Here is a 115,343-nt window from a genome sequence, read left to right as displayed (position 1 = left end):
CTGTGAAGTATTATGGGCGCTTACTGGAACCGCCAACAAACCAGCATTTTCGGCTTTGTTTGTCAGAATTGTCAGAAAGCTTGACCACCCAGCATCTAACACAGATTTAGCTAATCGGGATTTAGCCAGTCCCTTTACGTTCAGTTTTTCGTGAGCTATTATATCATATTTTGACAGCAAATAATTAGCGGTCTTAAAGTGGAAGTCTTTCCGTTTGTCTGCTACTTTTTTATGCTGCCTGCCAAGCTGTTTAATCGCTTTGAGTCTATTTTTGCTTCCTTTTTTCCTCCGAGATACCCTTTTCTGTATAACCCTCAGTCTTTTTTGAGACTTTCGGTAATATTGTGGAATCCCAATAGTTTCTCCTTCGGAAGTAGTCAAGAACTCCTTAAGACCAACATCGATACCGACTATTGAATCAGGATTAATGTTAGGTTTAACTTCGGTAACAGTTTTATCCTCTAGAGACAAAACCAGATAATACCCGTCACACTTTATGGTAATTGAAGCTGTTTTTAGTTTAAATCCATCAGGAACAGGACGATGTAAAACAATTCTGACTTTTCCTATCTTAGGTAAGTCGATTAGGTCGCCCTCTAAGCATCCCTCTTTGATCTGGGGATAAGTAAAGGTGCGGTAGCGGTGTTGTTTTTTGAATCTGGGTCTACCGCTCCTGTTCCCATTTTTATCTCCTTTGACAAATCGGTCGAAAGCTAGTTTTACCCGTTTAACGACATCCTGAAGCACCTGTGAATGTATATCCTTGTACCAAGGATGAGTTTTTTTGAGGTTGGGTAAAGTTTTCTTTTGGCTATAGTAGTTCGGGTTATCTCTTAATTCGGGAAGATGGCAAACAAGGGGGCAAGCGTTAATGGAACAGCGATTATGATCGTACCAGCGAAACCGATCAGCTAACAGATAGTTATATTGAGCGCACAACATTGAAAGCCAGTGATCTATCTTGGCCTTTTGCTGTTTTGTAGGTTTTAGTCGGTACTGATAAGCTATTCTCATTTGACTTGCTATTTAGCTTTATCGACCTATAATAATATTAACATAAGTACGGCCAAATGGCAAGTGAAAATAAAAAATAAAAAATTGACAATTAGAGTTACTGAGTTTGAAAGAAGGCAATTGGAACAAGAAGCGAATAGACGTGGAATGACCCAGTCCGAGCTGATCAGAAGTTTAATAGCTCGCTTCCCAGATCCAATAGATCCTGTCCGCGATTCATCCCACACTCATGCTGCGCATGTTCGTTGTGGGGCTTCTCGCGGAGGAAGCTAACCAATAGGTGGAGTCGTTTTTAACCCGTTGTGTTTCGTACTCCTGAACCTGTTGATAGATATAACGAGGCGATAGACAACCCAAAGCTAGCCAGGGGGAGAATTTGGAGGAGTAATCTGCTCCCAACATGCCATTTCGGGTTTGTTTGTAACGCTTAAGACAGTCTTTTTCCCAGAAATAGTCATCTACTCTGGCTAGTCCAGCTGCTTCCCCACCTTTGAACTTTAACACTGCCCGTTGATCAGGGACTGGTGGCTCAAGTCCCAAGTCAGCTAACTGAGGCAGTTCACCAACATCTACTTTAGGTAAGGGTGGTAGAGTTTTGGGAGTGGGGAAGGTGGGATAAACTGTGGAAGATTTCTCCACCTGCTTGCGAAATTGGGTAAATACTTCGGGAATGTGGGGAATACCAAAGGGCAATTCATCGATGTGGAATAGGGTAGTGCCCCAAAACGACTTGACTTTTACGCCAATTTGAGCAAGCGCCTTTTTGAGTGCGGATTCGACGGCTAACTCTTCTGAGGTGACTTCCCGGTGATAGTAAACTGCTGAGATTCCTAGTTCTTTTGCTAAAGATGGGATAATCTGTTCGGGTAAACCCCGGCGCACCACTAAATTACTAGGTTCTGTTGACATAGCTAACGTAACCAGATGAGAGCAGAGGCGAACTCTGCAAAACCCAGATAACATTCGTCAGTTTTATCAAAACGGCTAAAAACACGGCGATAGTATTTTAGCTTGTTAANAGTTTGGGAAATAATTGGGTCATAGGCTTTGACCTTGGCTCCGAGTCGGTTTAGTTCTTCCACCAGATTTAGAGCAGGAGCATCCCGCATATCATCAGTATTGGGCTTAAAGGTCAAACCCAACAGGCCCACTGTTTTACCTTTGAGGATTTTCAGCTCTTTCTGGAGTTTTTCAACCGCAAGTAGACGTTGGCGTTTGTTGACACTGACAGTGGCTTTAAGCAAATCTGCTTCATAACCGTAATCTTCAGCGGTATGGAGTAGTGCTAAGACATCTTTGGGGAAGCAAGAACCACCCCAGCCAATTCCTGCTTGTAAAAACTTGTTGCCAATGCGGGAATCTAAACCAATTCCTTGAGCAACTTGGGTAACATCAGCACCGACGCGATCGCAAATATTGGCAATTTCATTAATAAAGCTAATTTTAGTAGCCAAAAAGGCATTAGCCGCATATTTAATCATTTCAGCTGAGCTGAGGTCTGTAGCTAGTACAGAAACTGGGGGAAGGGATTTGTCTTCGGCAAACTGACGTTCGACAATTGGTTGATACAGTTCCTTCATCATTGCGATCGCTTGTTCGCTATTGCCTCCTAGGACAATACGGTCTGGATTAAAGGTATCGTAAACTGCTGACCCTTCTCGGAGAAACTCTGGATTACTGACCACATCAAAATCCGCTGTAATGTCTTCTGCTGCTTCAGTTTCAGCTTGCCCTCCTGCAGTTACCAAAGATTTCTGGCGTTCAGCTACCCCATCTAGGACAATCATGCGTACCCAATCTCCAGAACCAATGGGTACCGTTGATTTGTTAACAATTACTTTGTAACCATCCTTGAGATGGGAGCCAATCCCTCTGGCAACCGCTTCCACATAACGAGTGTCACTTTCTCCGGTAGGTAGGGGGGGAGTTCCCACTGCAATGAATAAAATTTCCCCATGCTCTACCCCAGCCGCCAAATCTGTGGTAAACTCAATTCTACCTGCATTAGCTGACTCTTGCATTATTTCCGACAGTCCCGGTTCATAGATGGGAGACTGTCCAGATTTCATCAGCTTAACTTTTTCTTCGTTGTTGTCTACACAGATTACATTATGACCGATATGGGCTAAGCAAGCGCCAGTTACTAAGCCCACATATCCTGTACCAATCACACAAACGCGCATGGACCTATGCCTCAATTAATATAAACTTCAATGGTTAGTAAAGGTTAGGGAAGTCTCACGGTTGGAGCCAAAGATAGTATTGGCCCCCTGACCCGAGGTTGATTGATTTAATTAAATCTGATTGTTTTACTCTTGAGCAGTTAAACGCTTACGGAAATCGGATACTGTCAAATCTAACCCTTCTGACAAAGGAATAGTAGGTTCCCAACCTAGTAAAGTTTTAGCTTTACTAATGTCTGGTTGACGACGTCGGGGGTCATCCTGAGGTAGAGGCTTAAAGATAATTTCTGTATCAGGATTCACCATTTTCTGAATTGCCTGAGCGAGTTCTAATATAGTGTATTCTCCAGGATTTCCGAGATTAATCGGTCCGGTATGGTCATTATTCATAAGTCGCATTAGTCCTTCTACTAAGTCGGAGACATAGCAGAAACTGCGGGTCTGTGAACCATCACCATAAACGGTTAAGGGTTCCCCCTTCAGAGTCGGTTTAAAACCAATCTTAAAAAAGGGATGGTCGAAAATAGGAGAAAGACCAATGGCGATTGTTCAACATCGTTATCAATGGTTGTATGTCTATGGATTTGTCCAACCTAAGACTGGAAAAACTTTATGGTATTTAATCCCCAGAGTCAATACAGAATGGTTAAACCTAGTCTCTAAAAAATTTGCTGAAGATGTGGGAGCATCCCATTTTGGAAAATACAAGAAGAGGGTGGGGTTTAATTTCGCGAGTATTGCTCGCGAAGTTAAACCCCATTGTAAGGCTCAACTACTTAGGCTGGTAGAATACAGAGGTAGATGTTCATACGCTTTGATTATGAAGAAAGCCGAACGGGAAGAACTAGAAGCTTGTTTAAAACGAGCCAGCGAGATCCTGTACAACAATACTGACACGGATAGCTTGGAAACCCTGGCAGATATTGAAATTGCAGTCAGGAAGCAAGTTTTAGAACACGTCAGTCCCAAAATTGCCTTTTTTTTATCACAAAAAAGACCAATACCCAACGAGGTAAAACCCGAACCATTAAAAGTTGTCTCGGAAAACTGAAGATTACGAAAAAACAAGCAGATGCTTTGGGAATATAACCATTAACGCGACATAGTCCTCTGTTGGAAAAATGCTGTCTTCTCTTGAGTGCCAATGAATCTTATCACAATGCAGAAACGGATTTATATCTCTTAACTGGACTCAAAGTTGGTCATTCCACTCAACATTGGCCTTTGGCCACGCTACGCGAACGAAAAGTTAACCAAATTGAGTTACCACCTCCTGATCTAAAACAAGGGTTATCCGAAGTAAGTGTTGATGGCGGAAAAATTCGCTTAAGGACGGAAGTTAAAGGAGAACCTAGTGTTTGGCAAGAATACAAAACAGCTCGCTTACAAGGGATTTATTACGGAGCCTTCTTTCAAGACAATCTATCTTTAACTGATTGGATAAACAGTCAAAACTTGACCGTACCCTTATACTGCTTGGGAGATGGACATGATGGCATCTGGAATATATTTGCTCTTATTGGTGAGCCTCAGCATCGAATTGAAATCCTGGACTGGTATCACTTAACCGAAAACATTCATAAAATAGAAACAAATAAATCAATCAAAGAACAGTTAGAGGCTTACCTGTGGAAAGGACAGGTGTCTGAGGCAATGAAGTTGCTTAAGTTGGCGAAGCCAGTGGGTGGAACTAACTTTATTGGCTATCTCAAAAAACACCGTAAAAGGTTAATCAATTATCACTCTTTCCAACGGGAGCAAATTTGTTCAATTGGAAGCGGAGCGGTGGAATCGGCTGTCAAACAAATCAGCCACCGAGTTAAATTAACCGGAGCCCAGTGGCGACCAGAGAATGTTGCTAATATCTTACAACTGCGTTGTGCCTATCTCAATGGTCAACTAGCTATTTAAGCCCTTAAAAATTCTCTCTTCCTTTGACTGTATTCGCGAGTTATAATCGCGAATAGATGTCCCATGGGGATTGAGAGTAATGGGTAGAAGAGTTTCAAGTCAGTCACAACAAGATAAACTACAGAGAATAACTCGTTTACAGACGGCGATTGCCAGCCTCGAAACCTACAAAAGTTTCTTCGAGGGTCAAGGGGAACTCGCTCCGGAAGATGCTTGGGTAGCACGTTATCAAGTCCGACAGCCCCAAAAAGCCTACTGGTACTATAAACTACAAGCTCCTTCACCCACTTTTCCCACCACAGGTGATACCCCCAAGCTAAGTAAATATAAGCATTTGGGGAAGGCTGGAAGTCAAGCCCATGTTGCTGGGGTGATGGCTGTAGCCAGAAGAACCATAGTTTCCGAATTACAAAAAAATATTGATTCTCTAAAAAATAGCTTACTAGATATTTCTTTCGACTCGGAGCAAGAAAATATCTAAGTTAGGTTATTATTCGCGAGCATAACTCGCGAATAAGTTTTTCCTTTTTTCCAAAATGGGATGCTCCCGAAGATGTGGGCATTTCTCCAAAAAAAAAGTGTTGTTAGTAGAAGATAATGCTGGATGGCATCGGAGTAAGAAGGTAAAAATTACTTCAGGAATTAAACTAGAGTTTTTGCCCCCATACTCTCCAGAATTACAACCAGCAGAAATACTGTGAAAATTAGGGGATGAACCTTTAGTAAATAATTGTTTTGAGACGATTGATGAAATCGAAGAATTGTTAGTAAAACGTTGTCAGGTTTTGAGTGAGATGAAAGAAGAAATTATAAATTTAACTTTCTATCATTGGCTAGCTTCTATTTAAGCATTTTTTTAATGGGGTATGACAACCGGATTTAGTATAATGCCTCTATCTCCAACCCAGATGATTCTGGAGAGTCCAAAGCGATGACGGACGGGAGCATGTCACTTATGCAGCAACATTAGTACTAAATCTAGGGAATGGGGAATGGGGAATGGGGAATGGGGAATGGGGAATGGGGAATGGGCATTGGTGACAAGTTAAGCAAAAGAGCAATTTGTCAAGTACTTTCCAGAAATTGCTGTATCCTGTACTAGGTAAACTATTCAGTGCGATCGCTAACCCCAAACTGTGCGATCGCTAACCCCAAACTGTGCGATCGCTAACCCCAAACTGTGCGATCGCTTCGAGCACCAGCATATGCGGCTCGCGAACCGTAGACTAACTGAAGTATCGGTGGTTACAAAGGTAAAAAGAGAATGGCTCCCCCGCCAAAAAAGTATTAGAGACCACACCAGACCGCGAAACCAGCCCAATATAGATGAACATTGTCATAGCTCAACAACTAGAAGATTTAGTCAAACCTTGCGTGTACAATCAACTAGCCTACTACCGCTCATTAGACATGATTTGCAGGATATTGAGTAACCCATAGATGCTGGCAGTGGTATTGAGTTTACTGGGTCGGCAAGTACCATCAGTAACAGAGCTCAATCGAATGCTAGCAAGGGAAAACTTGCTGTGGGCGAAGGCAGTGAAAGTGTCTCAACAAGCCCTATCTCAAAGATTCTTAACCTTTCCAGCATCATTGTTTCAAAGAGTACTAAAAGACTTACTAGTTTTGTTAAACCAACGTTGGCAGCAAAGAAACAGAGAAAGTCCGGTAAGCGTTAAAAGAGCGAGAAAGTATTTTGAACGTTTGTGGATAGTAGACATTTCCATAATATAATCAAATTCCAAAAAATAGACTATAATAAGTAAATATTGTTCGATCCAAAAAAATAAATGGAAAAATATACTTGGAACTATATCCAGAAAAACCCTAAACAAACCAAAAGACTATTAGGTATTGATTATCAACAATTATAGCAATTAATTGAACTAGGTAAGCTTCTCAATAAAAGAAAGCAAGAAGAAATTGAGAAAACTAAAATTAGAATCAATCAAGCAGGAGGAGGAAATCATCCTAAACTATTAGAGTCAGAGCAAATCGTTTTAATGTTAATTTATTTAAGGTATCATTTGAGCTTTCAACTTTTAGGACTTATTTTTAAAATCAGTGAATCAACGGCTCATAATATTTTTACTTATTGGCAAAAAAATTGTGAAAACGACTTACCTACCAGTTGATTATCACAAGTAAAAAAGTTTCAAAAAGAATAAAAAATTATTGAACAATTAGATAATGATGAATTGATTTTAGACAGTACTGAGCAGTCTATTGAAAGACATTATGATTATCAATAGCAAAAAAAATATTATTCATAAAAGCAAAAAATACATACTTTTAAAAATCAATTTATTGTTTTACCAAAAGCTGATCGCGCTGATTGACTGACAAAAGTTAGGTTGAAAATGGCTCAAATACTTACCAGACTTGTAAGAGCAAGACTTGACTAAAGGGAGTGTTTCCCCGCATCCTCAGGACAGATACCACTCAAATCCTAGGAATGCGATGAAAAAAAACTCCCGACTCTACAATGCCTTGAAGACATGGATAAGTCAACCCTGTGAGTGGGCACACCTGAGCCACCTAACCACCTGTTTATGGATGGTGGCAGCCCTGATTCAGACAGGGGAAGTGAATTTGCCCCGATGGATTCCCTACATCCCGTGTCGTGGCCAATATGCTCAAAGCAAACAACGCCGAATGCACCGTTGGCTGCATAATGCCCGAATCAATGTCCATCGATGGTACAAACCTTTGATTAAAGCAGCCTTGGCGGATTGGAAAGATGGGTGTATTTACTTGAGTTTAGACACCTCGATGTTTTGGGATGAGTACTGTCTGGTTAGATTGGTAGTGGTGCATCGAGGACGAGCCTTACCAGTGAGCTGGCGAGTGATGAAGCATCAGAGTGCAACGGTAGCATTCAAAGATTATCGGGAGATGCTCCAACAATCGATACACCTTTTACCCAAAGAGGTTAAGGTGATCCTACTGGCAGATCGAGGGTTTGTCCACACCGATTTAATGAAAGCTTTGACCAATAAATGGGGTTGGCATTACCGGATTCGTCTGAAAAAGGACACTTGGATTTGGCGAGCAGGTAAAAGTTGGCATCAGCTCAAAGATTTCCATTTTAATCGGGGTGAGGTCTTGTGCTTTCACAATGTCAGAGTGCACAAGGAATATTGGTATGGTCCAGTTGATCTGATTTTTGGTTGCAACAATGTAAATGGTGATAATGGGCCATTGTTAGTGATGAAAATACCACCCTTCAAACCTTTGCCGAATATGGGTTTCGCTTTGATATTGAGGAAAACTTTTTAGATGACCAGTCCAATGGATGGAATGTGCAGAAGTCTCAAATTCGCTCAGTTCCAGCCTTATCTCGGTTGTGGTTCATTCTAGCTGTGGCTACGTTGTACGTCACGGCTCAAGGGGTTGAGGTGGTAGAGTCTGGTAAACGTCGATGGGTTGACACTCACTGGTTTCGAGGAAACAGCTATTTTCGGATTGGTTGGGAGTGGGTCAAATCATCTTTAGAGAATGGCTGGAAATTAATTCATCGGGTTTGTTTTTCCAGCAATCATGACCCTTATCCTGCGATGGCTTCGCGCAAACAACATCAGCAACGGCACTATCAACTAGAGTTTAAGGTACAAACGTACCAATATGCTGTTGAATAGTTTTGTCAGTCAACCAGGCTGATCGCGTAGCGTGGCCTACGGCCTTAGATCTTGTCGATGTAGTAATCGGAAAACCTGGCCCTATGAGTGATATTAAAATCTGTCGAAAAACTTTGAGTAAATTTAATGATCAACAAACTTTTAGTGGGGATAAAGCTTACATTGGAGAAACTCAAATCACAACTCCCTATAAAAAACCGAATAATGGAGAATTAACAGAGACTCAAAAATCCGAAAATAAAGCTTTATCATCTAATCGAATTTTTATTGAACATTTAATTAGAGTTTTAAAATTTTTTAAAATATCTCAAGAAAGATTTAGTTTGCGTAAAACTCGATATAAATCAGTTTTTTTAACTGCGGATTAGTGCGATTAAGAATTGGGTCGCTAATTTTAGAAGTAATAAAATCGGATGTTTAAGAGCAATTGATTGACGTTATCATGAGCCATATTTTTCCTATAAAATTAGATTTTGTGTCTTCAAACCATTATTAATTCGTTCTTAAAGCTAAATTTTAAATTAGGTCTTGACAAACTTGTTTTCCTTGCTGTGACTGGGTTATGGTTTTTTGGAGATGTCTAGTGGATGCTTCGACATTAGAGGCATTGTTTCGTAAGCTAAAAAGTTTAGAAACAGTACCTCTGGGTCAATTAGGAGGTAGAATCTGTACGGTGGTAGAAGAAACAGGCTTTCCAGTCGAAACCTGGTTTAAATCTAATCCTTACACCCATGAGAGTAACTTTGTGCCCAACTTGTTAGAATTGATCCCAGCCAAAACGCTACTCATCTTAGATAGAGGGTTTTGGAACTTTCGCTTTTTTGAGGAGTTGAATCTTGGGTAAATCTGACTTCATTACCAGGCTCAAAGGGAAAGGAAAATATAAATCTGTACGCACTTTGAGTCACTCTGGACAACATCATGACCAACTAATTAGGTTGGGAACAGGTTATCAAGGTAATCCAATTCTCAACTTACGTAAGTCGTGGTAAAACATGGTTCAACATGGTATCGCTACCTAACTTCTGTGATAGAGCCTGAAGTTTTACCTCCCTACCTCGTAGCTGATTTGTACGCTCGTCGCTGGCGAATTGAGGAGACTTTTATCACTCGAATAACGCTTATTGGGTTTGAGTTACTTGTGGACTGGTTCTGTCAATGGTATTCAATTACAATTGTGGGCTACTTGGTTATTTTATGTGGTCTTAATCGACCTATCCGATGAGGTAGCTAAGGCCTTTGGCCACGCTACGCGAACAGAATTATCAATACCAATGGAGTGTATTTCTGTAGAAATGGTTTTTCGCGGACTGTATCATTTTGGAGTTGCCTATCATCAAGGGAAAGCCACTGACCCAGTGGCCTATTTAACGGCTCTCGAGAACCAAGAAAAGGGGGTTGTCAAAGCCCCTCGTACCAGGAGAAAAAAACCTCCCCTTGATTTGTCTCCTTTCCCACACTCAGAGGGCTTGACAAATTGCTATGCCTGCTTAACTGTCACCAATGCCCATTACCCATTACCCATTACCCATTACCCATTACCAGAGAAGGGATATGATAAATAGTCAAATTGTCTTTTTTATTGTCCCTTTGCCAGCACTATGGGTAAGTTTACCTTAAGACCAGCCACAGAAGCTGATGTAGCGATTCTGTTTAATTTGATTAAGGCACTAGCAGAGTATGAGAAACTCTCCGAAGCTGTCACTGGCAATGCTGATGACCTGAAAGAACACCTGTTCGGCGCTAAACCCTATGTAGAGGCGATTATCGTTGAACAGGGTGGTCAAGGGGTGGGATTTGCACTGTTTTTCCACAACTATTCCACATTTCTAACTAAGCCGGGAATTTATCTAGAAGATTTATTTGTATTACCGGAATTTCGCCGCCAAGGTATCGGTAAAGCCATACTCAGTTACCTGGCTCAGCTAGCAGTGGAGCGTGGCTATGGGCGTTTAGAATGGAGTGTACTGGATTGGAATGAACCTGCGATGGCATTTTATGAACATATGGGAGCAGCAGTATTGCCAGACTGGAGAATTTGTCGAGTGACTGGGACGGCTCTCAATCAGCTAGCTGAGTATACTGATCCGGCTTCGACTGACTAATGTTGCTCAAATGCTATACTACGAGGTATATACAGCTGCGACCCTAAACATCTAGTTGCAGGTCAACGGCAAAAATGACATAGGGTAATTTACATATCGGTTTATATTAATAAAATCACTAATGACTATTTGGGTAAACGAGCAGATTGATCCATCGGGTCTTCTATACTCTTGTATTGCCACTTGCAACGAAGAGCAGGCGAGGGATTGCCACGAGTCGTTTCAGAATAACTTGACTGATCAGCAAAAAGCAGCGGGTTGGGTTGCCCGATTACGCACAGTTAAGTCTTGGGATGAAGTGCCGGTGAATACCTTGAAACTGAATTAGATCAAAACTGATATCATCCCCGGCAGCATCAATACTGTAAAGGATAGGGTAATTGGGTAAAAGGTAATTGGGTAAAAGGTAATTGGGTAAAAGGTAATTGGTAATTGTAATTACTCCCTGACCATACAATTACCCAAAAAAAACCAACGACAAAGAACACTACCGGGCACCACTAGACATGACATGATGTCTTGACAGTTAACCGTCAACCTACCCTAAATCGGACGCCAAAGGCGAACAACCTTCAACCTTCAACCTCCAACATTCAACATTAAACCTTCAACATTCAACCTTCAACCTTCAACAAAAAATCAACTGACCTTCTAAGCCCAAGATCTATTTTGGCTTGGGCAGTCGTAGCAAATTGGAACGGATTGGACCGAGAATCTGGTTTAGCTCACGCAATTGATCAGCTGTCCCCATACAAATCAGTAGGTCTCCTGGTATGAGTTTAGTGTCACCGTCTGGTCCAGCAATCAGACGACCGGAATCCCGGCGAATTGCTAAGACCATAGCACCAGTTTGCGATCGCAGTCGGGCTTCCCTGAGGGTTTTGCCCACGCAAGGACAGGTTTCGGGGTCTAGCAGAAACTCTTCCATATAAAAAGAGCTATCAGTTCCGGTTAGAATCCCATCCACAAAATCCATGACTTGGGGTCTAAGGGCTGCAGCTGCCAAGCGTCTACCACCAGTGATGTAGGGAGAAACTACAGCATCTGCACCAGCTCGCTGCAATTTTTGAACAGCTTCTTCAGAGCTAGCACGAGCGATGGCTCGAATTCGGGGATTGAGGGTTTTGGCAGACAAGATAATATAGAGATTTTCGGCATCTGAGGGCAGGGCAGCCACCAGACAAATTGCCCGTTCAATCCCCACATTTAGCAGAGTTTCATCCAAGGTGGCATCTCCGTGTACAGAAATACAACCCATATCCTGGACAGCTTGAACCTGTTCCAATCGGGAGTCAATTGTCACAAATGGGATTCCCTCAGCCTTAAATTCTACAGCAATCTGACGCCCAGTCCGTCCAAACCCACACAAAATGTAGTGTTTCGTCAAACTATCTAGCAAGCGCTTCTGTTGCCTCATGCGAATTCCATCTTGAAAGTAGCCTTGAATTAGGGCTTCTGTAAACCGGTTAACAATGTAACCGATACTAATAATGCCCATAAAAATCAGAGAAATGCTGAATAGTCTTGCCCGATCTCCCATCGGCCGTACTTCTTGATAGCCCACTGTCGAAAGCGTGATTACCGTCATGTAGGCTGAATCCAACCAGCCCCAGCCTTCAACCACCCGATACCACAGAGTTCCAATCAGAAATACACCCCCGAGAGTGATCCCACCGGCAATCAGCTCTTGGCGAAGACGTCGATATTTTTGCTCAAGGGTTGAATACACCGTTGCTTGTCATGGGTTAACTTAACTTAATACCTAGAGAAAATTCAGGTCAAACTGGCAACACCGAAAGCTGACACTGGTTTTTAATATTACATATATAAATATGATTAAGTTTATTGCTTTGCTATCGGTATAGTTCACAAATATAGTTTACAGATATAGTTCACAGATATAGCAGTTCTAAATGATTTCAAAAATATAGTGCCCTTATCGAACGCGATCGTGTCGGCTGTGGCCGTAGGCCACGCTGCGCGATCGCTGAATCGCTATAACCCTTGCCCAGCAAGGATTGAATAGTTTGCCAATTTTAAAACTGATTTAGTATTGCTATATAATTTACAGATATAATTTACAGATAGAGTTCACAAATAGAGTTCACAAATAGAGTTCACAAATAGAGTTCACAAATAGAGTTCACAAATAAAGTTCACAAATAAAGTTCACAAATAAAGTTCACAGATCTAGTAAAGTGTTCAAGACATATGAAACCAGGCGGTCAATGCGACTGCCAAGGCATCTGCTAAATCATCTGGTTTGGGGATGGTGTCTAAGTTTAACTCCCGCATAACAGCCTGCTGAACCTCATATTTATCCGCATTACCATATCCTGTCAAAGCCTGTTTAATCTGACCCGGTGTAAACTCTACCATTGGAACTTCATGTTGTGCTGTTACTAACACCACAACACCCCGTGCCTGAGCTACGGAGATCGTAGTACTCATACGGTAGAAAAAAAGTTTTTCAATCGCCACCAGATCCGGTTGGCAGTGTTCCAGCAGGGTGTGTAAATCCTCGTAAATCGTACACAGTCGTGAGCCGTAATCAGTTTTGGCAGGGGTTTGGATGATGCCAAAATCTAGCAACTGCAATGGTTCAGGGGTTGCCTGTATTGGTGACTGGCTAGAACGCTTTGCCACTCCTAAGGAGCTTTTTGTGTTTCCTGACTTACTAATTTGGGTTGTTTGGCAACTAATTGCCCCAAAACCTAAAGTAGCTAGTCCTGGGTCAATTCCCAAAATTCGCTTTTCCATCTGCCTCACTGCAGTCAATCCCTGTCCAGTCTAATAACTAGATTAGGTTAATGGTGTTAGTGCTATCATCCCTAATCCCTAGTGCTATCATCCCTAATCCCTAGTGCTATCATCCCTATTACCTAGGCAAGCGTTCCCCATTAAGTCATGAGCTGTAAGCAGCTACACTTGTCACAGGAATCACAAAAGTCTGGTGTAGCTGACTAATTGGGATTATTCTCTTTCACCCCGTATTTTTTGGGGTTACACCACTACTCTCATACCCTAAATGGGAACTCAACCGACCTCACCACTTTCGGCATATCGACGGGTAAATTCTGATCATAACGTCTAGGTACCGGATATTGTATTAATCACACCTTAGCCTAATTATCTGAAACTGTGGTGATCAGTACCAGCTTCATGGTGAATTCACCATTGAGGTGCGACCCTAGGCCGCGAGCAATCCCTCGCGGCCTAGGAGGCGCGCACCTTGATCAGTAATATCAATGGAAACCGCTATACCTCAAGGGTGAGCGGCTATGTGAATCACGCGCTTTTCACACGAAGGTTTGATTAGGCAAAGAAAGTACCAATCTGACAGGCACTTCCGGAGCCTGAGCCGTTCCTCACTACATGCATCGCCTCCTTGTCAAGTGCTGGAGTTCGACCAGCAATGTCTATCCAGCTTTTGTACTTACCATACTCAGTGTAGTTATGTCCTCAATCAGTCTTTTCAAAAGAGCTCTACGTACCCTACAAAATGAATCGAGAGGTCGAATTCCTCAGCGGGTCAACCGTTGGTTTAAGTGGTTAGCCCCTGGATTACTAGTGAAGCGTTGGATACTTTTAAGTGCTGGTGGTGTAGTGCTAACAAGTTTGGGATTAGCGATTTGGGTAAAGCTAACTCCAGTTTTTTACATCATTAAATTCACAGCCCAAGTTTTAGAGAAAATTACCACCATTATTCCTAACCATGTGTCTGGTCCAATTGCGCTGATCTTGGGTCTACTTTTCATCTTCTGGGGGCAAACCCGGACGGTAGGATCAATTACGGAAGTTTTAAAACCCGACCACGATCGAAAACTGATTGATGTGCTGATGGATCATCGTCGGTTAAACCGGGGACCGAAAATGGTAGTCATTGGGGGTGGCACTGGTCTTTCTAGCTTACTTAGAGGACTAAAGGTTTATAGTGCTAATATCACTGCTATTGTTACGGTAGCTGATGATGGGGGTTCCAGTGGACGGCTGCGACGGGAAATTGGAGTGTTACCACCAGGGGATATTCGTCACTGTTTAACGGCACTGGCAGACCAAGAAAAGTTGTTAACCGAACTGTTTGAATACCGTTTTCGAGCTGGTAGTGGTTTAGTCGGTCACAGTTTTGGAAACCTTTTCCTGACCGCAATGAGTGATATTACTGGCGATCTAGAACAAGCTGTTGCTGCTAGTTCTCAGGTATTAGCAGTGAGAGGAAGAGTGTTGCCAGCTACCCTAACTGATGTCAGCCTTTGGGCTGAATTAGCTGATGGACGTCGCATCGAAGGAGAGTCTAATATTACTGATGCTCGGGGAGTGATCAAAAAAATTGGTTGTACTCCCGAAAATCCACCTGCTTTACCAGCAGCACTCAAGGCAATTGAGGAAGCTGATTATATTATAATAGGACCCGGTAGCCTCTATACCAGCATTATTCCCAATCTGTTGGTGCCAGAAATTACCGATGCGATCGCAGCTCGCTTGATACCCCGCATCTACGTTTGTAATATCATGACCCAGCCAGGGGAAACTGATGGATATAGTGTTTCTGACCATATTAAAACTATTGATGAAGCCTGTGGGAAAAGGCTATTTAACGCGGTACTGGTGAATCGAAAATACCCCTCAGCTGGGTCACTGATTAAGTATGCTCAAGTTAAGTCTCATCCAGTTTTTCTGGATCGAGAAGAAACTTCTAAATTAGGGCGTCGGATTGTGGCGACCAATGTCATGTATGAAGATGAGGAAACTCATTTAGTGCGGCACAATTCGGAAAGACTGGCACGGGTTTTATTACGATGGTATAGTCGAGCACATGCTTAGATAAGGTGAGTGTGAGGAAAATTTTTAAAGGAAAATAAAAGCTGAGATATTAACTCAGAATAACTATTATTCGAGGTACTCTATTGCTAAATAACTAATGACAAAAATTTTTCTAGCTGATGCTAAAGCAACCCGTACGCTAGGTGTGGAATTGGGGAAATCTCTGCCAGCTAGTAGCATCATTTTGCTGGAGGGAGACTTAGGGGCTGGCAAAACCACCCTAGTTCAGGGTATTGGTGAGGGACTAGGCATAACTGATGCCATTGTCAGTCCCACCTTTACTCTGATCAATGAGTATACAGAGGGACGTATCCCCCTGTATCACCTCGATTTGTACCGCTTATCCACCTCAGAAGTAGAGTCATTAAACCCAGAACACTACTGGGAGGGAATTGAGGTTGCTCCGGGAATTGTGGCCATCGAGTGGGCTGAGCGCCTACACTATTTGCCATCCAGTTATCTACATCTAAGACTAACCTATTCCCAGGAAGGTGGACGTCAGGCTCAATTCACTTGTAACGGTAAGTTTGATTTAACTTGGCTGTTGGATAGGTTATCTGGTTGTTCGCCCTTGGCGTCTAGTGTAGAGTAGGGTGAAGGTTAGTGGGATTGAGGTTGACCAAAAATTTGGGTCAACTTTAATTTTTTCCCACTACCTATTAAATCCTATTATTAAGTCCTATAGTTAAATCCTATACTGTTTAACTGGTAAAAGTTAAAGCTTCACCTCGCACTTCTGTGTTCAATTTTCCTCTGTCGTAGACTACTTGACCACCAACAATGGTCATCACTGGCCATCCGGTTAAGTTCCAAGCTTCAAAAGGACTCCATCCGCATTTTGTTAAAAGTTCTTCCCGTAACACTGGGTGGTAATTTTCTAAATCTACCAGTACCAAATCCGCATCATAGCCAGGAGCGATCGCACCTTTGTTGGGAATTCCATAAGCCTTAGCAACTGCTGTAGACATCCAGTCAGATACTTGAGCCACACTACACCGTCCCTCTATGGCTTGAGTCAGCATCAGTGGCAGAGATGTTTCTACTCCAGGCATTCCCGAAGGAGTGTGGGGGTACCCTTTGGCTTTTTCCTCCAAGGTGTGAGGAGCATGGTCTGTAGCGATAAAATCAATGACCCCATCGAGTAGAGCTTGCCAAAGAACTTCATTGTCGTGGCAGGAGCGCAAAGGCGGATTCATCTGTGCCAGGGTACCAATCTCTGCATAAGCATCGGTATTTAGTAAGAGGTGCTGGGGAGTCACTTCCGCCGTCACCCAGCTAGGTTTGTCTTCCCTAAGCAATTCAGCTTCTTCTGCCGTGGATAGGTGCAAGATATGCAAGCGCCGCTGATATTTTTTAGACAACTTCAGAGCTAACTTGGTGGCATTAAGGGCAGCTTGATTGTCCTGAATCTGAGAGTGAACAGCAGGGTCAGTAATTCCAGCAAATTCCTTACGCCGCTGATTAATTCTGGCTTGGTCTTCAGCGTGTACTGCAATTAAGCGATTGTACTTCCGAGAACCTTCGCTAAAACCTTCAGCAAAAATTGGTTCTATCACTGCTTCATGATCTACCAATAGTGCACCATGAGCTGAACCCATGAATATCTTAATCCCACAAGTCGGCTGGGCATTGTGCAAATCTGGCTGATTTGCTGGTGTTGCGCCGATAAAAAAGCCATAATTAACTAAGCACTTATCTGCCGCTCGTTTGAGCTTGTCATCCAGTGGGGCTTGGGTCGTCGTCGGAGGACGAGTATTCGGCATCTCTAAAAAGGACGTCACTCCACCCTTGGCACAGGCACAACTGGCAGTAAATAAGTCTTCTTTATGTTCTAGACCTGGTTCCCGAAAATGGACTTGGGGATCAATTACCCCTGGCAACAAAGTTAAGCCTTGAGCGTCTATTTCTTTATATGCCGTAACGTCCGTTGGCACTGGGATGTCTGGGGCAACCTGAACAATCCTTCGACCGCAGGTGTGGATATCCCCCAGTAAAAATTCACCAGAGGGCAATAGAATACGAGCATGGCGGATAAACAAGCAAAAGTCAGACAACATAGGAGGATGTTATAATTTGACAGTTTCCCTGCTCGGTGTCTAGGTAGATACAGTAGATACAAACCTGATATATAGCTAAATACAGACAACCGCAGCTAACCTACCACCATGGCACAAACAAACAGGGTTGTCCTGCCAAATTGACTTTATTCACAAAACTTTACATAATCTTGATTTAGGCTCCCCTACTAACTTGAAATTTTTAAGATCTAGCTAGAAAACCCCAGACGTTTAAATTTGCTGTTAAATTTGCTGTTAAATTTGCTGATAATTTCCCAATCAGCTATTTGTTGAAATTTCCTCAAACTTGTGTATCGGTAGTAGTTGAATGGATATGAGTCGTGTACCAGATAAAAGACCAGAAAAAAAACCTACACAGCCTTCTAAAGACAATGCTTGGGTAGAAGGAATAAGAACAATTACCTTGAGTGCTGTTCTTGCCTTTGGGATTCGCACGTTTGTGGCTGAAGCGCGATACATCCCATCGGGATCGATGCTACCGACACTACAGATTAACGACCGCTTGATTATTGATAAGATAAGTTATCGCTTTTTCCAAGACCCACAACGAGGAGAAATTGTGGTATTTGCTCCCACTGAAAGGCTGAAAGAGCAAAATTTTAAAGATGCTTTTATCAAGCGCATAATTGGGTTACCCGGTGACAAGGTTTTGGTTAAAAATGGGCGAGTTTATATCAATGATAAAGAAATAGAGGAAAAGTATATCGTAGAAGCACCACAGTACGATTTTGGACCAGAAACAGTACCACCAGACGAATACCTAGTGCTGGGAGATAACCGTAACAATAGTTACGACTCTCACCACTGGGGCTTTGTCCCTCGTGACAAAATTATCGGTCGTGCGGTAGTGCGGTTTTGGCCGTTAAATCGAATGGGGAAATTGAAACCAAATCCGAGTTATCCTGAACGGTTGAATCAGTCAACTGAATTATAAAGTATCAGTACTTCACTATTGATATTTTCGACTTGCTGGACACCAAGTTTGCACGACACGACCAATTAATTCTTGCCCTAGCCAGGGGGTATTACTAGAAAGGGATTTGAGGTTTTTTTGGTGAACAGTCCAAGGGGATTTAGGATTAAATAAGACTAATTCAGCGGATTGACCAGTAGCAGTGCTAGGGGGGTCTTGCTGTAGACAAATAGCAGGATTTGTGCTAAGACTTTTCCAAAGTTCTAAGGCTGACCAATCCCCTGTCTCGACTAGAGTATGCCAGAGCAGGGGTAGGGCTAGCTCTAAACCAATCACTCCTGGTGGTGCTTCAGCAAAGGCAACAGTTTTTTCTTCATAAGTGTAGGGAGCATGGTCAATTGCGATCGCATCAATAATCCCCTCCCGAACACCTCGGATCAGTGCGGCTTGGTCAACTGGGTTTCCCAACGGGGGTTCCAAGCGCAAATTGGAGTTGTAACTGCATAAGTCTTCAGTATTGAGCAATAGATGCATCCAAGTGGTACTGGCTGTTACTGGCAAACCCGCTGCCTTAGCTGATTCAATCAATTGGACAGCGCGACTGGTGGAGATACGCATGAGATGGACTGGCGTGCCAGTAGTTGCTACAACTTCTAATAAGGCAGCGATAGCGGATGATTCTGCGATCGCAGGATTCCCTGGCAAACCCAAACCAATTGATTGGATACCTTCTCGCATCACTCCCCCATTTGCCAACTTAGGGTCACAAGCCCAAAGTGCCACTGGTTTACCCAAGGGTTGTAGGTATTCCAACAACCGTCGAACTAGCCCTAAATTACATAAAGGACGTTCATCGGTAAAGCCCACTACTCCCCCTAGAGCTAGTTCCGCTAATTCAGTCATTTGCTGTCCTTCTAACCCGATGGTAAAGGCACCCCAGTAATAGAGTTGAGGTGAAGAAGGTGGGAGGGTCAGATGGGGAGAGTTTTGGAGTTCTTGCCGTTGTGCCAAAACAGCAGCATTGTCTAGGCGGGGGTTAGTGTCAGGCAAAATGGCTAAGCGAGTAAAGCCTCCATTTGCTGCTGCTGCCAGTAGTGAAGACCAGGTTTCCCGCTGCTCATGTCCTGGTGCACCAGAATGGCTGTAGAGGTCTACTAGTCCTGGTCCTAAAATGTGTCCCTGACAATCTTGCACCACTGTATCGCTAGAGATTTCCTTGATGTGAGTTTCCACTGCCGTGATTACACCATCAGTAATCAGCACATCAGCGACTTGGTCAATTCCAGAAACTGGGTCTAAAACCCGGACTTGTTGAAGTAGTTTACTATTCATTGGGGAAAGGGAAAAGGAAAAATAATTGGCTTTTAACTCAATCCCCCTTTCTAGCTACTCATATCTAAATTACTTGTTATGACTACTTATTTTTTACATTACTACGTACAATTTAAAAATACCACTTTGCCAGATTATGTCAGACCTCAGAAGAGGTGACGAAATAGCCTGAAACCCTTTACGCTTAAAGGGTACTGAATCATTGCAGGCTTTCTGGGAGCATCCCAATTTGGAATAAACATACCACATTAAGCTGTATGAACCCGATGTTAATGCCCATATCAAAAGATATATTTTTCAAAATGGGATGCTCCCGACATTATTAATTTTTATTGGCAGCAAATACGTTAACCAATTTGACCACTTGTGCGGGTCTATGATAAAATGTCCAATGCTGCGGAGACTCTGTTATAGCGTCAGTGTTGGATATTTTCAGCCTTTTTGTGATGTCTTCACTATTGGAAAACGTGGCTAAGTAAGTTGTTATTTCGCTAGCGCTGTAAGTCACATAATCATCATCATTTTCTATTTTGCCGTTTCTATCTCCTGGAGCATCATTTTTCAAAAGAAGAAATGAGATATGGTTAGGGGTAGCAATAAGTTCCACATATTGCGTCGGCAACAGATCACGGTCACAAAATGAATGTAGAGTTAAGTCACATATTTCTATCTCAGTTTCACTACTCGCCAGGGCATTCATATTGAACGTTAGCACTAGCATACAGGTTACTAACGTTACAAAACAAGCTTTGATCATTTTTTTCATTTCTTTTTCGCTTCTCCTACTTCTGGCATAATGTAGTCAATTAAATACTTTTTTAGTACTACTAGGTTTTCTAGCTTAAAGTTGAGGTTTAAAACCTGATAGTTGAGGTCAAAAACCTCTTTATTGAAGGCTAAACTCCATCACTGTTAAACTTTTATCAGTATAAACGACTTGTTCGAGTTTAAGAGCACTTGCTGCAAATAAGTCCTCAGCTGACTTTCAACCTCTTTTCAAATTAGATCCATAAACCGCTACTGCCACCCCAACTAACAATACCACGGCACCTACCAGCACCAATACCCCTGGCACTTCCTGAAAAATCAGATAGCCCAAAAAACAAGCACCAACGGGTTCAAACAAAATAGCCAGGGTCACCAGGGTAGGATTAATCCAGCGTAGCAACCAGTTAAAACTGGTATGTCCCACCATTTGGGGGAAAACTGCGATTAACAAGATGTAGACGTAAACCGCTACCGGATAATTGAGATAACTGACACCCCAGAGTAACGATAACAGTAACAACACCAACGCCCCCACACTGTAGGCGAAAGCACTATAGCTACCCAGACTCAAACCACGCTGCTGTGCTTCACGTCCCCAAAGTACATACAAACTTGCTATCACCGCTCCCATCAATGCTAGAGAATTCCCCAACAGAGCATTACTCCCACCACTGAGAGAAACCCCATCCCCCAAACTAATTAAGACACCACCTACAAAGGCCACAGCAATCCCCAAAACCGTCAGCCTAGTTAGTTTTTCTTTTAACCACAGCCAAGAAACTAAAGCAACCCAAATCGGAGTTGTGGTAAGTAACGTAGTAGATGCGGCAATGGAAGTAAAAGACAAGGAAGTAATCCAAGTCACAAAGTGTAGCGCTAAACAAACACCAGCCCCACTGGCATAGAGTAATGCACCTGGACTTAGCTGAGCTTGCCTGAGCTTTGGCCAAGCTGGTAACAGTAGCATAGACGCAATAGTAAGACGAGATCCAGCTACGAACAGGCTAAACCCTACCCCACTCACCCCAGCGGATGCGATCGCTAATCGCGCAAAAATAGCTGATGTGGAAATCGCCAACACACCAGCCAAGAAAACCAATCCCACCTGCCAGCGCAGCGGCTGCTTTATAATTTTCATAGCCATACAGCTTCAATCCCTAACCATTACCATTATTCCGCCAGAGGTACCAGCACAGAAGTGAATAACTCTAGATAGTCTAACTTTATCTAGAATCTACTTAATCCTTGATAAGTCCTAATTTATAATTTCAACTATGTTTGAACTACCGCCACTCAATACTAATACAATTTGGGCAATTTTAAACGAAAAAATTGATGACGATACCGTTAATAAACTACTCTGGTACTATCTAGGTTATCGTTATAACTCAACTACGCAACAGTGGGATATAACTGAGGTTAATCCTGAATGGCAAGAAGACTATCCCGAGCCACCCAATTTCATAGAAAGCCGCCCTGCTACCGTAAAACTAACCCGTTCAATCCCCAAAGAAAATAAACAGTTATTGAAAGAAAAATTAGGTTTCAAAGGTTATAAAATCGGGGAATTTGGTCCTCGACAAACTCGCAGAGCTACAGCCGCAAACTGGTTACTGAATTATATGGAACAAAACGGCATTGCCTCAGTATAGCGTTTTTCATACCTATGAGGTACACAGGATTTTTTCCCGATTCCCGATTCCCGATTCCCGTTCCCCTCCTGGGAGGGGTTAGGGGTGGGTTCCGATTCCCGATTCCCGATTCCCTGCTCCCTAAAATCCAGAAATTGTTTACCTCATAGCTATGATAATTGCTATAAAACACTTCATCCTTCAAGCGTACTAGATAAGTCAGTAGGAACAACTACACACTCCAACTCCGCCTTGTGACTCTCCTGCTGGTTCTCCAAATTAATTGCGATCGCTTCTATTCTGATTTGAGTCGTGCCTTGGGGTATAACTAATTGAGTCATTGCCTCCAGCTCCCCAGCTGCATTGGGGAGTAAATCTATAATAGAACGGGTTTCCTGGAGCAGAGAGCGAGTTTGGACGTCTTTAACCCACAATTTAATACATAAACGAGATTGACTAGGAGGAAGTTTTATGGTAACCATTATCTTTTCTCCAGCAACTAACTCCCTAGTAGTCGGTATTGATAAAGTCGGTGCTGCTAAGGTCGCATCCAACTCTAGGGATGAAAGATTCTCCAGTTTAGCCTTCAAGTCATCTTGCTTAGTTGCTTTAGCTTTTTTCGGTTGTGGGGCTATTTCTCGATCGTCTACTACAATTTCCTGAGTCGTCCAATCGTGACTAGTAATACCAACTCTAGGGGGTGTTTCTGGGGTTGCTAATTCTGAACTAACTATGGGCAAATCCTCAGATTCTGTCATTGACTCCAAGACCTTTTCTGGAAATTCCCTAACCTCTCCTTGGTTGCTAGCCGTTTCATTCCTCTGTTTATCTGCCACTGCTGAGGGATCTTGCCCAGCAGGATTACTTTGTGGGGATAATTCTAACCTCAGCAATTCCAGCAATTTATCATCTTCAGCTAAAGCACTCAAGCGTGACCAAAAACGCTCTTCCATGTTTAGGGCTCGGAAAGCTTCTTCTAAAGCGATTGACTCAGGATCTTGTACAGAATCTGGAGTCTCCCACCGAGTAGTATTCAATAATTGGTTTACCTTGGAATTATTGAACTGGGTATCAACCGATTCTGAATCCTCTAACTGATCATCTGTCTGATATTCATCACTCTCAATAATCTCAATACTTTGGATTGGATCAGATTTATTTAGGGAATTAATCAGCACTTCAGAAGCATCATTATAATTAGATAAGACTTCAGACTTTATCTGTAAATTACTATCTTCATTAGTATCTTCAGCACTATCTTCCGACTGTTCTACTGTGTTTTGAAGTACTGTGTCTTGAAGTACTCTTTCTTGAACTACTGTGTCTTGAAGCACTGTTTCTTGAGGCTGTAACTCTGACCCAGTATCTTGCTGTCGATTATCTAGTTCTGGATTGGCTGTAGTGGAGGATTCTTGATCATCTAGGGAAACTGACTCAGATGCTTTAGAGTCATGTTGGACGTCTTCGTGCTGTGCCTCAGGTTCAGCAACCGACTGCATTGTAGGAAAATTCGGCAATTTGATAGATTTAACAGTTATGTCACTCGGCTGATGGTGGTAAAGTTTTGGTGGTAAAGACCGTTTAGAAATAGGTTGCAAGAACAGAGATGGATGGTTTTGGGGTAACTCAACCAGATCCAGCGTAGTCTGCTCTAAGGGGTCTTCATCTAATAATAGAAGGTCTTGATCAGGTTGATCAGGTTTGGCAGATTGAGCGATCCGATTAGCCAGTACGACCATGGTTTCCATGGGCATCCCCTGATTCCCTGGCACAATTACTTCTAATAAATCCTCTACATTAGCTGTGACAGTAAATTGTTGAGTAGCTAAAGCAGTTGACTTTGAGTTATAAAGGGTTATTTTTCCTAAAATTAGACCACTTTGGCAATCCGTTGGAATATCTAGACTATGGCTAAATCCCAAAGATAACTCCTGTTGAGATAGGGAGTACTCAATATCTAACAAACGTTTTCCTGTTTGAGGAAACCGCAATTGATAGCGTAGGGTAGCAGGAAATAAGTTTTCTAAAACACTATCTAAAACACTAACCGTTATCCCATCACCATTATTATAATTATCATTATATACTATCAATTCCCCTTTGATAGTCAACGACTCTCCTCGCCTTGCCAGGAAAATTTCCTTATCTAGTTTTAGGGTTAAACCGTACTTATTAACCTCTGTATCTGAAACCCAATCTGAATCAGAGGTTTTTCTTAGCTGTTGGTTATCTTCAGATTCCGTATCTTCCAACTCATCCAATACTGGCTGAAGCACCTGTTGTAGTAGTTGCTCCAAAGTCTCCAGAGATTCCTCCATGATGGAATTCTCAACGGTCGATTGGAGTTGTAGGTCTTCCGAGATAGTTTCTATTGGTTGTTGGTTGGTTTTTGGTTGTTGATTGGTTTCAGGATTAACAGGTGCCTCTGAGTAAACCTCTTCTACCTCTTCCAAAACCGTCTCTTGGCTAGGACTAGATTCCTGTTGGCTAACCCCCATTGCTGCTTGGGCTTGGTCAACAGGTAACTCTGGCGCAGCAATGGTTATGGGTTGTTCTTCTGGTGGTGTTATCTGACTCTGGTACTCCTGAGGGTTAGAAAACTCTGATCTAGCATCTGAGCTAGCATCTGAGCTAGTATCTGAGCTAGCATCTGTTGCTTTCAGGTCATTAGCAATAGTATTGGTGGAGGGAGAATCAACAGCTAGCTCAGGTGTAGTCAGGGAATTGTTTATTTGAGGCGGCTGAGTATCAGTTTGGGTGGATTCTACTGGGGTGGATTCTACTGGGGTGGATTCTACTGGGGTGGATACAGAGGTTTTAGGGGGTGTCTCTACATCTTGGATTTCGGGTATGACTTGTAGCGCTAAGGATTTTCGCCAGGACTGACCCAGAAAATCATCCATGATATCGTTACTGCAACGTAACTTCCACAGACCAGGTTTAAGCTTGGTGAAAGGAATAACCACCATTAACCCTTCTGAGTTGGTGCGACGCCATCGCCTCTGGGACTTGCGTTTGGGTGGCACTTGCTCTGTGCTATCATAGCTGACGCAAATTTCTACATCAGTATTGGGCAAGTTGGAACGAGCCACTATCCGATACCGACCAGATTCAATTTCCATCTCAGAAGACTTGATTGGCTTCCAGGAGCGCTCCCCCTCTTTCTGTAGTAGAAATTCCCAGTACTTCTTAGCCATTGTCGATATCTATGACCCAAAGACCTGCTAATGGACTTGATTGCTTTTCCAATTAGCTTACACTTTAAGTCGAGTATTTTGCTTATCCCCACGCTCTAGATTTGTCAACCACCGGATTCGACAGAGTGACTGACATCTACTCGGTTTAAGGGGATAGGAAAGCTATACCACAAAATTTCCTCTTAAGATGTGCTTGTTGATACCAAATACTCAAATACTAGGGCTAATCTTAAGGATTAAGCTATCAGTTATCAGCTATCAGTTATCAGCTATCAGTTATCAGCTATCAGTTATCAGCTATCAGTTATCAGCCGAAGGCTTGTAGCCATGCTACGGGAATGGCTCAGGGCTGACGACTGACCGCTGACCGCTGAATGCTGACCTGAAGGATTCTTCTAAGCCTCAGAGATCGCCTGCCTAAGGCGTTGCTGATTCGAAAGCTAGAATTTACCAATTCATAAGTTCATCTATTACAGTGCGAATACGATAAGTGTTCCGGTCACAAGGATTCACACAAATAACATCTACCCTGACATAATCACCTTTGGGAGCACATACAAGATTAAAAATAACGTTATTTCCTCTTTTAAAGCGCCATGGGTGAAATTCAGTTTTTTCGATTTCTCCTCCATTGACAAGAATATTCATTTTTTCTATACCTTTCTTGTTACAGCTTGTCTCACTCCCACTACTAACGGCATGCCAACCTGTACTACCTCCATTTGCGCTTATTGCATTAGCTAATCCTTGGTTTAGGGTCATACTTACAATAGTTGCAACAGATAAAATGCTTAATTTCTTTAACATCGTGATTCCTTATTATGTCTTGTTAAATAATTTTATAACATCTTATTTTTATTGATTATTAAGAATAATCAATAAAAATAAGATGTTTTTTTAAAACTTAAAATTACTTAATATTTATTGTGTATAAATTTCAGGCATTGCTGAATTAAAATAGATAATAGCGTTTTCAAACGAGTTGTAAAATTATAGATTGTCGAAAAAGACAAGAAGCAAGAGGCAAAAAGCAACAGGGAAAAGAGCTCCAGAGTTTTATAGCAAACTAAAAAAAGACCTTTTAAGTTTACATCTCAAATACAAATGCTATAAAACCGTAGGGGGTAAATCTCAATGCATGCTGTTTGATCCGGTGGGTGGAATAGGCATCTTGCCCGTGGGTGGAACGGGCATCTTGCCCGTGGGTGGAACGGGGCGGGTTGTCTCAACCCTGGCTACGAGGCGGAAAATGAAGGCTCCCCTAACGTACCCTACTGGAGTAATCTTAAGGATTCTTCTAAGTCTCAGAGATAGCTTGTCTGAAGTGCCTCATCGCTTCAACTTTGGAAGCCATCATCAGACACCGATACAATAAGTCAATATCCAAATCTGGCAAGACTTCACTCTGGGAAATTTTTTCGTAACCATCAGAGCGCAAGTGATACAAAGCAAAGACACCATCCTCCCAAAACCAAACTTCGGATACTCCTAATGCTTGGTAACGATTTAGCTTGCTCTGGTTACCACTAGTAAAGACAACTTCAATAGAGAGGTCTGCAATCACTCCTGAGGATCTACCAATTATGTAAGATTGGTCTGCTTGTGCAGATGCTTCCCCTTCCTTCTCTTGGGTAAAGCTACCGGTTGGAGTAAACTCAATTTGTTTTTCAACAAAATAAGTACCCAGCAACAGTGCTATGACACCACTGAAGACTTCATGGTCTTGGGAAACTGCCAATATTTCTACCTCACCCCTGTAGTAGAACAGTCGAATTCCTGGGGAGTTGACGAACCCCGCTTGAATTGATTTGAAGTTATCCCAACTTACCCCGGAGTGGACTAGCCGTTGGTCGTTTTGTTTATCTACGACATAGGTCATGGGGATTATTCCTTGTTCAGCATAGAAAGCCTAATCAATGAATTTGCGATCGCAAACTTATTGATTAGCATCTTTCCCTACCACAAAGCGCGAGATTTTACTCCCTTCAGCTATTGAACATTTGTCACCTTACCCAGACGAGTAAAGCGAATTTCAATCCTGCGCCTAGTTTGATCATCCTTTAAACTAATCGGAGCAATTTGTCCATTAGGTAAAATTAACTGGGCTGCAGAATAAGCTCGAAATTGCAGCCCCTTCAGCCGTCCTTCTTTAGCTTGAATCTCACGGAGTAATTGTACAACTGCCAAAGCTCGCATCAGTCCTAAATCAGCATTAGATCCTGGTCTAAGTTGACTGATAGAGGAATTTTTATTAACCACATTCCCAATGGTCTGGTCGATATTGCCAGCACCAAGATTAGGTTGACCATCGGTGTGACCAATCAGTTCTACTACATTGATTTCATAGTCCTTAGCATTGCTTTCAATAGCAGGGACAATTTGCTGCCGAATATAGTCCTTCATAGCTGAGGGAATTGCCGCACTGCCAGAATCAAATCGGTAAGCCCCCTGATCTTTGATTACAATAATCGGAGGTGTATCTGGTGGTTTTGGTGCTGCAGCAATCTGTACCTGCAAAGACCTAACCTGCTGTTCTAGTGCCTTTTGGCGGTCAGTTGAGCGCTTTGCCCTAGCTCTCCAAACCGCCACACCACGCTCAAGTTGATCAACCCGAGCTGCCTTAGCTCGTAATTCCGCATTCTCCCTTGCTAATTGCACCACTTCATCTTCACTTCTGGTGAGATCATCAATGGTTGATTCCAAGGCAGTTTGTGCCAGCACAGACTTCAGGATAGACAACAACAAAAATAAGATCAGGATCATGAAGGCATTAGACATTAAGTCTGTAAAAGCTGGCCAGAGATTTATCTCTTCATTCCAATCATTATTTCGTGAACGACGCATTTTATCAATTCTCTGTCAATCTTATAATTAGTATTAGTCATTTGCCGTAAGCATTCAGCATTCAGCATTCAGCTTATGGGCTACGGGCATATGCTTATATGGGCAAATTCCCAGACTTTCAATTCTGATTATTCTCGAACTATTAAATTCTCCCTAAAGAGGTTTATTTTAAGCTGAACGCGCACGCGTGAGCTTTTAGCTGACGGCTGACAGCTGACGGCTGACAGCTGACGGCTGACAGCTAACGATTTGCCAGGTTTATCGTTCACTGCTCAAACGCCTGACTAGCTCTCCTACAGTCATATCTTGGGTTATGCGAGTTGAACCATCGATTTGATTGGACTCAGTCATTTTTGTGCTAATCTTAGCAATTTCCTGATTAGTGTTATTAAGATGATTGACAACTTTTTCAAGATTGTGTCGCATAATTTCATAATTATGCTGGTCAGTATTAGCTTGCTGAGTAAGACTTTGATCAAGGCGATCGCCTAAAGCCTGAATTCCCAGACTTACTCCTTCGGTATAGCTTTTAACATTTGACACTAACTTAGCCAATTCAGCCTGAACGTCACTCAAGCTATCAGTTCGAGAAACAATCCGTTGCTCTAATTGATCAAGCCGAGCGATCGCTGACTGAAATCCCTGTGCTCCTTGCTGAAGTTGGGGGATAATCTTCCCTAGGGCTTGTTGACTGTGATGATGCTGTTTTACTACATCTATAGAAGATTGTCTGAGGGCACTGATTTCTTCTGCCAATTTTACCAACTTAACCCCATGACGCTGAAGTTCAGCCATTGCTACTCCCATCCCTTGCACTGATTGCGATAACATACTGGCTGACTCAGAGAAACTGCTTTGGGTTCTCGTTAAATCTACTGTAGCCTTAGATAATTTTTGAGGAAACTGGCTATGCTCAAAGGTTTGAGCAACTTGGGTAAATTGAGCAGCAGCTAGCTGAAATTCTTCAGCACTTCTAGCGATAGTACTAGCAGCTTGGAAGAATCTATTGTAAGAATTTTCGGCTAGTTTAAGCACTTGAGTGTTAGCATCAGCAATTTCTTGCACTTTTTCTCGTAGTGATGATTCCACTGCTTCTCGAACAGTCTGACCAAATCTCGCCAAAAAGCTTTCAAAGATATTGGACATCCCCTGAACCAATACATCCAGGCGTGTTTGCCCTGCTAAACTCGGCTGATAAATATTATCCAAGTAATCTTCTAAGTAACTAATTAGATTGTTTTTCGCTAGCCCTGTATTGAAGGCGACGTTAACTACGGTTAAGACAGCACTAAAAAAGATAGCGGTTAAGCTAGTGGTAAAAGCAATCCCCATCCCTTCTAGGGGTTGCTGTAATTGGTTAACTAAAGTATTGATATCGGTAGCATCAGATTGACTGATTGTTTGACTCAGTGCTAACAAATTGATGGTGATGCCGATAAAGGTACCTAGTAAGCCAAAGGATAACAGTAAGCTAGGCATAATCCGACCAATGTAATCAATTTGGTCACAAGATATGCCAACAACTTTCTCGTGGCTGTAGGCTTGGTCAATTAATGCGCCTGTATTGACCTGCTCTAAATGTCGGCTAGCATCTGAGAACCGTCTTTCTAGCTCCTCTACAATTCTGGGTTTTTTCCCACGAGGCTGTCCATGGATTAGTCTTCTTACTCGCTTCCCTAGGGATAAAAGATGGGTATGGAGAGCAAAACGTAGTAAAATTACGAATACTGATGGGATTACCACCAGTACTACAGTCAGGGCAATTAAGTAATCCGGTATTGGTAGCATAGCAGCAGCTGGGGAACTCTACAGGTGAAATGGTAGCGCAGCATCCTCAGGATGGTGACATACTCCCACACTTCCCTATCGGGTAAGTGTGGGCTTCTCAGCGACTCCCGGTATCCCGTCGGACATTAACTGAGCTTTAAGAACGGGATGCCCCACCGCTCTATTTTTTATATTGTTCGCGTAGCGTCGGCTGAGGCCTTTGGCCACGCTTCGCGAACGCCGAATCGCTGCATTGTGGTCACGGTCAAGACTGCACCCACAATGAGGGCAGTCGTGCCAGCGAATATGCAGCTTTTTCGGTACTTTCTCTCCACAACTGGAGCAATTTTGTGAGGTGTTATGAGCACTTACTGGGACAACCAACAAACCAGCATTTAAGGCTTTGTTTGTCAGTATCGACAGAAAGCTTGACCACCCAGCATCCAACACAGATAAGGCCAATTTGGTACGAGCAAGACCTTTGACATTCAAAGTCTCATGAGCAATAACGTCATACTTTGACAGCAATTGATTAGCTGTTTTGAAGTGGAAGTCTTTACGCTTGTTAGCTACTTTTTGATGTTGTTTAGCTAACAACTTAATAGCCTTGAGTCTACGATTACCACCCTTCTCTCGACGTGATACTTTTTTCTGAATAAGCCGCAGTCTTTTTTGAGCTTTACGGTAGTGCTGAGGTATTGTAACTGTTTCACCACTCGAAGTAGTCAAAAAATCCTTTAGACCAACATCAATACCAATGATTAAGTGAGGATTGATATCTGTTTTAATTTCAGGAACGGTCTTATCCTCAAGAGAAAGTGTAACGTACAATCCGTCAGCTTTTTTACTGATAGAAACCGTCTTGATTTTGAACCCGTCAGGAATTTGACGATGCAAGACAACCTTAATCTTACCCAGTTTTGGTAAGTCAATGCGATTACCTTGCAAGCAGGATTGTTTGATTTGAGGGTAGGTGAAAGTTCTGTAACGACTGAGTGGCTTAAACCTGGGTTTGCCACTTCTTTTGCCGCTACTATCTCCGATCAAGAATCTGTCAAAGGTTAGCTTAACTCTCTTAACTACATCCTGTAAAACTTGAGAATGAATATCCTTATACCAAGGTCGTTCTTGCTTAAGTTGAGGCAGAGTCTTCTTTTGAGAGTAGTAATTAGGGTTGATTCTTAGTTGAGGCAAGTGACAAATCAGAGGACAGGCATTAACAGGTGAGCGATTTTGCTCATACCAGTTGAATCTATCAGCCAATAAGTAATTGTATTGAGCGCATAACATTGACAACCATCTGTCAATTAATGCTGCTTGTTGCTGAGTCGGGCGCAATCTGTACTGATAGGCTGTTCTCATGGCAAATCACCTCCCTTACCATTCTACTATTTCCGACAATTAATATTCAATATGAATCGAAAGTTGCTGTCCGCCATTCATCCCACGCTCACCCTACGGGTTGAGACGTGGGGCATAAGAGCGGTTTAGCTAACCCCTTTCTTTATAACCTAAGGATACCCATACTTATCTCAAAGCATTGATGTGTCACTACGAAATAATACGACGTTCTTGAGTGTTAACACTGAACACTCAAGGGTGCATCTCCTAACAGTTGTTTGAACCAGCAGTGGTGCGTTACGGGCAGCAACCTAACCAAGGGCTAGAGGCCAAATATCAAGGCTCCCCTAACACACCCTACGCAACTCAACACTCAAGACTCAACGCAAAGGTTCTATCTGCTCTTTTAACTGCTCAGTTTTATCCAATAAATCAGCTTGGGTCATAGTTTCTTGTTCCCCAGAGGCCAGCCATTTCAAATTCACGGTGTTGCTCTGAGCTTCAGCATCTCCGATCACTAAACAACCCACCGCACCACTGCGGTCAGCTCGCTTAAACTGTTTACCAAAAGCACTTCCACTCAAGTCCAGTTCTACAGCTAACCCAGCTTTGCGCAGTTGCTGAGCCAGTTTCAATCCTTGAGCTTGAGCTACTTCACCTCTGGATACTAGATAAAAATCTAGCGCTAGGGCTGGTGAAGCTTGCAGTTGTTGCAGCAAAATCACTAAACGCTCCAAACCAATCGCCCAACCAACGGCTGGAGTTTTATTTCCCCCCAATTCATCGACTAATCCGTCATAGCGACCACCACCACAAACCGTTGCTTGAGCGCCTAAGTCATCAGAGATAATTTCAAATGCAGTGTGGGTGTAGTAATCCAACCCCCGCACCAAGCGAGGATTAAGCTGGTAACTAATCCCATTATCCTTCAACAACTGCTTTACCTGATCAAAATGACTTTGGGACTCTGAACTTAGATAGTCTAATATACTCGGAGCATCCTGAGCAATCTCTTGAGTGCGTTTGTCTTTACTATCTAAAATCCTGAGGGGATTGCGAGTTAAACGGTCTTGAGAATCTTCGTCCAACTCATCTTTGTAAGGAGTAAGGTAATCTACCAGCGCCTGTCGGTACTTTTGACGGTCTTCGGTACTACCGACAGAATTAAGGTCAAGTTTCAGGTTAACTAGACCCAAGGTATTTAGGATATCTTTTGCGATCGCAATTACTTCTGCATCTGCCCTGGCATCACGAGAACCAATCACCTCTACCCCCAATTGATGAAACTGTCGCTGTCGTCCAGCTTGGGGATTTTCATAGCGAAACATCGGACCAGTATACCAGAGGCGTTGTACTCCACCAGCAGCATAGAGGCTATTTTGAATATAAGCTCGCACTATTCCCGCTGTCCCTTCTGGACGTAGTGTCACGGAACGAGGAGGGGTTGCCCGGTCGTTGAAGGTATACATTTCCTTCCCTACCACATCAGTAGCTTCCCCAATCCCCCGTTCAAACAGTTCAGTGCGCTCAAAAATGGGAGGACGAATTTCTCGATAAGCCGCTCTATTGAGAATCTGTTGTGCGATCGCTTCTACTTGCTGCCAATATCCAACTTCGTCTGGCAGGATATCCCGTGTTCCTCGTAAAGCCTGGATTAAACCCATTAACGTTTTGCTTCCCCATCATTTGAGCTAGTGTCCACCATCGGAAGTGTCTTCTTCCCAGGCACCATAGCGATTTTGATAATAGGACAAAATTTGCTTGACCCGTTCTCTTTCTACTTTATCAGCAGTCTCGCCATACTCAATCCACAATCCACCAACCTGACTCTGATTGTAATCAAACTGCTGGGATGTTTGGGGTAGTAAATCAGCGTCTACCCCTGTCACTTGCCGTAAATGGGCAGCTACCTCTCGATAAACTGCCAAGGGTAAACCAGCACAACTAATTTGATAACGCAATAGTTTACACTGCTCCATGATCCTAGGGTACCTTGTATTAGGGATTAAGTAGCAGAACCATTAACCCAATTCCTAACACCTTTAGCTATCAGCGTGTCGCGTATCAGCTATCAGCCAAAGGTCTGTGGCAACGCTACGGCAACAGTTTATGCCCATAGCGTACGCTACTAATACTTTTTCATAAAATCAGCACAATTAGTAGCGTCAGCCAAGGCCAAAGGCTTTTGGGCCACGGTACGGGAATGGCTGATGGCTGACGGCTGATAGCTGAATGCTTACCTAACACCTAACAGTTAACACTGTACCCTGAGGTTACCTCAAGAAGCTGATCCTGAGTTTTCGCCAACTCGTCTAGACACTTCAACACCATTTTCTTCCAGAATCACCACTGGATCTAAGCCTCTATACATTTCAATTCGCTTTACTAGCACTTGTCCGCCTAATATAAACTGTCCAACTTGAACGCTACGACTAGGCTCATTAGGGACATCTAGGATAGCGTAATAGACACCCCTACCATTATCAACTACCCCTGTGACACTAACATTATTGGCCAGTTCTGGTTCTGGTAGGATTGGCAGTTGCAGATCAAATTCAGGAGGGATAGGGGGGATACCATCCTCGGCAACAGAGCTATTGTCTGGTTTTGAAGCAGGTTTAGCAATGCTAGTCTCTGTAGGCCGAGTGTTCTGGGGCCTTGGCAAAACATTTCCTCTTGATGAGCCAGGAGACTTTCTAGGGATTGATGAGCTTGGAGGCTTACGGTCGGGCCTGGTAGCTCTTGAGGGGCTGGGACGGCTAGCTCTTGAGGGGCTGGGACGGCTAGCTCTTGAGGGGCTGGGGGGTACCGCTACACTACCTCCGGTTCCAGGACGCGATCGCAAAGCCGGTCTTCCTGGTGGAGGAGTCAGAGGTTGTACCCTCGTAGGGGAGCTACTTGGTCTGCCAGGATTCGGCACAATCTCCACCTCTGGTTGCACTGAAATTGCCGCAAACGGGTCAAGACGTCCCTTATCAATCCGATTTCTTACTTCATTGCTTGGCAAGGTGGTGATCAATGGTGGTATTGGTATTACCTTTTCCTGCTCCGGTGTTTCCGGAGATTTAGGAGCAAATTCAGCTACAGGAGGAGAAGGTTTGGTGCTATCCGGGGAAGCCACCGGCGTCGGTTTAGGGGTAGTCGGCTCCCCCTGTTCAGTGTTTCTACCCGGTTGACAGCCTCCTATCAGCAGAGCCAGCACACTCACCCATACGATGCATGATACTTTACCCATGACCACCTAAAAATAACGCTTTATCCGAGCATACCCTTGAAGTTATCGATCTGTGGCACCAACTTCTTTAAAGATCGGATTTTTTTGGCAAACTTCCAAAACTGGAGACTCTAAGCAAAAGGCTTTGGGCATGCTATGGGCAATAACACCCAATCCAAGAAGCCCAAAGCGCGTTTCAGCGATGACTTAGCTATCAAGTCCAGTTACTTTGCCAGCTGTATATAATTGTCTATAATTTTAGATTATTATGCTTCACCAAATAATAGTGTTAAAATTAATCTTGTGTCGGTTTCATTAACTTTTGCAACGCTTCCAAGCCTTTTTTAACGCGGCGGGATACCGTTACTACACTGATGTCTAAGCGTTGTGCTACCTCTTTTTGGGTCAAGTCATGTAAAAAAACAAATTCCAGCACTTCACGAGTGCGCTTTTCCAAATGAGCTAGGGCTTGTTGAATGCGGATTTGGTCTTCCTGTGCCAGCTGAAAACTGCGATAGCGAGGATCTGGCACTAACTCACCCAAGCTGGTGTTTCTGTCCTCTGAATCTCCCACTGGTGTATCTAAGCTCAGAGGTTCCCGATTTTGATGAGCTAGGGTAATTTCTTGCCATTCTTCTAGGGAGATGTTTAATGCTGCTGCTATTTCTTCTTCTGTCGGTTGCCGATTTAACCTTGCTCGTAAATTTCGAGTAATTTCCACAGACTTTTGCCGTAGTGCTAGCCAGCGTCGAGGAATGCGAATTGAATAACCCCGATCTCGTAAATAGTGCTGAATTTCACCACGAATGTAGGGGATAGCGAAGGAACTAAATGCTATTCCCTTGGTGGAATCAAATCGTTCTATGGCACCAATTAAGCCAATACAGCCAACCTGAAGTAAGTCTTCGTAGCTTTCATGACACTGATTGACCCAATGATGAGCTTCTCTCCTCACTAGTCCTAAATTGAGAGCAACTAGCTGATTGCGAAGTTCAGAGGTCTTAGATTGCTGGTACTTTTGTAATAATGTTAAGCTTTGATACTTAATATTATGATTAAGGTTAGTCGCCATAACAAAGTTTAATGTGGTAGATTACAAGTAGATCACAAGTAGATCACAATCGGCTATCAGACCCCTAACTCATCCCAATTCTCCTGGATGGAACAAATTTTTTATCCTGGTAATGGTTCAGGTCGAATTGGTAATGGTTGTGGGATTACCGGTTGAAAATTTCCCGGATCCAATCCCCGGAATATCTTATCTTGCATCCCTTTTAGAGAAAGGGGCTCAGTTTTATTGGCGTGAGTTTATGCTGCAGTTTGGTTTGATAACATAGGTAATTTAGTTAATCTAGTTTATTAATATCCAACCACTGGCCTGATCATAATGTTATTGCTTTAATTGTAGATTTCCCATTAAGTTTGTTAAAATAGTAATTTACCCATAATCCCGAATTACAAAGGATGAAAGTTTATTAATAATACATACAGGATATCGAAAACGCCACATTTCGATCAAAAAAGGGGCATACGCCCCTTAGCAATTAACGTTTTTGCCAATTTCCCATTCTGGGAGTCAGTGGCTTCCAAGACTCAAACCAACGTCAGCTATGCTTGTTTTGGTTGAATGCGAGCGTAAAATATCCCCTGAACTTTCACTTCTTCTGGCTCATCAGCACCTAAGTCAGTATCTGAGGGTTGTTCACTTATGAATGTACCAGCAATTTCCCCACTCTCCCTATCTACTTGAGCTATGCGCAGCTCAATGGTGCCTTCGCCCACATCTGCGCTCTTAACATTGGCAAACTCTTGGCTATCCGCTTGAGATGGCAAAGCAACCGAATTATCATAACCACTAGCCAGACCTCGACCTTTGGGATCTAGGAAAACAGCACCCCGATAAGAGGGGACGTAGAAATCGCCAACAAAGTCGGTGGAAGCATTGATACTCTCCAAACCAGGCTCAGTTGTGGCAACCAATTTTTTAATGGTGAACAGGAATGGGACTTGCTCACCTCCAGGCAACTGAATAGTGATGGGTTGGAAATCTATACCATCCTTTTCCAAAAACTTCAGACTACCATCTTTTTGAAAAACTAAGTCTCCTCGCACTTGAACCAAGCTAGAGGTATAACGGGTCAATAATTTGCCGGGAAGATATTCTGCCTCTTTGCGCTTAGTTCCTTCTTCCTTGACAAAGAAGGTGGTTGGCTGTACGCACATATCGACAATCTCATAGGACTGGTCGGGGTCTACAGGAATAGCACCCCGAGTCATTTCTGACAGCTGTGGACAGTTATTCGCTAAACCAGTATTTTTAATCTGGTCATAGGTCAGTCCTTCGATACTTTCCAAGCTTGCTATATCTGGAGAACAGGAAGCTGTAAAGACCCCCAGACATAACGCCAGGAAGGCACAAATCAAAGCACGATACTTCATAGTCAATCTCAATCGTCAATAATCAGATCTAAAAATGTATGTTAGGTTGGTTCTGGAATTGGGTTGCTGGTGCAATAGGAGTTAAACAGCTGCTGCCCTCTAGGCATTGACCAGTATTATCCACAATTCACACCACACCCATGTTATAAGTCGGGCTACACACAAACTATCGGGAAGCTTGTTATTTGGTTGAACTACTGCCATTGGGGCATAGGGCATGCAAAAATGGCACCGATTCCGTGAGCCTCAGCTGTTCTTTAGAGCATTGTACACGGGAAGAGCCGCCTTTACTGCGACAGTTATTTGATGGAATGGATCGGGATAAAGATTTGGATTCAGAGCAATTACAGGCTAAATTACTAGAGATTACCGCTGATATTCGTTCTTTGGCAAAGAATTACCAAGGTGATAACTTAGCGCTGTTGGCTATACTCAGGGGTTTAGAGGAAGTCCATGGCGAGATTCGAGACGGGTTCTTTCAAGCCTCATTGCCCGATACTCGCCAGAAACTATATGATTTGCTAAAGGATATTGAAGAAAAGGGTGGTTGGCCCTACATTGAACGCATGAATCTAATCTCTGTACTTAAGAAGCTGCCTTAGTCAGCCCGACCTAAGCAGGATATCAGCAACGACCACTAGGAAACTGTTGCCCTTGTCGGGGGATGATTGATCGAGATTTAGAACAGAGGGAAGAGTCCGCAAGAGGGGTAAAACCTGACTATATCCCGCTTACATTTAGGAAAAACTTTGGTTGCTGAGCAACTCATCAGTGCTAGCCAATGGTCCAACGTCAATGGTGGTAGCCAATACACCCACTGGACAAAATCCCGAAAGAGTGACTTAAGTTAAGTAATTACTATCAGTACTACTAGATGACGACAAAATGGCGACACAAGCCAGCTCAGGCTTTGGCGGGTCACCAAGACACTAACTCTTTCCAATGCTAGGATTTTGCCGTCAGAGTATTAAAATTTAAGTAACTATATACTACTATTATGGCGATTGCCGGAGATTCAATTAAATTTGGGACAGACGGCTGGCGAGGTATCATTGCCGCCGATTTTACCTTCGAGCGCTTGGCAATAGTTGCCCCTGTTGCTGCTCAAGTTCTGGCAGATGCTTATGGGGAAACCACGGGTAGCCAAACGATTATAGTGGGTCATGACCGACGCTTCATGGCAGAAGACTTTGCCAAAAAAACCGCAGAGGTGGTTCAAGCTGCTGGTTTTGATGTCTTACTATCTAACAGTTATGCTCCTACACCAGCATTCAGTTGGGCAGCCAAGTCCCAAAATGCTTTGGGAGCTTTGGTAATTACTGCTAGTCATAATCCTGGCAATTACCTAGGCTTAAAAGTGAAAGGAGCGTTTGGTGGATCAGTTCCTCTAGAAATAACTAAACAGATTGAAGCCAAACTTTCTCAAGCACCAGCTACACCTAAGAAAGAGGGGAGTATAAAGACCTTTGACCCATGGTCAAGTTACTGTGATGCTTTAAGACAAAAGGTTGATATTGCCCTGATTCAACAGCTGATTAGTCAGCAGAAACTGACTGTATTTGCCCATGTCATGAATGGTGCAGCAGCAGGAGGCTTGAACAAGATTCTTGGGGTACCCATTATCGAAATTAAGGCCGAACGGGATCCCTTATTTGGTGGCAAATCCCCAGAACCTTTACCCGGTTATCTGTCTGAGCTATTTGAAGCGCTCCAGAATCACCAGCGTCAACCGGGTGTTGAATTAGCGGTTGGGTTGGCATTTGATGGGGATAGCGATCGCATTGCAGCCGCTGATGGTGAGGGCAATTTCCTTAGCCCCCAAATCCTGATTCCTATCCTGATTGAACATCTAGCATCACGACGTAACTTTAGTGGTGAAGTGGTCAAAACTCTTAGTGGTTCTGACCTAATTCCTAGAGTGGCAGCACTGTATAATTTGCCAGTTTATGAGACTGCTATCGGTTATAAGTATATTGCTGACCGGATGTTATCCACTCCTGCTTTGCTAGGGGGTGAGGAATCCGGAGGCATTGGCTATGGCAACCATATTCCTGAGCGAGATGCTCTATTATCAGCACTGTATATATTAGAAGCGATCGCTAAATCTGGAAAAGACTTAAGTGAACTCTACAAGAGTCTGCAAGAGCAAACTGGCTATGCTTCTGCCTATGACCGGATCGATTTACATCTATCGGGGATGGAAGTGCGATCGCGTATACAAGAACAATTACAAACCGAGCCTCTCCAAGAAATTAATGGTCAGGCAGTGGTGGATTGCCAAACCACAGATGGGTACAAATTCCGTTTAGCTAACGACAGCTGGTTGCTGATTCGCTTTAGTGGCACTGAACCCTTATTGCGACTCTACTGTGAAGCCGCTACCCTTGAACAGGTAACTCAAACCTTAAACTGGGCTAAAGATTGGGCCAGTAAGTTTTAGAGTTAAATTTGGGATTAATGTTGGATTTTGGATTGGCTAGTTTTGGTTGGGTTATTGAAAATCTGGGCTTTGGTGAGTAAGATCGCAATCGGGCATTAAACGCTGCTTGAGCTGTATCGAACTGACTCTGATTGCTAGTTAACCTTTCATCAAACAGAAAAACAACAAACTAGGGTTAGCCACTTAATTTATTGAGTGGACAGCGAGTGCGCCGGGATAAATCCAGGCAATTGTGTTAGAATAGAATGGTAAGTAGGGACAAGGTTGGTCACGTTTATATTTTGCTAGTACGGTGAAATTCCGGCCAGGAAGAGACGGGGTATATCCTACGACTATGGTACAGGCAAGTAACGCAGCAAAAAGTAGTGATTTATTGCCCTAATTTGTTGGTACAACCACTCCGAAAGCTAGTTAAATTGAAAGTAAATCCACAGGTTAACTGTTTGAGTTAATCCGAGGGAGGTAGGGCAGTGTTGAGTCTGCCAAACTATATAGACTAGGTTACTCTAGGCTTTAGTATAGTAAGCGTCGTGGAGCGCGGTTTCAACCCGCGTAACGACATCAGCTTAGAATCCCTGTGTTTTCAAACCAGGGAGAACTCAAAATCTGACCTTGTTGCTTTGAGTAATCCAAAATCCCAACATCAAACCCCAAATTTGCTGCCAAAATTGCTGGTTGTAGCTACAGGCAATCCTGGTAAGCTGCAGGAGATGCAGACATACCTAGATTCTTTGGACTGGGAATTGCAGTTAAAGCCACCAGAGCTAGAGATTGAAGAAACTGGAGATACATTTACTGCCAATGCTTGTCTGAAGGCATCAGTAGTAGCCCAGGCAACTGGGCAATGGGCAATTGCTGATGATTCCGGTTTGCAAGTCGATGCCCTAGATGGTGCTCCAGGGATTTATTCTGCACGCTATGGCAAAACCGACCAAGAGCGAATTGAGCGGCTACTGGGGGAGCTAGGTTTGGAAGTGAATCGGCAAGCCCAGTTTGTTTGTGTAGTGGCGATTGCTCGTCCAGATGGTGCGATCGCTCTCCAAGCGGAAGGGATTTGTCGGGGGGAAATTTTGCCAGCTCCTCGGGGAACTGGTGGCTTTGGCTACGACCCAATTTTTTTGGTTCCAGAGCAGGGGTTAACCTTTGCTGAGATGGAGCCTCAGATGAAGCGATCTTGCTCTCATCGTGGCAAGGCTTTTGAATTACTACTACCTCAGTTGAAACAGCTATCTTAACTAGCGTGGCTAAAACCGTCAACTCCCTATAAAAATCGACTGAGGCACGCTAACTCGGTAAACCGTGCCTCAGCTCCCTTGGTATATTGGTATATAGGGTATTTAGACCGCTTCTAGATTTTTTTCCCCAGTACGAATTCTGACCACCTGATCGACGGGGCTAATGAAAATTTTACCGTCGCCAATTTCACCGGTGCGAGCTGCAGCGATCACTTTGTCTACGACCATATCGACTTGATCGTCTTCTACAACAATTTCCACTTTGAGTTTTTGTAGGAATTCAACCGTGTACTCTGAACCGCGATAACGTTCAGTCTGACCTTTCTGGCGTCCAAAGCCTCGAACCTCAGACACTGTCATTCCGACAATGCCAGCGTTGACTAGGGCAATTTTGACTTCGTCCAGCTTAAATGGCCGGATGATGGCTTCTACTTTTTTCAAGTTCCTAACTCCTCAGTTGTTCTGCTATTCATTTGTTATATGAATAGCATGACACTTTATCTGACTGTGGATGTGGAAATTTTTCTAAATGCTGATAGGGTGACTCTGAGGTGTTGATATCGATTCATCAACCGCGAAGACGACTGGGTTTTCTGTATTTATCTATTTATTAGCTGCACAGGTAATTGGTGACTGCCCACCGACTCATGCTCCCCTGCTTTTCTGCCGCACGCATCCTTCCCGTCTTTGCCGTTTATTTACTTAACTATACCTTGAGCCTGTGGCAAAATTGAGGTAGGCCCATCTATTCACCATTCCCAGCATGACCGCAAGCACACCCACCCTGGCAACCAAATACGAACCCAAAACCACCGAAGCCAAGTGGCAAAAATACTGGGAAGAAAACCAAGTTTTCAAAGCTGACCCCAATCACCAGGGTGAACCCTATTGCGTTGTTATCCCCCCACCTAACGTTACTGGGAAGTTGCACATGGGTCACGCCTTCGAGAGTGCTCTGATTGATACCCTCGTCCGTTACCACCGGATGACAGGACGCAATACCCTGTGGCTACCGGGAACTGACCACGCTAGTATTGCTGTACAAACCATTCTCGATAGACAGCTAGAAGCTGAAGGCAAAACCCGCTATGACTTGGGACGGGAAAAGTTTCTTGAACTGGCTTGGGAGTGGAAGGAAGAATCAGGTGGCACCATCGTTAACCAGCTGAGGCGTTTGGGGGTTTCGGTGGATTGGTCCCGGGAACGGTTCACTATGGATGAAGGCTTATCGAAAGCGGTAATTGAAGCCTTTGTCCAACTTTATGATCAGGGACTGATTTACCGGGGCGAATATATGGTCAACTGGTGTCCAGCTTCCCAATCCGCTGTCTCAGATTTGGAAGTGGAAAATAAGGAAGTAGATGGGCATTTGTGGCATTTTCGATATCCCCTTACTGATAGCAATGGTTTTGTGGAAGTAGCTACGACTAGACCAGAAACTATGTTGGGAGATACGGCGGTTGCAGTTAATCCTAATGATGAACGCTACCAGGATTTAATTGGTAAAACTCTAACCTTGCCAATTATGGGACGAGAAATTCCGATTATTGCTGATGAGTTGGTTGATCCAGGGTTTGGCACCGGTTGTGTCAAGGTAACTCCTGCCCATGACCCTAATGACTTTCAAATGGGTCAGCGTCATAATCTGCCATTCATTAACATCATGAATAAGAATGGCACGTTAAATGAAAAGGCTGGCCCTTTCCAAGGACAAGACCGGTTTGAAGCCCGGAAAAATGTGGTGAAGCAGCTGGAAGCAGAAGAGCTGTTGGTTAAGGTAGAGGACTACAAACATACGGTACCCTATAGCGATCGCGGAAAGGTTCCTGTTGAACCCCTAATCTCAACGCAATGGTTTGTCAAAATTCGCCCCCTAGCTGACCGAGCCCTAGAGTCTCTTGACCAGCACCATTCACCAGTATTTATCCCGGAACGTTGGACTAAGGTTTACCGAGATTGGCTGGTGAAATTAAAAGACTGGTGCATCTCCCGCCAACTCTGGTGGGGACACCAAATCCCGGCTTGGTATGTGGTAAGTGAAACCAATGGCACAATCACTAGCGAGACTCCGTTTATTGTGGCTCACCATGAAGCAGAGGCTAAGAAGAAAGCAATAGCAAAATTTGGAGAAAATGTCAAGCTAGAGCAAGACTCAGATGTGCTGGATACCTGGTTTTCTTCAGGATTGTGGCCATTCTCGACTATGGGGTGGCCTGAGGAGACCAAGGATTTGAAGACTTACTATCCCACTACCACCCTGGTAACAGGTTTTGACATCATTTTCTTCTGGGTTGCCCGCATGACCATGATGGCAGGACATTTTACGGGTCAAATGCCGTTTAAGAGTGTTTACATCCACGGGCTAGTGCGGGATGAGAACAATAAGAAAATGTCTAAGTCGGCTAATAATGGTATTGACCCCTTAATCCTGATTGACAAGTATGGTACGGATGCCGTGCGCTATACTTTGGTTCGGGAAGTGGCAGGTGCAGGTCAAGATATCCGATTAGAGTATGACCGCAAGACGGATGAGTCAGCTTCTGTAGAAGCATCCCGCAATTTTGCCAATAAACTGTGGAATGCAGCCCGGTTTGTAATGCTAAACCTTGATGGTAAGACTCCCGAAGAGTTGGGTCAACCAACAGTAGAGGCATTGGAATTATGCGATCGCTGGATTCTTTCCCGTTTTCATCAAGTGGTGCGTCAAACTAGGGATTATCTAGATGGTTATGGCTTGGGAGAAGCGGCTAAGGGACTTTATGAGTTCATCTGGGGTGATTTTTGTGATTGGTACATTGAACTGGTTAAATCTAGGCTGCGTCAGGATGCCAATTCTGCGTCGCGGGTTGTGGCACAGCAAACTCTAGCTTGCGTTTTAGAGGGTATCCTAAAGCTACTCCATCCATTCATGCCCCATATCACTGAAGAAATCTGGCACACCTTGACCCAGAAATCTGGGGAGGTGTTGGCGCTACAACCTTATCCTATAGAGTACCTAGATGGTCAAACTGGGGAAGAGGAACTACAGACAACGGACAGCGAACTGCTAACCGATAATACATCCGATTATCCTGATGCCCAATCACCGAGGTCAGGAACATCTTTGTCTAAGGAAAAGGAAATCTCTAAGCAAAGTGTAGCTGTATTGTTTAAAGTGCGAGAAATTTCTAGGAAGTTGTTCGAGGACTACAAAGAACCGATAATCGCAGCAGGGTTGGTTGTCGGAGGAATTATTGCCCTGAATATCCTCACAGCCTTCGTGGGTGCGCTCAATCGCATTTCCTTAGTCTCAACTAGTTTAGAACTGATTGGTCTAGGATATGCCATTTGGTTTGTTTCCCGTTATGTGCTCAAGGCTGAAAATCGTCAAGAGTTATCTCAAAAAATTCAATCCATCAAAGCAGAAATTGTTGGCCAGGAAGACACTCAGCAATCTTCGGAATTGAAGGAAATCGAGTCCAAAATGGGGATTATTGATGGAAATATCAAACAGGGAAAAGATATTAAAGATATAGAAGATATCAAAGATATAGAAGAGGGAGACGTTAAAATAGACCATGACCTTTCGTCAATAGGCAATACCCACTCTTCAATATCCCCAAGTTCTCTAATTGACTCAGAACTAGAGCAAAGGTTTGAGCTGCTGATTGGTACAATCCGTACTATCCGCAACCTCCGGGCTGAGGCAGAGATTAAACCAGGGGTGACCGCACCTGTTATTCTGCAAAGCAGCAACAGTGACGAACGTCAAATTTTGGAGGCGGGTCTTGCCTATATCAAAGACTTAGGTAAGGTCAATCAATTAACCATCACTCCAGCCTTGGACAAAGAGGTTAAAAATACCATGGCGGGTGTAGTCGGTACTGTCCAGGTGCTAATTCCCCTAACTGGTGTGGTGGATGTGGATGCTCTACGGGCTAAGTTAGAAAAGAAGTTACGTAAAGTAGAGGCGGAAGTCAAATCCTTGTCTGGGCGTCTGGGTAATAAGAACTTTGTGAGTAAAGCTCCAGAAGCTGTGGTTAAGGGTGCTCAAGAGGCTTTAGCTGAGGCTAAAAAGCAAGAGTCTATTTTACGCGATCGCTTAAATAGACTTTAAACAAATTTCAATCAAACCGATAATGCTACACCTAGCTCAAGTTCAAGACAATGATGATTTTGGCGGGCTCCAATTGCAACTACTTGCCCGCCAAAACTCTGATCAATTCTGGGAAGTCATTGAGCCAAGACCTGTGGCGTTTAGTAATTCCCAAGCTTTTAAAGAAGGTTGCTTAGTCTTAATCGATCTGGCTGAAACTCAAGAGGTGATCACTATTCAATCTGCCACCGATTGGGTGTTAGATTTAGTCAAGAAGTATTTAACAGCTGAGGTTAAGTCTACCTTTTTAGAGGAAGAAATGAAACGGGCTGAACAATGGCGGCAAGAGCTAACCTTGAAAAGCCAAGGGTTAGATATCCGCGATTTAGAAGTAGAAGCACGTCGCGAAAAAATTGAAGCCTTAGCAGAAAACTTGAAATTGGAAAAGCAACAGCTGGAGCAAAAGGTAGCCCAATTGGAGGCTCAAATTGATGAAGCTGGTAATGAGTAAAGGGAATAGGGAATAGGGAGTAGGGAATAGGGAATAGGGAATAGGGAATAGGGAATAGGGAATAGGGAGTAGGGAATAGGGAAACAGAAATATGTATTAACCGTTACTTCGACTTTTATAACCAGGAAACTAAAAAAGTAATTTGTCAAGTAATTCGTAGTCATCCCCCATTATACCCGTGAGGGTTAACGGGGGATGACGATACTACCAAAACATCCTGAAATGTTAGAGCCTCCCTTTTCTTGCATAGAGGGTGAAACTCAGAGACTGGATTTATCCAGTCGTGTCCATCTCTTTTCTTATCCAATTTTCCAGAAATTCCCCAACACTAGTATTTGACTCTTTAGCTGACAATTGAAGCCACTTCCACGCAGCCCCGGTAAGCCAAACTGTATGGGGCTTTTTTAGTTCATCATGATGTACGGGTATCCCCCTCATCCTTTTTTTTGTTTTCCGCTCATTTGTTGTTGACATGTTTAGAACCAACGTCTATACTGAAGGTATTCTAACAAACCAAGGAGGTGATGACAAATGTATAGGACGGTTTCAGTAAGAGCTGACTTCTCAGACGAGGATAAAGCTTTCTGGGTGTTCCAATGTGAAAATGCTAACAACTTATGGAATTGTGCGACTTATTATTCTAAACAAAAGCATTACAAATGGTTAGAACAGCAACCAGAAGCTTATACAACTTATTGGAAAGATGAAATTCTGCGTTATGGCTGGAAAACTTACAAGTGCAGCACCAAATACGCAGAACTTTGTAGAGAACTGAAAGATAACCCACATTACAAGGCCATGGCCGCTCAGTCGGCACAACAAACCCTTAAATCTGTAGCCGAGTCAATCACAAGTTATAACCAACTTGTCGGTCTATACTACAAAGGCCAAGTAGATAGACCAAAACTTCTTAGGTACCGAAAGAAAGGGGGATTGGCTGCTGTTACTTTTCCTAGACAGGCTCTCACTTACAAAGAAGGTCTGTTTTGTCCGTCAATAAGTAAAGAAAGCAAACCAGATCTGCTTACTAAAATTACTTTGCAAGCTCCAGATTTCATTGATCCAGATTGGGTCAATGAAGTAACTGTTCGCCCATATCTGGGGCAGCTGTGGATCGATTGGGTAATTGATGACGGAAAGAAACCGGTAGAGAGTAACCCAAATCTTGATTACTCACAGGCATGGAGTTTTGATCACGGTGGCGATAATTGGCTGACCGGAGTTTCGACCCACGGAAAAAGCCTAATCATTGATGGTCGTAAGCTTAAATCAATGAACCAAGGGTATGCTCGTTTGGTTGCAAAGTATAAAACTGGTAAGCCCGAGTTTTATTGGGATTCCAATCTCGATCGTGTCCAACGGAAACGAAACAACCAGATGCGAGATGCAATTAATAAAGCCGCCAGGTTTATTATTAACCGTTGTCTTAGTGATCGCGTAGGAAACTTGATAATTGGCTGGAACGAACGCCAAAAAGATTCAATCAATATAGGAAAGCGGGGCAATCAGAACTTTGTAGTTATCCCAACAAAAAGATTAATCAATAGACTTGAACAACTTTGCCCTGAATATGGGATTAAGCTGACAATTACCGAAGAAGCGTACACCAGTAAAGCGTCTTGCCTAGACAAAGACAGCCTTCCAAATTATGGTGAAAAACCCAAGAACTGGAAACCGTCAGGGAAAAGAGTGAAGCGTGGATTGTACAAAACTTCTTCTGGGTGCCTGATTAACGCTGATTGTAATGGAGCGACTAACATCGCTAGAAAAGTAGCCACACAGCTAGGTATTGATCTAGCCAAGGTGAGTAGGGAATTTTTGACAGTTCCACATCGATATGACATTTTCAAATCCCTGAAAAAATCATATCGAACGAGGTTGTTACGTAGCACGGTTTCAACCTGCCACGTAACAACCTCGTAGAATCCCCCGTGTTTCAACCGGGGGAGATGTCAACAATGAATTTGACTCAAAATATACCGCAAGCGGTCATAATCATCCTTAAGTAAGACACTCAAGGTTCGTCCGGCCTTGACTAACCAGTCGCGGTCAGTCTGACGAAGACGATAAACTTCCCTAATCACAGCTGCTGTCAGTGGGTCTACTGGGGCACCATTGACTTCCAAAAGTGTTCGCAAAAAATCCAACTGTTCACTAAAGTGAATAACCTCTGATGGTTCACACTGGTAGACAGGTTGATGAATTTGCGGTGGACGGGGTGGAAGATACTGATAGACTCGACCGTGATGGTTGCTAAAACCATTAACACCCTCTTCGGAAGACATAAACCCAACGATGGCAGCACGAAACTCAGTTTTGAGCATGGCAAAAATCTGAGGCTGCTGCTCACGTAATTCTGCCAGTGACAATCCTAAAGCTGTTGCTCGATGAACCGAGTCAATCGGGCTAGTCGTAGCATAATAAACTACAGCAAAAATTTGATTACCTGACTCATCATCTACAGATTTTACCCAGCTGCCAAAGGGAGGCATGACCGGAAAGCTTAGATCTTCTGGCTCTAAACATTGAGCTAGAAATTCTGTAGTTGCTGTTTCAATCACCTCAGCAAGGTGATGTTCTGAGCGATTGCTGGGAGTAAACTGGGGTAAGGGAAGGCGCATGGTTTAGGGATTAGTCATGATTAGTGATTAGTCATTAGTTATTGATCTCTTTGATCTATGCCTGTCCACTAACCCTTTTTACCAATTTTTGGTTTCACCTCTTCGATTTCCGACAGCTGAAACGTCACTAGTTTATCCCAGTTACCTCCTTCAAACAGCACAGCTGCTTTACCATCACTAACCCGCTGTACTAGCCCCTCAAAGCGATAATAGGTATCGTCTACATTAATTACGCGAACTATAGAACCTGGAAAAATCATGAGTGCCTAAAAACTTAGATTTCCTTTACTAGGATAGGAGCTATTGGACTTATTAGTCATCCAGTATCTTATAACCCATAACTCATTGAAACTTCAATCGCTGTCGATAATTGGCCACTGCTTGGGCTAACCCTAGGCCAAGAAAGTTGGTTAGTAGGGCTGAACGACCGTAACTGAGTAAAGGTAGAGGAATTCCTGTGATGGGAGCTAAGCCAATAGTCATCCCAATGTTGATCACGGTTTGAAACACAATCATTGAGAGCACGCCAATTGTTACCAGAGAGCCAAAGTTGTCTTTAGCATTCTGAGCAATCAGCACCAAGCGTAGGCACAACCACCACAACGCTAATAAAATACACAAGCAACCTACAAAGCCTAGTTCTTCACCAATGGCTGAGAAAATGAAGTCAGTATGCTGTTCCGGGATAAAGTGGAGTTGAGTTTGAGTTCCCTGGTTGAGTCCCCTTCCCCAAAGTTGACCAGCACCGATACCAATCCGAGACTGAATTAGGTGATATCCTCCGCCGAGGGGGTCTAGATCGGGGTTTAAAAAGAGCGTTAATCGGTCTTTTTGATAGTCCTTCAACAGATTCCAGAAGACTTTTCCTAACGGTCCGACAACTAGGTTAACAACCAGGGTACCCAAGGCTCCCAACCAGCGCCAAGGGAGACTGAGGAAGGCAATCAGTGTGATTACAGCAGCCCAGGTATACCATGCAGGTGAAGATATACTGAAGACAATGGCTGACACCAGAGGGGAAATCAACACGACCAACCAGGCGGGATTGGCATTTGCCCAGTAAAGCATACTCAAGGTAATTGCCCCAAACACCAAGGATGTTCCGAGATCAGGCTGCCCAAACACTAATGCCCAAGGTAATATAGTGACTGCTAAAGCTGCTATTACTGCTGGAATGGTAGTAGCTGGTCGTTTGTGCAAGATGGCAGCTAGAGTAATAATCAACCCGATCTTGGCAAATTCTGAGGGTTGAACATTAAACCCTCCAATGGTAACCCAACGCTGAGCACCTTTAGCACTAGCACCGATAATCATTACAGCAATTAAGGACAGATTAGTGATCCCGTAAATTAACCAATGCCATTGGATCAGGGATTGATAGCGCGATCGGGAAATGAATAGAGCGATGAACAATCCAATACTACCAATGAGCAAGTGGGAGAGCCAGTAGTTTTCAGGATTGTCGATGGCTGCAGAGCGAATCATCACTGCCCCAAAGAGGGTCAGCCCCACAGTCAGGAATAACAGTTGCCAGTCTAATTCCTGCCAGGGGGCCCAAAACAGCCGCCAACGAATACTATTTCTAATTCTAAATTTATTAAATTTATTAATTTGTACCATCAGTTATGAGGTATGAGCTATAGCAAAGGGAACAGGGAATAGGGAATAGGGAATAGGGAACAGGGAGCAGGGAGCAGGGAGTAGAGAATAAAAATTCTCACAATTTATTTAGGGTTCCTATATTAGCTATGAGCTATTAGGTATTAACCCTGAGAAAATTGTTAATGGTGATTTTCCATTTTCTATTTTTGAGTTATGCCTTTGTTAATTAGAAAGGGCAGCAATGGAAACTTTGGCAGCAATCTGAGATGCGATCGCTACCAGTGCTTTAGCGGAGGCTGACTCTGGATTCCCCACAGCGATGGGCAATCCTTGATCTCCTCCCTGCCGTAGGGAAATTTCTAGGGGAATACAACCGAGCAAGGGAATACCTAGTTCTTTTGATGTTTTTTCACCTCCTCCAGAGCCAAACAGGTCATACTGACGATCGGGCAAGTCTGGTGGGATAAAGTAACTCATATTTTCTATGATTCCCAACACGGGGACTCCCATTTGCTCGAACATTTTCAACCCTCGGCGGGAGTCTAACAGAGCCACATTTTGGGGTGTTGTTACAATTACGGCTCCTGCCATCGGTACTGCTTGGGCTAAGGTTAGCTGAGCATCCCCAGTTCCTGGTGGCATATCCACAATCAGATAGTCCAATTCACCCCACTCTACCTGATAGAGGAACTGGCGAATAATCCCATTTAACATTGGTCCGCGCCAAATAACTGGCTGGTCTGGATCAATTAGAAATCCCATGGACACTAGCTTGACACCGTGGTTGAAGGCTGGCTCGATCACATCCCCCTGTTTTCCTTTCTGAACCATCACTTTGGCATCAGCTAATCCCAGCATAGCTGGAGCATTGGGACCATAGATATCAGCGTCTAGGAGACCGACTTTAGCCCCCAACTGAGCCAAAGCAACTGCCACATTTACCGCAACAGTACTCTTACCAACGCCTCCCTTACCACTGGAAATGGCTAAAATATTTTTTACGCCCTCAATACCAGTGCGGTCAGGCAGGGATTTTTGCTGAGGTGTTTCAGCGGTAACATTGACTACTACCTCTTCTACTCCCGATAGCTGTTTTACTGCCTTCTGGCAATCTTCTACAATAAATTCCCGCAAGGGACAGGCTGGGGTGGTCAACACTAAGGTAAAACTGACTGTACCGTTGTCAACCTTGACATTGCGGATCATATTTAATTCCACCAAACTCTTCTGGAGTTCGGGGTCTTGTACTGGTCGTAATACGTCTAAAACTGAATTTGTATCAAGCATGACAGATAGGCGGGCATAGCGTGTGTGAGCTAAGGCCACGAGTTAGGGGCTACGGTTAGATTGTAGAGCTTTTATGAGGCGCAGTGATTCCCAATCAGACTAAGAAAATAGACCATTGAGGCGATCGTTACCAACTGTCTCGAAATGCATCTGATTATTTTTGTATTTGACTTACAGCCTAACCCTTAAGGGGGGTTAGGGGTAATTCCTACTCCCTGAAAACTGAAAACTATGTACTTAATAAAATCGTAAACCCCGATAAAATCTCATGTCAATCAATACTATAGCGTTAATTATACTTATTAAGTACATTCAAGTTTATTATCCCTGTCTTGATGCAGTCGGTGATGGGTGAAACTCCTTCATGTCATAGAACCTGTCACTACTCCCTACTCCCTAAAACCCACCGGCTTAAGTACCTCATGGTATTGATAAATACTATAGGTGTTGCGCCCCAGTTGATAGTGAAGATCAACTATCTCCGAGGCCGACTTAAAATTTTGTAAAACTACAACTCTCCCTTGTGATAGCTAGATTACAGCCCGATCGAAATCGCAAAAGTGCTCAAAAATTTTGTCGCTTGCACAAACTATGTTATTCTACAAGAGGTCTAAATGCTAGGGATAAATATGGACTTAACGAGAGACCTCTTAAAGGAAGTTGTCTGGTGGAGCTGTGCTCCCAGTCCGGTCTCTGATCACGATGATTCCGATTATCCTGATCAACCATCCCTAGCCAAAATAAAGGAGTTCGACTTTGGAAAACAATGTTGTCATGGGGTTTATCACCCGATGATGACTAAAATTTTTCCAACTCTTCCGCACTAGAGGTTTCTCTTGATAGGAGTTGGGCTGATAACTACTTTCTAGCCCTCTAGACATCAGAGATGTCAAAAGTTGTCAACAACAAGAGGTATTTATTTTGAAGACAACCATTGCTGAACCCAAAAGTGCCAAGGCAGTTAATAGTTTTGATGCGATCAAGGAAGCCCACAAGCTTTCTGGAAAGGCTGAAGATATCAAGCAATACTACGATCAATGGTCAAGGGCCTATGACCAAGATGTTGAGAATGAAGACTATTGTGGTCCGGATTACATTGCTGCCTATTTGGATTTGTTACCCAAGCAGGATGGCAAGTTTTTGAATTTACGGAATCCGGAAATCGAAATTTTAGATGCAGGCTGTGGGACAGGCCTTGTCGGTATGGCGTTACGTCGCAAAGGCTATCAAAATGTTGATGGGTTTGATTTGTCCCATGGCATGGTTGAAGAAGCTGAAAAAACCCAGGCTTATCGCAATTTAACCGGGGGATGCGATATGACTAAACCCATCAAAGCCTACCCGAATAATCGCTATGATGCTGCTATTAGTTGTGGCGTTTTCACTCTCGGTCATGTGCCTCCCACAGCCCTCGAAGAAATGATTCGCTTTACTAAGCCGGGGGGATTAGTGGTTGTGAGTACTCGTAAAAGTTATTACGACAGCACAGATTTTCAAGAGGTTTGCGATCAACTCCAAGCTGAAAACAAGGCCAAGCTTGTCAGCTCCATTATTGACGGCCCTTACATTGCTGAAGAAGGTGCTCACTACTGGGCTTTTAGGGTTTGCTAAAGCCTTAATGGTAAGCGCAGCAGCATAGGTGGCGAAGCCGGTAGGTTGGGTTGAACAATGAAACCCAACATGATCGCCTTAGTGGGACTTAAACGATAAAAAGACAAAAATTAGGGTATAATGTATGATAGAAGAACGTTTCACGTCGAAATTGCCCCCATGAGAGAAACTAGCCCCTCTGCGATGCCCCCGAGCTAAAGAAAAATGGTGCAAGCGTTTCGATGATTGCTTCAAAACGAAGGCTCAAAAAACCGGGTTTAGACACGCTCATTGGGGGATTATTAGGGGAAAGTGAGAGGAAAAACCTGACACAGATGGCTGATAACGCGATTGGAGTAGTTTATAACCGATTACACCATTTCTTAACCGATGCCCCTTGGTCAGGGAGTCAAATCAATGAACGCCGTTTAGAGTTGATGAACAAATGTTCTCTTTCCTCGGATCAGTCGGGGATTTGCATTGATTTTGGACGACTCAGGACTCGCGAAAAAGTGGTAACTTGACGCTTCGGAGTGGGAAGGCAATATATCGGAGAAATCGGAAAGACAGACAATGGAATAGTCTTAGTAACAACCCATCTTTACGATGGCAAAAAAAGCTTACCATTAGACCATTAGTTGTATCAACACGCGACTTCCTTACCCAATGGAAATAAAGATGAAGAATTTAAGAAGAAGCCCGATTTAGGGATAGAGTTAATTGACCGGAGTTTAGCCCGAGGATATCGTCCGGGAATCGTCCTAATTGATGCGGGGTATGGCAATAACACAACCTTGTCTTGATGCAGTCGCTCATGGGGGAAACCCCCAAGACCGCGCTGCATCGCTTCTGAAGAAACTGGAAGAAAGGAATCTAAAGTATTTAGGAGGAGTGGCAAAAAATGCGCCAAAGGCGCACGCTACGCGAACGGAAATTAATTATAAAAAATGAGTTAAATATTGAGATAGAAATACGTATAGACGAATTAGCAAAAAGCCTATCCAAAGAGGAGTTTGAGGAAGTTGAACTCAACGAACGATAAATCGAAAACCGTTTGGGTGGCAACAGTGAAGGCTCAGATATCTGGTCTAGAAGGAGAAAGGACAATGGCTATCGTAATGAATGCTAGTTCTTGGGAAGAAGCAACAGACATTGATTATTTGAGCACCAATGTTGATTCAGATAAAGTAACAAAACAGTGGGGAGTAATGACCTACTCTCAAAGAAATTGGGTGGAAGTATTTTATCGGGAAGCAAAGGGTTGGCTAGGGTTGAAAGAATACCAAGTCAGGGATAAAATAAGTCTAGTTCGCCATTTGATACTAGTATTTTGTGCCTACACTTTTATTCTTTGGCATAAGTTAACTGGGGGATTACGAAGGCGATGGGCGTTCCAAACCTTGGCCAAAGGCCACGCTACGCGAATGAATACTTTTACAGAAGCCTTGGAGGCTTTTCGTACAGCTATGTCTTTTCGTTTCTTTGTTCGCGTAGCGTGTGCAAAGCACATATGGGTGACTCACAATCGGCAGGTGTTTGCTGCTTATAAAGCCAGTTTAGGCTTCATTTGGGGTTGATTTTTGTTTAAGTCCCACTAGAGGTTTCTCTTGATAGGAGTTGGGCTGATAACTACTTTCTAGCCCTCTAGACATCAGAGATGTCAAAAGTTGTCAACAACAAGAGGTATTTATTTTGAAGACAACCATTACTGAACCCAAAAGTGCCAAGACAGTTAATAGTTTTGATGCGACTAAGGAAGTCCACAAGCTCTCTGGAAAGGCTGACCATCTTAAGCAATACTACGATCAATGGTCAAGGGCTTATGACCAAGATGTGGAGAATGAAGACTATTGTGGCCCGGATTACATTGCTGCCTATTTGGATTTGTTACCCAAGCACGATGGTAAGTTTTTGAATTTCCCCAATCTGGAAATCGAATGTTTTTGCGAGCGACTTGATTATACCATGATATGTTAACTGTTGACACAGCTACAAGTGGTGCCCGCAGTCAAGGGGGTAAAACCTATGGAAAAGAAGCTCTGAAATTGGGTGTAGAGCAGATACTTGATGTTTTGGGTGAAGCAATCGCGGTGTATGAATAGTCATCCCCAAAGTTGACAAATTGTTAATATACCCGAATGTAAATTGCTGATTAGTGAAACTGAAAAACTAAGGAAAAAAATGTTGAAAGAACAAGTCAATCAATATACTGGCATTAGCGAATATTACGATCTTTTGATGACAGCAGGTTATTATGATTACGAAGCTCAAACCGATTCTATAGCTCACATATTAAAATCATGTAATTCTGTTCTGGAATTAGGCGTCGGAACCGGATTAGTCGCTGAAAAATTAATTGAAAAATTGCCTGAAATTGATTTTGTGGGAATTGATTTCACTGAAAGTATGTTAATCCAAGCACAAAAACGCCTGCCAAAAAACATTGATTTACGCCATGAAAATGTATTAACCATGGATTTGTGCAAAAAGTTTGATGCAGCTTTTTCCAATGGAGGAATTTGGTATTTTATTGACAACCATGAAAAAGACTATATTTTTTGTAGCCATTTACCAAAAATACAAAATATTATCAATAGTTTCCATAATGTAGCAAATCACTTGAACAATCAAGGAAGCTTAATTTTTAGTGTTCAAGGTGTTCATCAGGATTATGAATAAAGTTTACCCGATGAAATAACTTATAGTCAAAAAATATTCCCACTTCCTTATGATAAGTTTGATAAACACTATAGTTTTCATCGAAATAAAATGCTCTTGGCAAAGCAAACTTGTAAATATCAGCTCTTGCCAGAATCAATGGCTCAAATATTATTGCATGAATGTGGTTTTGAGTTTCAATATATAAGTCCCTGTAAGCAATATCATGTCTATAAGAAAGTCATCTAAGCAGGCTTAAGCTGTTCAGCATTTAGATTGGGATACCTCAATTAATAATCACAGGAAACAGGTAATAACCAATTTAAATGCACATCAGCTTATAATTAGAATATCAAAAATAAATTTTTTTTGTTTGGACATAAAAAAACATGAATAAAATAGGCTTTATAGGTGTTGGTAACATGGGAAATCCCATGGCACGAAATTTACTTGAAGCAGGTTTTTCTGTGGTTGTCCATGATTTACGTCCGGCATCAGCAGAAAACCTGATAAAAAAAGGAGCAAAATGGGCAGAATCACCAGAAGTCGTTGCTCGTCAAACAGATGCAGTGATTACAATGTTACCCAATCCTGCAGCAGTGGAAAGCGTTCTTTTGGGTGAGAAAGGACTATTAAAAAGTTTAAGTCCCAATTCAACTTGGATTGATTGTACGACCAATTCTCCCACCTCATTCCAACGAATTGCAGAAGAAGCTATTTCTGTGGGGGTTAAGGTACTGGAGGCACCCGTAACCAATGCAGTAGATGGGGCAGAAAGAGGAGAATTAATCTTTTTCGTTGGTGGTGAGCTTGAGGTATTTGAACAAGCAAAGCCTATTCTTGAACCCATGGCAGAACAAATTTTTTATGCAGGAGGTTTAGGAACGGGAAATATAACTAAGCTAATTACTAATATGCTCTGGTTTATCAATGCTTGTGCAATCGGAGAAGCACTTGTTATTGGAGAAAAAGCTGGTATTCCACTTACTAATTTATCGGAAATGATTAAAGCAAGTGCTGGCAACAGTTGGGTTGCACAGCATGATATTCCATCTATCTTTGCAGGACATTATGATCCATCCTTTACTCTTAAACTGTGTGTCAAAGATTTGCGGCTTATTGATGAACTTGCTCAACAATACAATATACCTTTAATGATGGGAAATCAAGCTAGAAGTATTTTTCAGTCTGCCCAGGCAAAATATGGTCACGACAAAGGAGAAATGTCTGTGGTTAAACTGTTAGAAGATATTGTAGGAGTATCTTTGCAAATTAATCAAGTAAGTAAGGATTAAGCTTTAAAATATAGATAATAAAGAAGGATGAATGTGACCCAATTATTGGCGCTTTCATCCAAAGCATAAAATAATAATACGTGAATTAACGACAATGGATAAAATATTAGCTCTGTGGGCATTGCCACGATCAACGTCTACTGCATTTGAGCGTATGATGCGAGAAAGAGGGGATTTTTCAGTACATGACGAACCTTTTGGGTTATCTTTTTACTACAGTCAAGAGCGTCGTAACACTACCCGTTATCCAGAAGCGGAGTTAAATCCTGAAAATAGTTTTAATTCAATCTTAGCAAAGTTAAAGCAAGAAACTGAAAATAAGCCCGTTTTTATTAAAGACATGGGCTACTATGTTACCCATATAGCTAACCCGGAGTTTTTGTCTAATTTTGAGAATACTTTTTTAATAAGAAATCCAGAAAAATCTCTGCCGTCACTTTTTAAAAATTGGCCTGATTTTACCTTAGAAGAAACTGGATATGCTGAACTAAATAGGCTGTTTGAAACATTGAATGAAATGAATGGAAAAGTTCCAATATTAATAGATTCAGATGATTTAGTCCAAAAACCTGAAGCAACGGTGAAGGCTTATTGTGAGGCTGTGGGTATCTCTTTTATTAAAGAAGCTCTAGCATGGAAAGCTAAGCCTCAACCTGAAATCAATCAATGGGAAGGTGGATGGCATGATTATACTCAATCTAGTCAAGGATTTAAAGAACGAGAAAAAAAAGATTATGCCAAAATTGAAGACCATGAACATTTAAAGCAAGCTTATGAGTTTTGTTTGCCTTACTACCAAAAGCTCTACGAACAGCGCCTTTGTATTTAATATAAATTAATAAAAAAAGATAGATATTTTTTTTATTAATTTATCTAATTAACAAAATTCAAATACCTCAATGCTTAAAACTCACTCAGGCAACGAAGAACACAAACGCCTCTACAAAATCTGCTTAGAGCATGGGTTTTTCTATTTGAAAGATCATGGCATTTATGCCGATTTAGTTCAACAAACCATCGACAGCTCTCGTAACTTTTTCCAGTTGCCAAAGGACATTAAAGAAGACTACGGACAGGATAAACAAACCGTTTATCCCAACACGTCTAGGGGCTACGTCCCCCTTTATGGCGAAACCCTCCATGAGGATGTTGGTCCTGATCCCAAGGAACTTTTTGACCAAGGCAATCGAACATCCACCTTCAGACAAGCCGTTTACTGGCCCCAGCTTGATTCCTGATGATACTGTAGCCCCTAGTTTTGCGGCATCCCACTATCAGCTTCAAGGGGAAATTATGACTAAAATTGTTCCCCACCTTCTTAGGGCACTGGCTGTTGCTTTGAACCTTGACCCGGATTGGTTTGAGCCTTATTTTGATGATCCAATCCTGATCCATCGAACTATTTACTACCCCTCGGAAAGTGGTGTGGCAGGAAAACATACAGACAACGGTATTTTCACTGTGTTAATCCAAGAATATTTTCCCACTCCTTCCCTGCGGGTTTATACTAAAAATGCCTGGATTGATGCGGTCTGTTTAGAAGATGCTTTTGTGATTAATTTGGGGGATATGTTGCAACTTTGGACAAATGGTTTGTTTGTGAGTACTCCCCACGAAGTGATTCATACACTCTCCAGGAGTCGGATTTCGATTCCTTTCTTTGTTTATCCAGATGTCAACGCAACGTTTGAACCGATCGGAACCAATAAAAAGATCAATGCTACTGACATTATGCTGAAAAACTTTAATTCAATTTGGGTGAATAAAACAGGGGCAGGTAGGGCTAAAGAATTAAAGTAATCAGGATTTTGTAGATAAGTTATAGGGATAATAGCTGACTTGTCGCCCCCTCAGCCTTGGTTCACTGGTTGACCATACCCCCTAAACCCCACCCGCGACACCCGGTCTTCTTTTTCCCCTTCTTGTCCCCTGCTTGAGCGAACCCATGTTTTGCGATCGCATTAATCTTTATCTGTACAATCCCATCTCAATCCTCAAATAGCTCTTTATTTCCTTAAAGGTGCTGACTTGAGTCAATTTTGATATAACCAAGACACAAAATCCCCCTCACCTTCAAAATCCAACAACCTGAGCAGGTGACAACAGGGTCAATTTCTATAGCGCTTGTCATAATCAGGAGCTAAACAGGATTTTTTCCCTCTTGCCTCTTGCCTTCCCCTCCTGGGAGGGGTTAGGGGTGGGTGCCTCTTGCCTGTTGCCTATTATCTCCTTCACCCTTGATCAAGAATTAATAGCTAGCAATTTTTGAAAATTGGTATAGGGTACCTAAATCAATTGTGATAATTTTTGATGCCATATTCCCTACTCCCTACTCCCTACTCCCTACTCCCTACTCCCTACTCCCTACTCCCTTTGCTATATAAGCTATCGTGGTGATTAAAGACTCGCAAACCAGCGACAGATTGCCATGAGAAAATTTTTGATACTGTGTCTGTTTGTAGTAGGGCTGGGTTTTGCCCTGTTTAACTTTAAAGGATTGGCAAATCAGGGGAATTTTGAGTCGATTGTGATCGACTTCCGGGAAGATATACCAGCTGCTCAACTTAATGAGCAATTGCAAGCGATCGCAAAAGAATACGAGGTTAATCCCCAACTCAATAGTGAATTTTCAGCAGCAGATCACATATATATCCTAAAGGGAGATAAACAACTGCTGAATACCCTGAAACAATCAGGACTATCCCAAGCAACAGAATATATTGAACCGAACTATACCTATAGTGCTTTCGAGGTTCCCAATGACCCTGACTATGGCAAGCAGTGGAACCTGCGCAGCATTAATGTAGAATCTGCCTGGGATGACACCAAGGGTAGTGGCGTAACAGTAGCAGTGATTGACACCGGGGTCAGCGCAGTCCCGGATTTGAAAGATACTGAATTTGTTGAAGGCTACGACTTTGTCAATGACCGGATTGAAGCATGGGATGATCAAGGTCACGGTACTCACGTAGCTGGTACCATTGCCCAATCTACCAACAATGGTTACGGTGTTGCCGGAGTTGCTTACGAAGCTACCCTGATGCCCCTGAAGGTATTGGCAGCTAATGGTGGTGGTACAGTGGCTGATATTGCAGAAGCGATTCGCTTTGCCGCTGATCATGGGGCAGATGTGATCAATATGAGTTTAGGGGGGGCTGGTGAAAGCAATCTGATGGCAGAGGCAATCGACTATGCCTATTACAAAGGTGTTGTCCTAGTGGCTGCTGCTGGTAACTCTAACCAAAATGCTGCCGCTTATCCTGCCCGCTATCCCCATGTTATTGGTGTTTCTGCCCTTGATTCCGCAGGTCTGAAAGCTCCCTACTCTAACTTTGGTGCTGGGGTAGATATCTCAGCCCCTGGTGGCAGTGAAAATGGTAAGATTTTGCAAGAGACGATTGATGGAGACACAGGCAGCCCTGTATTTGCTGGCTTCCAAGGCACCAGTATGGCATCGCCTCACGTAGCTGGTGTGGCAGCTTTAATCAAAGCTACTGGGATTCAAGACCCTGCTGATGTATTGAATGTACTCAAGCAGTCCACCCGAGCTATAGAAGATGACCCCCTAAACCACTATGGTGCTGGACAATTGGATGCTGGTGCTGCGGTTAAACTGGCTCTGAAAGGACAAATTACCTTCCAAGACTTCTTCCGCTGGTTACGGGATAACGGCTATCTCAATCCTCGCTTTTGGATTGACGGTGGTGTGATCGCCCTGTGGCCGAAGATTGCTATGGTACTAGGTTCCTACCTGCTGGCCTGGTTCTTGCGCAATTATTTTCCCTTTACTTGGAGTTGGTCCCTGGCCACTGGCTTAGTAGCCGGGAGTTCAGGATTATTCTTCCTGAAAGGTTTGTATATATTTGACTTACCCCAATGGCCCTTCCGAGTCATGGGCAGTTCGATTCCAGAATTGGGTAGCGCTATTGGCAGCAGCAGTTTTCTCAACCCTCTATTTGCCAGTGTTGTGATTCCATTTATATTAATCGCCCTACTGTTAGGACATCCGCAATGGAAGTGGTTAGCAGTTGGTTCAGCTCTCGGTGTGGCCAGTTGCCTAGCTGTGAGTGCTGTGGTTTCACCTGAGCTAATCTGGCTTGGAGGCGGGGTTTTGTCTCGGGTGTTCCTGATTGCCAATGCCTTGCTCTGTTTTGGACTAGCTTATTTAGCCGTTCAAGGGGAGAAACAATCAGCATGACGATCAGCATCACAGGCGTGATTGAGCGCAAAGACATCGGGTCAGGAGCCTGGGCACTGGTTTCTGACTCAGGGGAAACCTACGAACTCAAGGACACTCCCGCACAGTTAAAGCAATCGGGACTGAAGGTCACGGTTACAGGAGAGGTGCGAGAGGATGTGATGACCTTTGCGATGATTGGTCCGGTTTTGGAGATCAAGTCTTTTGAGTTACTTGATTGAGGATCTTATCTCTTAAAGGAAGACAATCAGGACGTAAGTATTCAGCTATCAGCTATCAGCCGTCAGCTGACGGCTGATAGCTGACATCAGGACTTACCCATCAAGACCCTTAAAGCCCGCTTTCTAGTTATAAATTAAAGGCTGAAATCCCTGTAATTATCGTCGATAAGGGGGTTTGTGCATTAGTCTTGACAAGTTAAGATGCTCCGGATCTCCCTATTTCCCGATCACCCCATCACCCATCGACCCTAGCTCCCTAAAAGCTATGGTCAAAAATCATCTACCGATGGGGTGAAATCCCAAGACTCGGTAATTACCGAGTCTTGTCAAAATCTTTACAAAAACCATAATAAAGCTCAAACAATACACCTAGAGCTTCTCCCTAAGACTGACAAACTGCTTAATACCAAGGATTAGCCACTGTTGACCTGAATTAGCAAAGTTGAGGGTCAGGCTGACTAAAATGCTCTGCAGACAGTGATGAAACCCCAAAGGAGTATCTTGGGGAAAATTTCAGATGTTAAGCTAGTTGGTAACACGCTTATCATAAGTATCGATCAACCTAACCCTAATCCTTTCTCCTGGAAACCTTACTGATTCAGTACATCCACTGCTGGGTATGAGTACCAATTACCAAAGGGGAAATTAGCTGGTTGCCAAAGCAATTTCACCTGTTTTAAGTGCTTAAGACTGTGTCTTGATGCAGTCGCTCATGGGGGAAACCACGGCAATAGCGAGTGGGGGGAACCCCCAAGACCGCTTAGGTGCGTTTACAGTCGTCGAATTAAATTCGCCACGGGTCGCACCTCTGCCTCCCCAAGACCGCTTAGGTGCCCTTGACCCGTAATTAAATTCGCCACGGGTCGCACCTCTGCATCGCTTAATCAGTTGGTGTTTAGAGGAAAAGGAGCAAGCAAACTAAATCTATAGAGATGGCTAGATAGAGTGGGTAACACCTTACCACCCAGTGAAAAAAAATCCCCAGCTCACCAAAGTGAACCGGGGGTGTCAATCAGGGTGCATCTACCATTTCACTTTTCCGAGATTGGTGATAGCAATCCGGAAAAATCTGGGTAAAGTGGCACCCAAATGCTGGAATTAGGAAATTTTCTGATTCAAAACAATTAACAGAGTATGCCTTGGAAACCTTAAATAAAAAACGGCATCAATACCATGAGCCAACAAGAATTTTCCCCTAAAGGAATACTCCTCAATAAGCAAATAGTAAACAAATATTCAAGAATTTTTAAACCTTCAGCCAAAGCTCGTCACTATGAGCAAAATTGATCCCTTGAAATTGAGCAAAATTGGGCAACAGTGGCACAGGAATTCCATATCTCCGTAACCCCCTTAGGAAAACATGATGATTATCTGGTGCGCATCGAACGAGTGGCACCGGGAGTCTCATTGGCAGAAGAACAAGTCAGTTGGCCGGTAGAAGAATGGTTAACCCAGGCCAAGCAACTGATGAATGACCCCCTATTTAGTGTCCTGCAGGGTAGGGCAGCTGGGGTGGATGGCAGTTTTGCCATGCCATCTTGGGGAGAACCGTACTCTCAATCCTCTTTAAACTTAGTTGCCTTGGGTCAAGAGCTATACAATGCCCTATTTAAAGGAAGCTTGCGCGATAGCTGGATGATGGCGCAAGCGATCGCTCAAAATCAACGGTCGGTTTTGCGGCTGCGTCTGGGATTGAAAGGTACAGAATTACCCCGCCTACCTTGGGAAGTCCTCCATGCTGGGGATCGTCCCCTAGCTACAGGAACTGATGTGGCTTTCTCCCGCTACCAGATGACCAAAGGCTTGATTAGACCAGTTCCGAAGCCTTTGTCTCCACCGAATCAACCTCTGAAAATTTTGATGGTGATCGCCGGTCCAAGTGATCAAGAAAGTTTAGAACTCTTACAAGAAGCATCTCACCTCAAAGAAGAACTCCGCCATCGTTCACCCAATGGACCCCCAGCGATTCATCTGACCATTCTGGAACAGCCAGGACGGGAACAGTTAACCCAAGCCCTGGAACAAGGAAAATATCAAGTCTTCCACTATGCTGGTCACTCTAACCTAGGGGAATCAGGTGGTGATGTTTACCTGGTTAGTAAAAAAACTGGTTTGACAGAGACCGTAAGGGGTGATGATCTAGCGGGATTGTTAGTTAATAATGGTGTCCAGCTGGCTGTATTCAACTCCTGTCGTGGTGCTCATACAGCTGTTTCAGATAGCCAGGAAAACGGTAACGATCAAAATCTCGCCCAAGCACTGGTTAAGCGGGGTATTCCTGGGGTTCTAGCCATGGCAGAGCGCATCCCCGATGAGGTAGCCCTGACCCTAACCAGACTATTATACCGTAACATCAACCAGGGTTATCCCATTGACCTAAGCCTCTCGCGAGCTAGACAAGGACTGATTTCTGCTTATGGCTCGAACCAGCTTTATTGGGCATTACCTGTTCTCTATCTGCATCCGGAATTTGATGGTTTCCTGACCAATGATGACCAGAGTTATGACCGAACTCAAATATTTACCCTGCCCGATCCTGATGAGACCTCTGTCGGGTTAGACCCAGAAGAGGGGTTTTTTACGCCACCAACAGAATCTGATCATACCACATTCTCAGAATTTGAGGAAGAGTCAGCTCTTGTCTCTAGGGGAGAAGCTGAGTATGACCATGAAAGTATCACTGGTGTACCACAGGGTTTAGAATCCCATGAACTAGAAGCAGACGATCCCGCTGCTTTCATTAAGGGATTGCTGGATCAGCTGAATACAGAGGCTCAGGGTGGGGAATCAAAAATAGCAGCATCGAATTTAGAGGGGTTATCCGAAAACCCTTACTCAGACACTGCTCAGAAGAACTTACCAGTCCATACCCCAAGCCAACTCCCTGCTCCTAGGAAAGCTTCAGCCGCAACCCTGACAGCGGCTTTGTCTAGCGATGGTTCAACCCAATTAGCTCCAAAGCCTGAGGATACTACGGCAGAAGTTGAGGCTAAAAAGGTCACTAATCCTAAACAGAAGGGTTCAAGGTTACCAGGTTCACCATTGTGGATCGGACTAGGAGCAACGGGAACTCTTGCCTTAGTACTTTTGGGCGTTTGGTTTTTCCAGAACCCTCCTGGTTCTGAGGTAGGGACACAATTACCACCAGGTTCGGAGACACCTGGTGATTACCCAACTTTGACAAATGCTAAAACCAACATCGTCACAGCGATCGCAATTGAAGCATTCAGTAAGGGTAATATTATTCGAGGAACCGAAGCTGTAACGGCATTGCTAGACCGGGGTGCATTACCCGATGCTTCTGCTGCCCTTCAGGAAGTTCCCTCAGAACAATTGAATCAGTCAATGGTGAGTTTCTTAAGAGGTCGTCTGGCATGGCAGTCGATCCAGACCCGCTCCGATGAATACAGTCTTGATGATGTCAGACGTTATTGGCAAAGAGCAGTCAAACAAGAACCTGACTCTTGGACTTACCGTAATGCCCTAGGGTTTGCCTATTACGCTGAAGGCAAATACGAGCGAGCTAACCAAGCTTGGTATGATGCACTGTACAGGAGTAGCAACAATAAATCTACAACAGTTGGATCTGGAAAATCCAGCAATTCCCAAAAATTGAATACCTATGCTGGCTTAGCGCTAGGGTCGTGGAAATCGGCTCAAGAACAAAACGGAGCTAAGCGGGCGAGTTTGTCCCAACAATCCCTCAAGCTACGGCAACATGTGCTCACCAACGATCCGATTAACTTCCAACCTGATGCCTTGAGCAAGAACTGGCTTTGGTCACAGCAAGCGATTAAAGATTGGCAATCCCTGTTAGAGGTTAGAACTTCTAACAATTGACGGGTTTTGCGTCAACCGTCAAGAGTGAACAAAGGGCAAATTAAGGGCAAATTAAATCACCACTAGCCTCGGCTGATTACTGATCCCGCATCAAGGAAGACAGAGAGCGGCGCTTACGCATATCCATCATGTTGGCAAGAGTCTCGTCTTGAGCATTGGTCTGATCAGTAGGCTCTGGTGGCAAAACCGTTACCTCGGTCTGTTGGTCATCGCTACTGTTTTGTGATGGTGGTAATAATGGTACTGATTTGACTGGTTGTTGTTTGCGAGTCGCCTTACGGCGTCTAGAATTACGGCGTCGCCTTCTACTGCTGACACTAGATGTTATCGGTCTTTTCGGTTTCGTTTTCCGGCTTGAAAATTTTAGAGCCTGAGTAAGCAATAAGCAACCGCTGGCGCAGCCTATAGCAACAACACCAAACAAAGACAGTGGCACAGCCTCTTTTGCCGCTGATGCCCGCAGTTGGGCCAGAGCTGGTTGTGGATTATTGGCTTCTTCTTCAATCGGTCCAGGATCAATCAGACCCATAGTTGCTATGCTACCGGCTAAGACCATAACAACCCAAAGCCCAACCCAAACAGCAATCTGATGATTGTATATTAGCGTTTGGATGGACTGGAAATAATCTTGCTTTTGAGCCTGATGACCAGATGGTTTAGACATCGACGCTCACGATTAGTTAAAAAACACGCTGACGGCATTTTAGCATGGCTAGTCAGTTCGACCAATGTCTTTAAGGAGGTTATTGGTGACACTACAGCGTAAATCCCAGTTTCAAGAGTATTTAACCCCTGAGAGTACTAATGAGACTACTACTGAGATCTCGACTCAAAATCCTACAGATTATGGTGTTAAGTTGATAGACTCATCCTGTTCTCCAATCCCTAAGCATAACCAAAACCATAACCAAGATCACAAGACCTCTCAATCTTGGACAATTGAGAAAAGTGAGGAGCTTTATCAGATCCAAGGCTGGGGAGAACCCTACTTTGCCATTAACACTGCTGGTCATATCATGGTGTCCCCTAAAGGCAATGGGGGCGGCTCGTTGGATTTGTTGGAACTGGTAGAATCCCTGAAGCAGCGCAACTTGGGACTACCATTACTAATCCATTTTTCAGATATTTTGGCAGACCAGATAGAGCAATTAAACGCCTGTTTTGCCCAAGCCATTAGTCGCTACAAATACCCTGGTCGTTACCAGGGAGTGTTTCCAGTTAAATGCAACCAGCATCGACATGTGGTAGAGGATGTCGTGTATTTTGGTCAACCTTATCAATTTGGTTTAGAAGTCGGTTCTAAACCTGAATTGATGATTGCTCTAGCAACATTGCTCACTCCGGATTCCCTAATTATTTGTAACGGCTACAAAGACCGGGAATATCTTGAAACTGCGCTTTTAGCTAGGCGATTGGGACATAATCCGATAATTGTCCTAGAACAGCTAGAGGAAGTGCAGCTAATCATTGAGGTGGCGGCTTCGTTAGGAAGCATCACACCAGTGCTGGGGGTGCGAGCCAAACTGAGTACACAAAGCATGGGTCGTTGGGGAAACTCTGTAGGAGATAAAGCTAAATTTGGTCTGAAAATTCCAGAAATACTCCAAGCCATTGACCAGCTACGGGAGGCTGGGATGCTTGAGTCATTGCAGCTGTTGCACTTCCACATCGGCTCTCAAATCTCTGCCATTAGCGTAATTAAAGATGCTATTCGCGAAGCCAGCCAAATTTATGCTGAGCTGAAGGGATTAGGGGTGAATATGCAGTATCTAGATGTAGGTGGTGGCTTGGCAGTGGATTACGATGGCTCGAAAACGAACTTCCATGCCTCCAAAAACTACAACATGCAGAACTATGCTAATGACATTGTGGCTGCGGTGAAGGATGCTTGTGAGGAACATCAAATTCCAGCACCAACACTGATTAGTGAAAGTGGTCGTGCGATCGCATCCCATCAATCAGTCCTGATCTTTGATGTTTTGAGTACCAGTGATGTCGAATCTCAATCCCCTCCACTGACAACGGAACAAGACCATCTAATTATTCGGAATCTTTGGGAAACTTACTGTACTATCGACCTTGAGAACTACCAGGAAGCCTATCATGATGCCATCGAGCTTAACCAAGAAGCAAAAAGCCTGTTTAGTTTAGGCTATCTGAGCATTACTCAGCGGGCTAAAGCCGAGCAGCTTTATTGGGCGTGCTGTCAGAAGATTCGGGAAATTATCAGGACACAAGACTATGTTCCCGATGATCTAGCAGACCTGGAAACGATCATGGCATCAATTTACTATGTCAACCTATCAGTCTTCCAATCAGTGCCAGATTGCTGGGGAATTAACCAGCTATTTCCGATTATGCCCATTCATCGGTTGGATGAAGAACCAACCCAAAGGGCTATCCTGGCTGACCTTACCTGCGATAGTGATGGTAAGATTGACCAATTTATTGACCTGCGGGATGTTAAATCGTTGCTGGAACTACATCCTTTGCGCAAAGCCGAGGAGCCAGAGAGAATTTCCAATTCCAAATCCCAAATCCCAAATCCCAAATCCAAAGAACCCTACTATTTGGGTTTCTTCCTAGTCGGTGCCTACCAAGAGATTATGGGGAATTTACACAATCTTTTTGGTGATAGTAATGCAGTTCACATCAAATTAAGCCCCAGAGGGTATGAAATTGAACACGTGGTTAAGGGAGATACAATCACGGAAGTTTTGGGTTATGTGCAGTATGATGCTGAAGATTTGGTGGAAGGTATGCGCCGCCTCACAGAACAGGCGTTGCAACAGAACCGAATTACTTTGGCAGAATCTCAACGGCTGCTGCAAAATTATGAGCGGAGTTTGAGGAGTTATACCTATTTGAGTTCCTAAGCTCAGGAGTTACCCAGTAACTCGAATTGTTGGGTTTCCTACAACTTATAGGGTTTGGTGCTCAGTTTTCGGTAAGTTCTGCTGAAGAAAAGCATTTCATTGTACTCCCTACAGCCAAAGCGATGGATATATGATTGATGGCACAGACAAGCGCTAAGGTAATCTTTGCCATGAATCCTGAACCATGAACCTTGACAATAAACAATGTTTATCTTTAAGTTAGAACCGTCGTGAAGTGCAAGTTTTATCGAGTGATTTGACTAACATGCCCACCAAAGAAAATCGCTTTTTGCAAGGGCGTAAAATCGCTCCGGGTCCGATTACGGCAGGAATCCCAATCACAGAGTTGATCGACCAGACGTTTCTAGCCTACAATTCCGGTCGATTACGAGAAGGCTGCCAATTATTGGTAGAGCGGATGTTGCAGCCCAACGTAACGGTGGGTTTAAGTTTGACAGGAGCATTAACCCCCGCAGGCTTAGGAATGGCCGCAGTTATCCCATTGATGGAGGCAGGGTTTGTCGATTGGATAGTATCTACGGGAGCCAATCTCTACCACGACGCTCACTTTGGCATCGGATTGGAACTCCATCAAGGGCGGCACGATATTAGTGATGTGGTATTGCAGAAAGAAGGAGTTGTCCGGATCTATGACATTTTCTTCGATTATGACGTGCTGCTATCAACGGATAAGTTCTTTCGTCAGATCATTGAACAGCCTGAGTTTAAGGATCAAATGGGAACGGCAGAGTTTCACTACCTCTGCGGTAAGTACATTGCTGCACGGGAGCAGACATTGGCACTGGAAAACCAATCCCTGCTGGCGGCAGCTTATCGGTTAGGAGTCCCTATCTATACCTCCAGTCCTGGAGATAGTTCGATTGGGATGAATTTAGCAGCGCTAGGGTTGCAGGGCACCGGACCAGTCATTGATGTGTCCTTGGATGTGAATGAAACCGCAGCAATTGTGCTGGCAGCTAAAAACAATGGGGGAGCCAGTGGGATTTGGATCTTGGGAGGTGGCTCGCCGAAAAATTTCATGTTGCAGACGGAACCGTATCTTCAAGAAGTCTTGGGTATTGATGAGAAGGGGCATGATTACTTTCTTCAGGTAACTGATGCCCGCCCAGACACAGGGGGTTTGTCAGGAGCAACTCCATCGGAGGCGGTCTCTTGGTGCAAGCTTGATCCACAAAAGTTATCAGAAACAGTAGTGGTTTATTGCGACTCGACTATTGCTATGCCCCTACTGACAGCTTACTGCCTAGCTAAGGTAGCGCCTCGTCCTCTAAAACGCCTCTATGACCAACGGAAAACCTTACTGGAGCAGTTGCAAGAGGCACATTTGGCTACCCAAGCTACAGCAGTCAGGTGAATTAGGATTTATGGGAACAGCGGATCTCGGAACAGGGAACTTTAGGAAAGAGCGATGCATCACTACTCCCTACTCCCTACTCCCTACTCCCTAAAACCTAGAACTTTTTACCTGACCCAATTGATAACTGCTATAAAGTATTCCTATACCTAGTTAAACAGGCAAGCTTGTACAAAATTCTAGCCCCAACATTGCCATCCCACTGATCTCCAGAGTCTCCGGGAGCAACTTCGCACAGATCAAAACCAATAATAGTTTTGCCAGCTTGGACTAGCGATCGCACTAAATAAATTGCCTCGTTAAATTCCAATCCTCCTGGCACAGGAGTACCTGTATGGGGACAATAGGTGGGATTCAATCCGTCAATGTCAAAGCTAATATAAACTTTATTAGGTAAATTAGCAATAATTTCCTGGCACTGGGCTGCCCAGGTTATACCTTCGTAAGCGTTAGCTTTGAGCTGCCAGTCATCAAACACTACAATCCGGCGATCGCTCTTTGCCATTGCCATTTCCTCTTCACAAACATCTCGGATGCCAACCTGAACTAAACGATTAATCTGAGGTAGGGTCAGGGCATTGTACATGATCGAGGCATGGGAATAAGTAAACCCTTCATAGGCTTGCCGGAGATCGGCATGGGCATCAATTTGTAAAATGCCGTATTCCTGGTGTTGCTGTGTTAGGGCTTTCATTAACCCAAGAGGAACACTGTGATCGCCACCGACTATGCCAACCAGCTTGCCTTGCTGCAGCAGTTCCAGTGCTTGAGTGTAAACCCAGTTATAGAGAGCAGCACAGGCAGTATTAACGATGGCTAACTGTTTTGCGATCGCATTATCATCCACATTGCCACCAGCTTCTAAATACTGAATAATCTCTTTAGCTATCAACCTCATGGCACTATTTTGGTCTTGGATAGCTGAGTTAATCGGTATAGTTCCACAACTTGTTTGCCAAGCTTGGGGTACATCAAAGTCGTACCAATCTAACTGTACGGAAGCTTGTATTATCCCTTGGGGACCGTTTGCTGCGCCCTCTCGGTAAGATGTGGTCACGTCCCAAGGAACAGGCAGAAACACGATTGATGCCTCTTCAACCGAATAGGGCAAGCCAAAGAAGCAGCCATTGGGCACAGTAATCTCATTAGGATTAAAAGTGGCTTGATTCATGAGCCCTTGGTTAATTTTTCCTATTCTACCCGAACCTCGTCCCTACGGGAATCCTGGTATTAGGGATTAGCAATGCTTAGATTAGGCACACTTACATTAGGTACTAAAACCCTTAACCCAAGCCCTAACCCCTAACCCCCAACCCTATTACCATCAAAACTAAATTAAAAAATTACTAGCACTATGGTAGATATCAAAGAAATTCCCCTAGAGCAAATCCGCCGTCCCCTACCACGACAAAATGATCCAAACAAGGTGGCGGCACTAATGGAATCAATTGCTAAAGAGGGTTTGCGCGAACCCATTGATGTGTTAGAAGTAGATGGGCAATACTATGGTTTTTCCGGTTGCCACCGTTACGAAGCACACCAGCGTTTAGGAAAAAAAACCATTAAGTGCCGCGTTCGTCGCGCTCCTCGTTCCGTATTAAAACGGCATTTAGCGTGAAAATTAGCAATTTTGGAACAAAAATAAGTTCATACCTTGGGTTAATTCCCAAGGAAACCAGAATTGCTTAAAGTTAAGGTGTTTAAAGCTGACCGTGACCACTAGTTTTTACGAGGAACCTTTAGGAGAGTACTATGGCAACGATTGTACCTGTCAATATTGGTATTGATGAACAAGACCGCAAAGAGATTGCTGAGGGATTGTCTCGTCTGCTAGCGGACACTTATACCCTATACCTGAAGACCCATGCCTTCCACTGGAATGTTACTGGACCAATGTTCAACTCCCTACACCTGATGTTTGAGCAACAGTACAATGAGTTGGCTTTAGCAGTGGATGCGGTAGCAGAGCGGATTCGTACCCTAGGCTATCCTGCTCCTGGCAGCTACAGTCAATATGCGCAATTATCCTCCATTCCAGAAACCAGCGATGTTCCGGAGGCTGAGGAAATGGTGCGCTTGCTAGTGGAAGCCAATGAGGCAGTGGTAAGAACTGCACGGTCTGTTTTCCCAGCCGCTGAACGTGCTAACGATGAGTCTACAGCTGACCTGTTGACCCAACGGATGAGCATACATGAGAAAACGGCTTGGATGCTGCGCAGTATTTTAAAATAAGCTTGTAATTATGTACATAGATCCCCCCTAGCCCCCCTTAAAAAAGGGGGGAATTAGATTCAAAAGTCTCCCTTTTTTAAGGGAAACGGGGGATCTGAATCAGGGATTAACAAAATTGACATGCTCCCAATATGAAGGATGAAATAGTTCAATTTATCGGTTGTTCAACAACTGGTATGTTTTGCTCTATATGTATTCATCCCTAACTATTTATCTTTGTTCCTTTCTCTTTCATACTTCATAACTTTAGCTAAGCCCATCAATACTTAGGAATTGGACTGAAAAAAAACTTGAGCGCTAAAGTGTTCCTGATCACACGAAGTAACTGCCTTGGGTAATCGAAGAGTAAACCTACTACCAACACCTCGTTCGCTGTATACTTGTAAGCTACCGTGGTGGGCTTGAGCGATCGCATAAGCAATTGCCAGCCCTAATCCGGAACCTCCTGTGTGACGAGAGCGATCGCTATTGACTCGATAAAAGCGATCAAAAATTCGCCCTTGGTCTTCTGGGGCAATACCAATCCCCGTATCTTCTACCTGGATCACCGCCTGTTGGTCGCTCTTGTCTAAAATAACAGTTACTTTACCACCCACAGGGGTGTATTGGATACCATTAATAATTAAATTAGAAACTAAGCGATAAAGCTGCTCAGAATGACCCACAACCTCCAGAGGAGTTTGCACTCGCACCGAAGATGTCAACGTAATCTCGGCAGCGATTGCCAAGGCTGCTAATTCCTCAACTAAATCGCTAACTAGGTCATTGAGACAGCATGTCTGGTTACCCACAGATGCCGGTTGTCTATCTAAGCGAGACAACAACAACAAATCCGCAACTAACTGACTCAGCCGCTGATTTTGACGTTCAACAATTTCCAGAATGTTTCGTGCTTCTTGTTGATCCAAGCTGGGCATCAAAAGTGCCGACTCAACCGTTGCCAGTGTTGCAGCTATCGGTGTCCGTAGCTCGTGGGCAGCATCGGCGGTAAACTGTTGAATCTGTCTGTAGGATTGGTAAATAGGTTGCATCGCCAACCCTGCTAACCACCAACTGCCACTGCCCACTAAGATAATTGCCATTGGCAGACCTAATCCCAAGATTAATTTTACCGTATTGAGGTAGTTGTTGAGGTATTGGAGAGAGTGCCCCACCTGCAAATACCCCCAATCCCGCTGATCTTGAGTATGTAGCGATAGAGAAATTTGGTGATAGGAGTTGCCCTTACCATCGGAAATGGTTTGCCAAGGTGCTTGATTAAACACCTGGGGTAATCCCTCTGGGTAACTTCCTGCAACGGCAATTAAACGTCCTGAGGTATCAAATAGGCGGATGTAGTAGTGACCTTGGCTAAGAGCACTGAGGATGTGGCGCTGGGAACTCACCAGTGGTTTAGAACAGTTAACTCCAACGATACACAGATTCGGTAAAAGTTCCCCAATTATCGGCTCTACCTGTCCAGGTTCCTTGAGCTTCCATTCCAGACTATCATGGAGTGTCCCCGCAACGGATTTTAACTCCCGGTCTGAAGTGACTAAATGGGTATGAACGATCGCTCTGTAAACACCAAATCCCAACAGGCTCAAAATAAACCCCATGACGATGGCATAGGAAAGTGCTAATTTCCCACGAGTCTGGTTAAATAGCCTATTCTGATTCATTATTTTTTCAAATTGAGACGATACCCCAAACCATGCACAGTTTCAATCGGAATGCTGGAGTTGATTGATTCAAGTTTTCGACGTAGCAGGCGCATTTGAGCTGCCACTACGTTACTAATCGGTTCTGCATTCACTTCCCAAAGTTGATTGCGAATTTGGTTGGTGGTCATCACCTGATTCGGATGCTTCATGAAATACTCTAAGAGCTGGAATTCTTTATTCGTGAGTGGAATGTCGAGTTTCTCACCGTTAGCAGCAAGACGATGAACCGTTCGGTTACCATAGTCTAAAATAAGCTCACCCACCTGGAGTTGTTGGGGCTGGAGTAGGGGTGTTCGCCGGTGCAAGGCTCTAACTCTTGCTAGCAACTCTGCCATTCGGAACGGTTTCACTAAATAGTCATCGGCTCCCGTATCCAAACCCATCACTCTATCTTCCAAGCGGTCTTTTGCCGTTAGCATCAAAATAGGTAAGGGATTATTACGATAGCGTAACTGACGCAGTAACTCTAGTCCCGATAGCCCTGGCAGCAACCAGTCGAAGATAGCTAGGGTATATTGGGTTTCGTGGTTGTTTAAATAACCCCAAGCGTCAGTGCCGTTAACAACCAAGTCCACCACGTACTTCTCTATATTTAACGCTCGCTTAATTGCAGCACCCAAGTCTGGCTCATCTTCAACTAGCAGTACTCTCATCTGTCTTTTCCCGCTGGATACTTTGTCTATAGTAGCGATATGCGGGAAAGAAAGCGGGGCAACGCCTAACTTTCCTTGGATAAATTAGCTTAAAGCTGCACGAACCTATAGCTAATGTATGTCAATCCTAATTATAAAACATAGATTGATATAAATATATGTAATCAAAATGAAATTGTGACAGCCATTAACAAATATCAAAAAATCAATTTCCGGCGTTGCTGATTTTGGGTATGGTTTCGCCCCCCTAGCCCCCCAATTATGGGGGGAACAAAACTATCAAAGTCCCCCAAATTTGGGGGATTTAGGGGGCTTTAACAAAACCAGGTGATCGCGCATTCATTCCTTAATTCAGCAACGCCCAATTTCCTACTCTCAGAAGCTGAAGGCTTACCAAAGTCCTAAAAAAAATAATTTCATTGATACCTAACATTTCATCCTGATTTCATATTTGCTTGTGATACTTAATCAAGACGACAGCAAATGACCATCCTGACATCTTAGGTGTCTGGGTGGAGGCTATGGTGACTACTTGCACCCTCTGCTGAGCATAAAAAGCACTGATCCATTATGCACAAGACAGAAACAATCCTGGCTTCAACGTTTACCTTTTTGCTGCTGATAGCGATCGCACCAGTTGCTGTTTTCGCCCATGCCGGGCATGGCAATGAGTTCCAAAGCGGAACCGAAGCCACGAGCAATCCGGAAGGAATTAAGGTAGATGCGACAACCGCTAGTCAAATTGGGATTAAACTCCAATCCGTCTCTAGGCAGTTTTTGGATATTGGTATTAAAACCACCGGGCAAATTGAAACCCAGCCCAACCAACAGGCGCAAGTAACAGCGCCGATTCCCGGTACAGTTGCTAAACTTTTGGTCAAACCAGGTCAGAGGGTCAAAAAAGGTCAAGCGGTTGCTGTCATCTCTAGCTTGGAGTTAATTGAATTGCGGGTTGAGTCTCTCGACAGACTGACTGAAGCTAAGGCAACATTGGGAGAAGCTGAGGCAAATCTCGAACTAGCTAGGGAAAATTTAGAACGTCAGCGTCAAATTGCTGCTGCTGAAATCGATGAAGCTGAAACTCAGCTAGCAGTAGCCCAAGAAGAGTACGATAAAGACCTAGCATTAGCAATCGAAGGTGCTCTGGCTCGACGTCAGATGCTAGAGTCGAAAACTAAGCTAGCAGAGGCTAAAACCTTACTGAAAAGAGCATTTAGCCGTCGGGAAGTTCTGGAAGCAGAAGCGGAACTAAAACGGGCTCAAACAGCGGTTAAGGCTGCCAAATCTCGGGTTCAACTGAGCGATACTACCTACAAAACCCGACTGCAACAACTTAGTAATTCTGCTAATGAGCAAGGAAAGGTAACGGTGCTTGCTCCAATTTCCGGTACAGTAGCGCAGTGGCAAGTAAGCTTGGGTGAATCCTTTGAAGACGCAGGTGGGCAACTGATGACGATTGTTAACAATAATCAAGTCTGGGCAACTGCTAATATTTATGAAAAAGACTTATACAAGGTAAAAATAGGCCAAAAGGTCAGATTAGAAGTTTCTAGTCTGCCTAATCAGACTTTTACAGGTCAAGTTAGCCAAATCGACCCGATAGTTGCAGGTCAGACACGAGTAGTGCCAGTGAGGGTAAGGTTGGATAATCCTGGAGGGCAACTAAAACCAGGAATGTTTGCTCAATTAAAGATTTTTACTGATAAAACAAATGTAGCTACTTTAGCGATTCCTCAAGATGCTTTGGTGGATGCTAATGGTAAACAACTGGTTTATGTAGAAAATGGTCAGAACTTCTATGAACCTGTAGAACTTGCTCTTGGTTCAACTTTTGGGGATTTCGTAGAAGTCAAGAATGGTTTATTTGAAGGTGACCAGATTGTGGCTGAAGGGGGGGTGATGTTGTACGCCCAATCCTTAAGGGGTGGCTCTAAAGCTGATCACCATGAACATGAGCAAGAAGAACATAATCATGAGGCAAAATCGACTAACGTTAATGTTGCTAGCCTACCCTGGTGGTGGGTTTTGCCTGTAGGAGGGGTAATTACAGCTGGTGCTTTTATGCTGGGACAGCGCACTGCTTCACAATCAAGACCAGCACCTATAGAAATTTCAGATGAACTGACCAATAATAGCTATCATGCCACTGCTGGTGTAAAAGGAAATGGTCAGAGCAATGGGGATGGCTATTTAGATTCGGCGATTTCTAATAGTTTCGTAAACAAGCAATAATCAGCAAGGCTGTAGGTAAGACCAAAATGCTCAACTCGATCCTTAAGTGGTCTATTACTCGACGCTGGCTAGTTGTAATTGGCGCTATCATCGTCACACTTTGGGGATTTCGGATTATTTCCCAAATGCCCTTAGATGTATTTCCGAATTTTGCTCCTCCCCAAGTTGAAATTCAAACGGAAGCGCCGGGATTGGCTCCAGAAGAAGTGGAATCTTTAGTCACAATGCCTGTCGAAAGCGCGATCAATGGCATTCCTGGATTGACTACAGTACGCTCGTCTTCGGGAGTGGGCATTTCCGTAGTAAAAGTTATTTTTAAATGGGATACTAATATCTATCAAGCTCGCCAGTTAGTAACTGAACGGTTACAACAAGCTGCTGCCAGATTACCGGAAGGAGTAGAATCACCGCAAATTTCTCCCCTTTCCTCGCCCATTGGTACCATTCTTTCCTACGCTTTTACCATTGACGAAGATGTAGAGACGCCAGATGTCCCCTCTAAAATTGACCTAATGGCTGTGCGTCGATTGGTTGACCGAGATATTACCAACCAATTATTGGCAGTAGCGGGGGTAACTCAGGTAATTGCCTATGGGGGAGATGTGCGTCAGTATCAGGTACTGGTTGACCCTGCCAAGTTAACCGCTTTTGATGTTTCCTTAGCAGAAGTTACGGAAGCAGCAGCAGCAGCAAATACTAATGCGGCGGGTGGCTTTCTGATTAGTCCAGACAAGGAACTATTAATTCGAGGCATTGGACGAGTTGAGTCAATCGAGGATTTAGAACAATCGGTGGTAGTGGCACGTAATGGCACACCAGTGCTGCTTTCTGATATCGCCGATGTCCGCATTGGTGCTGCCTTGAAGCGGGGTGATGGTAGCTTGGATGGGAAAAAAGCGATTGTGGTGCTAGTTAACAAACAGCCCCTCGCTGATACTCCTACTGTTACTAAAGCCGTAGAAGCAGCCATGGAGGAAATTAAAGGGGGTTTGCCGGAGAATGTCAAGGTTACTGTTACGTTCCGCCAATCCGATTTTATTGATGCCTCAATTAAAAATGTCAGGAATGCCCTACGGGATGGCATCATCATTGTTTCTATTATTTTGTTTCTGTTCTTGATGAACTGGCGCACTGCCATTATTACCCTAAGCGCTATTCCTCTGTCTTTGCTGATTGGGATGATGCTACTCAATCTCTTTGGTTTGGGAATTAATACCATGACTCTGGGAGGATTAGCTGTAGCAATTGGGTCAGTGGTGGATGACTCGATTGTGGACATGGAAAATTGCTACCGGGGATTACGGAAAAATCAGCAAGCAGGAAATCCTCTCAACCCTTTACAGGTGGTTTATAACACTTCAGTGGAAGTGCGAGTAAGTGTGCTGTTTTCTACAGTAATTATCGCTGTAGTCTTCGCACCAATTTTCACCCTTACTGGTGTTGAAGGTCGTATCTTTGCACCGATGGGAGTAGCCTATCTAGTGTCCATTTTTGCCTCTACATTTGTAGCCCTGACCCTGAGTCCAGCTTTGTGTGCTTTCTTGCTTGCTACTGTACAGTTACCAGAAGAAGAAACTTGGGTAGCGCGGTTTTCCAAAAAACTATATCAGCCATTAATTCGGTTTTCTATTCATGCTCCCAGTCTAGTTTTGCTAACAGCAGTAGCAGGGTTTGTGGCTTCTCTAATTATTTTTACCTCTCTAGGACGAGTCTTCTTACCAGAGTTTCAGGAGCGATCGCTTGTGAATGCTTTCACTCTCTATCCCGGTGTCTCTCTGGAAATGACGAATCGGGCTGGTTCAGCCATGGAACTAGCTCTCAAAGATGACCCCCGGTTTGAGTCAGTGCAGTTACGTTCAGGGCGTGCTCCCGGTGATGCTGATGCTGGTAGTGTTACTCTGGGTCATTTGGATGTGGAAATTTCAGAGGAGGGGATGAAAGACCGAAAAGCAACAATTGAGAAACTCCGTGAGGAATTTGCTAAGTTACCAGGGGTAGCCCCTAGTATTGGTGGTTTTATTTCCCACCGCATGGATGAAGTCCTCTCAGGAGTTAGGAGTGCGATCGCAGTCAAAATTTTTGGTCCGGAACTTTCGGAATTACGAACTATTGGTGCTCAAGTTCGAGATGCCATGCAAGATATTCCTAGTGTGGTGGATCTAATTCTTGAACCCCAAATTCCGATTAAACAGGTGCAAATTACGTTTGACCGCGCTGCTGCTGCTCGTTATGGTCTTAGTGTTGGTCAGCTTTCAGAAATTGTTGAAACTGCTCTCAATGGTAGAGTTGTCTCGCAAGTACTGGAAGAGCAACAGTTATTTGATTTAGTAGTATGGTTGAAAGCCGAATACCGCAATAATCTTAATACCATTAGCAACCTGCTAGTTGACACTCCCACGGGTACTAAGATTCCTCTTGCCCAAGTTGCTCAGATTAGTTATGGTAAGGGACCCAACACCATCAACCGCGAAAATGTTTCTCGTCTGATTGTGGTCTCAGCTAACGTTGCTGATCGAGATTTAGGTAGTGTAGTTGAAGAGATTCAAGCCAAAGTCAAGGAGAAAGTACAATTACCTTCCGGTTACTTTATCCAATATGGAGGACAGTTTGAATCAGAACAACGAGCATCTCAAAATTTACTAGTATTCGGTACTCTGGCACTGATTGTGATTGCTGTTTTAATGTACTTTGCTGTCAAGTCAATTTCAGCAACAGTAATGATTATGCTCAATCTGCCTCTAGCATTAACTGGGGGAATTTTTTCCGTTGCCCTCGGTGGTGGTATTCTCTCTGTTGCTTCCATGGTAGGGTTTATCACTCTTTTTGGTGTTGCTACCCGCAATGGTTTACTTCTGGTAGATAATTACAACAATAAATTGGCTCAGGGAATGCCTTTAAAGCAAGTAATTATGGACGGTTCAACGGAACGATTAGTGGCAATTTTAATGACGGCTTTGACTTCAGCGTTAGGGATGGTTCCTCTCGTAATTGGCACGGGGGCAGGGAAAGAAATTTTACAGCCATTGGCAATAGTTGTTTTGGGAGGGTTGTTTACGTCTACAGCTTTAACCTTATTGGTATTACCAGCTTTGTATGCTCAGTTTGGTCGCTTTTTCATATCTAAACCAATCAATCCAGGGATTTTACCTGAAGAATTAAATTCATCTTTTAAAAGTGGTTCAGTGGTGGGTCAATAGTGACAGGGAGCAGGGAGCAGGGAGCAGGGAGCAGGGAGCATAAAAACAAATTGTCTACTTCATAGTCAGTAAAACCGCTTTATTAAATGTAAATAGTTTTAGTGCTTATCAAAAAAATAAATTAGTTTTAAAGGAGTCAAACTATGAGTTCGTGGTTGCAGTCAAATTTAATTGTTCTCTCTAGTGTGGTATTGATGTTTTTAGCCTCTTGCGGCAATAGTACACAGGATACTAATAAAACTACTTCCTCAGAGACAACTGCAAAAACTAATGAAGTTCACTCTTCCAATGATGGTCACAATCACTCCCACACTAATGGGGATGGTTATTCCCAAGGTGGTCAAATAATTGAATCTGGTTCTTATCATTTAGAGTTGTTACCTATCGTAGAAAAACAGGGAATTCACTTAGACTTTTTCCTACAACAGGGTGAGGAACACAAAAGTGTATCTAATGCCAAAGTCAAGGCTCAAATCCAGTTACCAAATGGTGAGCAAAAGAATCTAGATTTTAGCTATGATAAGGCTGGTAAACATTACGCTGCTTTTTTACCAGGGAAAGCTACTGGGGAATATAAGGTGGTCATTCAAACTGACATTAACGGTAAAAAAATCAACGGTCGCTTTTCCTTTAAACAATAAATATTGAATAACTTTTGTGGGTAAAGACATCATGAATCGTTTGGTTAGCGCATTACTAGTTAGTTCTACTTTATTGCTGGCTCAAAGTTGTTCAACACTAGGGCAATCTGGAGATGCATCTGTTGAGGGAGATAAACACCATGGTCACCATAATCACAATGAGCATGGTCATCACCATGGTAGCCATGGTCACGTAAATAAACCATCTGTAAATACTAAAGCTATACTAACGACTCCCTCAACAATTAATTTAGATAAACCAAATAATTTGGTAATTGAGATTCAAGACTCTGAGGGAAATGCTGTTCCTGATTTTGAGGTTTTCCAAGAAAAAATAATGCATTTAATTGTAGTCAGTGATGATCTTGATTTTTACGATCATATTCATCCTGATTATAAAGGAAATGGACGCTTTGAAGTTGAAGCTAATTTTCCTAAACCTGGTGATTATACTCTTTTTAGCGATTACAAACCAACCGGAAAACCAGAGCGAGTTTCGGTAGTCAAAGTAAAAGCACCAGGAACTAGTTCATCTATAACTGAGATAGAAATTAAGAATACTAAAGTTTTTGGCAATACCAAGGTTGAGCTGAGTTTTGATAAACCCAAAGTTCAGGCTAATGAGGAAGTGATGATTAGCTTTAACTTAAAGAATGCTGCTAATAATAATCCGGTGAATGATTTACAACCTTATTTGGGAGAAGCTGGTCATTTAGTAATTGTTAAAAAATCAGAATCTATAACAGCATCTGATTACATTCATGCTCACGCACTTCCAGGTAAAACTACTGAACCGATACGTTTTGCTACCCAATTTCCTGAAAAAGGCACATATAAAGTGTGGGGTCAATTTAAGCGTAATGGTGAGATTGTAACCGCTGATTTCTGGGTAAATGCACTTTGAGCAAATATCTAATTTGGTCAGCAGTCAGCACTCAGCCTTTGGCCAGGGCTGATAGCTGATAGCTGATCGCACTTACCAAGAATCACAATCAGGGATATGATGATTACTCTATTGGAGTTGATCAGATTTATACATCTTCTCCTGTTATCCTTTATCCTTGATAAGTCAGCCTGGAAATGACCGAGTCTTCCTATCCCAATTACAGTGAACAGTTGCGACAACTTATGGCAAAAGTGGGTATTCCTAGTTTTAAGCAACTCAGTCTCAGGGCTGATGTTTCCGAGTTGCAACTGAGGCGTTTGCGGAAAGGTCAGGTCTCGCAGATGCAGCTAAAAACGCTGCTGAAACTTGCTCAAGCGTTGCAGGTGTCGGTGAATCAGTTACTGATTCTGTTTTTGCCAGATTCTGTTTCTACGTTACAGCAGGAAGACTCAACATTAAAGCAGGAGTACCAGCGTCTGGAACAGCAGTTGGAACAGCAGCGCGAGACTTTAATGCAGGAGTTTCAGCAATCTAGTTTACAAGTGCTAGAATCCTGGCTAGTCCAATGGCCCACTGCTGCTTATGCGGCACAACAGAATGAGCAGTTACCAGCTGTGAGATTATTGCCTCTGGTAAAGCCAGTGGAACAGTTGCTAGAAAAATGGGGTGTGGATGCGATCGCATCTGTGGGGGACGAACTCCCTTACGATCCACAACAACACCAACTCATGTCAGGCACTGCTCAACCAGGTGATCAGGTTAGGGTACGTTACACTGGCTACCGCATTGGTGATAAGTTGCTGCATCGTGCTAAAGTTAGTCCAGCTAATATAGCAAAGGGAGTAGGGAGTAGGGAGTAGGGAGTAGGGAAGAGGGAATAAAAATTATCACAATTACTACACGGATTGCTATAGTAGTAAATTAACAATTAATTAAATTTAGTCATTATAAAATTGTTAATTTCTAGTTTAGATTTTCCATTAACAATTTTATATTTTATATTTGTAAGCTGTTTCTTTTAAGCTGATGTTAATTTAAATTGGTTATTACCTGTTCCCTGTTCCCTGTTCCCTGTTTCTTTTGAGTAATTTAGATATCCCAATCTAAATACTGAACAGCTTAATTAACTGCTTTGATACCATTAAGACGCCCATCTTCCATATTAACAATCCGGTCAGCAATATCGAGAATTCGATTGTCGTGAGTAACCAGTAAAATTGTACATCCTTGTTCTTTAGCTAACTGCTGCATTAAATCCACCACTTCACGACCGGATTTACTGTCTAGTGCTGCTGTTGGTTCATCTGCTAAGAGTATCTTGGGATTACCCACTAAAGCACGAGCGATCGCGACTCGTTGTTTTTGTCCTCCAGAAAGTTTATCTGGGTAGTAATTCACCCACTGACCTAACCCCACTGCTTCTAATATAGCTACTGATTTAGTAATAGCATCTTTAGTAGAAAGTTCTGGATGTAGTTCTGCTGACATTTGGACATTTTGGCGAGCCGTTAAACTTTTGAGTAAGTTATGAGCCTGGAAAATATAGCCAATATGACGCCGCACTGCAATCAAATGACGTTTATTGGCTCCGAGGAGTTGCTGTCCTAGAATTTTGAGACTACCAGATTGAGGCGATCGCAATCCTCCGATTAGGGTTAGTAATGTCGTCTTACCCGATCCCGAAGGACCAGTCATCAACACAATTTCTCCTTGGTGGATGTCTAGGTCAATATCAAACAAAACCTGTTTCCGTAGAAAACCCTTACCAAAGTAATGGTTGAGATGCTTAATGGATACAACTGGTTCGTCCACCATGACAGTTTTCGTTCCTAGCTAGTTATTAGTTATTGATTATATAGCTGTTTTTCAGCTAGTAAAGTACAAGTTTTTGGCTTTTAGGGAGCAGGGAGCAGGGAGCAGGGAGCAGGGAGCAAGGAGCAGGGAGCAGGGAGCAGTAAAGTCGGAAGAGGAAAGAGGTAATTTTTTTTTTGTACTTCATTAGGGTAAAAAGCACTATATAGGGATCCGTGTAGGAATTGTTATAATTTTTGATGCCATATTCCCTACTCCCTACTCCCTGTTCCCTCTTCCCTATTCCCTGTTCCCTTTGCTATTAGCAATAGTTTAAAAAATATCAGCGGGATCGGCTGCTTGGAGTTTCCCAATCGCGATCGCACCGGAAATACAACACATGATAATCGTCAGAATCAACACTGTTACCGCCCTAGCTAGACTCATGGCTATGGGTAAACTGGTAGCATTTTTCGTTAAACTATACAACCCTAAGGCTAGTCCATATCCAGGAAAATAACCTAAAATTGCCAGAATTATAGCTTCTTGAAAAACGACAATCAATAGATAGCTGGTTTTATAACCCATGGCTTTAAGGGTAGCATACTCAGGCAAATGATCCGCGACATCAGTATATAGAATTTGATAAACAATCACTGTACCCACGATAAATCCCATCGCGCTACCGAGGGTAAAAATAAAGCCAATAGCTGTACTGCTTTGCCAGTAAGCTTTCTCCCAATTAACAAACTCTTCCTTGGATAAAACTAGAACATCCTTGGAAAGTTCGCGCCTCATCTTCTCTACAACTATCTCCACATCTAACCCTGGTTCTAATTCAATCAAACCGATATCAATCAGTCCTCTATGGCGGTCAGGGAAAAGGCGGAAAAAGTTTAAATCACTGGTGATCACATTTCCATCTGCTGCAAAGGAAGCCCCTAGGGTGAATAAGCCTCCTACTCGAATGCGACGTTCTTTGACTTCAGTGGTTATCTCTTTGCCCTGATTAAACTCTTCCGCAATAGGTCCATATTCAGGTCTGGAGCTGTCATCGAACAAAACGACATCTGGCATTTTAATTGTATCCAGATTGCTGGTTACTCCAGATAAATTGAATACGTTGTCAGTAGGATTAAACCCAATCACAAGCACACTACGAGTTTCACGGGTTTGAGGATTTTTCCAGAGGGCAAAGTCCATATATATCCCACGAATCGATTTGACCCCATCAAATGCAATACTTTGATACAACCTGCGACTAGGAAAACTTTTCATAGCGATTGTTGCTTGGGACTGGGGACTAATCAAAAAAATGTCACCCTGTAAGCTATTATGTAGTGTCACATTACTTTCAAACAGGGCATCCCGAAAACCCATTTGCATAAACATTAAAATATCGGCAAAAGCAATTCCTGCCAGTGCCACCAGCAAACGCATTTTTTCATGGGTCAATTGTAACCATGCTAAAGGTATTTTCATTATTAATAGTTACTAGTTAATGACCATTTTTGAATTCAAAATTAAAAATTAAAAATGAATAGCCTTATACTTTGTAAGTGTTTCCACCGGATACAAGCCCACGAATTAATTTATAGGTTAGTTTTTAATTTTGAATTGATAATTTTTAATTGGAGCGATAGCGATTGACTAATAAGTAGTAACTATTTTTACGATGACTTGAGAGTTAGTTAAATCAGTAACCGTCTTGCTGTCTTCTGGATTGAGACGAATATCTACTTCGACAACTCTGGCATCTACGTCAGCAGCTGGATCAGTGTCAAGAACATCCTGTTTGTCAATTTGTTGCCCAATTCTAACTACAGTGCCATTGAGTTTACCTTCAAATGCCTTGCTTTCACTAATAATAGTTACTTTCTGCCCTAGCTTGACTTTACCAATATCACTTTCGTAGACTTCAGCAACAACCATCATTTGGTCAGTTTGCCCTAGTTCCACAATTCCCTTTTCTGGATCGATGGTTTCTCCTGGATAAGTGTTAATTTTCAAAATTTGACTATCTAGTGGAGAATGGACGTAAGCAAATTTTAATTCTGCTTCGGCTTGCTTGACTTGTGCCATAGCCATTTCTAGCTCCGCTTCAGCCTGTCTAATATCTACTAGACGTACTTCTTTTATCTCTTCGAGGGTAGCTTTGGCTTCGTTAATCTGTGCTTCTACCACAGCTAGGGTCTGGTTGCGGTTGACAATAGCTTCTTTGAGTTCTTCCCTGAGGGTGCTTATAGTTTGGCTGCGGTTGGCTATGGCTTCACTGACGCTCTCTTGGGCGGTTTCTACGCTTAGGCGGCGGCTGTCTAATTCGGAAATTGCGATCGCACCGTCTCGTTCTAACTGCTCATAGCGCTGAAAATCTGCTTGCACATTCCTTAACTGAGCCTCTAATCGCCTGACTGTGGCATCTTTCTCTTGTTGTGTTTCTTGCAGCTGAGTCTGTAAACGGTCAATGCGAGTTTGTAGCGCCTCCTTCTGCCCCCGATACTCTGCCTCTAGTCGTTTAATCTTAGCCTCCTGAGCAGCAATGGTGCCACTTTTAGCACCGGCTTTGACTTTCTCCAAGTTCGCACGGCTTACTTTAACCTCCGCTTTGGCTCGTTCTAAATCCGCTTGTAAGCGATCGCGATTTTCCATGATGGCAATCAATTGATTGGCACCTACTCTCTCCCCTTCCTTAACGAGTAACTGAGCCACCCTTGGTGCTTGAAAAGTTGTTGGAGCAGCTAATTGAATAACTTCCCCCTCAGGTTCGAGACGTCCTAGAGCAGTTACAGCTCGGATAGCTGGGGTTGTACTGGGGGATGGCACTGGTTCTGGCGGGCGCTCACTGACCATTTCCAAACTATATCGGCTAGCGACCACAGTTGCCAGAATCCCAACACTAGCCAGTACAATCACCCAACGACTTAGGGGCTTTGATAATCCCTGATCTTTTATCCCAATCTTTGGCTCCATGACTCCTCCCGTTAAATCAACTTCTGTCGGTTATATGAGCCATAACTATCTCTTTTGTGCCATATTATATGGCTCCTTACTATTTAATTTATCATAACGGAAATACAATTACGAGCACCGGTAAAAGATTTTTTGAGCAATCCCTCATTACTGGGTCAGCTGAAATTCAGCAGAGTGCATAGCAGGGGTTCCCGCTCGCAACTTTGCTAAAAGTTTAACGAAGGTTTTCTTTTCTGCGCCAGTCAGGTTAGCCATCAAACCTGTCACCCGATTAAAGTGGTTGGGAAGCATTTCCTTCAAGAACTGCCAACCGTTTGGGGTCAGCTGAACCATCAGCATCCGTCGGTCATCTGGGTGGGGCTGGCGTTTAACTAACCCTTGACGTTCGAGACCATCGAGCAGACCTGTGATCGTCCCACGAGTAACACCAGCCTGTTGAGCACATTCGGAAGGAGTCAACCCTAACTCACCAGCTTTGTGTAATAGCATGAGTACGGTAAACTTACCGATTGATAACTCGTAGCGACCCAAATGAGTGTCAATCGCTTCGTAGATCTCAGTGGTAGTTTTCAGGAACGACAGACAAGTAAACACTGATGCTATATCTAGCTCAGGGTACTGTCTCGCCACATTTAGCAGTTCCTGCTCTGAGGGAAGGTCACGTTTAGTGAACATAGTCTATCCCCTTAAAAAAGTTTGCCGACTTATTATTATCGTGCCTTACTATAGTATTTTTCAAATAGGTGAGGTATACAAGTTGTGGATTTTACGTAACAGGGAATAGGGAATAGGGAATAGGGAATAGGGAAAAGGTAACAGGTAACAGGTAACAGGGAAAAGGTAACAGGTAACAGGTAACAGGAAAAAAATCCTGTGTACCTCATTAATATGATAACCGCTATCATCCATTGCTCCATCCCTAAACTAATCAGCAAACTAATCAGCTTTACCATTCATTAAGTATCAAGATCCTGGCAAGTCAAATAGTACGGAGGTCATATAGTTCTCTGCCCATTCAACACCAAACGCTTTTTCAAGCACCCGCCGGGTTTTGTCATTCTGCCGCTGCTTGCTGCAATAATAGTGTTGACCTGCAATAATTTCTGCTTGCTTTTCTCTAGAGACCGGTAGGGCATTTGCAGCATGGGCACAGTGAATCTGTAATAAATCATCCACCCATGCCAGGAACTGTGCTTCTTCTTCTGGACCATTGGGACGCACAAAAATGCAAAATTCTGAAAAAATGTCCGCCCAAGGTGGTAAGTCACGGGGCTGTTTAAACTCAGGTTTTGGTAGGGTCTCTAAAGAACAGTGATAGGCTTCTGGTAAGGTACGTTTAGGGTGGAGTGGAGAAAGGTCTGCGATCGCAGCGCTGATTTGTCCTCTAGCTGCCACCACATCACAGCCAAACATGGGCAAAGCATACTCTGGACGAGGAAACATTACACAGTGTAAAATGTCCAACATCTCACCTATTTTTGCCAATTCCAGGTGCATTTTCCGAAACTGACGTGTTTGATAGCAATGGTTTTCGATAGTCAGTTTCTCTCCCTCAAGCCGTCCTTCCACGTAGCCTAACTCGGCTGGTAAATCATAGGTCGAAAGGTCGAAGTAGCGCCGCCAGTTCGATTCAATACAGTCCGCCAGCTTAGCGCACAGAGGGTTTTGTTGGGTTCTTAGGGATGGCGTGGAAGTGGTTGACATTCCTTAACACTTAAAGGCTATGGGTAACATTGAGGCAACAGGCTTGCAGACAAAAGGGTTGGATGGGTTCTCCCCCCATTATCCCCCTTAACAAGAGGGGTAGGCAAAAGATAAAAGGCATACAAGACTTGAAGTATCAACCATTGCATTGATTGTAACCTTTGCAAATGGTAGATTTTTATACTTTATCTTTCCTCCTTCATCCAACGACCTCTATCTTCTCACCTTATCGGTGACCATCAATTGGAGCAAGACATCCTAAGTATGGACTTCGGATAAGCTTAGGATATCAGCTTGCCATGGGCAATCCTTTAGCGCTACACAAAACTTTGTTACTGCTGGGATTGGATCTAGGATTTTGTTTGCGATTAGCCCGAAGGGCTACGCTACGCGAACGCATGGAATTCCTTCCTAGTACCATGGACTAGGGGTGCATTGCTGAGGGGCGGGATGAATATGAGTGGGGTGGGCAGGATGCCCACCCTAAAATGACTACATTGAGTCGGCTACCTAGATTGAGCTAGGTTGATTCTGCGCCTAGTAAAACCATAGAGTAGATTAGCTAGACAATTTTTTGGCTTTGCTGTGAAGTAGGATGGGCTAAGTGCTATCAAGCAGTTCAAGGTTAATTCTAGGTTAAAAGGAGTTTGGAGGAAATTGATATGTTTGGTTTAGGATGGCCGGAAGTAATGATTATTGGCGTTGTGGCGGTTGTGATTTTTGGACCGAAGAAAATTCCTGAAATCGGCAGCGCCCTAGGGAAAACCCTCAGAGGCTTCAAAGACGAGATGAATAATCCGACATCAGACGCTAAGGAGTCACAAACTGAGCAGAAAGATTCATAATTAACAAAACTTTCAGCGCTTGATTCATCCTACTTCGTTGTCCGCGATTAGCCCGAAGGGCTACGCTTCGCGAACGCATCTAACTGCTGCCAGTCATTGATAATAATTTTGCCTCCCCGCTTGTAGGTAACCACTGAATTGATCGAATTTATCTTTTTGAACAAACGCACGCATTCTTCATAGGTTATACCTATACTGCGAGCAATTTGATAGTACGGAAGGTTGACATTTAAGGAGTCTCCCTGAGCAACAGACTGAGTTCCATAGCGAGTTGCATAGTATTGCAGTAGACGCACCAGTCGTACAATTGCCCTTTCAGAAATTAGCCCATGTACGGTGTTATGAATTTGTTGCAGGCGTTGGTTAAAGACTTCCAGGATTCGCAACGCCACTTCTGGGGTATGGCGAATAGTCTCTAACAGGGCCTCTCGTTCTATGGTTAGCACTAGGGAGTCCACCTGACAAATAACTGTTGCGGGAGCAATACCATTACCAAAAATTGCCGGAGCTGCAAAAATATCCCCCTCAGGGATGATGCGCAAAAGGCTTTCTTTACCACTCGTCCCGGTTTTTTTAATTTGCAGGGTTCCCTTGATTAAGGCATAGAGTTGGCAGGGGAGGCGATCGCCCTCGTAGATCACAATCTCATCCCGCAAATAAGTCCGTACTTTGGTATAAGGCTGAAGATTCTCTAGCGCTGAGGTTTCTAGGTCTTTCAGCACCCAGACTTGAGCTAATTGTTCTATGGATGAGACCATGCCTACCAGTCCTTTGAGAGTGTTTGATAGTTATAGTATTTCTCAATTCGGTAGGGAGCAGGGAGCAGGGAGCAGGGAGCAGGGAACAGGGAGCAGGGAACAGGGAACAGGGAGAAGAGTGTGGGGAGAGGGGGTAGTGTGGGGAGAGAGGGGAGAGCACAAGAGTGTGTGTGGGGAGAGGGAGGAGAGGGAAGAATTAGTTTGAGATTAATTTGGTATCTTTAAATACTTTTTTTCTAATGGTCTTGATGCATATCCTCATCTGACTCCCCATTTCCCCATCTCCCCATCTCCCCATCTCCCCATCTCCCCATCTCCCCATCCCCCCACACTTCCCTCCCTTTCCCTACTCCCTACTCCCTACTCCCTTTGCTTTTACTTCCTTTATGAGCTAGCTCAAGGACAGCCCTAACTATTTCTGTCACAGTAAAACTAGCAACGAGTTCAGAGATATAGCACTACGCATTAAGGTGTTTGACATTGATACAAGCTGAAACGCTCTTTTAGTGAACTTTTGCCTCTTGCCTCTTGCCTCTTGCCTTGCGCGTAACGCTATATTTCCAAATCTTAGAACTTCCTAAATTTGTGATGAGGAAAGGATAATGGTTAATGCGATCGCTAAAGCAAACACATCGTTTAGCACTTCTCTACAAAAATTAGCTGACTATCCACATACAGGGATGATTAGCAAAGTTTTGCTCAAGGATAACAATTGCCAATACACCCTATTTTGTTTGGCAAAAGGTACAGCAATTGAGGAGCATACTTCACCTCGTAATGCGGCCATCACGGTAATTGAAGGGAAAGGAATTCTGACCTTAGACCAGAAAGAGATTACCTTAGAAGCAGGAGTCTTTATCTTTATACCTGCTAAAGCACCTCATAAGTTACAAGCCCAAGAAAATCTTAAATTTCTGCTAACCCTCTCGGAACAGCCCTTACCGGTGAATCAGGTTAGCCAAGAAACCATAGATATCATCAAGTCCACAGCCCCCCTCCTCAAAAAGCATGGTAAGCAAATTACTACTCGGATGTATGAAATCATGTTTCACAACCATCCAGAGGTAAAAGCACAGTTTGATATGTCAGCTCAAGCTAATGGTTCTCAACCAGCAAAATTAGCTACAGCAGTCTATAGTTATGCTACCAAAATTGATAATCCGGAGGATTTAAAATCAATGGTTGAGTTGATTGCCCATCGTCATGTAAAAACCAATGTTAAACCAGAACAATATCCCATTGTGGGAGAGAGTTTACTACAAGCGATGAAGGATGTGTTGGATGAAGCGGCGACAGAGGAAATGATAGTAGCTTGGACAGAAGCTTATCAGATATTAGCTGATATTTTTATTAACCGAGAACGTCAAATCTATCAATCATTATAGCAATCTGGGAGTCGGGAGTCGGGAACAGGGAGTAGGGAGTAGGGAGTAGGGAATATGAGAACTGCTATATTGCCGTTAGTTTAAATTCCCAGCAGTCAAAACCTGCTCAACGGTTAACATCAGCTCAGGAAACGTAGGTGATGTTAACCGTTGATTTCCAGTTGCCGTGGAACGGGCATGTTGGTGGAACGGGCATGTTGGTGGAACGGGCATGTTGGTGGAACGGCCATGTTGGGGGAACGGGCATCTTGCAGTGGAATGGGCATCATGGTGGAACGGGCATCTTGGTGGAATGGGCATCTTGCCCGTTACAATTCCCAGGCGGGCAGGATGCCCACCCCACTCCTATTCATCCCGCCCCTCAGCAATGCCAAAAATCCTGTGTACCTCATAGCTATAAGAAACGCTATAAGCACCTCAAGTAGCGTGGCCAACGGCCAACGGCTGACTGCTGACTGCTGACTGCTGACTGCTTACGAAAAATGATCCGAGTTGAATATAGCGGTTTCTATCCTAATGAGGTACACAGGATTTTTTCCCTGTTCCCTGTTCCCTGTTCCCTGTTCCCTAAAACCAAGGACTCTGTACCTCACCCAATTAAAAACCGCTATATTCCTAAAAATATTACGATATATTTCATTGTTGAATATTCCTAAAAATGTTACGATATATTTCATTTTTAGGGATTTTCTCTCTTTTGTTGTTTTTCATGTTAGGGTTATTTTGGTGGCAGTTATAAGTATAGAAAACCTATTGCCCTATTCCATAGTCTTCTTGTCAATATTATCCTCCAATTATTAGGCGGGATAGATACTACCTATGTTGGATCATGTTCTCTCGTTTCTTAAGGAACAACTCAACAGCTACATCCGAGTAAAAACCGGGGGTCAGGCTTTTGAGGTCTTATTTCTTCAGGATCGCAACGGGAAAGAAGTTTCCTTAGAAGAGAATGCGATTACTACCTTATTAGTCAACTTAGAAGAAGACTATACCTTTCGTTCTGGTGCCGCCTATGAAAGGATGCCTAATCAGGGGGGTAACCAGCAAAACAACCCTAATCTTTACCTCAATTTATACGTTCTCTATGCTGCTAATTTTACTAATTACCGGCAATCTTTAAAGTTTTTATCCCTAATTATCAAATACTTTCAAAGTCATCGATTATTTGATTGTCGTAACTCTCCAACCCTCAGTTCGGAGATCCAAAAGTTGACCATAGAACTGGTTAATTTGCCTTTTACTGAACAAAGAGAGGTTTGGTCTGGTTTAGGCATGTCTTATATGCCTTCAGTCATTTATAAAGTCAGAATGGTTGTCTTTGCCGATGGGGATACGCTGGAAATTGGCTCTGATGTAACTGAGAGGGAAGTTAGTAGTTCAAGAATCTAGTATCGCCGACAAACTAAAACACAATGGTCATCTAGATTATGCTTTATAAGCAACTGTTTGAATTGAGTATTCTTCACGACTATTATCGGGATAAAGTCTGCCCGGACTTAAGTGTTGAACCAACACCTGAATGTAGCAGGATACTTAGGGGTCATCGTCTGATTGTTAAGAATAAAGTTAACGGAATAGTGGTCATTGCCCCAGTAGTTACGGAAGATTCAGAAAATTCAGAAAATTCAGAAAATTCAGAAAATTCAGAAAATTCAGAAAATTCAGAAAATTCAGAACAGAAACCCTGGATAGAACTTGCTGATAATTTGCGATTTACTTTTCTATTGAAAATCAAAAATCAAGATTTTATAGATTTCACAGATCTTGAATGGAAACCCGTTGATAATGTTATTTACCTGTTTAGTAATGAAAGGAATACTAAAATTGGAGTGTCAGACTTAGAAAGAACTAGAACTAGATTGCCTGGTAGTGATCAAGAAGTAGTGATACTTGCTATTTTAAGGCTGATTACTATTTTACGGCTGATTAGAGAACGACTATACCGATTTGTCTTACTACTTAAATTGTCTGATCACAAATTACCCAGGGGACAGCCGTTTTTTGGCATAGTCTATATTTATAATAACTCCTCTATGCCTAAATCTTTTAAAGATTCGAATCAGGGCAGTAAATATAGTGACTATCAAATCACCTTTCAAGCCAAAAAACAACACTGGCGCTATTACCTGGTAACAGATCAGTTAACTAATGGCGATGAATTCTTGATTGAAGATAAAGATCCGACCAGGAAACCAAAAATTCAATTTACTAGATCTACGAGTGCCGAAGCTGAAAAAACAGATCCAATATTTTCTGCCCTTAACCAACAATTTCCTGTTCCTGAATTTCCAAAATATCTCTTTAAATCTGACTCAGAAATTGCTTGTCAGGAAGCTGGGATAAAAAATATTCAACTTTTAAAAAAGAAAAAGACTGAACTTGGCGATCCCTCTGTGTGGATTGATCATTTACCTAATCCCCCTAATCAGAACGGAATTCAAGTCATTAATGCCCTGAAATACCTATAAAAATTGAAACGTAAGGATTGAACCATGGTAACGTATAAAACTCCCAATGTTTATGTCGAGGAAATTTCTACATTTCCCCCCTCAGTCGCTGAGGTATCTACAGCGATTCCAGCTTTTATCGGTTACACAGAGAAAGCTAAACGAGGCAGTGAAGATTTAACCAATACACCCACTCGAATTAGTTCACTGCTTGACTATGAAACTTTGTTTGGCAAAGCTCAAGCAAGTAAATTTGTAGTAACAGCAAACGGAGATGGTATTGCTAGCATTGAACCTCCTGAATTCAAGTATTTAATGTATTATGCCTTGCGGATGTATTTTGATAACGGTGGGGGCAGTTGTTACATTGTTTCGGTGGGTAATTACAACGGAACTAAAAAAAATAATGATTTTAGAGCAGGCTTATCAGCTTTAGAAAAAGAAGATGAACCCACTTTAATCATGCTTACCGATGCCGCTAATTTAAGTACTGAAACCGATTATTACGATCTTTGTGGACAAGCTTTGATGCAATGCAATAAATTAAAAGATCGGTTTGCAATCTTCGACGTTATGAAAGATAAAGTTGATGAATTCCGAGATGGAATTGGTACAGCATATTTAAAATATGGCGCAGCTTATTCTCCCTACCTCCAAACATCACTCAACTACTATTACACCGATGTTTCTGTAACTGTATCAGTCCTAGACATACGCTTTGAATACACCACAGACCCTAAAGGTATTCTAGTCACGTATACAGGGAATAAGGAAGATCAACCTAAAGTAGCTATTACTACTAGTACAGGTACAGATCAAAAACAAAATATCGATTTTTCGCTCGACCGTAATACTAAGACTCTAACAATAAAACTCAATGCAAGCAGTGCAAAAGGAAAAAACATCATCGCCGAATGGAAAAAATGGAAAAAAATTCCTGAAAATAGCAATGGTAATTCCTTCAATATAGAGCAAAACGGAGATGGTAGTGACGATATATCATCAGTTGTCAATCCAACACCTCTCGAAGCCCTACATCCCAAGGTGTACAACACAGACCTTAATGGTATTTTAGTCACTTATGTCGGTCCGGAGAACGATGAACCCAAAGTAGCTATTACTCTTGACAAGAATCAGCCAACAGATGTAGACTTTGAAATTGACAGTAACTTGACTCTAACAATAAAACTCAAAAGAAACACAGCAACTGTAAAACAAATTACCGACGCATGGAAAACATGGAAAGCTGGAAATAGCACTGATAATAATTTTGAAATAAAGCAAAGCGGAGATGGTAGTGCCGATATATCATCAGATTCAGAAAATTCAGATGGTAGTGCCGATATATCATCAGATTCAGAAAATTCAGATGGTAGTGCAAAACCTCTCACTACCCCTCCTCCTCTAGAGTATTACAAAACTACTAAAACAGATTTGTATAACAAGGTTAAGACTGAACTAGGTAAACAGCGAGTCGTATTACCTCCAAGTGCTGCTGTAGCAGGGGTATATGCCAGGGTAGATCGGGACAGGGGAGTTTGGAAAGCACCTGCTAATGTCAGCTTGGCATCGGTACTTGCGCCTACGGAAAAAATTACCAACGAGGAACAGGAAAATCTTAACGTTGATCCCACCGCCGGTAAATCCATCAATGCTATTCGTAGCTTTACCGGAAAAGGAACTTTAATTTGGGGAGCAAGGACTTTAGCGGGTAATGACAATGAATGGCGCTATATCCCTGTGCGCAGACTGTTCAATCTCATTGAAGAATCGATTCAGAAAGCCACTGCATTTGTGGTCTTTGAGTCTAACAACACCATCACCTGGCTGAAAGTGAAGTCCCTAATTGAAAGTTATCTAGAGGGATTATGGCGACAGGGTGCCCTGGCTGGTAGCACTCCTGAACAAGCTTTCTTTGTTAATATCGGACTGGGTAAAAGCATGAGAGCACAGGACATTTTAGAAGGACGGATGATTGTGGAAATTGGTCTGGCAGCAGTCCGTCCGGCTGAGTTCATTATCCTGAAATTCTCCCATAAATTACAGGAAGCATAGGGGGAATTCAAAATTCAAAATTCAAAATTCAAAATTGTAAGCATTCAGCGGTCAGTGGTCAGTGGTCAGTGGTCAGTGGTCAGTGGTCAGTGGTCAGTGGTCAGTGGTCAGTGGTCAGTGGTCAGCGGTCAGTGGTCAGCCGTGAGCCATTCCCGTAGCGTGGCCATAGGCCAATAGCTGTTCGCGTAGCGTGCGCGTAGCGCTTAAGCTGATAGCTGATAGCTGTTCGCGTAGCGTGCGCGTAGCGCTTAAGCTGATAGCTTACCTTATCTAGCGGTTTTTAGTCTAATGAGGTACACAAAATTTTTGTCCTGTTCCCTCTTATCTTTTCCCTGTTCCCAGATCCGCTGTTCCCTAAAACCAGAAACTCTGTACCTCACCAAATTACAAACCGCTATAACAGTCAAACTAAACCTAAAGTAATTAAGGAAACATAAATCATGGCAGACACAGTACAACAAATCAAAGATACTTATCCAATTCCGGTATTTTATTACCGAGTCACCATCGATGGAGATGATTCCCACGCTTTCTCAGAGGTATCGGGATTAAGCATTGAATTTGAAACGATTACTTATCGAGATGGCCTGAGTTATAAAGATGGGCCAAAGTACATGCCAGGATTGGACACTCCCATTAACCTAACCCTACAGAAAGGAATTGTCAGAAAAGACAGCTATTTATTTGAATGGTTTAGCACGATTAACCTTAATACCGTCGAAAAGCGAGATCTTAGGATTGACTTGTTAGACGAGTCAGGTGAAGCAGTTGTCTCCTGGGAAGTTATAAATGCTTTCCCTAAGAAATTAGATGCACCGTCATTTAATGCCACTAGCAATGAAGTTGCTATTGAAAGTTTAGAACTAATGGCTAATACTCTCAAGGTTAATAACCCTCCATTATAATCATTAGAGTTCCCGGCAATGGTCGGTAACAGGGAACAGGGAACAGGGAACAGGGAACAGGGAATCAAGAATTGAGAATAACACTATCGGACAAATAACTATTTTTACAAGAGGTCTATAGCGGTTTATAACCTAATCAGGTACACAATATTTTTGACCTGTTCCCTATGTTCCCCTCCTGGGAGGGGTTAGGGGTGGGTTCCTCTTCTCTCTTCCCTGCTCCCTGCTCCCTGCTCCCTGTTCCCTAAAACCCAATAATTTGTACTTCACCGAATTGAAAACCGCTGTAAGTTATGGCAGATAATTTCCCCATTCAGATTCCGGAACTTACTTTGACGGAAAATCCCCCGGTTGGATTTAATTTTATGGTCGTCTTTTTCATTGCTGGAATTCTGCCTAATCCCTTAGATATTCGCTTTCAAAAGGTATCGGGAATTTCTGCGGAAATAAGCACAACGGACATCCGTGAAGGGGGTGAAAATATTTTCAGACATCGTTTGCCTAATCAGGTTACCTATAATAATCTGGTTTTAGAAAGAGGAATGGTGATTGGCTCTCCTCTGAATGTAGAGTTTAACGTTGCTATGAGTACCATGAAATTTGCCCCCAGCAATGTCTTAGTCATGTTGCTTGATGAAAACACTGTTCCTGTTTCTAGTTGGTTATTTAAGAGAGCTTATCCAGTAAAATGGTCAACATCCGATCTAGATGCTAATGCCAATGCTGTGGTTATAGATACGATGGAATTAGCCTATGTGAGATTTCAAAGTGTGAGGATTTAGCTATGCCAGTGGAAATCAAAGAATTAATTATTCGTGCCAACATTGTGGATAATAGTGAGCCTAAGCATGGAAATAGTGAGAATGGACATAGTTATGATAATACTTTAGCTCCCCAGATGGGAGAAAATTATGAACAAAAAGGTGAAATAATTGCTGCTTGTGTCGCCCAGGTACTGAAGATACTGGAGCGGAAAAAAGAGAGATAAGGTAAGGAACTGTGGGGAGGGTGGGGAGAGGGGGAGATAGGGAGATGGGGAGATGGGGGAGATTTTTATAGCAGAAGTCAGAAGTCAGAAGTCAGAAGTCAGAAGTCAGAAGCGGTGCGACCCTGGTGATTTCTAATCACCATCAGAATGCGCACCAAGAGAGTCAAACTCTTGCGCTTACTTAGGTTTGAGACTTTTGTCATGTCCTAACTGCCCTGGCGACTGCTATATTAAAGGTAATGGTAATAACATGAGATAGCGTTTCTCATAGCTATGAGGTACACATTCTTTTTTACCTCTTGCCTATTGCCTATTGCCTCTTGCCTCTTGCCTCTTGCCTATTCCCTGTTCCCGATTCCCGATTCCCGATTCCCGATTCCCGATTCCCGATTCCCTGCTCCCGATTCCCGATTCCCGATTCCCTATTCCCTAAAACCCAAGAATAATTTATACTTCACCCAAATAATCATTATATGATCAAAAACCCTTTTAAATTAGAAAAGCTGAAGATTCGTGTTTATAAAGATGGAAAACGGACTGGAAAGGGAGAAGATACCTTTGAAGTCATGTTTAATCCGGAATCCTATTCCTTACAATACGGGAATGTTTATCAAAAAAAACAGGGACTTAATACCAGTGGACGCGAAGCAAAATATACTCTCAGCAAACCCGAAGAATTGTCCCTCAAGTTAATTTTAGATGACACAGGGGTAGCAGATGATGGAGGTTTTGGGTTTGCCGGAGCTTCATTAGTTGGCAATCTTTTAGGGACGAGAGATGTTGACAAGCAAGTAGACCGCTTTCTGAAGCTAACAACATTTATGGATGGAAAAATCCATGAGCCTAAATATCTCAGAATTGAATGGGGAAACTTAACTTTTGATTGCCGTCTCCAATCTGTTAATGTTAAGTATACACTTTTTAACCGTAGCGGAAAACCGATAAGAGCTGAGTTAGATACAGTTTTTATCGAGGATATAAAAGATTCCAAGCGAATTGCACAAGAAAAGAAAAGCTCACCCGATCTTACCCATACTAGAACTATAAAAGCTGGAGATAAGTTGCCTGTGATGGCTCAAGAGATATACGGTGAATCGGCTTATTATATCCAGCTTGCCCGTGCTAATAATCTCAATAACTTCAGAAAGTTAAAAACCGGAACAACTATCAATTTACCGCCAATAGAGAAGTAAAAAATAATGAGTGGTGTTGTCACAGCAACAATTTTGAGTAAAGGTAAAAAAATGAACTCTGAATATAATGTCATGTCGATTGACATTATCAAAGAGGTGAATAAAATCCCGATAGCTCAAATTATTTTATTAGATGGTGACGCGGCAGACCAAGAATTTGCTATTAGCAATACAGAGTTTTTTAAACCAGGCAAAGAAATTGAAATTAAGCTTCGCTATGAAGGGGAAAAACAAAAGGAAGCAACAGTGTTTAAGGGAATTATAGTTAGACACTGTGTTCAAGCCGATCGCTATAGTTCTCTGCTCACTGTTGATTTAAAAGATGCAGCATACAAACTAACCACCCAACGAAAAAGTGCTGTGTTTCGAGATATGACAGACAAGGATATTATCGGCAAAGTCATCAACACTGGGGGTGGGGGGTTAAAATTCAAATCTACTGCTGTAACTAAACCAAAGCATAAGGAAATGGTGCAATATTACTGCACTGACTGGGATTTCATTTTATCTCGTGCGGATGTCAATGGTCTGTGGGTTTTAGTTGATGATGGCGAAATTACGGTTAAAGAGCCCTTACTAAAGGGGAAACTAAAACATACCTTTGAGTATGGCAAAGATGAAATTTACCAGTTTGAAATGGAAGCTGATATTTGCGATCAGAAAGCGTCGGTAGAAAGTACAGCTTGGGATATCAAAACACAGAAATTATTACAATCACAAAAAGCGAAAGAGTTTTCTACCACCCAGGGTAATTTAAAAGGAGATGAATTAGCCAAAACCATTGGTGCAGATAACTATCAATTAATCAGTTTAGCTCCCTTAGATGACCAGGAAGTAAAAGCTTGGGCAGATGCCAAGTTACAAAAAAGTCGTCTGTCACTGTTTAAAGGTCGCTTCAACTTACCTGGATTTGCTGATATTAAACCAGGAGATATGATAAAAATTGATGGAATAGGAAAGCGCTTCAATGGCAAAACTTTAGTAACGGCTATTCGACATCAATTTAGTAGACAAGGCTGGCAAACCTATGTACAATTTGGCTTGTCAGCTAGCTGGTTTTATCAACAAACTAATGATATTTTTGATACACCAGTGGCGGGATTGATTCCAGCTATTCATGGGTTGCAAATTGGGATTGTGGATAAGTATGAAGCGGATCCAGAAAAACAGTTTAGGGTAAAAGTCAGAATCCCCTCAATTGAAACAGATGGTATTGTTTGGGCAAGATTAGCTTCCGTTGAGGCTGGTAATCAAAGGGGTATCTTTTTTAGACCAGAAACCGGGGATGAGGTTATTCTCGGTTTTATCAATGATGACCCTAGACAAGCGATAATTCTGGGTGCGGTGCATAGTGGTAAAAATGCTTTGCCGCCTGGTTTGACAGTAACCAAGGAAAATAATAAGAAAGGAATAGTTACCAAAAACTCCCTAAAACTTATATTTGATGATGAAAATAAGTTAATCGAAATTAGTACATCCAAGGGCAATACCTTTAAATTATCCGAGCAGGATAAAGGGATTAAATTGGAAGATGAAAATGGGAATACAATCACGATGGATAATCAAGGAATTAAGATAAAATCAAGTAAGGACCTTGTGATGGAGGGTAACTATATCAAGATTAAAGGCTCGAGAGTGGATATTAATTGAGGCAAGGGTGGGGCGGGGGCGCGGGGAGATGGGGAGATGGGGAGATGGGGAGATGGGGGAGATTTTTATTAAGGGTAATTATCCTGAAATGATACAAGAGGCAAAAGGCAAGAGGCAAGAGGCAAGAGGCAACAGTCCGTAGGGTGTGTTAGCGATAGCGTAACGCACCATTGTACGAACTTTGGTGCGTTACACTAAAAGCTAACGCACCCTACAAATCCTACAAATCCTACTGCTAAAAACAACCATGTCTCAAACCATATTAAAACCAAAAAATCCAATTCCACCCCTTGAAAGTGGAGATCTACTTACTCAGGTTGAATTTGAACAGCGTTATGCACAGATGCCCAATGTCAAAAAAGCGGAATTAATCGAAGGAGTTGTTTATATGGCATCACCCTTAAGAATGACCCAACATGCTAATCCCCATGCTCGTATTATGACTTGGTTGGGTACATATTGGTCAGCTACACCAGGGGTAGAAGTGGGCGATAATGCGACTGTACGTCTAGATGCAGACAATGAACCTCAACCGGATGCTTTACTAAGACTAACGGTAGATGGACAATCAAGGATTAGTGAAGACGGCTATGTAGAAGGTGCGCCAGAATTAATCGTAGAAATAGCAGCTAGTACGGCCTCTATTGATTTAAATGATAAATTAAAAGCTTACCGACGTAATCAAGTTCAAGAATATTTAGTTTGGCGGGTTTATGACGGAGAACTTGATTGGTTTCGGTTAAGGGAAGGAAAATATATAAAACTAAAACCGAATGATAAAGGCATTATCTGTAGTGACTACTTCCCTGGCTTATGGTTAGCCCAAGACGCTTTACTAACTGGAGACTTAGGCCAAGTATTAGCAATTTTACAGCAGGGATTAACATCACCAGAACATGAAAACATAGTAAAAAAATTGACCGATAAGGGGAAGGTTGACTAGAACAAGAGGCAATAGGTAATGGGTAATAGGTAATAGGTAATAGGTAATAGGTAATAGGCAAGAGGCAAGAGGCAAGAGGCAAGAGGCAATAGGTAAATGGAAGAAAACCGCTCTTTTTTAGGGACAGGATGGAGTTTTCCCCCGACATTTAACCGGGATACAGGAACGGTGGAGATGGTTTCTGATCACGAGGATATTGTCCAAAGTTTGGAAATTATCCTGTCAACCCGTCCAGCCGAACGGATTATGCAGCCTGACTTTGGTTGCGAATTGAGTCAGTTTCTGTTTGAGGAAATTACTCAAGGGTTAATTACGGGAATAAGAGGCACGATTTCTGATGCTCTTTTGAACCATGAGCATCGTATAGATGTGGAGGAGATAAATATAGAGGACAGTGAAATAGAGGGATTGTTGTTAATAATTGTTACCTATACCGTGCGAGTCACTAATTCTAGGTTTAACCTGGTTTATCCTTTTTATATTAATGAAGCTCAAACGGTTTGAGTTCTTGTATAGCGGTTTTCCATTGGGTGAGGTACAGAGAACAGGGAACAGGGAACAGGGAATAGGGAACAGGGAATAGGGAACAGGGAACAGGGAATAGGGAACAGGGAATAGAGAACAGGGAACAGGGAACAGGGAACAGGGAACAGAGTTCTTGTAGGGTGGGCAAAGGTCGATGATTCCAGATCAAATAGGGAATTGGCTCAGCATTTGCCCACCCTCCCCGCACTCCCCACACTCCCGCCCCGCGCCCCCGCCCCGCGCCCCCGCCCCTATTGCCGCTGTAAGGCATGTAAACGAAAACTTAAGCTAACATTTATTTAGAGACGTTTTTCCAGATAAATACTGAAATTAATGACTTATCTATTAACAGAGGCTTTTCAGAAAGCACAAAATTTACCAGAAGAGATACAAGACGAACTGGCTCATCAGTTAATCGAAGATATTGAGAATGAACTTAAATGGCAAAAAACATTATCACAATCTCAAACCTCTTTCCTAGACGAATTAGCCCGTAAAGCATTAAATGAATCTAAGATAGGGGAAACGAAAGTTATGGGTTTTGATGAATTATGAAGTCAGAATTAACCAATGACTTTGTAAACTGTTTTGGAAAATTACCAGAAAAAGTAAAGCAGACTGCACGAAAAAATTATAAACTTTGGAAACAGAATCCCAACCATCCAAGTTTAGAGTTTAAGAAACTTCAGACTCAAGAGCCAATATACTCTGTTAGGGTGGGAATCGGTTGGCGTGCTGTAGGAGTTATGAAAACGACAGATACAATAGTTTGGTTTTGGATTGGCTCTCACACTGAATATGATAAGTTACTTAAAAAGTTATAATGTGATTGCCGCTAGATAAAACTTACAAAGAAAAAGACTGACCCAAAAAAAACCGAAAATCAGGCATAGCACAATGGCAAATTCGGTCACGCAAAAAGTCTCATCAAGGCAAATACCTAACTTAGGTCAAAAAAAGAGCAACAGCTTGTAGGGTGGGCTGCATGTCGAGGATTCGAGATCTTATTGTGATTGGATCAGCATTTGCCCACCCTACGCCACTACCTACGCTTCAGGTTTGGTGGGCAAATGGACCCGATTCCAGATCAAATTGTCAGAGGTACAGCATTTGCCCACCCTACGCCACTGTTCGAGCGGGCAGGATGCCCACTCTACCTATTCCCTATTCCCTATTCCCTGTTCCCTGTTCCCTATTCCCTATTCCCTATTCCCTATTCCCTAAAACTCCCCACAACTAAAACCACCCTTCTATCTCTTCGTTTGTCAACATTTTCTTCAATTTAAGATATTCCCGTTTTGTGGCTTCATAGATATGTTCCATGTTCACGGGTTCATCGGCGGCGGCGGCCAAAAAGGCGGCATTTAGGGCAATATTGCGAATATTTCCGCCAGCTACATTGAGTTGACCCAGTTTCTGGTAATTTAAGTTTTGGGTTGGTGTCTGGGCAGGAAAAATGCGCTGCCAAATTTGGGTACGGATTTCGGGTTGGGGAAAAGGAAACTCCACCACAAAGCGAATGCGGCGGGAAAAGGCACTATCGAGGGCGCTTTGGAAATTGGTGGTCAAAATAGCTAACCCTTGATAGGCTTCCATGCGTTGCAGCAAATAGCTGACTTCGATGTTAGCGTGGCGGTCGTGACTGTCTTGAACTTGGGTACGCTTACCAAACAGGGCATCCGCTTCGTCAAACAGAAGAATAGCACTTCCGGTTTCTGCTGCATCAAAGATCCGCCGCAGATTCTTTTCGGTCTCACCAATATATTTACTGACTACTCGACTTAGGTCGATGCGATAAAGATCCAGGCGAAATTCCTGGGCTAATACCTCTGCTGCCATGGTTTTACCAGTACCGCTAGCACCGTAAAATAGGGCACTGATGCCCAAACCCCGGTCGCCTTTTTGGGCGAAACCCCATTGCTGATAGACTTTATACCGGTGTCTCAGATGAGTGGCAATATCGGAAAGAAGCAGCCGTTGTGGGGTAGGTAATACCAAATCGTCCCAGGTAGCCGTAGCATTGATAGGTTGCGCTAAGTGATCTAATTGATTACGGGCATTATGGCGGCAGAAATCCCATAATTGAGTAGAGTCTTGAATTTTGAATTTTGAATTTTGAATTTTGAATTGATCACAGGCAGCTTGAATAGTAGCATGATTGAGGTTAAACTGAACGGCGATGCGCTCAAGTTGACCGTTAAGTTCTGCTGCTGCTGACCCTATATGGCTTTCCCACAGGCAATATTTTTCCTCGTGGCTCAATGGGGGGATGTCAAGGTTAACAATAGTCCGCTGACAGTCAATTTTTCGGTCATTGCAGCTGAGGATTAAAGGAGTATTGTTACTATCAATAAATTTGCTCAGAGCCAACTCCCGCCCAGGCTCAGAAAAATTATAACTATCGCAGTCAATAAACAGGACACTATTGCTAAGATGGGCTTCCCTTTCCCAACGCTTCCCCAGTTGGTACACTTCCTGGGGGTTGGTGGTCACAGCCAATGGTTCTAGAGTGTGTAACTTTAACCCCAAACCCTGACAAGTGGCGGAGGCAATTTGGTATTTAGTGCTTCGATCCGAGCCAGATAATTGCACCACGGGATAGCTATTTGTCCCCTCGCCCCCAGACCAAATGGTGATCAATTGCTCCACTATACTTAACTGAGAGCTAGGCAAAAGATGAAGGTTGGTCTGAGGCGGTTGGGGTTTGATCTTTCCTGCTAATTCCTGGTCTGTGGCATATTCTCCTAAAAGAAAGCAGAGGATACGCTGGTCAATATAGAGGGGGGACTGGCTTAGGATCAATCCTGGTTCTATGTGGAGCAGTTGCAAGTTTAGTAAAGGGCGTTGGGGAGAAAGGACACCCCAATTGGCTCCGGGAAGGGCGTCAAAAGCTAAACTGAGAGTAGGATAGTTTTTGTTTGGACTATTTTTTTGGGCTTTGGCAAACAAAGAATGGAAGTATGGTTCTATTTCCATTCCCGCGCACATGAGCAGGATATCCCTTTCAAAGGGGGAGAGAAGGAATTTGTTACAAAGTTGAGCCAGGGCAGAAGTATCGTCAATAATTTCAGTTACGATTTGTTGATTTTCTTTACCTTCTATGTAGTTTTCTAAATAGTTACGAACTCGCCAGATTTCTTGAAACAGAGAACTAATATTAGAGTGATACCAGTTGGTTTGAGTTTGGGGTGCCATGTCGCGCTCCATTAAGACGGTGGAATCGACTTATATTCTTTTCTAATAGGGTACAAGGTAAAAGGAAATAGCTATGCGCACTACTCATACCTATAAACCGAAATATTCTCACTCTACCTCGTTGTCAATAGCTCAAAAAAAGAAAGACTCCAGAGTGATGGGTTCTAGAAGAAGATTGGATGCAGAGGACAGGGAGTGGAACGCATTAGAGGGGGTCGGGGAATGGGGAAGTAGAATGGCTAATGTGATGCACTCCCTGGAAACGGGACAATACGTGCCCGACACAGGATGGTATGAAATGGGGCTGCAAGCAAAGCTAAGTATAGGACAGCCGGTGGAGAAAAACCAAGAAGGGGCGAATCACGGTGGGCATCTGGTAGTGCAGCCTAAAAGGATGATGGTGCAGGGTCGAGCACAACCGTTGACGGGGGATTCGGTGACTTATGGCGATAGCATGAGGGCATCGAGGAGGGTAAAAGAAAACAAAACTGGCTTGCCTGATCGCCTCAAGGCAGGAATAGAGAACCTCTCTGGCTATTCGATGGATGATGTGAGGGTGCATTACAACTCTCAGAAACCGGCACAATTGCAGGCTCTAGCTTATGCACAGGGTACGGAGATTCATGTGGGGCCGGGGCAGGAGAAGCATTTGGCCCATGAGGCGTGGCATGTGGTTCAGCAGAAGCAGGCAAGGGTGAAGAGAAAGGTGCAGAAGAATGGCGTACAGCTCAACGACGATGTGGAATTAGAAAGAGAAGCCGAAGAAATGGGAAAAAAAGCGTGGATGAAGAGGCGGGATGAGAACGCCTGCCGAATTACACAGGTCCCGATGACAAGAACAGAAGACCATGATATGACGGAGGTGGTACAGAGGAAGCCTGGTTTAGTAGCAAGAATGTTCAGGGGAGGGGCTGCGATGAGAGCATACACAGGATGGAAGGTAGAACCACGTCCGGTTGAATCAAGGAAAAGCGGAGGACGCCAAGAAGCATACGAACTGTTATCAAAGTATTTACCCCGCACCCATGTTGGTGGGGTCATGGCTATGCCAGTCCAGGAATTCTATAGTATGAGCGGGGAGACAGTGTCAGGGGAAATAGGAAACCATTATAAACAACTTGAAGCTGAGGGCTTATTATCCTTACCGCCCACCGACGATAATCTAAATAAGGTAGCCCAAAGAGAGACGGAATGGTGGAAACAGCAGAGTGGTTTTCCTGGTTTTGCAGGAGGCAGCGTGTCGGCCCAGACGAGGTTTGACATCCTGAAGGCATACCGAGATCAATAGTCCGTACGCCGAGCTGGTAGGGTGGGCAAAGGGACATTTTTTCGGTGTAACTTTGCTGTACTCTCAGTGCGATCGCTGATAAAGCTCTTGTAGGGTGGGCAAATAGACTAGCTCACTGAGCTTATGGTCAAAGTCTCATTATTTGCCCACCCTACCCTACCGAATGGGTAAGCCTCTGTGGTCTGTTGGGTTAAAGCCATGTAAACCACCAACCCAAAACCAAACAGACTCACCCCATCCACCCCACTTCTAACCCACCGCCACCAATGGTTAAGGTAAGTCTCAATGCGAAGCTGATCCGCACCTTGCTCATAAGTGTGGCTCGTTCCTGGTAGGAGTCTCTAGAGAATAGAGAGGTATGACCAGGGGGATTCGCGGGATAAAACCCAAAATCCTAACTGATTATCGGATGTGGGTGAAAGTAGTGCGATCGCTCTTGTCGGGTGGGCAAATGGACATGATTCGTGATGAAGAAGCCAAACTATCATTTTTTGCCCACCCTACCCTACTCAGTAGTGCGATCGCTAGTAGGGTGGGCAAATGGACAGGATTCCTGATGAAATTACCAAACTATCATTTTTTGCCCACCCTACCCGACTACCCGCTGGTCATGGGATCACCTATATTGTTGGTTGGGTTAAAGCAAAGTGTTCGCTCTTGTCGGGTGGGCTGCATGTCGATGATTGATGATCAATTGGTCTTTCATTCATAATTTGCCCACCCTACCCCACATTCAGAATTTGCCCACCCTACTCCCCTGCAAAATCTTCTAAATCGCTAAAAGCTTGAATTTGTGGTAAATTCCTGCCACAACAACACCCCCAATCGGGTCGATACTTGCCTCGCTCCACCCATTTGTGAAAACTGGAATATTCCCACAAATGAGGACAAGACACCAAACCATGTTTAACTGGATTATAGTGAATATAATCTATATGTCGGTGTAAATCATGGTCATTACGAATTGTATGCTCCCAAAACCGACGTTGCCAGACATTGCTTTCTCGATGCTTACGACGAGAAGCAGAAACATCTACCGAAAATGAGCGTTTTCCCCGTAAAGAGCGGGTAAATAACACCTTAAACCGAGAGACTCGCATAGAATAATCAGAATCATCTGGTGGTAACGACCAGATAAAATGAAGATGATCCGGTAACACAACGGCTGCAGTGATGTCAAAGGGTTTTTCTGTCCGCATTTTTGCGATCGCCTTCCGTAACCGAGATATATTATCAACATCTGAAAATAGAGGAATACGGCGATAAGTGACTATTGTCAGAAAAAATACTCCTCCTGGCACATAATAACGACGATAGTTCGACATATTGAGATATTGATGGTGGCGAGCATCGTGTGTTTCAGTTTAATCCCGATTCAGAGTAGGGTGGGCAAATGGGCAGGAGTCGTGGGCAAAATGGACATGACACAAAGCGAGCAGTAGGGTGGGCAAATGGACTAGATTTATGATTTATTCGTTTATGGTTGATGATTTGCCCACCCTACCCCTTGCTTGTAGTGGGCAAATAGTCAGGATTGATGATGAAATTGCCTTCGGTACAGAATTTGCCCACCCTACCCTACGGAATGCGATCGCACTACCCCTCACCTTGTCGGGTGGGCAAATAGCAGTAGGGTGGGCAAATGGACTAGATTTATGATTTATTCGTTTATGGTTGATGATTTGCCCACCCTACCCCTTGCTTGTAGTGGGCAAATAGTCAGGATTGATGATGAAATTGCCTTCGGTACAGTATTTGCCCACCCTACCCGACGGAATGCGATCTACTACCCTAGCTTTTGCGATCGCGCTAATAGGGTACGCCCTACGCAACGGCAAATTCCGTATCTTTCCTGCGTAATGGTGACTTAAAACCCAAAACAATTTGCTTTTTTGGGACACCAGCTTCAACGAATTCGTTAGCCACTCCAACTTCTGTGCCATCTCGTTGAATCCAGATTTTTCCGTCGATAATATCAACATGGATTAAACAACCATGCTGATAGTGCTTATTCTGACGGCCTAAAATCATCAGCAGGTAGCGATCGGATTCCGGATCAAAGACCGTCTCAAACTTAATATCTCCATGCTTATAGGGCACTTTTGTATGATTTGTGATAATTTCTCGAATTAGTTTGCGGTAATTAGTTAATCTATCCATCGGATAATAACCTCCCGATCGGGGTCAAAGACAATAATAGGCACTTTGTAATCACTGAGAATGATTTCTCCCAGGGGTTCTGTAAAGAAATCTTCATATACTTCTTCGTGGAGTGCTAGATAAAGCTTGCGTTGAGGTTCTAAGCGTTTGATCACAGAGAGATAAATAAAATATTGACCTAGGGATTTTTGAGCATCAGCAATTGAAGAGGGACCACCAAAGGTTTTAATCTCAACAGCAATCTGTAGCTGATCTTTCTCAGCTAGGAGCAGTTTTTCTGCTGCTAGATCGACGTACATATCTTGCTTACCCCAACGCAGGCGAAGGGGATCATCAGTAATCAACCACCCGTCTTTTTCTAGGGCACGGCGAACACCATAATGGAAGCGATCGCGGTTAGGCATCTTGTGCAGATCAGAACTGAGATTAACTCAATTATACAAGTACGATCGCGTAGCGTGGCCTACGGCCAATCGCCGATCTTGTAATGCGATCGCCTTTGGGGCGGCTGAGGCCTTTGGCCACGCTGCGCGAACGCCGATCGCTCTTGTTTGGTGAGCAAATCGACATGATTCGTGATGAAATTGTCAAACTCTCAGAATTTGCCCACCCTACAGTGCTTTCAACTCAGGTCGGGTGGGCAAATCGACATGATTCGCGATCTTATGGTATTACTTTCATGATTTGCCCACCCTACGCCTAACCTTGGCCAAAAGGCCACGCGATCGCTGAAAGCGGGACTTCGTCCATCGCGTTCAACCTTCAACCAACTAACCTACCCTTCGGGAACGCCAAAGGCGAACAACCTAAAAAAAAATAGCCGCAGAAATACTATCCACGGCTAGGAATTTACCTTATGTCATTCAGTTTTCTAACTTATCCAGACGTGATCCTATGGGATTGGCCGAAGGTCACGCTACGGGATTGGACCGGATGGTTTGGCCGGGGGGAAAACCCCCCAGCAATTTAACGTGTTAACGGAGCCTCAAGTACTTGGTCATAATTGTTATGAATTCTCCGGGAACATCCGTCGGCTGCAGAGGACTCCACTCGGATATTTGGGCGTAACCCAGTGCATACAGGGCATGCATGGTATTAGTTACTGCCTTGCGGGAGCCCCTCAAAATGTGCTGAACACGGATTTTTTTTGAGGAATAATCATCGGGATTGTTGTCTGGATTATTAGTTGGAAATTCTGATGGCATAAGGGTAACCTTTTGCTTTTTGTTTACGTTTATACTCATAATGAGTATAAATAACATTGTCAAGGGTTTTTAGAAATTTTTTTTTGAGAGATAATGTAAAGAAATGCGATGCTCTGAAAGAGCCGCTACGCGAACGCAAGCGATCAGCTATCAGCTAGAGCAAAGGGAACAGGGAGTAGGGAGTAGGGAGTAGGGAGTAGGGAACAAAGTTCTCTAAATTCCTACACGGATTGCTATATCAGCTATTAGCTATCAGCATTCAGCTATCAGTGCGTACGCTTTTGTAGGGTGGGCAAATGGACATGATTGTTGATCAAATTGTCAAACTCTCAGAATTTGCCCACCCGACCACTAATAGTGCGTACGCTTTTGTAGGGTGGGCAAATGGACATGATTGTTGATCAAATTGTCAAACTCTCAGAATTTGCCCACCCGACCACTAATAGTGTGATCGCTTTTGTAGGGTGGGCAAATGGACATGATTCTTGATCAAATTGTCAAACTCTCAGAATTTGCCCACCCTACCCCACTGAGTTATGGAAAGTTGACGGCACCTCAAGTAGCGTGAGCTTTTAGCTCACCGCTGACTGCTGAATGCTTATTTAGTGCGTACGCTTTTGTAGGGTGGGCAAATGGACATGATTCTTGATCAAATTGTCAAACTCTCAGAATTTGCCCACCCTACTACTGGTAATATTCGGTGCTTTATCGATTAAAATAGGAAAATACACTTATCCTTAATCAGATGTAAGCTAAAATGAATGAATATCAATAAAATTCGTGAGGCAATTCTTGATTATCGATTTTGGATTACCGATCATGCTGACGAAGAAGCAGAAGAAGATCAATTGTCTTTTGATGAAATTTATCATTCCGTCCTGTATGGTGAAATTCTAGAAGACTATACTAATCATCAACCTTATCCGCGCTGCCTAATCTATGGCGAAAACTTTGCAACTGAGCCAATTCATAGCGTCCGGGATTATGATCAAGAAACAAACACAGCTATTTTAGTTACTGTATATCGACCTGATCCGAAAAAGTGGATTAATGGTAAAATAAGGAGATAGTGATTAAAACCCCGAAAAAATGTCCTAATTGTCAAGGAAAATTGACCACAAAACAAGTTAAAAAACTCCTCAAAGGTGGGGGAAATACAGCCATTGTTCAAGTAGAAGCCGAAGTCTGTTTACATTGTGGTGAACGATTATATAACCCCAATGTAGTTAGACAATTTGCCCAGATTCGAACCAAACTTAAAAATCAAGAAACCAAAGACTTTGAATTAATAGGACAATCCTTTAGCGTCCGAGCGCCGCTCTTGTAGGGTGGGCAAATTAGCCATGATTTCTAATCAAACCGACAACCGCTTGAATTTTGCCCACCCTACCATTGAAAAATCCTAACTCAGTTTTGCCATTAGGCAAAACTGAGATGCACCCACCCCCTTTGGCCGACTGCCTGCCCTGTTCCCTTGCTGCATCGCTTATTCAATGTTCGGTTTAGCTTGTCCATAGCCCATAAGCACCTCAAGTAGCGTGAGCCTAGGGCGTGTTTTCAAAGTTTTCCGCAAGATTTAGATCCCCCCCAGCCCCCCGCGCGGAAGGGGGGAGCCATACTCAAAGTCCCCCTTTTTTAAGGGGGATTTAGGGGGATCTCCGAGTTTGAAGACACGCCCTAGCCCATTAGCTGATAGCTGAGCGCTGACGGCTGATAGCTGAATGCTTACAATTTTATTTTCGTTCCTTATATGAATATTTATTACTTTATTTAAGATTGGCTTGTTAATAAAGTTTACATCCGCCATCTTGATCAATGATGTAGAATTTAGTTATGAATACAAACAAGAAAATTATACATCAAATTTTTCGGGATGGCGTTAGTCAGCGCGGACGCTTGCTAAGGGAACTCGAACCAGATTATGTGGGAGTAGATGAGCGGGATGTTTATGATTTACTCACCTTCGTACAAGAGTATGCCACAAAACTAAACTATTACGATGAGTCCAATCGGATAAATGGTAATTGGTCGAGTTTCTTGGCGGGAGATGTTGAGCAAATGGTTGCTTACATTAATAACCCGGAAAGTTTCGCAGACGAGCCATCGACACAGAGTAAATTAGCTCAACCTCATCTAGTTTTGTTGTTCACGTTTTTACAATTATTACGCTATCCTCAGCAACAGTTCAAGGCACTGACCCAAAGATATCTCGATTTTTACTATAAAGAGGTACTGGCGTTAACGACAAAAGAGGAAGTTCCAGACAAGATTCATGTAATTTTTGAGCTGGCGCAAGGAGAAGAAGCCCATCTTATTAACAAGGGTACTTTGCTCAGTGCTGGACAAGATAGTGAAGGGGTTAATATTAACTATGCCACCGATGAAGATATAGTTGTTAATCAAGCTCAAGTAGCCAGCCTCAAAACGTTATTTATAGAAAAAAATTCTATTGGTTTAGAAGAAATTCATAATCAAGATAATAAGAGCGATCAAAGTTTTGAAAATATGCTGCGATGGGCGGTTGGCAGCCCCAACCAAGGAGACCAACTTCCTAAGATAAATGTTCAAGTTGATGGTCAAACTGTTGATGTTGATGTTGATATTAATTATCTCAAAGGAACTATTTATCAAGCGACTCAAGATAATAAACAAACAGATAATAACATAACCTCTTATATTACAGAACAATTATTTTTCCTCAACACAGACGATTTTAACTATTGCTTTGATATCCATGATAGGCAAATAAATAAAGCCCAAGCAGATAAAGAAGAACCTACAGAATTAGAATGGAACGAAGTTTATAAAATAATTGAAAAAGCCTACAGAAAAAAAATTACCATGGGGAGGCGTAATGCCTTAAAAGAAAAACGAGAACAAGAAGAGCGAGAACAAGAAGAGCGAGAACAATTGGCTTTCAAGAGCATGATGGAATTGGCTCTTGGTCATCCTAATCCTGGCGATCCTTTGCCGAAAATGCCTAATGGTTATACAACCCTCCAAGAGATATTTGATCATCTTGACCAAGAGCGAGTTATTAGATATGTCAAAGAAGAACTGTATCTGAGTGTGGCAGATTTCCGGAAGATTATGGAAATCCAAGCTACTACAGAAAATACTAACTGGAAAGAAGTCTATCGCCTCGTTGAGAAAGCGCAAACAAAAAAAAGGAACTTTACTTACCCTCCCATTGGAAAAACCGAAATTAAGAATATCCATGCCAGTTCTATAATTGAGGCAGAAGAGGGACAAGCAACTAAAGCACAACGTTTTAAGACTTTTGGTAACATTACTCAAACCCCGCAAAAGTCCATCGGTTTTGCCGTTACTTCTCCCGTCTTGTTGTTACAAGAAGGAACACGTAATATTACCCTTACCTTCACCGGTGAAGAAAGGACTTTGAATCGGGATAAGTTCCAGGCAATACTAAGTAGTGAAAATGGCCCTTTTGAAATTTACTTGAGTAGTGAAGCGCAATGGATACAGCCGGAATCCTTTGAATATGAAATTGGCGTTTTTCTTGTAGAAGAACCACTAGTCTCTTATAGCAGTACAGAAATATCTCTGGGTTCCACTGCTTCGGACAACGATAACTTGACAAGCGTTTCTTTTCGTGAAGGCTCTGAACATACCTTTTCTGCTAGCAACGTGAAGCAACTTCTTGTCTGGAATGACGGCAAGATATTCCAGATTACAGGATTAGTTAACAATAAAAAAGCTAATATACAGCAAATTGGTATCGGTAATTTATCTCAAGATGCTGTTAGTACTGGCCAGATTAAGCTCTATCGTACTTCTGCTATTTATTTCAACAGTTTACAGTTTCAGTTAACCCTGGATTCTACCCTACCCGCTATTTTGCCACCACAACCAGATCAGTCAACTTTTTTCCTGGACAGTCCCTATCCAGTGGTAAAAATTCTGTTTAAAGAAATATCACCGTCAGAAAAATCCGAGGGAAAAATTATTTATTACGATCAATTAAAATCAATATCCTTAGAAAAAGTCAATATACAAGTTGAAGTAGAAAATATTCAAGATGTCCAACTGCGGAACGATAACTTAGTACTAAATCCCAAAAGTACTGTTGAACCCTTTGGGCAGAATCCTAAAGCAGGTTCTGGATTTTACTTCGCTAATCGAGAAATTAGCACCAAAAAATTAGATAGTATTACCATTAATATCGAGTGGATGGGACTTCCTAAAGACTTTTCCACTCATTATGAGGCATACAATAGCACCAAGGTAATTACGGAGGCAATTACTAATGACAGCTTTAAAGCCAGTTTGAAACTTCGCAATAACAGAAGCTTGGTGGATATTGAAACTTCTAAGCCCATTTTCGCTCAAGATGGTGACAACAAGTTAAGTAATGCTATTTACCTCAATTATAAGAAAATTCCAGACTATTCTCTGGATACTTCTACCCTAGAAACCGAGACAGACGATCCTTTTGAGCAAAATCGGTATTTTAAACTGGAATTAGCAAGCCCAGATTTTGCATTTGCCCATGATTTACATCTGATAGTATTAAATAAGGTGAATTCGGCAACGGATAAAGACGTTGTAAAAGATAAAAATGGAACCAATGTAAAAAATAAAGATGGAAAGGATATAAAAATCAAATCCCTGACGGTTTATCGCCCTTACACCCCGCAAGTTAAAGCCATCTCCCTCGACTATACCGCCTCAGAAGAGATTGACCTAAAAAACGCCCCAAATCAACCTCACTCTAGTCAAATCTTCCAACTTCATCCCTTTGGCTATGCCGATATCCAAACTCTATATCAAGACAACCAATATTATCTGTTACCGAACTATCAAGAAGAAGGCACTTTATACATCGGTATCCGCAATCTGCAACCACCCCAAAACATTTCCATCCTCTTCCAAATGATACCGGGAAGTGGCAATGGGGAACTAACTCCACCACAGATTCACTGGAGTTACTTGAGTGGTAATTCTTGGCAAGAATTTAAAGATACAGAGATGCTTTCCGATAGTACCAACGGGTTAGTGGATTCGGGGATTATCCGCTTGAGTATCCCTGAGGGAGCCACCAGTCAGCAGCAATTATTACCCAGTGGTTTACATTGGTTACGAGGCACCGTCACGGAAAACGCTGCTGCAATTCCTGATACTCTGGACATCAAAACCCAAGCAGTCAGGGCGACCTTTGTGAATCAGGGGAATGCAGCCGACCATTTAAGTAAACCGCTCCCAGCTAATTCCATTCAAGGATTTGTAACACGAGATCCCGCCATCAACACAGTACAACAGCCCTATAGTTCCTTTGGCGGTAAACCAAAAGAAGACAATCGCGCCTTCACCATGCGGGTGAGTGAAAGACTGCGCCATAAACAGAGGGCTATAACTGCCTGGGATTACGAACGCCTGGTATTGGAACATTTCCCCCAAATCTATAAGGTGAAATGTATCACCTCTGCTGCTGGCAACCACAATCCTGGTGATGCCAAGGTAACTGTGGTGGTAATTCCCGACGTGGCGAATACTGCGCCTTTCTTTCCCCTGGAACCCAAAGCACCTTCCTACTTACTAAAGGAAATCCAGGCATACCTGCAAAACTATACCTCACCATTTGTGCAAATCGTGGTGAAAAATCCCCGGTACAAACCCATTCAATACAAAGTGGGTATCCGTTTTCGCGCTGGATCTGACCAGGGGAACTATCTCAAACAACTCAATGAAGATATTAAACGCTTTTTGTCCCCGTGGGCCTATGAAGAACAAGCATATATTACCTTTGGTAGTTCAATCCATAATTCCTCAGTGATCCATTTTATTGATAAAAGACCCTATGTAGATTATGTTGGCTATCTCAAATTAATTGAGCAAGTCGGCATTAAAGCTGGATCTGGCGGCAAGTCAGATATCTATTATCGGGTGATTCCGTCTAATCTTGCCCAGGTGCAACATCCTGATTCAATTTTGGTTTCTGCCCCTCAACATATTATCTACCTGATGGGCACAGAAAAATCTTATGATGAAGAGGATTTTGAGGGGATTGGTTATATGAGTATTGTTACTGATTTTGAAGTTAGTTAAAAGGAGTTAAAGAGCATGGTTCAAAAGAAGAGAAGTCAACTAAAACAATTATTCAAGACAGGTAAAAAGCCTTCTCAACAGGATTTTGCCGACTTTATTGATTCCACCCTCAATATAAAAGATGATGGCATAGAAAACCCGGCTGGGGCAGATACTCCCCTCAAGATTACCGCCCCCCTCAAGATTACCGCCCAAGGTACGGATGAGAAACTGTTTGATTTTTATGCGGGTGATACGAAGACTTGGAGTATTAATCAAAAGCGTGATGGAAACAAGGTAGGTTTAAATATATCTCATTCTGCTTCTGGTGAAGTTAGCAAGAGCAAGCTTTTTATTGACAGCAGTAACGGGAATGTCGGACTGAGTATCGATCATCAGCCGACGGCGAAACTCCATATTCAGCAGACGTGTCATGAAGATGCTTTGCGGATTGCTGGTGAGTTAAAGGATACGATTTTTCTGATTAATAAATATGGCAAGGTGGGGATTGGGACGGATTGTCCAGAGGCCAAGCTGGAAATTAAAGGAAATGAACCTGTCCTGAAGATTTGGGGTCAAGGAGATAATGATAATGCAGTGCGACGTGAAAGCGTCTGAATGAATCGAAACCTGAAATGGTTTTCTGAGGAGTGCATCCCTCAGCCTGCCGAGATGAGAGGGGAAGAGTAATCGGAACCTGTGTGCAGATTCTCGATAAAGTCCC

The 115,343-nt window shown here is 43.2% G+C and carries 119 protein-coding genes and 4 pseudogenes (1 of these 123 running past the window's edge); 77 read left to right on the top strand and 46 right to left on the bottom strand.

Translation table 11 applies throughout. From position 1 onward, the window contains the following. From F6K53_RS04415 to F6K53_RS04400, 4 genes and pseudogenes are all read right to left on the bottom strand, one after another. On the bottom strand, nucleotides 1-1,014 hold the 5' portion of the coding sequence (locus tag F6K53_RS04415; RefSeq protein ID WP_293072252.1) for a transposase. The gene continues 213 nt to the left of window position 1, outside the view; the window shows 1,014 of its 1,227 coding nt (coding positions 1-1,014); its start codon is at nucleotides 1,012-1,014; its stop codon lies off the left edge, out of view. Between the two features lie 216 nt (nucleotides 1,015-1,230). Then, nucleotides 1,231-1,923: a deoxyribodipyrimidine photo-lyase gene (locus F6K53_RS04410; protein ID WP_364305147.1), complete on the bottom strand. Its 693-nt coding sequence runs from the start codon at nucleotides 1,921-1,923 to the stop codon at nucleotides 1,231-1,233. A gap of 2 nt (nucleotides 1,924-1,925) precedes the next feature. Next, on the bottom strand, nucleotides 1,926-3,197 hold the full coding sequence (locus F6K53_RS04405) for a nucleotide sugar dehydrogenase (protein ID WP_293079964.1): 1,272 nt from the start codon (nucleotides 3,195-3,197) through the stop codon (nucleotides 1,926-1,928). A 126-nt stretch (nucleotides 3,198-3,323) separates the two neighbouring features. Then, a pseudogene (locus F6K53_RS04400) lies at nucleotides 3,324-3,680 on the bottom strand (GDP-mannose 4,6-dehydratase); the annotation flags it as partial. 337 nt (nucleotides 3,681-4,017) lie between these two features. On the opposite strand from F6K53_RS04400, the pseudogene F6K53_RS04395 reads away from it, so the two are divergent. The 13 genes and pseudogenes from F6K53_RS04395 (at nucleotide 4,018) to F6K53_RS04335 (ending at nucleotide 11,179) form a co-directional block, all read left to right on the top strand. After that, nucleotides 4,018-5,108, top strand: a pseudogene (locus tag F6K53_RS04395) (ISKra4 family transposase). A gap of 79 nt (nucleotides 5,109-5,187) precedes the next feature. Further along, nucleotides 5,188-5,589, top strand: coding sequence for a transposase (locus F6K53_RS04390; protein ID WP_293038794.1), 402 nt, complete (start codon nucleotides 5,188-5,190; stop codon nucleotides 5,587-5,589). Nucleotides 5,590-5,644: 55 nt separating this feature from the next. Then, nucleotides 5,645-5,809, top strand: coding sequence for a transposase (locus tag F6K53_RS04385; RefSeq protein WP_293079961.1), 165 nt, complete (start codon nucleotides 5,645-5,647; stop codon nucleotides 5,807-5,809). 435 nt (nucleotides 5,810-6,244) lie between these two features. Then, complete coding sequence (locus F6K53_RS04380; RefSeq protein WP_293067324.1) at nucleotides 6,245-6,541, top strand: hypothetical protein; 297 nt, start codon at nucleotides 6,245-6,247, stop codon at nucleotides 6,539-6,541. A gap of 7 nt (nucleotides 6,542-6,548) precedes the next feature. Then, nucleotides 6,549-6,842, top strand: a complete 294-nt coding sequence (locus F6K53_RS04375) for a hypothetical protein (RefSeq protein ID WP_293026617.1) — start codon at nucleotides 6,549-6,551, stop codon at nucleotides 6,840-6,842. A 146-nt stretch (nucleotides 6,843-6,988) separates the two neighbouring features. Beyond that, nucleotides 6,989-7,243 (top strand): transposase family protein, encoded by a 255-nt coding sequence (locus F6K53_RS04370; RefSeq protein ID WP_365940319.1) that lies wholly within the window; start codon nucleotides 6,989-6,991, stop codon nucleotides 7,241-7,243. A 325-nt stretch (nucleotides 7,244-7,568) separates the two neighbouring features. Further along, nucleotides 7,569-8,387 (top strand): hypothetical protein, encoded by an 819-nt coding sequence (locus tag F6K53_RS04365; protein WP_293067327.1) that lies wholly within the window; start codon nucleotides 7,569-7,571, stop codon nucleotides 8,385-8,387. A 23-nt stretch (nucleotides 8,388-8,410) separates the two neighbouring features. Continuing rightward, nucleotides 8,411-8,746, top strand: coding sequence for a hypothetical protein (locus tag F6K53_RS04360; protein ID WP_293067330.1), 336 nt, complete (start codon nucleotides 8,411-8,413; stop codon nucleotides 8,744-8,746). 2 nt (nucleotides 8,747-8,748) lie between these two features. Continuing rightward, a complete protein-coding gene (locus tag F6K53_RS04355) occupies nucleotides 8,749-9,114 on the top strand; it encodes a transposase family protein (protein WP_293026611.1) in 366 nt (121 codons plus the stop codon). Nucleotides 9,115-9,329: 215 nt separating this feature from the next. Continuing rightward, nucleotides 9,330-9,590 carry a hypothetical protein gene (locus F6K53_RS04350; RefSeq protein ID WP_293026609.1) on the top strand — a complete coding sequence of 87 codons (261 nt, stop codon included), beginning with the start codon at nucleotides 9,330-9,332 and terminating at the stop codon, nucleotides 9,588-9,590. 286 nt (nucleotides 9,591-9,876) lie between these two features. After that, nucleotides 9,877-10,311, top strand: coding sequence for a hypothetical protein (locus tag F6K53_RS04345; protein ID WP_293041431.1), 435 nt, complete (start codon nucleotides 9,877-9,879; stop codon nucleotides 10,309-10,311). Between the two features lie 36 nt (nucleotides 10,312-10,347). After that, nucleotides 10,348-10,851 carry a GNAT family N-acetyltransferase gene (locus F6K53_RS04340; RefSeq protein WP_293026600.1) on the top strand — a complete coding sequence of 168 codons (504 nt, stop codon included), beginning with the start codon at nucleotides 10,348-10,350 and terminating at the stop codon, nucleotides 10,849-10,851. A gap of 121 nt (nucleotides 10,852-10,972) precedes the next feature. Next, nucleotides 10,973-11,179: a glycogen debranching protein gene (locus F6K53_RS04335; RefSeq protein ID WP_070390789.1), complete on the top strand. Its 207-nt coding sequence runs from the start codon at nucleotides 10,973-10,975 to the stop codon at nucleotides 11,177-11,179. A 336-nt stretch (nucleotides 11,180-11,515) separates the two neighbouring features. On the opposite strand, the gene F6K53_RS04330 is transcribed toward F6K53_RS04335, so the two are convergent. Both F6K53_RS04330 and ruvC read right to left on the bottom strand, forming a co-directional pair. Beyond that, on the bottom strand, nucleotides 11,516-12,580 hold the full coding sequence (locus F6K53_RS04330) for a TrkA family potassium uptake protein (RefSeq protein ID WP_293041434.1): 1,065 nt from the start codon (nucleotides 12,578-12,580) through the stop codon (nucleotides 11,516-11,518). Between the two features lie 473 nt (nucleotides 12,581-13,053). Continuing rightward, nucleotides 13,054-13,611: a crossover junction endodeoxyribonuclease RuvC gene (ruvC, locus tag F6K53_RS04325; RefSeq protein ID WP_293026596.1), complete on the bottom strand. Its 558-nt coding sequence runs from the start codon at nucleotides 13,609-13,611 to the stop codon at nucleotides 13,054-13,056. 696 nt (nucleotides 13,612-14,307) lie between these two features. On the opposite strand from ruvC, the gene F6K53_RS04320 reads away from it, so the two are divergent. Next, a complete protein-coding gene (locus tag F6K53_RS04320) occupies nucleotides 14,308-15,675 on the top strand; it encodes a gluconeogenesis factor YvcK family protein (protein WP_293067340.1) in 1,368 nt (455 codons plus the stop codon). A 97-nt stretch (nucleotides 15,676-15,772) separates the two neighbouring features. After that, nucleotides 15,773-16,267 (top strand): tRNA (adenosine(37)-N6)-threonylcarbamoyltransferase complex ATPase subunit type 1 TsaE, encoded by a 495-nt coding sequence (tsaE, locus tag F6K53_RS04315; RefSeq protein WP_293067342.1) that lies wholly within the window; start codon nucleotides 15,773-15,775, stop codon nucleotides 16,265-16,267. A gap of 109 nt (nucleotides 16,268-16,376) precedes the next feature. On the opposite strand, the gene F6K53_RS04310 is transcribed toward tsaE, so the two are convergent. After that, nucleotides 16,377-17,732 (bottom strand): dihydroorotase, encoded by a 1,356-nt coding sequence (locus tag F6K53_RS04310; protein WP_293067345.1) that lies wholly within the window; start codon nucleotides 17,730-17,732, stop codon nucleotides 16,377-16,379. 334 nt (nucleotides 17,733-18,066) lie between these two features. Between F6K53_RS04310 and lepB the strand changes: the two genes are divergently transcribed. Further along, entirely contained in the window at nucleotides 18,067-18,687 is a 621-nt protein-coding gene (gene lepB / locus F6K53_RS04305) for a signal peptidase I (protein WP_293067348.1), read from the top strand. A gap of 15 nt (nucleotides 18,688-18,702) precedes the next feature. Here the strand turns inward: lepB and F6K53_RS04300 are convergent, their stop codons facing one another. From F6K53_RS04300 to F6K53_RS04290, 3 genes are all read right to left on the bottom strand, one after another. Next, a complete protein-coding gene (locus F6K53_RS04300) occupies nucleotides 18,703-19,998 on the bottom strand; it encodes a dihydroorotase (protein WP_293067351.1) in 1,296 nt (431 codons plus the stop codon). 322 nt (nucleotides 19,999-20,320) lie between these two features. Continuing rightward, nucleotides 20,321-20,764 carry a hypothetical protein gene (locus F6K53_RS04295; protein WP_293067354.1) on the bottom strand — a complete coding sequence of 148 codons (444 nt, stop codon included), beginning with the start codon at nucleotides 20,762-20,764 and terminating at the stop codon, nucleotides 20,321-20,323. 219 nt (nucleotides 20,765-20,983) lie between these two features. Next, on the bottom strand, nucleotides 20,984-21,910 hold the full coding sequence (locus tag F6K53_RS04290) for a DMT family transporter (RefSeq protein WP_364302291.1): 927 nt from the start codon (nucleotides 21,908-21,910) through the stop codon (nucleotides 20,984-20,986). Nucleotides 21,911-22,040: 130 nt separating this feature from the next. On the opposite strand from F6K53_RS04290, the gene F6K53_RS04285 reads away from it, so the two are divergent. Both F6K53_RS04285 and F6K53_RS04280 read left to right on the top strand, forming a co-directional pair. Then, complete coding sequence (locus tag F6K53_RS04285) at nucleotides 22,041-22,418, top strand: DUF1823 family protein (RefSeq protein WP_075895885.1); 378 nt, start codon at nucleotides 22,041-22,043, stop codon at nucleotides 22,416-22,418. A 14-nt stretch (nucleotides 22,419-22,432) separates the two neighbouring features. After that, nucleotides 22,433-22,567 (top strand): hypothetical protein, encoded by a 135-nt coding sequence (locus tag F6K53_RS04280; protein WP_293026577.1) that lies wholly within the window; start codon nucleotides 22,433-22,435, stop codon nucleotides 22,565-22,567. A 24-nt stretch (nucleotides 22,568-22,591) separates the two neighbouring features. On the opposite strand, the gene F6K53_RS04275 is transcribed toward F6K53_RS04280, so the two are convergent. From F6K53_RS04275 to F6K53_RS04225, 11 genes are all read right to left on the bottom strand, one after another. Continuing rightward, complete coding sequence (locus F6K53_RS04275) at nucleotides 22,592-25,594, bottom strand: hypothetical protein (RefSeq protein WP_293067361.1); 3,003 nt, start codon at nucleotides 25,592-25,594, stop codon at nucleotides 22,592-22,594. Between the two features lie 447 nt (nucleotides 25,595-26,041). Continuing rightward, nucleotides 26,042-26,401 (bottom strand): hypothetical protein, encoded by a 360-nt coding sequence (locus F6K53_RS04270; RefSeq protein WP_293026573.1) that lies wholly within the window; start codon nucleotides 26,399-26,401, stop codon nucleotides 26,042-26,044. A 490-nt stretch (nucleotides 26,402-26,891) separates the two neighbouring features. Beyond that, entirely contained in the window at nucleotides 26,892-27,473 is a 582-nt protein-coding gene (locus F6K53_RS04265) for a Uma2 family endonuclease (protein WP_293067364.1), read from the bottom strand. A 110-nt stretch (nucleotides 27,474-27,583) separates the two neighbouring features. Beyond that, entirely contained in the window at nucleotides 27,584-28,438 is an 855-nt protein-coding gene (locus F6K53_RS04260; RefSeq protein WP_293067367.1) for a hypothetical protein, read from the bottom strand. A 258-nt stretch (nucleotides 28,439-28,696) separates the two neighbouring features. Then, nucleotides 28,697-30,226: a hypothetical protein gene (locus tag F6K53_RS04255; protein ID WP_293067369.1), complete on the bottom strand. Its 1,530-nt coding sequence runs from the start codon at nucleotides 30,224-30,226 to the stop codon at nucleotides 28,697-28,699. A gap of 75 nt (nucleotides 30,227-30,301) precedes the next feature. Further along, nucleotides 30,302-31,567, bottom strand: a complete 1,266-nt coding sequence (locus F6K53_RS04250) for a transposase (RefSeq protein WP_293067371.1) — start codon at nucleotides 31,565-31,567, stop codon at nucleotides 30,302-30,304. Nucleotides 31,568-31,926: 359 nt separating this feature from the next. After that, entirely contained in the window at nucleotides 31,927-33,210 is a 1,284-nt protein-coding gene (hisS, locus tag F6K53_RS04245; RefSeq protein WP_293079958.1) for a histidine--tRNA ligase, read from the bottom strand. A gap of 27 nt (nucleotides 33,211-33,237) precedes the next feature. Then, a complete protein-coding gene (locus F6K53_RS04240) occupies nucleotides 33,238-33,525 on the bottom strand; it encodes a hypothetical protein (RefSeq protein ID WP_293018104.1) in 288 nt (95 codons plus the stop codon). Nucleotides 33,526-33,824: 299 nt separating this feature from the next. Beyond that, nucleotides 33,825-34,781 (bottom strand): hypothetical protein, encoded by a 957-nt coding sequence (locus F6K53_RS04235; protein ID WP_293018103.1) that lies wholly within the window; start codon nucleotides 34,779-34,781, stop codon nucleotides 33,825-33,827. 274 nt (nucleotides 34,782-35,055) lie between these two features. Next, a complete protein-coding gene (locus tag F6K53_RS04230; RefSeq protein WP_293018102.1) occupies nucleotides 35,056-35,832 on the bottom strand; it encodes an RNA polymerase sigma factor SigF in 777 nt (258 codons plus the stop codon). A gap of 536 nt (nucleotides 35,833-36,368) precedes the next feature. After that, nucleotides 36,369-37,199: a photosystem II manganese-stabilizing polypeptide gene (locus tag F6K53_RS04225; protein WP_293018099.1), complete on the bottom strand. Its 831-nt coding sequence runs from the start codon at nucleotides 37,197-37,199 to the stop codon at nucleotides 36,369-36,371. Nucleotides 37,200-37,384: 185 nt separating this feature from the next. Between F6K53_RS04225 and F6K53_RS04220 the strand changes: the two genes are divergently transcribed. The 3 genes from F6K53_RS04220 to rdgB all read left to right on the top strand — a co-directional run bounded on the left by F6K53_RS04220 (nucleotide 37,385) and on the right by rdgB (nucleotide 40,874). Beyond that, nucleotides 37,385-37,801, top strand: a complete 417-nt coding sequence (locus F6K53_RS04220) for a hypothetical protein (protein WP_229415155.1) — start codon at nucleotides 37,385-37,387, stop codon at nucleotides 37,799-37,801. 395 nt (nucleotides 37,802-38,196) lie between these two features. Beyond that, nucleotides 38,197-39,639, top strand: coding sequence for a phosphoglucomutase/phosphomannomutase family protein (locus F6K53_RS04215; RefSeq protein WP_293018098.1), 1,443 nt, complete (start codon nucleotides 38,197-38,199; stop codon nucleotides 39,637-39,639). 620 nt (nucleotides 39,640-40,259) lie between these two features. Next, nucleotides 40,260-40,874 (top strand): RdgB/HAM1 family non-canonical purine NTP pyrophosphatase, encoded by a 615-nt coding sequence (rdgB, locus tag F6K53_RS04210; protein ID WP_293018097.1) that lies wholly within the window; start codon nucleotides 40,260-40,262, stop codon nucleotides 40,872-40,874. 102 nt (nucleotides 40,875-40,976) lie between these two features. On the opposite strand, the gene F6K53_RS04205 is transcribed toward rdgB, so the two are convergent. Continuing rightward, nucleotides 40,977-41,315, bottom strand: a complete 339-nt coding sequence (locus F6K53_RS04205) for a P-II family nitrogen regulator (protein ID WP_293018096.1) — start codon at nucleotides 41,313-41,315, stop codon at nucleotides 40,977-40,979. Between the two features lie 322 nt (nucleotides 41,316-41,637). Here F6K53_RS04205 and F6K53_RS04200 point away from each other — a divergent pair, with 322 nt between their 5' ends. Both F6K53_RS04200 and F6K53_RS04195 read left to right on the top strand, forming a co-directional pair. Beyond that, entirely contained in the window at nucleotides 41,638-44,970 is a 3,333-nt protein-coding gene (locus tag F6K53_RS04200) for a valine--tRNA ligase (RefSeq protein WP_293018094.1), read from the top strand. Between the two features lie 22 nt (nucleotides 44,971-44,992). Further along, nucleotides 44,993-45,460, top strand: coding sequence for a hypothetical protein (locus F6K53_RS04195; protein ID WP_293018092.1), 468 nt, complete (start codon nucleotides 44,993-44,995; stop codon nucleotides 45,458-45,460). Here the strand turns inward: F6K53_RS04195 and F6K53_RS04190 are convergent. Continuing rightward, nucleotides 45,433-45,624, bottom strand: a complete 192-nt coding sequence (locus F6K53_RS04190; RefSeq protein WP_293018090.1) for a hypothetical protein — start codon at nucleotides 45,622-45,624, stop codon at nucleotides 45,433-45,435. The two genes, F6K53_RS04195 and F6K53_RS04190, sit on opposite strands and share 28 nt — an antisense overlap. 367 nt (nucleotides 45,625-45,991) lie before the next feature. Here F6K53_RS04190 and F6K53_RS04185 point away from each other — a divergent pair. Next, a pseudogene (locus F6K53_RS04185) lies at nucleotides 45,992-47,372 on the top strand (transposase). Between the two features lie 40 nt (nucleotides 47,373-47,412). On the opposite strand, the gene F6K53_RS04180 reads toward F6K53_RS04185, so the two are convergent. The 4 genes from F6K53_RS04180 to F6K53_RS04165 all read right to left on the bottom strand — a co-directional run bounded on the left by F6K53_RS04180 (nucleotide 47,413) and on the right by F6K53_RS04165 (nucleotide 50,970). Next, entirely contained in the window at nucleotides 47,413-48,081 is a 669-nt protein-coding gene (locus F6K53_RS04180) for an HAS-barrel domain-containing protein (protein ID WP_293018089.1), read from the bottom strand. Nucleotides 48,082-48,149: 68 nt separating this feature from the next. Next, the gene (locus F6K53_RS04175; RefSeq protein ID WP_044493740.1) at nucleotides 48,150-48,341 is read right to left on the bottom strand and encodes an NAD(P)H dehydrogenase subunit NdhS; all 192 of its coding nucleotides are present in this window, start codon (nucleotides 48,339-48,341) and stop codon (nucleotides 48,150-48,152) included. A gap of 82 nt (nucleotides 48,342-48,423) precedes the next feature. Further along, nucleotides 48,424-49,701 (bottom strand): rod shape-determining protein RodA, encoded by a 1,278-nt coding sequence (gene rodA / locus F6K53_RS04170; protein WP_293079954.1) that lies wholly within the window; start codon nucleotides 49,699-49,701, stop codon nucleotides 48,424-48,426. Nucleotides 49,702-49,905: 204 nt separating this feature from the next. After that, on the bottom strand, nucleotides 49,906-50,970 hold the full coding sequence (locus tag F6K53_RS04165; protein WP_075905658.1) for an Mrp/NBP35 family ATP-binding protein: 1,065 nt from the start codon (nucleotides 50,968-50,970) through the stop codon (nucleotides 49,906-49,908). 921 nt (nucleotides 50,971-51,891) lie between these two features. Here F6K53_RS04165 and F6K53_RS04160 point away from each other — a divergent pair. The 13 genes and pseudogenes from F6K53_RS04160 (at nucleotide 51,892) to F6K53_RS04100 (ending at nucleotide 64,772) form a co-directional block, all read left to right on the top strand. After that, nucleotides 51,892-52,581 carry a class I SAM-dependent methyltransferase gene (locus tag F6K53_RS04160; RefSeq protein ID WP_293067394.1) on the top strand — a complete coding sequence of 230 codons (690 nt, stop codon included), beginning with the start codon at nucleotides 51,892-51,894 and terminating at the stop codon, nucleotides 52,579-52,581. Between the two features lie 159 nt (nucleotides 52,582-52,740). Next, nucleotides 52,741-54,137: pseudogene (locus F6K53_RS04155) on the top strand (transposase). 115 nt (nucleotides 54,138-54,252) lie between these two features. Then, on the top strand, nucleotides 54,253-54,537 hold the full coding sequence (locus F6K53_RS04150) for a hypothetical protein (RefSeq protein WP_293018083.1): 285 nt from the start codon (nucleotides 54,253-54,255) through the stop codon (nucleotides 54,535-54,537). Beyond that, nucleotides 54,531-54,662, top strand: a complete 132-nt coding sequence (locus F6K53_RS04145) for a hypothetical protein (RefSeq protein WP_293067397.1) — start codon at nucleotides 54,531-54,533, stop codon at nucleotides 54,660-54,662. The genes F6K53_RS04150 and F6K53_RS04145 overlap by 7 nt, the downstream gene beginning before the upstream one ends. Nucleotides 54,663-54,741: 79 nt before the next feature. After that, nucleotides 54,742-55,239, top strand: coding sequence for a class I SAM-dependent methyltransferase (locus tag F6K53_RS04140; RefSeq protein WP_293018081.1), 498 nt, complete (start codon nucleotides 54,742-54,744; stop codon nucleotides 55,237-55,239). A gap of 368 nt (nucleotides 55,240-55,607) precedes the next feature. Then, nucleotides 55,608-56,513 (top strand): NAD(P)-dependent oxidoreductase, encoded by a 906-nt coding sequence (locus F6K53_RS04135; RefSeq protein WP_293018080.1) that lies wholly within the window; start codon nucleotides 55,608-55,610, stop codon nucleotides 56,511-56,513. A gap of 94 nt (nucleotides 56,514-56,607) precedes the next feature. Then, entirely contained in the window at nucleotides 56,608-57,342 is a 735-nt protein-coding gene (locus F6K53_RS04130) for a sulfotransferase family protein (RefSeq protein WP_293018079.1), read from the top strand. A 70-nt stretch (nucleotides 57,343-57,412) separates the two neighbouring features. Beyond that, nucleotides 57,413-57,751, top strand: coding sequence for a 2-oxoglutarate and iron-dependent oxygenase domain-containing protein (locus F6K53_RS04125; RefSeq protein ID WP_293038689.1), 339 nt, complete (start codon nucleotides 57,413-57,415; stop codon nucleotides 57,749-57,751). Further along, nucleotides 57,687-58,313 carry a 2OG-Fe(II) oxygenase family protein gene (locus F6K53_RS04120; RefSeq protein ID WP_293038686.1) on the top strand — a complete coding sequence of 209 codons (627 nt, stop codon included), beginning with the start codon at nucleotides 57,687-57,689 and terminating at the stop codon, nucleotides 58,311-58,313. Before F6K53_RS04125 ends, F6K53_RS04120 begins: the two co-directional genes overlap by 65 nt. 628 nt (nucleotides 58,314-58,941) lie before the next feature. Then, the gene (locus F6K53_RS04115; RefSeq protein WP_293067405.1) at nucleotides 58,942-60,711 is read left to right on the top strand and encodes a S8 family peptidase; all 1,770 of its coding nucleotides are present in this window, start codon (nucleotides 58,942-58,944) and stop codon (nucleotides 60,709-60,711) included. Beyond that, nucleotides 60,708-60,932, top strand: coding sequence for a hypothetical protein (locus tag F6K53_RS04110; RefSeq protein ID WP_293018073.1), 225 nt, complete (start codon nucleotides 60,708-60,710; stop codon nucleotides 60,930-60,932). The genes F6K53_RS04115 and F6K53_RS04110 overlap by 4 nt, the downstream gene beginning before the upstream one ends. A 700-nt stretch (nucleotides 60,933-61,632) precedes the next feature. Beyond that, a complete protein-coding gene (locus F6K53_RS04105) occupies nucleotides 61,633-61,779 on the top strand; it encodes a hypothetical protein (RefSeq protein ID WP_293067408.1) in 147 nt (48 codons plus the stop codon). 470 nt (nucleotides 61,780-62,249) lie between these two features. Continuing rightward, nucleotides 62,250-64,772: a CHAT domain-containing protein gene (locus F6K53_RS04100; protein WP_293046781.1), complete on the top strand. Its 2,523-nt coding sequence runs from the start codon at nucleotides 62,250-62,252 to the stop codon at nucleotides 64,770-64,772. Between the two features lie 76 nt (nucleotides 64,773-64,848). On the opposite strand, the gene F6K53_RS04095 is transcribed toward F6K53_RS04100, so the two are convergent. Next, nucleotides 64,849-65,436, bottom strand: coding sequence for a hypothetical protein (locus F6K53_RS04095; RefSeq protein WP_293018070.1), 588 nt, complete (start codon nucleotides 65,434-65,436; stop codon nucleotides 64,849-64,851). 64 nt (nucleotides 65,437-65,500) lie between these two features. Here F6K53_RS04095 and speA point away from each other — a divergent pair, with 64 nt between their 5' ends. The 3 genes from speA to F6K53_RS04080 all read left to right on the top strand — a co-directional run bounded on the left by speA (nucleotide 65,501) and on the right by F6K53_RS04080 (nucleotide 69,117). Continuing rightward, entirely contained in the window at nucleotides 65,501-67,648 is a 2,148-nt protein-coding gene (gene speA / locus F6K53_RS04090; protein WP_293018068.1) for a biosynthetic arginine decarboxylase, read from the top strand. 265 nt (nucleotides 67,649-67,913) lie between these two features. Then, nucleotides 67,914-69,023 (top strand): deoxyhypusine synthase, encoded by a 1,110-nt coding sequence (gene speY / locus F6K53_RS04085; RefSeq protein ID WP_293067413.1) that lies wholly within the window; start codon nucleotides 67,914-67,916, stop codon nucleotides 69,021-69,023. Next, a complete protein-coding gene (locus F6K53_RS04080) occupies nucleotides 68,950-69,117 on the top strand; it encodes a hypothetical protein (protein ID WP_293079998.1) in 168 nt (55 codons plus the stop codon). Before speY ends, F6K53_RS04080 begins: the two co-directional genes overlap by 74 nt. A gap of 36 nt (nucleotides 69,118-69,153) precedes the next feature. Here the strand turns inward: F6K53_RS04080 and F6K53_RS04075 are convergent, their stop codons facing one another. After that, nucleotides 69,154-70,194: an agmatinase family protein gene (locus tag F6K53_RS04075; protein WP_293067416.1), complete on the bottom strand. Its 1,041-nt coding sequence runs from the start codon at nucleotides 70,192-70,194 to the stop codon at nucleotides 69,154-69,156. A 183-nt stretch (nucleotides 70,195-70,377) separates the two neighbouring features. Here F6K53_RS04075 and F6K53_RS04070 point away from each other — a divergent pair, with 183 nt between their 5' ends. Beyond that, nucleotides 70,378-70,641, top strand: coding sequence for a sulfiredoxin (locus tag F6K53_RS04070; protein WP_070390838.1), 264 nt, complete (start codon nucleotides 70,378-70,380; stop codon nucleotides 70,639-70,641). 134 nt (nucleotides 70,642-70,775) lie between these two features. Continuing rightward, nucleotides 70,776-71,255: a Dps family protein gene (locus tag F6K53_RS04065; protein WP_293067419.1), complete on the top strand. Its 480-nt coding sequence runs from the start codon at nucleotides 70,776-70,778 to the stop codon at nucleotides 71,253-71,255. A 266-nt stretch (nucleotides 71,256-71,521) separates the two neighbouring features. On the opposite strand, the gene rppB is transcribed toward F6K53_RS04065, so the two are convergent. Both rppB and rppA read right to left on the bottom strand, forming a co-directional pair. Next, nucleotides 71,522-72,916 (bottom strand): two-component system sensor histidine kinase RppB, encoded by a 1,395-nt coding sequence (rppB, locus tag F6K53_RS04060; protein WP_293079951.1) that lies wholly within the window; start codon nucleotides 72,914-72,916, stop codon nucleotides 71,522-71,524. Further along, a complete protein-coding gene (gene rppA, locus F6K53_RS04055; protein ID WP_075895963.1) occupies nucleotides 72,916-73,611 on the bottom strand; it encodes a two-component system response regulator RppA in 696 nt (231 codons plus the stop codon). The genes rppB and rppA overlap by 1 nt, the downstream gene beginning before the upstream one ends. Nucleotides 73,612-74,181: 570 nt before the next feature. On the opposite strand from rppA, the gene F6K53_RS04050 reads away from it, so the two are divergent. The 5 genes from F6K53_RS04050 to grpE all read left to right on the top strand — a co-directional run bounded on the left by F6K53_RS04050 (nucleotide 74,182) and on the right by grpE (nucleotide 81,427). Further along, on the top strand, nucleotides 74,182-75,843 hold the full coding sequence (locus tag F6K53_RS04050) for an efflux RND transporter periplasmic adaptor subunit (RefSeq protein WP_293067427.1): 1,662 nt from the start codon (nucleotides 74,182-74,184) through the stop codon (nucleotides 75,841-75,843). 26 nt (nucleotides 75,844-75,869) lie between these two features. Beyond that, nucleotides 75,870-79,040: an efflux RND transporter permease subunit gene (locus F6K53_RS04045; protein WP_293067430.1), complete on the top strand. Its 3,171-nt coding sequence runs from the start codon at nucleotides 75,870-75,872 to the stop codon at nucleotides 79,038-79,040. A gap of 143 nt (nucleotides 79,041-79,183) precedes the next feature. Next, entirely contained in the window at nucleotides 79,184-79,681 is a 498-nt protein-coding gene (locus F6K53_RS04040) for a hypothetical protein (protein WP_293067433.1), read from the top strand. A gap of 16 nt (nucleotides 79,682-79,697) precedes the next feature. Further along, complete coding sequence (locus F6K53_RS04035; protein ID WP_293067436.1) at nucleotides 79,698-80,585, top strand: hypothetical protein; 888 nt, start codon at nucleotides 79,698-79,700, stop codon at nucleotides 80,583-80,585. A 176-nt stretch (nucleotides 80,586-80,761) separates the two neighbouring features. Next, complete coding sequence (gene grpE / locus F6K53_RS04030; protein ID WP_293044982.1) at nucleotides 80,762-81,427, top strand: nucleotide exchange factor GrpE; 666 nt, start codon at nucleotides 80,762-80,764, stop codon at nucleotides 81,425-81,427. 259 nt (nucleotides 81,428-81,686) lie between these two features. Here grpE and F6K53_RS04025 read toward each other — a convergent pair whose 3' ends face one another. The 7 genes from F6K53_RS04025 to F6K53_RS03995 form a co-directional block, all read right to left on the bottom strand. After that, entirely contained in the window at nucleotides 81,687-82,382 is a 696-nt protein-coding gene (locus tag F6K53_RS04025) for a DevA family ABC transporter ATP-binding protein (protein ID WP_293067440.1), read from the bottom strand. Between the two features lie 55 nt (nucleotides 82,383-82,437). Then, nucleotides 82,438-82,566 (bottom strand): hypothetical protein, encoded by a 129-nt coding sequence (locus tag F6K53_RS04020; RefSeq protein ID WP_293018043.1) that lies wholly within the window; start codon nucleotides 82,564-82,566, stop codon nucleotides 82,438-82,440. A gap of 125 nt (nucleotides 82,567-82,691) precedes the next feature. Next, nucleotides 82,692-83,840 carry an ABC transporter permease DevC gene (devC, locus tag F6K53_RS04015; RefSeq protein ID WP_293044986.1) on the bottom strand — a complete coding sequence of 383 codons (1,149 nt, stop codon included), beginning with the start codon at nucleotides 83,838-83,840 and terminating at the stop codon, nucleotides 82,692-82,694. Nucleotides 83,841-84,008: 168 nt separating this feature from the next. Then, entirely contained in the window at nucleotides 84,009-85,328 is a 1,320-nt protein-coding gene (locus tag F6K53_RS04010) for an ABC exporter membrane fusion protein (protein WP_293079948.1), read from the bottom strand. A 147-nt stretch (nucleotides 85,329-85,475) separates the two neighbouring features. Continuing rightward, nucleotides 85,476-86,003, bottom strand: coding sequence for a MarR family transcriptional regulator (locus tag F6K53_RS04005; protein WP_293018037.1), 528 nt, complete (start codon nucleotides 86,001-86,003; stop codon nucleotides 85,476-85,478). Nucleotides 86,004-86,038: 35 nt separating this feature from the next. Beyond that, complete coding sequence (locus F6K53_RS04000; protein WP_293018036.1) at nucleotides 86,039-86,212, bottom strand: hypothetical protein; 174 nt, start codon at nucleotides 86,210-86,212, stop codon at nucleotides 86,039-86,041. Nucleotides 86,213-86,291: 79 nt separating this feature from the next. Further along, nucleotides 86,292-87,032: a phycocyanobilin:ferredoxin oxidoreductase gene (locus F6K53_RS03995; RefSeq protein ID WP_293018035.1), complete on the bottom strand. Its 741-nt coding sequence runs from the start codon at nucleotides 87,030-87,032 to the stop codon at nucleotides 86,292-86,294. A 299-nt stretch (nucleotides 87,033-87,331) separates the two neighbouring features. On the opposite strand from F6K53_RS03995, the gene F6K53_RS03990 reads away from it, so the two are divergent. Together F6K53_RS03990 and F6K53_RS03985 are read left to right on the top strand one after the other, a co-directional pair. Beyond that, on the top strand, nucleotides 87,332-87,460 hold the full coding sequence (locus F6K53_RS03990; protein ID WP_293067449.1) for a hypothetical protein: 129 nt from the start codon (nucleotides 87,332-87,334) through the stop codon (nucleotides 87,458-87,460). Nucleotides 87,461-87,679: 219 nt separating this feature from the next. Continuing rightward, complete coding sequence (locus F6K53_RS03985; RefSeq protein ID WP_364302334.1) at nucleotides 87,680-87,877, top strand: twin-arginine translocase TatA/TatE family subunit; 198 nt, start codon at nucleotides 87,680-87,682, stop codon at nucleotides 87,875-87,877. A gap of 47 nt (nucleotides 87,878-87,924) precedes the next feature. Here F6K53_RS03985 and F6K53_RS03980 read toward each other — a convergent pair whose 3' ends face one another. Next, complete coding sequence (locus F6K53_RS03980; RefSeq protein ID WP_293018033.1) at nucleotides 87,925-88,635, bottom strand: Crp/Fnr family transcriptional regulator; 711 nt, start codon at nucleotides 88,633-88,635, stop codon at nucleotides 87,925-87,927. A gap of 196 nt (nucleotides 88,636-88,831) precedes the next feature. Next, the gene (locus tag F6K53_RS03975) at nucleotides 88,832-88,957 is read right to left on the bottom strand and encodes a hypothetical protein (protein WP_293018031.1); all 126 of its coding nucleotides are present in this window, start codon (nucleotides 88,955-88,957) and stop codon (nucleotides 88,832-88,834) included. Nucleotides 88,958-89,237: 280 nt separating this feature from the next. Here F6K53_RS03975 and F6K53_RS03970 point away from each other — a divergent pair, with 280 nt between their 5' ends. The 16 genes from F6K53_RS03970 to F6K53_RS03895 all read left to right on the top strand — a co-directional run bounded on the left by F6K53_RS03970 (nucleotide 89,238) and on the right by F6K53_RS03895 (nucleotide 100,705). Continuing rightward, entirely contained in the window at nucleotides 89,238-90,020 is a 783-nt protein-coding gene (locus F6K53_RS03970; RefSeq protein ID WP_293018029.1) for a globin domain-containing protein, read from the top strand. Nucleotides 90,021-90,157: 137 nt separating this feature from the next. Then, nucleotides 90,158-90,445 (top strand): hypothetical protein, encoded by a 288-nt coding sequence (locus F6K53_RS03965; RefSeq protein WP_293067454.1) that lies wholly within the window; start codon nucleotides 90,158-90,160, stop codon nucleotides 90,443-90,445. A gap of 91 nt (nucleotides 90,446-90,536) precedes the next feature. Beyond that, nucleotides 90,537-90,821 carry a hypothetical protein gene (locus F6K53_RS03960; protein ID WP_293067457.1) on the top strand — a complete coding sequence of 95 codons (285 nt, stop codon included), beginning with the start codon at nucleotides 90,537-90,539 and terminating at the stop codon, nucleotides 90,819-90,821. Nucleotides 90,822-90,839: 18 nt separating this feature from the next. Next, nucleotides 90,840-91,409: a DUF4255 domain-containing protein gene (locus F6K53_RS03955; protein WP_293067460.1), complete on the top strand. Its 570-nt coding sequence runs from the start codon at nucleotides 90,840-90,842 to the stop codon at nucleotides 91,407-91,409. A gap of 38 nt (nucleotides 91,410-91,447) precedes the next feature. Then, entirely contained in the window at nucleotides 91,448-92,488 is a 1,041-nt protein-coding gene (locus F6K53_RS03950; RefSeq protein WP_293067463.1) for a hypothetical protein, read from the top strand. A gap of 24 nt (nucleotides 92,489-92,512) precedes the next feature. Beyond that, nucleotides 92,513-94,522, top strand: coding sequence for a phage tail sheath C-terminal domain-containing protein (locus tag F6K53_RS03945; protein ID WP_293018019.1), 2,010 nt, complete (start codon nucleotides 92,513-92,515; stop codon nucleotides 94,520-94,522). A 54-nt stretch (nucleotides 94,523-94,576) separates the two neighbouring features. Then, nucleotides 94,577-94,699 carry a hypothetical protein gene (locus tag F6K53_RS03940; RefSeq protein WP_293018017.1) on the top strand — a complete coding sequence of 41 codons (123 nt, stop codon included), beginning with the start codon at nucleotides 94,577-94,579 and terminating at the stop codon, nucleotides 94,697-94,699. A 111-nt stretch (nucleotides 94,700-94,810) separates the two neighbouring features. Next, nucleotides 94,811-94,945, top strand: a complete 135-nt coding sequence (locus F6K53_RS03935; protein WP_293018015.1) for a hypothetical protein — start codon at nucleotides 94,811-94,813, stop codon at nucleotides 94,943-94,945. A gap of 17 nt (nucleotides 94,946-94,962) precedes the next feature. Further along, nucleotides 94,963-95,427: a phage tail protein gene (locus F6K53_RS03930; protein WP_293071426.1), complete on the top strand. Its 465-nt coding sequence runs from the start codon at nucleotides 94,963-94,965 to the stop codon at nucleotides 95,425-95,427. Between the two features lie 293 nt (nucleotides 95,428-95,720). After that, nucleotides 95,721-96,209 carry a phage tail protein gene (locus F6K53_RS03925; protein WP_293071427.1) on the top strand — a complete coding sequence of 163 codons (489 nt, stop codon included), beginning with the start codon at nucleotides 95,721-95,723 and terminating at the stop codon, nucleotides 96,207-96,209. 2 nt (nucleotides 96,210-96,211) lie between these two features. Beyond that, nucleotides 96,212-96,415, top strand: a complete 204-nt coding sequence (locus tag F6K53_RS03920; protein ID WP_293071428.1) for a DUF5908 family protein — start codon at nucleotides 96,212-96,214, stop codon at nucleotides 96,413-96,415. Between the two features lie 273 nt (nucleotides 96,416-96,688). Continuing rightward, nucleotides 96,689-96,892 carry a hypothetical protein gene (locus F6K53_RS03915; protein ID WP_293071429.1) on the top strand — a complete coding sequence of 68 codons (204 nt, stop codon included), beginning with the start codon at nucleotides 96,689-96,691 and terminating at the stop codon, nucleotides 96,890-96,892. Continuing rightward, nucleotides 96,889-97,608: a hypothetical protein gene (locus tag F6K53_RS03910; protein ID WP_293018004.1), complete on the top strand. Its 720-nt coding sequence runs from the start codon at nucleotides 96,889-96,891 to the stop codon at nucleotides 97,606-97,608. Before F6K53_RS03915 ends, F6K53_RS03910 begins: the two co-directional genes overlap by 4 nt. A gap of 6 nt (nucleotides 97,609-97,614) precedes the next feature. Next, nucleotides 97,615-99,258, top strand: a complete 1,644-nt coding sequence (gene vgrG / locus F6K53_RS03905) for a type VI secretion system tip protein VgrG (RefSeq protein ID WP_293038411.1) — start codon at nucleotides 97,615-97,617, stop codon at nucleotides 99,256-99,258. Nucleotides 99,259-99,505: 247 nt separating this feature from the next. Further along, complete coding sequence (locus tag F6K53_RS03900) at nucleotides 99,506-100,201, top strand: Uma2 family endonuclease (protein WP_293071430.1); 696 nt, start codon at nucleotides 99,506-99,508, stop codon at nucleotides 100,199-100,201. Between the two features lie 96 nt (nucleotides 100,202-100,297). Continuing rightward, nucleotides 100,298-100,705: a GPW/gp25 family protein gene (locus tag F6K53_RS03895; RefSeq protein WP_293071431.1), complete on the top strand. Its 408-nt coding sequence runs from the start codon at nucleotides 100,298-100,300 to the stop codon at nucleotides 100,703-100,705. On the opposite strand, the gene F6K53_RS03890 is transcribed toward F6K53_RS03895, so the two are convergent. Then, complete coding sequence (locus tag F6K53_RS03890) at nucleotides 100,683-100,997, bottom strand: hypothetical protein (protein WP_293071432.1); 315 nt, start codon at nucleotides 100,995-100,997, stop codon at nucleotides 100,683-100,685. The two genes, F6K53_RS03895 and F6K53_RS03890, sit on opposite strands and share 23 nt — an antisense overlap. Before the next feature lie 62 nt (nucleotides 100,998-101,059). On the opposite strand from F6K53_RS03890, the gene F6K53_RS03885 reads away from it, so the two are divergent. The 3 genes from F6K53_RS03885 to F6K53_RS03875 all read left to right on the top strand — a co-directional run bounded on the left by F6K53_RS03885 (nucleotide 101,060) and on the right by F6K53_RS03875 (nucleotide 101,966). Next, on the top strand, nucleotides 101,060-101,281 hold the full coding sequence (locus F6K53_RS03885) for a hypothetical protein (protein ID WP_287314436.1): 222 nt from the start codon (nucleotides 101,060-101,062) through the stop codon (nucleotides 101,279-101,281). Next, entirely contained in the window at nucleotides 101,278-101,550 is a 273-nt protein-coding gene (locus tag F6K53_RS03880) for a hypothetical protein (RefSeq protein WP_287360359.1), read from the top strand. The genes F6K53_RS03885 and F6K53_RS03880 overlap by 4 nt, the downstream gene beginning before the upstream one ends. Before the next feature lie 185 nt (nucleotides 101,551-101,735). Further along, nucleotides 101,736-101,966, top strand: coding sequence for a hypothetical protein (locus F6K53_RS03875; protein ID WP_293017995.1), 231 nt, complete (start codon nucleotides 101,736-101,738; stop codon nucleotides 101,964-101,966). Here the strand turns inward: F6K53_RS03875 and F6K53_RS03870 are convergent. After that, a complete protein-coding gene (locus tag F6K53_RS03870; protein WP_293071433.1) occupies nucleotides 101,963-103,921 on the bottom strand; it encodes an ATP-binding protein in 1,959 nt (652 codons plus the stop codon). The two genes, F6K53_RS03875 and F6K53_RS03870, sit on opposite strands and share 4 nt — an antisense overlap. A gap of 73 nt (nucleotides 103,922-103,994) precedes the next feature. Between F6K53_RS03870 and F6K53_RS03865 the strand changes: the two genes are divergently transcribed. Both F6K53_RS03865 and F6K53_RS03860 read left to right on the top strand, forming a co-directional pair. After that, a complete protein-coding gene (locus F6K53_RS03865; RefSeq protein ID WP_293026154.1) occupies nucleotides 103,995-105,209 on the top strand; it encodes a DUF4157 domain-containing protein in 1,215 nt (404 codons plus the stop codon). A gap of 358 nt (nucleotides 105,210-105,567) precedes the next feature. Next, nucleotides 105,568-105,921, top strand: coding sequence for a hypothetical protein (locus F6K53_RS03860; protein ID WP_293026156.1), 354 nt, complete (start codon nucleotides 105,568-105,570; stop codon nucleotides 105,919-105,921). Nucleotides 105,922-105,958: 37 nt separating this feature from the next. Here the strand turns inward: F6K53_RS03860 and F6K53_RS03855 are convergent, their stop codons facing one another. Next, entirely contained in the window at nucleotides 105,959-106,534 is a 576-nt protein-coding gene (locus F6K53_RS03855; RefSeq protein ID WP_293071434.1) for a transposase, read from the bottom strand. Between the two features lie 139 nt (nucleotides 106,535-106,673). Between F6K53_RS03855 and F6K53_RS03850 the strand changes: the two genes are divergently transcribed. Both F6K53_RS03850 and F6K53_RS03845 read left to right on the top strand, forming a co-directional pair. After that, a complete protein-coding gene (locus F6K53_RS03850; protein WP_293026160.1) occupies nucleotides 106,674-106,868 on the top strand; it encodes a hypothetical protein in 195 nt (64 codons plus the stop codon). After that, a complete protein-coding gene (locus F6K53_RS03845; protein WP_293026162.1) occupies nucleotides 106,865-107,080 on the top strand; it encodes a hypothetical protein in 216 nt (71 codons plus the stop codon). The genes F6K53_RS03850 and F6K53_RS03845 overlap by 4 nt, the downstream gene beginning before the upstream one ends. Here the strand turns inward: F6K53_RS03845 and F6K53_RS03840 are convergent. Together F6K53_RS03840 and F6K53_RS03835 are read right to left on the bottom strand one after the other, a co-directional pair. After that, nucleotides 107,034-107,369: a XisI protein gene (locus tag F6K53_RS03840; RefSeq protein ID WP_293026164.1), complete on the bottom strand. Its 336-nt coding sequence runs from the start codon at nucleotides 107,367-107,369 to the stop codon at nucleotides 107,034-107,036. The two genes, F6K53_RS03845 and F6K53_RS03840, sit on opposite strands and share 47 nt — an antisense overlap. Continuing rightward, nucleotides 107,357-107,773: an element excision factor XisH family protein gene (locus tag F6K53_RS03835; RefSeq protein WP_293026166.1), complete on the bottom strand. Its 417-nt coding sequence runs from the start codon at nucleotides 107,771-107,773 to the stop codon at nucleotides 107,357-107,359. Before F6K53_RS03835 ends, F6K53_RS03840 begins: the two co-directional genes overlap by 13 nt. Nucleotides 107,774-107,856: 83 nt before the next feature. Between F6K53_RS03835 and F6K53_RS03830 the strand changes: the two genes are divergently transcribed. After that, the gene (locus F6K53_RS03830) at nucleotides 107,857-108,072 is read left to right on the top strand and encodes a hypothetical protein (RefSeq protein WP_293026168.1); all 216 of its coding nucleotides are present in this window, start codon (nucleotides 107,857-107,859) and stop codon (nucleotides 108,070-108,072) included. Nucleotides 108,073-108,343: 271 nt separating this feature from the next. On the opposite strand, the gene F6K53_RS03825 is transcribed toward F6K53_RS03830, so the two are convergent. After that, nucleotides 108,344-108,574, bottom strand: a complete 231-nt coding sequence (locus tag F6K53_RS03825; RefSeq protein ID WP_293071435.1) for a hypothetical protein — start codon at nucleotides 108,572-108,574, stop codon at nucleotides 108,344-108,346. Between the two features lie 761 nt (nucleotides 108,575-109,335). Between F6K53_RS03825 and F6K53_RS03820 the strand changes: the two genes are divergently transcribed. The 4 genes from F6K53_RS03820 (at nucleotide 109,336) to F6K53_RS03805 (ending at nucleotide 115,237) form a co-directional block, all read left to right on the top strand. Next, nucleotides 109,336-109,644: a DUF4258 domain-containing protein gene (locus F6K53_RS03820; RefSeq protein WP_293026172.1), complete on the top strand. Its 309-nt coding sequence runs from the start codon at nucleotides 109,336-109,338 to the stop codon at nucleotides 109,642-109,644. Next, entirely contained in the window at nucleotides 109,644-109,901 is a 258-nt protein-coding gene (locus F6K53_RS03815; RefSeq protein WP_293071436.1) for a YgiT-type zinc finger protein, read from the top strand. Before F6K53_RS03820 ends, F6K53_RS03815 begins: the two co-directional genes overlap by 1 nt. 506 nt (nucleotides 109,902-110,407) lie before the next feature. After that, on the top strand, nucleotides 110,408-114,640 hold the full coding sequence (locus tag F6K53_RS03810) for a baseplate J/gp47 family protein (RefSeq protein WP_293079945.1): 4,233 nt from the start codon (nucleotides 110,408-110,410) through the stop codon (nucleotides 114,638-114,640). Between the two features lie 15 nt (nucleotides 114,641-114,655). After that, nucleotides 114,656-115,237, top strand: coding sequence for a hypothetical protein (locus tag F6K53_RS03805; RefSeq protein WP_293079943.1), 582 nt, complete (start codon nucleotides 114,656-114,658; stop codon nucleotides 115,235-115,237). Nucleotides 115,238-115,343: the final 106 nt, after the last annotated feature.

This window comes from Moorena sp. SIO4A1, assembly GCF_010672065.1.
Classification (GTDB): Bacteria; Cyanobacteriota; Cyanobacteriia; order Cyanobacteriales; family Coleofasciculaceae; genus Moorena.
Note: the sequence above shows the minus strand (reverse complement) of the source record. Positions and strands in the feature narration are given on the sequence as shown.

Bases quoted from the DNA above. Each gene is read 5' to 3' on its own strand.
- F6K53_RS04410 (WP_364305147.1), bottom strand. From the start codon at position 1,923: ATGTCAACAGAACCTAGTAATTTAGTGGTGCGCCGGGGTTTACCCGAA.
- F6K53_RS04390 (WP_293038794.1), top strand. From the start codon at position 5,188: ATGGGTAGAAGAGTTTCAAGTCAGTCACAACAAGATAAACTACAGAGA.
- F6K53_RS04385 (WP_293079961.1), top strand. From the start codon at position 5,645: ATGGGATGCTCCCGAAGATGTGGGCATTTCTCCAAAAAAAAAGTGTTG.
- F6K53_RS04375 (WP_293026617.1), top strand. From the start codon at position 6,549: ATGCTGGCAGTGGTATTGAGTTTACTGGGTCGGCAAGTACCATCAGTA.
- F6K53_RS04365 (WP_293067327.1), top strand. From the start codon at position 7,569: ATGAAAAAAAACTCCCGACTCTACAATGCCTTGAAGACATGGATAAGT.
- F6K53_RS04340 (WP_293026600.1), top strand. From the start codon at position 10,348: ATGGGTAAGTTTACCTTAAGACCAGCCACAGAAGCTGATGTAGCGATT.
- F6K53_RS04335 (WP_070390789.1), top strand. From the start codon at position 10,973: ATGACTATTTGGGTAAACGAGCAGATTGATCCATCGGGTCTTCTATAC.
- ruvC (WP_293026596.1), bottom strand. From the start codon at position 13,611: ATGGAAAAGCGAATTTTGGGAATTGACCCAGGACTAGCTACTTTAGGT.
- F6K53_RS04320 (WP_293067340.1), top strand. From the start codon at position 14,308: ATGTCCTCAATCAGTCTTTTCAAAAGAGCTCTACGTACCCTACAAAAT.
- tsaE (WP_293067342.1), top strand. From the start codon at position 15,773: ATGACAAAAATTTTTCTAGCTGATGCTAAAGCAACCCGTACGCTAGGT.
- F6K53_RS04310 (WP_293067345.1), bottom strand. From the start codon at position 17,732: ATGTTGTCTGACTTTTGCTTGTTTATCCGCCATGCTCGTATTCTATTG.
- lepB (WP_293067348.1), top strand. From the start codon at position 18,067: ATGAGTCGTGTACCAGATAAAAGACCAGAAAAAAAACCTACACAGCCT.
- F6K53_RS04300 (WP_293067351.1), bottom strand. From the start codon at position 19,998: ATGAATAGTAAACTACTTCAACAAGTCCGGGTTTTAGACCCAGTTTCT.
- F6K53_RS04295 (WP_293067354.1), bottom strand. From the start codon at position 20,764: ATGAAAAAAATGATCAAAGCTTGTTTTGTAACGTTAGTAACCTGTATG.
- F6K53_RS04290 (WP_364302291.1), bottom strand. From the start codon at position 21,910: ATGGCTATGAAAATTATAAAGCAGCCGCTGCGCTGGCAGGTGGGATTG.
- F6K53_RS04285 (WP_075895885.1), top strand. From the start codon at position 22,041: ATGTTTGAACTACCGCCACTCAATACTAATACAATTTGGGCAATTTTA.
- F6K53_RS04280 (WP_293026577.1), top strand. From the start codon at position 22,433: ATGAGGTACACAGGATTTTTTCCCGATTCCCGATTCCCGATTCCCGTT.
- F6K53_RS04275 (WP_293067361.1), bottom strand. From the start codon at position 25,594: ATGGCTAAGAAGTACTGGGAATTTCTACTACAGAAAGAGGGGGAGCGC.
- F6K53_RS04270 (WP_293026573.1), bottom strand. From the start codon at position 26,401: ATGTTAAAGAAATTAAGCATTTTATCTGTTGCAACTATTGTAAGTATG.
- F6K53_RS04265 (WP_293067364.1), bottom strand. From the start codon at position 27,473: ATGACCTATGTCGTAGATAAACAAAACGACCAACGGCTAGTCCACTCC.
- F6K53_RS04260 (WP_293067367.1), bottom strand. From the start codon at position 28,438: ATGCGTCGTTCACGAAATAATGATTGGAATGAAGAGATAAATCTCTGG.
- F6K53_RS04255 (WP_293067369.1), bottom strand. From the start codon at position 30,226: ATGCTACCAATACCGGATTACTTAATTGCCCTGACTGTAGTACTGGTG.
- F6K53_RS04250 (WP_293067371.1), bottom strand. From the start codon at position 31,567: ATGAGAACAGCCTATCAGTACAGATTGCGCCCGACTCAGCAACAAGCA.
- hisS (WP_293079958.1), bottom strand. From the start codon at position 33,210: ATGGGTTTAATCCAGGCTTTACGAGGAACACGGGATATCCTGCCAGAC.
- F6K53_RS04240 (WP_293018104.1), bottom strand. From the start codon at position 33,525: ATGGAGCAGTGTAAACTATTGCGTTATCAAATTAGTTGTGCTGGTTTA.
- F6K53_RS04235 (WP_293018103.1), bottom strand. From the start codon at position 34,781: ATGGGTAAAGTATCATGCATCGTATGGGTGAGTGTGCTGGCTCTGCTG.
- F6K53_RS04230 (WP_293018102.1), bottom strand. From the start codon at position 35,832: ATGGCGACTAACCTTAATCATAATATTAAGTATCAAAGCTTAACATTA.
- F6K53_RS04225 (WP_293018099.1), bottom strand. From the start codon at position 37,199: ATGAAGTATCGTGCTTTGATTTGTGCCTTCCTGGCGTTATGTCTGGGG.
- F6K53_RS04215 (WP_293018098.1), top strand. From the start codon at position 38,197: ATGGCGATTGCCGGAGATTCAATTAAATTTGGGACAGACGGCTGGCGA.
- F6K53_RS04200 (WP_293018094.1), top strand. From the start codon at position 41,638: ATGACCGCAAGCACACCCACCCTGGCAACCAAATACGAACCCAAAACC.
- F6K53_RS04195 (WP_293018092.1), top strand. From the start codon at position 44,993: ATGCTACACCTAGCTCAAGTTCAAGACAATGATGATTTTGGCGGGCTC.
- F6K53_RS04190 (WP_293018090.1), bottom strand. From the start codon at position 45,624: ATGACTACGAATTACTTGACAAATTACTTTTTTAGTTTCCTGGTTATA.
- F6K53_RS04180 (WP_293018089.1), bottom strand. From the start codon at position 48,081: ATGCGCCTTCCCTTACCCCAGTTTACTCCCAGCAATCGCTCAGAACAT.
- F6K53_RS04175 (WP_044493740.1), bottom strand. From the start codon at position 48,341: ATGATTTTTCCAGGTTCTATAGTTCGCGTAATTAATGTAGACGATACC.
- rodA (WP_293079954.1), bottom strand. From the start codon at position 49,701: ATGGTACAAATTAATAAATTTAATAAATTTAGAATTAGAAATAGTATT.
- F6K53_RS04165 (WP_075905658.1), bottom strand. From the start codon at position 50,970: ATGCTTGATACAAATTCAGTTTTAGACGTATTACGACCAGTACAAGAC.
- F6K53_RS04145 (WP_293067397.1), top strand. From the start codon at position 54,531: ATGTTAACTGTTGACACAGCTACAAGTGGTGCCCGCAGTCAAGGGGGT.
- F6K53_RS04140 (WP_293018081.1), top strand. From the start codon at position 54,742: ATGTTGAAAGAACAAGTCAATCAATATACTGGCATTAGCGAATATTAC.
- F6K53_RS04135 (WP_293018080.1), top strand. From the start codon at position 55,608: ATGAATAAAATAGGCTTTATAGGTGTTGGTAACATGGGAAATCCCATG.
- F6K53_RS04130 (WP_293018079.1), top strand. From the start codon at position 56,608: ATGGATAAAATATTAGCTCTGTGGGCATTGCCACGATCAACGTCTACT.
- F6K53_RS04125 (WP_293038689.1), top strand. From the start codon at position 57,413: ATGCTTAAAACTCACTCAGGCAACGAAGAACACAAACGCCTCTACAAA.
- F6K53_RS04115 (WP_293067405.1), top strand. From the start codon at position 58,942: ATGAGAAAATTTTTGATACTGTGTCTGTTTGTAGTAGGGCTGGGTTTT.
- F6K53_RS04110 (WP_293018073.1), top strand. From the start codon at position 60,708: ATGACGATCAGCATCACAGGCGTGATTGAGCGCAAAGACATCGGGTCA.
- F6K53_RS04105 (WP_293067408.1), top strand. From the start codon at position 61,633: ATGCAGTCGCTCATGGGGGAAACCACGGCAATAGCGAGTGGGGGGAAC.
- F6K53_RS04095 (WP_293018070.1), bottom strand. From the start codon at position 65,436: ATGTCTAAACCATCTGGTCATCAGGCTCAAAAGCAAGATTATTTCCAG.
- speA (WP_293018068.1), top strand. From the start codon at position 65,501: ATGTCTTTAAGGAGGTTATTGGTGACACTACAGCGTAAATCCCAGTTT.
- speY (WP_293067413.1), top strand. From the start codon at position 67,914: ATGCCCACCAAAGAAAATCGCTTTTTGCAAGGGCGTAAAATCGCTCCG.
- F6K53_RS04080 (WP_293079998.1), top strand. From the start codon at position 68,950: ATGACCAACGGAAAACCTTACTGGAGCAGTTGCAAGAGGCACATTTGG.
- F6K53_RS04075 (WP_293067416.1), bottom strand. From the start codon at position 70,194: ATGAATCAAGCCACTTTTAATCCTAATGAGATTACTGTGCCCAATGGC.
- F6K53_RS04070 (WP_070390838.1), top strand. From the start codon at position 70,378: ATGGTAGATATCAAAGAAATTCCCCTAGAGCAAATCCGCCGTCCCCTA.
- F6K53_RS04065 (WP_293067419.1), top strand. From the start codon at position 70,776: ATGGCAACGATTGTACCTGTCAATATTGGTATTGATGAACAAGACCGC.
- rppB (WP_293079951.1), bottom strand. From the start codon at position 72,916: ATGAATCAGAATAGGCTATTTAACCAGACTCGTGGGAAATTAGCACTT.
- rppA (WP_075895963.1), bottom strand. From the start codon at position 73,611: ATGAGAGTACTGCTAGTTGAAGATGAGCCAGACTTGGGTGCTGCAATT.
- F6K53_RS04050 (WP_293067427.1), top strand. From the start codon at position 74,182: ATGCACAAGACAGAAACAATCCTGGCTTCAACGTTTACCTTTTTGCTG.
- F6K53_RS04045 (WP_293067430.1), top strand. From the start codon at position 75,870: ATGCTCAACTCGATCCTTAAGTGGTCTATTACTCGACGCTGGCTAGTT.
- F6K53_RS04040 (WP_293067433.1), top strand. From the start codon at position 79,184: ATGAGTTCGTGGTTGCAGTCAAATTTAATTGTTCTCTCTAGTGTGGTA.
- grpE (WP_293044982.1), top strand. From the start codon at position 80,762: ATGACCGAGTCTTCCTATCCCAATTACAGTGAACAGTTGCGACAACTT.
- F6K53_RS04025 (WP_293067440.1), bottom strand. From the start codon at position 82,382: ATGGTGGACGAACCAGTTGTATCCATTAAGCATCTCAACCATTACTTT.
- F6K53_RS04020 (WP_293018043.1), bottom strand. From the start codon at position 82,566: ATGAAGTACAAAAAAAAAATTACCTCTTTCCTCTTCCGACTTTACTGC.
- devC (WP_293044986.1), bottom strand. From the start codon at position 83,840: ATGAAAATACCTTTAGCATGGTTACAATTGACCCATGAAAAAATGCGT.
- F6K53_RS04010 (WP_293079948.1), bottom strand. From the start codon at position 85,328: ATGGAGCCAAAGATTGGGATAAAAGATCAGGGATTATCAAAGCCCCTA.
- F6K53_RS04005 (WP_293018037.1), bottom strand. From the start codon at position 86,003: ATGTTCACTAAACGTGACCTTCCCTCAGAGCAGGAACTGCTAAATGTG.
- F6K53_RS04000 (WP_293018036.1), bottom strand. From the start codon at position 86,212: ATGAGGTACACAGGATTTTTTTCCTGTTACCTGTTACCTGTTACCTTT.
- F6K53_RS03995 (WP_293018035.1), bottom strand. From the start codon at position 87,032: ATGTCAACCACTTCCACGCCATCCCTAAGAACCCAACAAAACCCTCTG.
- F6K53_RS03990 (WP_293067449.1), top strand. From the start codon at position 87,332: ATGGGCAATCCTTTAGCGCTACACAAAACTTTGTTACTGCTGGGATTG.
- F6K53_RS03980 (WP_293018033.1), bottom strand. From the start codon at position 88,635: ATGGTCTCATCCATAGAACAATTAGCTCAAGTCTGGGTGCTGAAAGAC.
- F6K53_RS03975 (WP_293018031.1), bottom strand. From the start codon at position 88,957: ATGGGGAGATGGGGAGATGGGGAGATGGGGAGATGGGGAGATGGGGAA.
- F6K53_RS03970 (WP_293018029.1), top strand. From the start codon at position 89,238: ATGGTTAATGCGATCGCTAAAGCAAACACATCGTTTAGCACTTCTCTA.
- F6K53_RS03960 (WP_293067457.1), top strand. From the start codon at position 90,537: ATGAGGTACACAGGATTTTTTCCCTGTTCCCTGTTCCCTGTTCCCTGT.
- F6K53_RS03955 (WP_293067460.1), top strand. From the start codon at position 90,840: ATGTTGGATCATGTTCTCTCGTTTCTTAAGGAACAACTCAACAGCTAC.
- F6K53_RS03950 (WP_293067463.1), top strand. From the start codon at position 91,448: ATGCTTTATAAGCAACTGTTTGAATTGAGTATTCTTCACGACTATTAT.
- F6K53_RS03945 (WP_293018019.1), top strand. From the start codon at position 92,513: ATGGTAACGTATAAAACTCCCAATGTTTATGTCGAGGAAATTTCTACA.
- F6K53_RS03935 (WP_293018015.1), top strand. From the start codon at position 94,811: ATGAGGTACACAAAATTTTTGTCCTGTTCCCTCTTATCTTTTCCCTGT.
- F6K53_RS03930 (WP_293071426.1), top strand. From the start codon at position 94,963: ATGGCAGACACAGTACAACAAATCAAAGATACTTATCCAATTCCGGTA.
- F6K53_RS03925 (WP_293071427.1), top strand. From the start codon at position 95,721: ATGGCAGATAATTTCCCCATTCAGATTCCGGAACTTACTTTGACGGAA.
- F6K53_RS03920 (WP_293071428.1), top strand. From the start codon at position 96,212: ATGCCAGTGGAAATCAAAGAATTAATTATTCGTGCCAACATTGTGGAT.
- F6K53_RS03915 (WP_293071429.1), top strand. From the start codon at position 96,689: ATGAGGTACACATTCTTTTTTACCTCTTGCCTATTGCCTATTGCCTCT.
- F6K53_RS03910 (WP_293018004.1), top strand. From the start codon at position 96,889: ATGATCAAAAACCCTTTTAAATTAGAAAAGCTGAAGATTCGTGTTTAT.
- vgrG (WP_293038411.1), top strand. From the start codon at position 97,615: ATGAGTGGTGTTGTCACAGCAACAATTTTGAGTAAAGGTAAAAAAATG.
- F6K53_RS03900 (WP_293071430.1), top strand. From the start codon at position 99,506: ATGTCTCAAACCATATTAAAACCAAAAAATCCAATTCCACCCCTTGAA.
- F6K53_RS03895 (WP_293071431.1), top strand. From the start codon at position 100,298: ATGGAAGAAAACCGCTCTTTTTTAGGGACAGGATGGAGTTTTCCCCCG.
- F6K53_RS03890 (WP_293071432.1), bottom strand. From the start codon at position 100,997: ATGCCTTACAGCGGCAATAGGGGCGGGGGCGCGGGGCGGGGGCGCGGG.
- F6K53_RS03885 (WP_287314436.1), top strand. From the start codon at position 101,060: ATGACTTATCTATTAACAGAGGCTTTTCAGAAAGCACAAAATTTACCA.
- F6K53_RS03880 (WP_287360359.1), top strand. From the start codon at position 101,278: ATGAAGTCAGAATTAACCAATGACTTTGTAAACTGTTTTGGAAAATTA.
- F6K53_RS03870 (WP_293071433.1), bottom strand. From the start codon at position 103,921: ATGGCACCCCAAACTCAAACCAACTGGTATCACTCTAATATTAGTTCT.
- F6K53_RS03865 (WP_293026154.1), top strand. From the start codon at position 103,995: ATGCGCACTACTCATACCTATAAACCGAAATATTCTCACTCTACCTCG.
- F6K53_RS03860 (WP_293026156.1), top strand. From the start codon at position 105,568: ATGACCAGGGGGATTCGCGGGATAAAACCCAAAATCCTAACTGATTAT.
- F6K53_RS03855 (WP_293071434.1), bottom strand. From the start codon at position 106,534: ATGTCGAACTATCGTCGTTATTATGTGCCAGGAGGAGTATTTTTTCTG.
- F6K53_RS03850 (WP_293026160.1), top strand. From the start codon at position 106,674: ATGATTTATTCGTTTATGGTTGATGATTTGCCCACCCTACCCCTTGCT.
- F6K53_RS03845 (WP_293026162.1), top strand. From the start codon at position 106,865: ATGATTTATTCGTTTATGGTTGATGATTTGCCCACCCTACCCCTTGCT.
- F6K53_RS03840 (WP_293026164.1), bottom strand. From the start codon at position 107,369: ATGGATAGATTAACTAATTACCGCAAACTAATTCGAGAAATTATCACA.
- F6K53_RS03835 (WP_293026166.1), bottom strand. From the start codon at position 107,773: ATGCCTAACCGCGATCGCTTCCATTATGGTGTTCGCCGTGCCCTAGAA.
- F6K53_RS03830 (WP_293026168.1), top strand. From the start codon at position 107,857: ATGCGATCGCCTTTGGGGCGGCTGAGGCCTTTGGCCACGCTGCGCGAA.
- F6K53_RS03825 (WP_293071435.1), bottom strand. From the start codon at position 108,574: ATGCCATCAGAATTTCCAACTAATAATCCAGACAACAATCCCGATGAT.
- F6K53_RS03820 (WP_293026172.1), top strand. From the start codon at position 109,336: ATGAATATCAATAAAATTCGTGAGGCAATTCTTGATTATCGATTTTGG.
- F6K53_RS03810 (WP_293079945.1), top strand. From the start codon at position 110,408: ATGAATACAAACAAGAAAATTATACATCAAATTTTTCGGGATGGCGTT.
- F6K53_RS03805 (WP_293079943.1), top strand. From the start codon at position 114,656: ATGGTTCAAAAGAAGAGAAGTCAACTAAAACAATTATTCAAGACAGGT.